Below are 98,163 nucleotides of genomic sequence, written 5' to 3'. Positions count from 1 at the left end.
TATATGTCATATAAGGCTACATATAAAATAATTATTGTATTTCTGTTTACAAATTGTTGCTGAGAGAGTATAATAAATCTGTTGCCTCAATACATTATGACATGCGGTCGTGGTGGAATGGCAGACACGCTATCTTGAGGGGGTAGTGGGCGTACGCCCGTGGAGGTTCGAGTCCTCTCGACCGCATTATGTGCAATACTTAGTTGAAAAAGCATCCTGACACGTTTTACGTGAAGGGGTGCTTTTTTTTTTGTTAACTTTTTTTATACATCTCGCCACAGAAGCGACCCTATGACAACGGATCGCTCGTTAACTGTAACGAAGAAAGATTGTCAGTTTTCCTGCAAAAGCTTTTCAATATCTCCTGCAAGCTTATCTGGAGTGGTTTGCGGCGCATAACGCTTAAATACGTTACCTTTTCGTGTAATTAAGAATTTAGTAAAATTCCATTTGATTGCTTTAGAGCCCAATACGCCCGGAGCAGTGTGGGTCAGGTAACGAAATAAAGGGTGAGCTTGATCACCATTGACATCTGTTTTGGCGAACATCGGAAAGGTCACACCATAATTGAGTTGGCAAAACTCGGAGATCTCCTCGCTGGAACCCGGCTCTTGTTTGGCAAACTGGTTGCTGGGAAATCCCAAAATTTCGAGCCCCTGTTCATGATACTGGTCGTATAGCTCTTGTAGTGCTTTATATTGGGGGGTTAACCCACATTTGCTGGCAGTATTCACGATAAGAAGAACTTTCCCTTCATATGTGGATATAGGAATTTGCGCTCCTTGCAGGGTCTGCGCATTATATTCATATACGCTCATGCTATTCCTCCTCGTTCAATAATCTACAATTAAATTGTAAACAACTTAAGAAAGGGTTGCAAGCTAGGAAGAGTATACACGCATTGAACTATTGTAAAATCATCTTTTGTTCAAAACGGTAAATTGCGCTTCAAATGGGGCTAATTGAGGAGTTCTTTCTCATAAAAACGGGTTTAATCGGTAATTATCTGGTACATATAGCGTATTTTCTTTCCTTTTTACAATTAAGGAGCAATCATGCCTCACCCTACGCCAATATTGACATGCCTGTCATTTTTGAAAAGGGGTGAAATACAGAGCTTTGGAGAGATGTGAGAAGCATAGATGTGTTGTAAGCGTTATTATTAATCTTCTATGCTCTAAAGGCCGATTTATAGCCTCTCTGTTGAGCTTTACAGTCTTCCTTGCACGGGTGTATGATTCAAGACGTAATTTCAAATTAACAACAATGAAGCAACAACGAATTGTCTAAAGCGCTGAATTTTGCAGTTGCAAAAGCGGGGGAACCAACGAGCATGTACGGCTTTGAAAGCCGTGTGTCTCATGGGGTGAATTTTCCGGTCAAGTGCCGTAAATAGGGCGACTCTCACGTCCGAATCCGACAGCTAACCTCGTAAGCGTACAGGGAGAGGCAACAAACCGCCGTGTGCAGCCATGGTTTATTTTATCATGGAATGTATGAAGCCGGAGGAAGCCTTTTTCCTTCGGCTTCTTTTTGTTGTCTTTTTATACCGGGAGAGGAGCTACTGATGGAAGGTCGGTTAATTATTGTCACTGCACCGAATGAAGCGGGCAGAAGTTTTGTGAAATTGCTTATGTTCAAAAAATTGGCGTTTGCAGTTCTCACAAACAGCACCCAGGAGGAACGACAGCTCAAAAAAATGGGTGTGGAGCACATTGTGCGCATCAATACGATGCAAGCGGGAAAATGGAATTTTCCTAAGAAAGAAATTGGTAGTGTGTATTTGTTCGAAAACAGCTTGAATCTAACTTGCCGTTTCCTGCAAATATGTCGGCCACTAACATCAGAACCGATCTATGTTATTACGCACGGCTGTAATCCACAAGGAGTTTATCGGGGATTGGGAGCGGACCATGTGATCTACACATTGAACGGAGAGGTGGGTTTCTTGCTGAACGGATAAGCACTTATAGCATAGCTGCTTTATGATTTTATGACAGAATCAAAAATGACAATCTGAGGAGCGATACGGAGGATAGGAACATGATGGATTTATACATGCTGCTCGTAATGGCTGTGAGTTATGGAGTGATATTGCTGTTTATACGCTGGTGTGATGTGCAGACCTCAAAAGGAGGGCGAAAAGGATGATCGTTGTGCTAGGGCTCACGATTGTTGTGTTCGTGTATTTAATCTACGCACTCCTGAATCCTGAAAGGTTCTAGTCAATCATAGGATCGAGCAGGCGGGAACAGCAGATCCAGAATGAAGCATCAGAGGGTCATTTTCGCAAACGTGTGCACTCAATGGATGTCTGAATCAGGTCTGTTGTTCCAAATGCAGGAGCATTTTAAGGAGGAATAGAGGATGGAGCTACTGCAAATTGGAATTGTGATCGTCATGTTGCTGCTCTTGGTAAAGCCGGTGGGTACCTATATGTATCACGTATTTTCAAATGAACCGAATCGGACGGATCGGATTTTTGGTGGAACGGAAAAGCTGATTTATAAGGCTGTAGGCTTGAAGAAACAGGAAAGCATGCGTTGGACCACGTATGCTATGAGTTTCATTGCAACCAATGTGGTGCTTGTGGGGATCAGCTACCTGCTATTGCGCTTGCAGGCGATACTCCCGGGCAATCCGGTTGGAAACAGTAATATGGAAGCATCATTGGCCTTTAATACCGTAATCAGCTTTATGACCAATACGAATCTCCAACATTATAGCGGTGAAAGCGGGCTTACGTATCTGACACAGATGGCATTTGTCACGATGATGATGTTTACTTCGGCTGCATCCGGGTTGTCGGTTGCTGCGGCTTTTATGAGAGGTTTGACGCGGCGCGGTGAAGGGCTGGGCAATTTTTTTCAAGATTTTATTAAAGCCATCATACGGATTTTCCTGCCGCTTGCCTTTGTGCTTACGCTGGTGCTGGTAGGGCTAAAGGTACCGCAAACGCTACAATCTACGGCGGATATTACAACTTTAAGCGGTACACAGCAGCAGATTGCTATGGGACCCATTGCTTCGCTGGAATCTATCAAGCATTTGGGTACGAACGGGGGCGGTTATGCTGGAGCTAATTCTGCGCACCCTTTTGAAAATCCAAGTCCTTGGACGAACGTACTGGAAATTCTGGCCATGTGGGTAATGCCTGCTTCGCTGCCTTATACTTTTGGATTGTTTGCCCGTAATCGCAAGCAGGGCTGGATTATTTTCAGTTCGATGATGGTATTGTTTCTTATTTTTCTATCCATTACATATGTGTCGGAGAAGACAGGTAATCCGTTAATCCAGACACTGGGGATGGATGCATCTCAGGGAAGCATGGAAGGGAAAGAGGTTCGTTTCGGTATTGGACAATCGGCATTATTCACTGCGGTTACAACGGCGGCAACGACAGGTTCGGTCAATAATATGCATGATACACTGACCCCGCTAGGTGGTATGGCTGCTTTGGGAGAAATGATGCTAAACGTCATTTTTGGCGGCAAGGGCGTCGGGCTGATGAACATGCTGATGTATGCGATTCTGGGGGTGTTTATATGTGGACTGATGGTTGGAAGAACCCCAGAATTTATGGGTAGGAAAATTGAAGGCAAGGAAATGAAGCTGATTGCGATTGCCATTTTGGTACATCCGTTTCTTATTCTCGCTCCAACTGCGCTTGCGTTTATGGGCCATTGGGGATACGATGCAGTCTCTAATCCCGGATACCACGGGTTGACTCAGGTACTTTATGAATATGCATCATCTGCGGCAAATAATGGTTCAGGATTTGAAGGTCTTGCAGATAACAACGTATTCTGGAATGTAACAACAGGGGCAGTTATGTTCTTTGGACGATATGTATCCATGATTGCATTGCTGGCTGTAGCGGCTTCATTGAATGCCAAAGCACCAACCCCGGTGACGACGGGCACACTACGCACGGACAACAAGCTGTTTGGAGCTATTCTAATCGGAGTTGTCCTGTTGATTGGTGCGTTAACCTTTTTGCCGGTGATTGTATTAGGGCCTGTAGCTGAATTTTTGACCATGTAATGAAGAAAGAGCATGAAGAAGAAAATGAGAATGGATGAACGGGGTGCTTGATCATGAAGGAAGAACGCAAACGCATGCTGGATAGAAGCATCTTGAAGCAGGCGGTCAAGGATAGCTTTATAAAATTAAATCCGATGATCATGATGAAAAATCCTGTCATGTTCGTCGTTGAGATCGGTACATTAGTCGTGCTGCTCATGCTGATGCTTCCCGGTTATTTTGGAGCCGGTAATGAGATGGGCTTTAACTTGGCTGTTTTTATTATTCTGTTGTTCACGCTGCTTTTTGCTAACTTTGCCGAAGCGCTCGCGGAAGGACGGGGGAAGGCACAGGCTGCTTCCTTGAAAAAATCCAAGCAGGATTCACAAGCTAATAAGCTCGTCGGGAATGAGATTCAGGTGGTCAGCTCGACAGCATTGCGTAAAGGTGACGTGGTAATCGTCTCTCAGGGCGAAATGATTCCAAGCGATGGTGAGGTCATTGAAGGTCTGGCCTCGGTGGATGAATCTGCGATTACGGGAGAGTCAGCTCCGGTCATCAAGGAATCGGGCGGTGACTTTTGCTCGGTAACTGGCGGGACGCGGGTGGTCAGTGACCGCATTAAGGTGCGGATTACGACTGAGCCGGGTGAGACGTTTATTGATAAAATGATTTCGCTTGTAGAAGGCGCACAGCGGCAAAAAACGCCAAATGAAATTGCACTGAATACATTGCTGATCAGCTTGACGATTATTTTTCTCATTGTGGTGGTGACGCTGGCTCCGATAGCCCGCCATTTTAAGATTGATTTGCCTGTTCCCGTACTAATTTCATTGCTGGTCTGTCTGATTCCGACCACGATTGGCGGTCTTTTGTCAGCCATTGGAATTGCCGGTATGGACCGGGTTACCCAATTTAATGTGCTGGCCATGTCAGGCAAGGCGGTAGAAGCATCCGGGGACATCAATACGATGATTCTCGATAAAACGGGTACCATCACCTTCGGAAACCGGATGGCGAGTGAATTTGTGGTGGTGGATGGTATAGAAAAGGCAAAACTAGCGAAATGGGCAGCGATGAGTTCGCTAAAAGATGAGACGCCTGAGGGACGTTCGGTGCTGGAATTGATGCGCAAGCAGGAATACACGCTGGACGAATCCTTGGCAGCAGGTGGAGCCTTTATCGAGTTCAAGGCAGAAACCAGGATGAGTGGCTTAGATCTCGCCGATGGACGAAAAGTACGTAAAGGCGCCGTGGACTCTGTCCGGCAGTGGATTGTAGCGCAAAAAGGCAGTATTCCAGCCGATCTAGAGGAAAAAGCGAATCAGGTAGCCGCAGAAGGAGGTACACCGCTGGCAGTCGCACTGGATGATCGGATATACGGCATTATTTATTTGAAGGATACGGTAAAGCCAGGTATGAAGGAGCGCTTTGATCAGCTTCGGGAAATGGGTATCCGTACGATTATGTGTACCGGTGATAATCCACTGACTGCTGCTACCATTGCACGTGAAGCAGGTGTGGACGACTTTGTCGCCGAAAGCAAGCCGGAGGACAAAATCGCAGTTATCCGCCGTGAACAGGAACAGGGCAAGCTGGTGGCCATGACCGGAGACGGCACCAATGATGCGCCTGCACTGGCTCAGGCAGATGTCGGTCTTGCCATGAATAGCGGTACGGTCGCGGCCAAGGAAGCTGCTAATATGGTGGATCTGGATTCCGATCCGTCCAAAATTATTGAGGTGGTCGCCATCGGGAAGCAACTGCTTATGACGCGCGGGGCATTGACAACGTTCAGTATTGCGAACGATGTTGCCAAATATTTTGCCATCATTCCGGCGATGTTCATGCTGGCCATTCCGCAAATGGGTGCATTGAATGTCATGGGGCTGGGTTCCCCGTTATCGGCTATTTTATCGGCGCTTATTTTTAATGCAGTCATTATTCCACTTCTGATTCCGCTGGCAATGAAGGGTGTAAAGTATAAGCCGATGAGCTCGGATCGTCTGTTGGGACGGAATTTACTGATTTACGGTTTGGGCGGTATGGTGGTACCGTTTGTCGGCATCAAGGCCATTGATTTGCTAGTGCATTTGTGGATTTAGCGCAGAAAGGGTGAGCGACATGAGTGGTTTTTATCGGATGTTGTCTGGACGCAGATTTGCCGCACATGAAAAAGTAGGATCTGGCGGACAAGGTCATAACATACGTACAGGAACGAAGGCAGTATCGGAAAATCAACCGGAGAGACAAGAGATGCGAGGAAGTACGGTTATTGGAGTGGCTTTGCGAACCTCTGTGCTAATGATCCTGTTGTGCGGATTGGCATATCCGCTAGTCAGCACAGGGGTAGCGCAGATCCTGTTTCCGCAGCAAGCAAATGGCAGTATGCTTCGTGATGCGGAGGGGCGGGTGATCGGTTCTGAGCTGATTGGACAGTCTTTTACCAATCCGGCGTTTTTCCAAGGTCGGGTATCAAGTATTGATTATAATGGGGCAGGTTCAGGCTCAAGTAACTATGCGCCGTCCAATCCGGCATTGGTGCAGCGGATCAAGGATTCTATTGCGGATTGGCAGAAGCATAACCCGGATGTACCCATCAGCCAGGTCCCATTGGACCTGATCACGAACTCTGGCTCCGGGCTGGACCCGCACATCTCGCCACAGGCGGCACAGGCTCAAATTCCGCGTATTAGCAGCTTGACGGGGATTGAGCAGGACCGGCTGAAGGCACTGGTGCAGGAGCAGACAGAAGGCCGCAGCGCCGGGGTGTTCGGCGAGCCGCGTGTGAACGTGCTCAAGTTGAATCTCGCGCTTGAAGAGCTAATGAAAGTTACTCCAGTTAAGCCATAGATGGATGAAAAAGGTATCCCCTAGCGATAAGTTTGGAGGGATACCTTTTTTCTACGGATTGGGATATTCTGGGGTGGGTCGCTGCAAAGGAAGTATCATTATTTGATGGATATTTGGCTTCATCCCAAGAACCATTACACGTGTTGTGCTCACGAGCATTCTACAATTGGGGAGTATTCCATTTGTGATGGGTACGGGGAGCATGAAAAAAGAGGTATTCCATGGCTATTTTGCCTCCTGGAATACCTTTTATTTTACTGGTTACTTGCAAACATTCTGTCAGCCTGAAATTGTTTGGATGATGAGTACCACATTTAAGATAATGATGATCCCGGTCACGATCCAGGTTAGTGCCTTTTGCCACATTTTATTCGCAAATTCACCCATAATCTTTTTGTCACTGGTAAAGAGCAATAATGGAATGATGGCAAAAGGGAGCTGGATGGATAAAATAACCTGACTCAGCACAAGCAGCTCTTCGGCACCTTTTTCACCTGCAATCGCTGTGACGATGACCGCTGGAACAATCGCGATAAGGCGGGTCACCAAACGACGCAACCAAGGTGAGAGACGAAGGTTCAGGAAGCCCTCCATCACGATTTGTCCGGCTAAAGTGCCTGTTACGGTCGAGTTTTGACCTGAGGCGAGTAACGCCACCCCAAACAGTATGCTTGCAAGTGTGGTTCCGAGTAAGGGCGAAAGCAGATAATAGGCATCACTAATCTCTGCTACATCTGTTTTTCCTGCTGTATGGAATACGGCAGCTGCTACGATCAAGATGGCTGCATTAATGAATAGAGCGAACATCAGCGCTATACTGGAATCCCAGGTCGCAAATGTAATAGCTTCCCGTTTACCTGCCGATGTCTGCTCATATTTGCGAGTTTGTACAATAGAAGAATGCAGATACAGGTTATGCGGCATTACGGTAGCGCCCATAATACCGATCGCAATGTACAGCATGCTTGGATTCGTCAAAATTTGCGAGTCCGGTACAAAGCCCTCCAATACGCCGCTCCATTCCGGCTGTGCCAAAATGAGGTTAATGCCAAAACAGCCGGCAATCGTAGCCATTAATACAATGACGAGGGTTTCCAATGCCCGAAAGCCTTTGTTTTGCAGCAGCAAAATGAGCATAACATCAAATGCGGTAATGATGACCCCATATAGTAACGGTAGACCGAACAGCAGCTTCAGCGCAATGGCTGAACCGATGACCTCAGCCAAATCCATGGCTGCAATGGCAATTTCGCATAAAAACCATAAGCCAATCGCTACAGGGCGACTGTAGGCGTCACGGCACATTTGAGCCAAATCTTTACCTGTGGCAATGCCGAGCTTGCCGGCTAGGGCTTGCAGCAGGATAGCCATCAGATTGGAGATCAGAATGACACTAAGCAGTGTGTAGCCGAATTTCGATCCACCAGCGATGTCTGTGGCCCAGTTGCCAGGGTCCATATAGCCGACAGCGACCATATAGCCGGGTCCGGCAAAGGCGAGAAATTTCCGAAACCAGGTGCCGTCCTTCGGGACGCTTAAAGAACGATTCACTTCCGACAGTGAAGCGATTTCCGCGAAGTTGCCCTTTGAATTTTTCATACGCTTCACCTTCTTTGTTCATATTGAAATATAGTATTAGTGACATAGTGAATGTGTTATCCCTATTGTACACCCACAATAGTTTTTGTCTAGTGCAACTTTTGTGTGGCCAAGCAAATTCGTCGTATTTTTGAAGCAGTTGGCCGTTTTAATAAAAGTAAACAATGAAAAAACAAGCTATATTGCTCTCAAGGGGGAGTTTTAAAATGATTCATTTTGCTTGGCTTGTTTAAAGTACATACGAGAGGGAAATCATGTATTAACATGACGAGAATTCCTGTGGAATGCAAAAAAAAGTGAGAAGGAGAGATGAAATCATGGAGGCGTTATACACAGCATCAGCAACAGTACATGGTGGGAGAGACGGTTCAGTTGCTTCTTCCGACGGGGTCTTGAAGCATAAGCTGAGCACGCCGAAGGAGTTGGGTGGCGCAGGTGGAGACGCTACGAATCCGGAGCAGCTGTTTGCGGCAGGCTACGGCGCATGCTATGAGAGCGCGTTGGCGAATGTGGCCCGGAAGGCCAAGGTAAAGGTGGACAATGTAGAGGTCACCAGCCACGTATCGATCGGCAAGGACCCTAGCGACGGCGGCTTCCAGCTAGCAGTGCGTCTGGATGTGAAAATGCCAGGAATCGAGCGTTCCCAGGCCGAAGATTTGGCGCGCCAAGCACATGATTTTTGTCCGTACTCCAAAGCAACTCGCGGTAACATTGATGTTGAACTCAACGTCATTTGACCGCATTTTTAAAAGTTCTACATGCGGCCGCCGATTGATCGGCGGCTTTTGCACCTAGATCTTGGGCTGCTGAGATTTGCGACCATTTGACATCATCGCCAAAATTCATTAAGATGTCATAGGTGATTCTGGTCATCAGGTACGAAACAAATTTGAAAAATACGGGTGATATGATGTCTTACAGACCGAATATTGTTAATTTCACGCTGGCTGGCAGCAACGAAAAGGAAGGGCTTTATGAGTTTAAAATGAGTTTGGCCGATGGAACGGAGTGCCGCGTTTTTTCTCAACGTAATCCGGAGTGGACTTTGACGAATATTAGTCGACTGCTAACGACACCTTGCCCGGTATGCCATAAGGATTTTATCTGCAAGTGTATGGATCAGTTCCATGATGAGTTTTTAGAGCAAATTAATGCAAAACAGCTGTTTGAGAAAGCATTGAGCTAGTTTTTCGAACAGGGTAAGGATTATACATTCCTAAACAAGCGTCGGATACTTTCGGCGTTTTTTGTTTATAATCGTATCGTTGCATTTTCATGCCGTTGATTTCTCTGTGGAGGTGAAATACGTTGATGAACCAGTCTGATCATGTGCATACCGGACATTCGATCGTCTTGGTGGATGGGGGATGCCACTTTTGTCAGGGAGCAACCCGCTTCATTATCAAACGTGATCCTGAGGGAATATTTCATTTTGCTTCCCTGCAATCCGAGGTGGGACAAGAATTTTTACATGCAGGTGGACTGTCAACAGATCGGCTGGATACGTTCGTACTGATTGAAGACGGTACGTATTATACAAAATCAACCGCAGCTTTGCGAATTGCCAAGCGCCTTCGTTTTCCGTATCCGCTAGCCTACGTGCTCATCTTGGTTCCCCGCTTTGTGCGCGACGCTGTCTATAACTGGGTAGCGCGTAACCGATATCGTTGGTTTGGCAAGGATGAAGAGGATCAATGCCAGATCCCCCCACCAGAAATTAGGAAACGATTTTTTTAGTTGCCCTTTTTATGTTTATTTTTGCGACGGTAATTATGAATCAGTAGTATCACGGCTACCGCGATCAGTATGAGCCCCGTAACCGATACATACACAATATGTCGTACATTGGGTACGTTGACCGACAATTTTAGCTCGTTAGGCTCTAATGGAGCAATGTCCCAATAGAGTGTTTTTCCGTCATCCGACACCCGGTCCGCATTGCTGGAAGCAGGCTGGATAGGTAGGGAGAGACTGAAGTTAAGGTCCAATTGTCGCTCTAGTAATTTGCGTGCGAACACATTCATTTGTTCTAATTTATCACTCAGGCCACGGGCTTCTTTAGGAAGCATCCGAGGCAGATCAAGCTTAAGCGTAAGATCCATATTTGTTGTGAAAAAATGCTGGCTCACAGCGCGTTTTATTTCTAATCCCTCAGGCAGATGTAAACCCTGATCGGGATTTTTTTGGTTTGTGCTCCAATCCCCTTGATAATGCCCCTTTATTTGATATCCCTTCCGCCCCTGTTCCGTTAGCGGCTTTACATTTACATTGTTGCTTTGTATACGTTGAACTAATCGGTCGAGCAGGCCGGGATTGTCCAACATCACCAGTGTCTGGTTGTTTACACTGAATGTTGCATCCATATCTACACTTTGATCGAGATGAACATCTACATGGATGTCACCCCGAGCACAGGAGGTTAGGGAAAGCAGACAGCACACCAGCATAAAAATGAGCAGTATTTTTCGTAACTGGATGTGCCGACATTTGTTCCAATAAGGACCATATCCTGCTGGGTTCATGACCTACACCTTCTTTGAATGATTTCTTTGGTTTAACGACTGACATCTTCTATATATTACACATTCGAAGAGCCAAAATCGAACGATATAAAAGAGAAGATAAGATTTATATCTTAAAAATGTTTCCTAAGGTAAAAACTTTGGTATATACTCTAAAGTATAGATACAATGAAAAATAATTGTCTTAAGGAAATAGTATGTCCCAAAAATAAATATTAAAAGGAGGATTTTAAAACATGAACAAGCAGTTTAAAAAGGCTTTGCCGCAGTGGGTGGCGACGGTTGGCGTGTTGTCTCTAGCTCTGGTTCTAGCGACTGCATGTACCGATCCCAAGAAGACAGAGCAGGGAGCAGCGAGAGAGGCGGGACAAAAAATAAAGGCTACGGCTACCATCGGTATGATCTCTGATATTGTCGGGAAGGTCGGCGGCGCTTATGTGGAGGTCACGGGAATTATGAAGTCAGGCGTTGACCCGCATTTGTACAAGGCGTCCCAAGGAGATATGCATAAGCTGGACGAAGCCGACGTCATTTTTTATAACGGGTTGCATCTGGAAGGAAAAATGCAGGACATTCTGGAGAAAATCAGCAAGCAAAAACCTGTTATACCCGTGTCTAAAAACATTGCCCAGAATCAATTGCGTGCAGCTAGCCCGAAAATGGGGGCTGAGTATGATCCACATATCTGGTTTAATGTACAAAACTGGATGTCTGCGGTAGAAACTGTCAGAGATGTATTGTCAGAACTTGATGCTGCTCATGCAAAGGATTATAAGGCCAATGCCGAGGCTTATCTCGCTGAGCTACGAGAGCTGGATGATTACACGAGAGAGCAGATTGCCAGCATACCGAAGGCTCAGCGGATTCTTGTCACGGCACATGATGCCTTTGGGTATTTCGGAGACGCTTACCAGATTCAAGTAAGAGGACTTCAAGGCATGAGTACAGAGTCAGAGGCGGGCTCACAAGATGTGACCAAGCTGAGAGATTATCTGGTGGAGCATGAAATTAAAGCCATATTTGTAGAATCGAGTGTTCCGAGAAAGGCCATAGATGCGGTTATTCAGGGCGCAGCTCAGCAAGGTCATACCATAAAGGTTGGCGGCGAGTTGTACTCGGATGCGATGGGTGAAGAGGGTACGGAAGATGGAACATATATTGGAATGGTCAAGCATAACGTGAATACGATCGTCAGAGCTCTTAAATAAGGAGGCGTGGACACATGGGACATTCACCACTTATTGTTCGTGATTTATCGGTAGCCTATCAAAAAAAGCCCGTATTGTTCGATGTCTCCTTTGAGGTGCCAGAAGGCAAGCTGATTGGTATTATCGGCCCCAACGGGGCTGGTAAATCTACATTGATCAAGGCCGTGCTTGGACTGATTCCAAGACTGAAGGGCGAGGTGCTGGTCTACGGCAAACCCTATAAGCAACAGCTGCTTAAGGTTGGATATGTACCACAGCGGGAGTCGGTGGATTGGGATTTTCCAACAAACGCTCTGGATGTGGTTATGATGGGACGGTACGGCAGACTGGGCTGGTTTAAGCGTCCGGGAGCAGCAGAACGCCAGGCTGCGCTGGAGAGTTTAGACAAGGTTGGAATGAGCCCATTTGCAGACAGGCAGATTAGTCAATTGTCAGGCGGCCAGCAACAACGTGTCTTTTTGGCGAGAGCACTTGCGCAGGATGCTCAGCTTTATTTTATGGATGAACCGTTTGTCGGTGTGGACGCTGCCACAGAAAAAGCTATTATTTCATTGCTTAATGATCTGAAACAGCAGGGGAAAACCGTGCTCGTCGTTCATCATGATCTATCCACGGTCACGGAATATTTTGACCAGGTTATGCTGTTGAACGGGCATCTGATGGCGATTGGGGCGACAGCCGATATTTTTACCGAGGAACATCTGCAACGTACTTATGGCGGACGTCTGAGTATACTCAAAACAGGTTCGGAATCCGGCACGATACTCGGAGTGAGGTGAGCAGTATGACAAGCTTGGCAGCGCTTTTGACAGACCCGAACATGCAATGGATTTTGTTAGGCTGCATTTTACTCGGTTTAAGCAGCGGGGTGATTGGCAGTTTTATGTATTTGCGTAAGCAATCGCTTATGGGAGATGCTTTGGCCCATGCAGCTTTGCCGGGGGTATGTGTGGCTTTTATGATCACAGGTACCAAATCCGTGTTTGGATTTATGATTGGAGCAGCCATTGCAGGGATTGTTGCTACCTTTGCTATCAGTGCGTTAACCCGGTATTCGCGAATTAAAAGCGATTCGGCGATTGCGGCGGTGCTATCCGTATTTTTTGGCTTCGGCATGATGTTGTTGACCGAAATTCAGCATCGTGGCGCAGGTAACCAAAGTGGGTTGGATAAATTTTTATTTGGCCAGGCTGCGGCAATGGTATCGTCTGATATCTATACGATGGCGGTAATTTCGGCGATGCTCATCGGAATATGTTTTTTATTTTTCAAGGAATTTAAGCTGCTTAGCTTTGATCCCGGCTTTGCCCGTGGACTTGGTTTTCCGGCAGGTTTACTGGATAAGTTGTTGATGCTGTTGATCGTTATTGCGGTAGTTGCTGGCATTCAGGCCGTGGGCGTCATTATGATGGCTGCCCTGCTAATTACCCCGGCCGTGTCGGCCAGATACTGGACAGAGAAGCTGGGTGTTATGGTGTGCCTATCAGGCTTGTTTGGTGCCATAGCGGGTCTAGGTGGGACCGTTATTAGCTCTCTGGAACAAAACCTGCCTACAGGACCGTTATGCGTGTTGTGTGCGACTGTGGTGTTTGGTGTAAGTCTGATCTTTGCGCCGCAGCGTGGGATGATTTCCAAGGCTGTCGTTCGGATGCACGCCAGAAAAGGTCTAAAGCAGGGAGTCGGAACACGGCCACGGGAGGAGCATGCCCTATGAGTTCATTTTATGTAATTCTGACGGGAATGTTAGTGGCAGGGGGATGTAGTATTGTTGGCTGCTTTCTCGTGCTTCGGAAAATGGCTATGATCGGTGATGCGATCAGCCATGCGGTACTACCTGGTATTGTCATTGCTTTTATTATCAGCGGATCAAGGGATTCGATGTGGATGATGTTTGGTGCGGCTGTGCTGGGGCTGCTAACGGTGTATCTGATTCAGCTATTCCAACAAAGTGGTCTGCAAAGTGATGCTGCGATTGGTGTGGTATTTACAACATTGTTTGCTATTGGTGTATTACTGATCAGTGTGTTTGCTTCCAATGCCCATCTGGATATGGACCACGTTTTATATGGAGAAATTGCTTATGTTCCGTGGAATACGTTAGAGATTGCTGGCTTTGGCGCGGGTCCGAGGGCTGTGTGGATTACGGGCACGATGTTTTTGATCAATCTGCTTGTGGTAGGGGGCTTTTTCAAGCAATTTAAAATCACCTCCTTTGATCCCGCCTTGGCAGCTTCTTTGGGCATTCCGGTTGTATTTTTTCATTATCTGCTGATGAGTCTCGTATCGCTAACTACGGTAGCGTCATTTGAGAGCGTGGGTGCAATTCTAGTGGTTGGCATGCTCGTTGTACCGCCTCTTACCGCTTATTTACTGACAGAGAAGCTGTCTCTTATGATTGCATACAGTGTGGGAGTTGGCGCCATTAGCTCGATCATAGGCTTTTATGCCGCAAGTGTACTAGATGCTTCTATTGCGGCATGTATGCTGTGTGTATCGGGTGTGTTGCTGCTTTTGGCTTTTCTCTTTTCCACTTCTCACGGTGTGGTATGGCGAAAGTAATTTCAACAATGGGGAATCGTTGGTGAAGATAGCAAGTGAATCTCGTGGGAAGTGATCCTATATGAATTACTCAAAATAGCGTGCAAACGGGCATTAAGAGCCTGAATGCACGCTTTTTTACGCTTATGCTAAGCTGTGCGGCTTTTTTTGAGGCAAGCTCGCTGGGTCATCTTGAATTACCCGGGACACGGGAGTACATTCTTTACAACCACACAGAAGGGTCGGAACGAGCTGTTACGCTTCGGGGAGGAGACGAAATTGGAGAGCTTCAAACGTAAATCACCAGAGGAAATACTGGATTCCATTAACAAACTGCATCGGGGCAGACTCAAAATATACATTGGTGCGGTCAGTGGCTCAGGCAAAACATATCATATGCTGCAGGAGGGACAATCGCTGCAACATGAGGGGATTGATGTTGTGATTTGTGCGGTATCGACCCTGCAGCGGCGTGAGACCGTGGAACAGGTCGGCTCGCTAGAGCGAGTGCCCAGTATCCACTGGATGAAGGATGGCGAGGAACAAAAGGATCTGAATGTAGAAGCTTTGGTGGCACGAAATCCTGAGGTAGTGTTGGTGGACCATTTGGCACATCATAATCGTAAAGATGCCCCATTTCCAACAAGGCTGGAGGATATTCGGTATTTGCTGGAGCTGGGCATTAGCGTCATTACAACGGTCAATGTTTATGAACTCGAAGGAATCACAGAGTGGGTATACCAGCTAACAGGTTTCGAAGCGGAATATACAGTCCCTGTGGATACATTGGAGCTGGCGGATGAAATTCGTCTAATTGATGCCACTCCAGAAATGATTTTGGAGCGGCTGGCGAAAGGTTACATGCATACGTCCAATCCTGAGATGTTTCACCGGGGAAATCTGGGCAAATTGCGTGAGCTCGCTTTGCGGCTAGTGGCGGAGGATGTGAACGATTCGCTCGAACGACACCGGGAGGAGTTAGGCTTGCACGGAGCGTCAGGAGCAGCGGAGCGTATTCTGGTGCCTGTCCAGTATCATTGGAATGGGTCTATTTATGTGCGACGAGGGGAACAGGTGGCTAAGCGTTTGGGTGGAGATATGCTGGTGGTTTCTTTTGTCAGCTCGAAGCGCAAGCTGTCCAAGGAATCAGCAGCCTTCAAGCGTTCCATAGAACAGCTGGCTGACAAAATCGGATCGACCTTTGAAGAAATCCCACTCCTTTCCCGCAGAAGGCTGCCACGTCAACTTATCCATTATGCGGTGACTCACAATGTGACCCGAATTGTTATGGGGCACTCTCGGCAGACTCCGTGGCAGGAGCTGGTTAAAGGATCATTGGTGAATGGAATTTTAAAACGAATGAAGAATATGGATTTGCTGCTGATTGCGGACCGAGCCGAGCAGGAGGGCGAACGGATTTTGCCAACGATGAGACAGGAAGAAGGAGATACTGACTCGTATCATCGTTTGAGCGTTGAGGAAGTACAGGCTGAGGAAGCCAAAATCCTGCGCGGCAAGCTCAAGGTGTACATTGGTGCTGCTCCTGGGGTCGGCAAAACATACACCATGCTGAGAGAGGGGAATGATCTGCTGGAAAACGGGATTGATGTGGTCATCGGATTGCTGGAAACGCACGGAAGAGCAGAAACGCTGGCCCAGGTAGGCGCTTTGGAGATGATTCCCCGTCAGTCTATTGAGCGTCATGGTGCATATTTGGAAGAGATGGACACTGAAGCTATTCTCAGGCGTAATCCTGAGGTAGTGCTAATAGACGAGCTGGCACATACCAACGTTCCGGGAAGTCTGAAATCTAAGCGTTATGAGGATGTACTGGTCATCTTGGAACATGGTATTTCTGTTATATCCACAATGAATGTGCAGCATTTGGAGAGCTTGAATGACGCAGTAGAACAAATTACTGGCATTCGGGTGAGAGAGACTGTCCCTGATCATATGATGCGTCTGGCCGATGAAGTACAGCTTGTTGATGTGGCTCCCAAATCGTTGCAGCAGCGTATGCGTGAGGGCAAGATTTACGATCCTGCGAAGGTGGAGCAGGCACTTAGCCACTTTTTTAAGCTGGGGAATCTGATTGCGCTGCGTGAACTTGCTTTGCGGGAGCTGGCAGATGATGTAGATGAGCGGCTGGAATCCTGGGATCGACACGAATCACTTCGGGGGCCGTGGCGCAGGGAGGAAGTGATCTTTGTAGGCGTAACGTTAACCGACAATGCTGAAAGGCTGATTCGCCGCGGTTTTCGCATTGCTTTTCGTCTGAAGGCTGTGTGGATTGTAACTTATGTTCACGTTGGTGAACGTGTACCGGAAAAGCTGAACCCTCGTCTGGAACAACTAAAGCTGCTGACCCACCGACTGGGGGGAAGCTTTGAAATTCGGCTTGCTTCCAGTCGGCGCGAGATTGCCGACATTTTGATTGCTCCAGTGGAAGGATATTCGGGTACGCAGCTTATCGTGGGGCAGTCTTCCCGAAGCAGCTGTTGGGGGAAGACTGCGGTTGTGCCGAGGATTCTCCGTCAAGCACGTCATATGGATGTTCTCATCGTGGCGGATTATGATCCGGACATCAAGTTGGAAACAGATTATTAATAAAGCCTAATTGATTCATAAATAGTTATATGCTGGTTACCGGTTATTCACTGCTTCCATAGTATATTCTATCTCAAAGAAATGGAGGCGAGATTGAATGTTTAAACATCGTAAACATTTTTGTCATTTTCCAAAGCCAAGAAGACGTGTTACTAAGAAAATCATTAAGGTGACTGTCATTAAGTTCAAGCCAAGATTTAAACATGAAGACTTTGAAAAGAAATGTCATTTCCGGAAACGTCGTCACCATCACCATCATCACTGTCACCATCGTCATCATGAATGTCATCGTCGTCACCACAAATTCTACTAAGTTGAAGATCGTAGGAGGCGGGGCTAGACTGCCCGCCTTCTTCTAATACCAGGATTTCAGGAAAATATTTGTACAAAAAATACTTGCTCTAAAATAGGTGCTATGCTATCCTACCAGTAAATAGAATTTATGTGACGGAAGCACCGTTCACCAACCGTATGTACTTACGGATGGATGAATGGTGCTTTTTTGCGTTGTTGTGTTGGGAAAGGGGATGAGCGTTATGGTTCCGGTAAAAGTGGTATTGGCCGTAGAAGATCGGGATTATATTGAACCACTGCTGAATTATGTACATGGAAGTGAATACGCCAGAAGGCTGAGAATAACGGCATTTTCGCAGCCAGAGGCATTTCACCAATACATGATAGAAACAAGTGGAATGAAAAGGCCTGATGTGGTAGTAGGTGAAGCAGCTTTTCTGAATTTATGGACAACTCGGGAAAATGCAGATATTCCTTGTTTGGTTTTACATGAGGGGGAACAAGTGAGCGAATATGGACAGCTTTTATTAAAATATCAGCCTTTATCTGAGCTGGTCAGTTCTATTTTGGAAACGGCGAAACAGAGATCGAATAGTCGGAAAAGCGTAAACAGTCAGGAAGGTGGAATGATTATCGGCATGGTAGCAGCTTCTGGTGGATTGGGTAGAACAACGGCCGCGCTTAATATGTCCAAGCAACTGGGCAATGAGGGATATTCGGTATTCTATTTGAATCTGGAGACGATGGATTCAAGCGCGTTGTTCACTGGTTCAGACGGTTCAAGCGGAGCACAAGAAGAAGGACTGTCTAGGCTGCTGTATGACCTCAAATCGGAGGAGAAGGAGGGCGCTTCATTATCTATGGCTTCCTATTGTGTGCATCGTCCTGAAATTCAGGCAGATACTTTTCAACCTGTCTATAATCGCAAGGAACTGATGGACATGACTTGTGATGAAGCAAAAGAGCTGATTCGGACGATTGCTGAAAGCGGGCAGTATGATGTGGTAATCGTAGATGGTGATTCTGAGCATGGTGAGCGGGCTCAAGCTGTATTTGAGGCCAGTCATAAGCTGATCTGGTTGCTGGCTGACGATTTAATGAGCATGCACAAGTGCGGATTATGGCTGGATGTTTTAGCAACCACGCAGCCTGAAGGGCTTAAAGCCATGATATGCAAAACCAGCTTTGTGGTGAATCGCTACATGGGAACTATGATCAACTCGTTACCTCGTGACTTTATAGAGCTAAACGGAGTGTTACCCTATATCCCTTCATGGAAGCAAATGCAGCATCCTGAACAGCTGCTTAGTTCGCCGATTTATCAGCGGGAAATCCGCCATTTGTGCCGCGAGCTGCTGGATATGGAAAGCGCAGCACAACCGACGGTTGCTTGGTCTTAAGGGGATGATGAATATGAATGAGGGACAATTTAAGGCATTGCGCGCGGATATCCGTAACGGGCTGGACGTAACCTCCTCAGTCAAGGATACAGATCTGGTACGTCATATCGAAAAGCGAATTCTAAACGATGCAGAGTTGGCGAGCTTAACTTCCCGAGAGAAGCACGCACTTGTCCGCAAAATGTTCAACTCTTTCCGTGGGCTGGATGTGCTCCAGCCATTAATTGACGACCCGACCGTTACGGAAATTATGATCAACAGTCATCGGGAAATTTTTGTGGAGCGGGCAGGTGAGGTGATTCAGGTGCCCGAGCAATTCGAATCCCGCGAGCGACTGGAGGATTTGATCCAGACGATTGTAGCTGGGGTGAACCGAATTGTAAATGAGGCTTCCCCCATTGTGGATGCCCGGTTAAAGGATGGATCACGCGTAAATATTGTACTGCCGCCGGTTGCTCTCAAGGGACCGACGATGACTATACGGAAGTTTCCCGAGCGGCCCATGACGATGGATGACTTGATACGGATGGGTGCACTGGATGCAGAAGCAGCCGCTATGCTCAAGGACTTGGTACGTAGCAAGTATAACATTTTTATAAGCGGCGGAACGGGCTCTGGTAAAACAACCTTTCTGAATGCATTATCCCAGTTCATCCCTTCGTCTGAGCGAATTATTACAATTGAAGATTCGGCAGAGCTACAAATTGTGACTGCTCCGAACCTGGTATCCATGGAAACACGGAATGCAAACACCGAAGGGAAGGGAGAAATCACGATTCGTGATCTGATTCGTTCCTCCCTGCGTATGCGGCCCAACCGCATTGTGGTGGGTGAGGTCAGAGGGAGTGAAGCGTTGGATATGCTGCAAGCAATGAACACAGGACACGATGGATCGTTGTCAACCGGTCATGCGAATAATATCCGCGATATGGTCAGTCGGCTGGAAACGATGGTGCTTGGTGGGGCAGAGCTACCGCTTGGAGTAGTACGGCAGCAGATCAGCTCGGCCATTGATATATTTGTTCATCTATCACGCCTACGCGACAAGTCCAGAAGAGTACTGGAAATTAGCGAAGTGATTGGCTTTGAAAATGGCGAGGTGACGCTGAATCCTCTTTATCGCTTTCGGGAGAGCGGAGAAAGTAAAGGAAAAATTATAGGGGGACTAGAACGTTGTGGCGGAGGGCTGCAACATACTTTGAAGTTGCAAATGGCCGGGATCAAGCCGGAAAGCTGGCTCAGGGAAGGAGTATCGGTATGAGAACAAGAAAGGCAACTGCCAAGCAAATGTCACATGAGGTCCCTTCTCTGCCTGATTATACAGTATATACCTTATCAAATGTACAAAAAAGTTCATGCATTCTCTTTAGTGGAATGCTATTCGCGCTGATCGGATATCTATTTTATCACCAATGGATATTATCGTTGCTGTGTGCTGCAGGCGCCGTGGTGACCCCTCGTTATTTTGGGAGGTTTTTGCTGCAACGACGTAGGTCTGCTTTAAGCATTCAATTCAAGCAGGCTCTATACTCGCTTTCATCTTCTCTTTCAGCGGGCAAGTCAGTGGAGAATGGGTTTCGTGAAGCTGTAGAGGATTTAAGGCTGCTTAGTCCAGATGGAGACCACGATTTGATCTTTGAGTTTAGCATTATTACAGCCTGCCTCGAAATCGGACAGCCTGTAGAGGTTGCCTTGCAGGATTTGGCTCGTCGGGCTCAGATGGAGGATATTACGAATTTTGCAGACGTATTTACGGCTTGTAAACGAACTGGAGGGGATCTGGTAGAAGTCGTACGACGGGCTTCAAGTGTCATTGGTGAGAAGCTGGACATTCAGCAGGAGATCGGTGTAATGATTGCACAGAAACGGTTTGAATCTAGGGTTATGTTTGCAGCTCCCTTTTTGTTTGTTTTGTTTATGACAGTGACAGCAGGAGACTACATGATGCCCTTATACAGCGGTACAGGTATGATTTTATCAACCTTTTGTCTACTGGTGCTTGGTGGTTGTCTCGTGTGGATCAACCACATTATGAAGATTGAAGTGTAAGGAGTGATGGGTGTGTTGATGTTGGTTTGTCTGGTCATGCTGGTTCTGCAAGTGGGAGGTTGGGTGGTGCTGAACCAAATGTACGCTGCTAAGTATGCACATTTTCGCCATATGAAACTGGAAGGCCTGCGGCTGCAAAAACTTTCGGTGCCATTTGTTCACATGCTTCATGTTTCACGTGCCACTCAAAGGCTGCCTTTGCTGATGTTCAAGCTTCAGCGCTCGATACAGAAACTGTATGGTATGCGCAACAGTGGAGAGAAGACGATGCTTTTTCTGGCCGAAATGTTGGGTTACGGATATATGGTGGCTGCTGGTGGAGTTTTAATATCGCTTATGATGGGCGGGGAAGCAACTGGACTGGTGCTTGGTTTGGGGCTCGGTGTTCTGGTGCCAGTTGCGTTGGTCAAGGATCTGTATGGGAAAGTACAGAGGCGGGATCAGCAGATTTTAATGGAATTGCCTGAACTGTTGAGTAAAATGCTGCTTTTAGTTGGTGCGGGGGAGACGGTACAGCGGGCTTTGCTGCATTGTGTGGAACGAAAAGGGGAGGATACGGTACATCCATTGTATCGGGAATTGCGGCAGACAGTGGGGGAATGGGAAAGCGGCTATTCCTTTCAACAGGCATTTGAACATCTGAGCAAACGGTGTGGTATTCAGGAAGTAACGATATTTACAACGACAGTTTTATTGAATATGAGACGCGGTGGGAGCGATTTTGTAATGGCTTTACGTGAGTTATCTCAGACATTATGGAGCAAGCGGACTTCGATTAGCCGCATAAGAGGGGAACAGGCTTCTTCAAAATTGGTTTTCCCGATGGCGCTAATCCTGTTTACGGTTATTGTGTTGGTGGGTGCTCCGGCTTTAATGATGATGAACATGTAGGAGGATAAAATGATGACGATATTAGTAGCAGGTAGTATTCGTAAATTGTACAAGGATGAGGATGGTTTGGGGACATTAGAAATGATCCTGATCATTGCGATTCTGATTGCAGTAGCAATTATTTTTAAGGATCAGATCAAGAAAATTGTAGAAGGGCTGTTGAAAAAGGCAGATAAAAAAAGTAACGACTTTATGGATTCATAATGCTGCGCAAATTGGTACAAAAAGAGGAGGGGAGCTTCTCCTTGGAAGCCTCCCTCGTCTTCCCCATTCTGCTGCTGGTTATTTTTGTAATGTTGTTTTTTTGCCTGTATATATATCAAAAATCTATATTGGTGCAGGTTGCTTCTACTGCTTCTGAAAGAGCTGCTTACAGCTGGGATAACAGCTTTAAGGACCCGCGTACAGGAGCTTTTGCGCAAGGACAACGGGATTCTCTCTATTGGCGTTTGAAGGATGACATCATGTTAGGCGCTCTGTTTGGCTGGGCCGGAGCCGATAATCAGGAACGTGTACAGGTGCCAGGCAGCACTGGAGGAGGGGGGATACCTACTCAGAAGCTGTCCAATGCAGCAAATAAAATGCCTATGGGCATGCAGGGGCAGATGACATATGAGAACAGTATGATTCGCCGTAAGGTGACCACAGAGCTCAATAAGATGGTGAAGGTTCCTTTGCTGAGTCAGTTTTTAGATCAGACAGATTTACAAGGAAAAATGAGCTCGGGTGTGGTGGAGCCTGTGGAATGGATTCGTACGGTTGAGATGGTCCGTTATTATGGTGCAAAGTTTATGGGCAGAGGCTCAGGTGAAAAGGTAGATCCGTCAGTTGCAGGCAAAGTATTGATGCAATATGGGCAAAACGGTCGTTAAAGAGTAGGTAGCGGGAATGTAACTGGAAAGGAGGAAGCGGGTGTTTGGTAAGGGACGAAATATAAAGGATGGGGAATCAGGTGCTGTCACGGTCTTCCTCATTCTGATTTTGGCGGTCATGTTCGGCTTTATTGCTGTATTTATTGATTATGCGAGAATTGCTGCACTGCATGTGCAGACCGAACGGCTGGCCCATGCGGCGGTACGGTCAGTGATGTCTGCTTATGATCCGGCATTGCAACAGGAGTACGGCTTGTTTGCTTATGGTGAAGGCGGCGGAGAACAAATTATGGTCAAAGTGCTGAATGACAGTGCGCGGCGTACAGCGCGCGCGGAAACGCTGCCGCTTATGAATATGAAGCTGGATTCCAGCTCCCTGCAAATGGAAAGGGAGCTTGGTAAATATGCCATATTCAACGAGCAGATCCGTGAAGAGATGAAGTATAAGGCACCTGTCGATTTTACGTTTGAAGTGCTCGAAAAGTTAAAGCCGCTATCTCAAAATATGAAGGAAGCTTCACACACGGTAGATTTGCTGAAACGGCTGCAAAAGCTTTACGACAGACGAGAGGCCAAACTGGATGACATGCTGGAGAAACAGCGTAAGGCAGGAGCTTATATGGAAGAGGTTCGCAAGCGGATTATTAAACAGAGGGGTGCATATATGCCTAATCAGTATATATGGGATCCACTTGAGGTTGTAGCCGATATTGCTGCTCAGTATAAGCATTACGTGCATGTATATGAGGATAACAAGATGAGTGTGGACGACGTTAAAATCATGCAAATGGAGAAGTATGCAAGAAGGGCAAGAACAGCACTCGATCGCCTGCGACAGGTTGTGGTTAAGGCTGGAGAAGAGCATGATAAGCTGCTTGTGGAAGCCAAGGATCCGTTGAGTGAAGCCCGACAGATTAATGAGGAGATGCGCAAAGTCATTGCCCAATATAAGCAGAGGGCGGCCAATGCTGGCTATGACGAGATTTCCGCAGCCCCCACTCCAAGTGGAGGAGGCTACAATGCCGATCCGGCTGTAGGAAGTGCCCGGCAAAAGGCAGAAGATTTGTTGATTCCTGATAATGAGTTTGAGCAATGGGCAGCAGAAATCGAAAAGCAACGGACAGCTATAAATGCTGCTAACAATAGAATAACGAGCATGATACGCGCCTTGTCCTTTTATACAGATCCATTTTTGAATGCAGACATGCTCAAGCAAGAAGTCGCCTCAACGCTTAAGGAGATAGATAAATACTTAAATGCGTATGCCTGGACTGGACCCGCAAATGTACTCGACGGCGAAGCCAGAACGATGGACACGAGACGCGGTCCGGACAAAGAACGCAAGAAAATGGAAAAAGAGGCGAAAAACAAGCTCAAGCAAGCCTATCGGATCATTGAGGTTCTTTCTAAAGGTAAACAAAGCGCTGAGCAATTCCGAGAGGTGGAACAGTATTACAATGAAAGTATTTCGTTTAATCAGTCCACAACCAGTCCATCTATATCTGCTGATTTGTCCTATGACACCTATGATGCAGCGGGGTCGTCAATGGATAGTATGGATGGTTTATACGAGGCGGCATCCAACTTACTGACTCAGCTGGGAGACGAGTTTTACCAGAACGAATATGCGCTTTCCTACTTTCATCATGTGGATTTCAGCCGATTTGGAAGTTTGGCTCGATCAGGTGGAAAGGTAGGTAATGCCGCACAGATTTTGGGGGATCAACTGGAGTTGAATAATCAGGAAGTTGAGTACATCTTGTATGGATTTCATAATCCGACGGGTAATCTGGCATCTGCCTATGGGGAGATTTTTGCTATGAGGCTTGCCATTAGAACGATGGAGGGACTAGTTAAAAATAGCTCAAAAGGTAATCCGTTGGTCGTATTGGCGGCAGCCCTGTTATATGGAGTAGAGAAGGCGATTGAAGACATGATCATGCTGGCACAAAAAGGGGATGTGCCTTTGTCTGACTTTCTGAAATTTCGAATGACGTACAAGGATCATTTGCGATTGTTCCTGATGCTCAATAGCAATAATGAGCGGAAAATGTCCCGTATGCTTGCTCTGATTCGCCTGAATACAGATGTCAATCCAGCTGAGCGGCGTACGTATGTAAAAGGTGAAGTCAAGAATGGGATGAGGCTGTGGTTTCTACCGGGAGTAATGAAGATGCTCGGAACCGCCTCCCATGAAGGCGAGAGTATTAAGGGAAGTGTGTACTATGTCACGAAAACAGGGCATTTTTCCTATTAATCAGTATCTACGGCAGGTCGGTGGACAGAAACAGCGTGAACAAGGAAGTATTGTTTTAGAAGCGTCACTGGTGCTGCCATTGTTTTTGTTCTTTATTATTTTTCTCATTTATATGGTCCAAATGACGCTGGTATCCACAGCCTTGCAGACTACTGCTTCAGAAGCGGTTAAGCAGGTTTCGGCTAAAATCTACCCGGTGTCTCTAGCTGTGGAGGCGATGTCCGCGCAAATAGATGCAGCCCGCCAACCGCTGGATGAACTGCCTAAGTTATCCGTGAGTGAATATGCAAGCCAGTTCGCTGCCCAACTGCCACCTCCAATCGATGATTGGGTAGAAAGTGCTGTTCAAGGCGGCAAAAAGCCACTGGAGGAGCTAAAGGGACGCTTGACGGAGGCTGCACTTGATCCTGTGCTGAAACCGATGCTAAAGCCTTTTATGGAGACAAGCATTCTGGAGTATGAACGTGTCCATATAACGAGCGTGCATATACCCTCTCTTACAGAAACTAAGGACCCTTATTTTAGAGTAGAGCTATCGTATGAACTACCGATGAAGGTCCCCTTTCTGTATCGCAACATTGTGCTCCAAGCGGCAGCCGAGGAACGTCTTTGGATCGGCGATACAGGAGAGGGAGCAGGTACAGGTGATGAGACAGGGGATAAGGATGCGAAGAATTCCATACAGTTGCTCGTCAAGCCTGAACCTGCTGTGAAGGGAGTTTACAATTTGATCAAGGCCAAGGTTGAACCTGGGACAAATGCGACCCTTTCTGTACTTTATAAGTCAGGTGAAAGCACGGCTCAGCACTTGGGCTGGGCCTCGGCTGATGCAGATGGAATTATTGAATGGAATTGGTTTGTGGGAACGAACACGACACCAGGTCAATGGAGCTTTGTGATTGAAACGGAGGATGGCCAATGTATCGAGGTTCCGTTTTCTGTGCAGAAGACAACTGATGGATAGTCGAAATATAGACGTTTAGAGATAACTATGATTGATGGAAAATGGTTTGGCAGTCCTGCTAATTTCTATTTTATAAAGGGGAAAGATCACATTGACGTGGATGTATATTGTGTGCGGAATTCTGCTGACGATTGCGCTAGTCACAGATTTAAGAAGCATGAAAATCCCTAATAAGCTTACAATGCCTGGCATAGCAGTAGGCTTGCTGTTCAATACTCTGTTTGGAGGCTGGCACGGTTTTTTATTTGCTATTGCTGGTCTTGGAACAGGCTTTGGATTCATGCTGATTTTGTACTGGATGGGAGCTATTGGTGCAGGAGATGTAAAGTTGTTCGGCTTAATTGGAGCATGGACAGGTGCTGCTTTTGCGTGGCAATCGGCTCTATATTCGATTTTTTTTGCAGGCATTATTGGTGTAGGGATTTTGCTATGGAGGAGGGAAACCATCATGAGATTGCGACGTGTGGCGTTTAATTTAGGAGGATTTTTCCTGTTTCGTAGCGGCAAGGCGCTGACCAGTGGGAGAGAAGCGCATCTCAGGTTTCCTTTTATGACGGCAGTCATTCCGGGGGCGGTCAGTGCTTATCTTTACTTCTTGTCATGACGTGTCCGCTTAGGGAGATCATGCTACCTCAGGAAATAAGAAAGGGTTAAGGAGGTCATGAATTGTTTGGTTTAAGCAGGGATTTTGCCCGGAATGGCGGGACCTTTATGATTCTAAATAAGGAAGGCGAACTCAAGACCGATGATTTAAATTCTGTACAGACCAGAATGTTGACTGGTAATCGAATTCCCGGTCTGCTGGAACTTAGAATAAAAGAAGTCGATTTTCAGATCGAGTTACATTACGATATTTCGGGGAAACGTATGCTTTCCCAAGTATGGAAAGGTGGGAGTGTATCGACTTCTGATTTCTACCGAATTCTCTTTGAAGTAGCAGATACTCTTCATCGTAGCCCGCAATATATGTTAAATATTCGCCAGTTTATGTTGCACGAAGATTACATTTTTGTAAGCGGTTCGGGTACAAGGGAGACCGTCAGTTTAACCTATGTTCCTTTGTGCAATGTACAGTATCCAGAACAAACAGGCAGTTATTTTAAACAGATGATTATTCGTTTGCTGACTCGTGTGGCTTACTCTCAGGGAGAATTTATACAGTGCATACTTGATCTATGCGATAGAAATGAATTTGAGGTGGGTGCGTTAAAGGAATTACTGTTGCAAGGGATGGCGGCTGGTGAACAGAGCGTAGGCGGTCAGGATGAGGATAGATCATCTATTTATTCCTCTCATCCCCTACAGGGTAACCATATAGATCGTGGCGAAAGAATGTACAGGCAAGAGCACCGGGAGACTCTACAGGAAATTCAGGAGCTTAAGCGGGTCAATCAACTCAAGCAGTCTATAAAACCTGAAGAGAACGTCGAGGTAGGAGCCGACAAAGAAATGGAAGATGCGGAGCCTAAATTGCAAAAGTATAAAACATACATTGCTCTCGGATGTCTGCTCGCCTCGGCCATCGTTTGGCGCTACATTTATTTGGATCATCCAGAGACAGTGCCCTTGCTTATTTCAATTGTGCTGACTTTGGTACTTGTCGCTGTTGCTTATATAAGCTGGACGGGAAAATTAAAGCGTAATCGAGCTTCAGCTCATTTTTATAGTGAATCAGTTCCTGTATTGGATTCGGAATGGTTAGGAACTACACCTTCAACACAACGGAAAAATGACCGTTATCAGGTAGATAAGTTGACTGGGTTTGTAGCAGGCCGCCATCATCAAGCTAAGCCATCCTTCGATTCGAGTGATCAAGGGCAGGAGAGCTGGCGTTGGACTCTTCCAAACTCAGAATCTAAAGGCGTGGGAAACCAAGCGGCGGAGGATCGAGAGAAAGTAAGTGCGAATTATGATTTACACGAGCCTTCGAGGAAAGGTATCGCATGTGTAAACGAATTGGACGACAGTGATACCAGCGAGGCTTATTATAAGTCCTTATCCGGGGTAACGGAACTACTCAATACGATATCCAAGCAGGAAACCGTGTTGCTCCGTCCGGATCAAGAGATTCAGAGTCCACCTAATCAGCACTCGCCAATTGCTTGCTTGGATCGTAAGTTGCCTGGGAGTGGAGAGACCGAGCGCATACGGTTGCAGCCAGACCAATTTGTTGGAGGCAGCTTTATCATCGGAAGAGATCCACAGTTGGTCCAGTTTGTAGAGCACACGGATGGAGTCTCCCGTTCTCATGTTGAGCTGTGCATAGATACAGAAAGACAAAACCACATGGTTAAGGATTTATCCTCAACGAACGGAACTGTGCTGAATGGAGAGCCTATGGTACCTTATAAGGAGTATGCAATAAAGGAAGGAGACACTTTTAAAATCGCCGGAGTCTCTTATACTTATCGGTTGGACTCTTCTAAATCCTCCGATGCATCTTGAGTAAAGATTAAATGAATATATGTTAAGAAGAGGCCTAATGTATTCTGGGCTTCTTTTTATAAATAGAGGACCATTCATAGGCCTAAAACGTTGCGGCTTAACGATTTTACTTCGTATATCTATCATCCACAGAGTTCATTTTAACGCTGTTTGTGAGGAGAATGGAGTTCCTCTAGCGCTTCTTGCAGTGAAGGATAGTTGAACTTAAATCCTTGCTCCAGCGCTTTGCGCGGTATTACCTTTTGACCGTCTAATACAAGCGTGCTCATCTCACCCAATAGCTTTTGAACGAGAATGCTAGGAACGGAAAACCAGTACGGACGGCGGTATACCTTAGCTACTGTTTTCCCAAACTGGTCGTTCGTTATGGGATGTGGTGATGAAGCGTTCACTGCCCCGGAAATCTCGGGTGTATGGATACAATACGAGATCAGACGAACGATATCCGCAATATGAATCCAGCTCATCCATTGATGGCCGCTGCCTATTTTACCACCAAATCCGAAGACGTAAGGCATCTTCATGAGTGGGAAGGCTCCTTTTTTCCTGTCTAGCACAAGGCTGATGCGTAACTTAATTAAACGGGCATCGGCAGGATAGGCATTGGCAGCTTCCTCCCATTGCTCAACCACCTGGGACAGAAAGTCTTTCGAACGACACGGACTTTTTTCGTCAAATGTTTCGGTCAGGGATGTGCCATAGGCGGCTATAGCCGAAGCCTGTATGATGACTTTTGGTTTTTTTTGCAGAGCATTCAACGCTTGAGCCAACCGGGCAACGGATTGCAGTCGTGATTGAAGAATTCTTTGTTTAGACTTGTCCGTCCAGCGCTGATTCAGCGTCTCTCCTGCTAAATTAACGACCGTATCCGTGCCCTCCAGTAATTCAGGCTTTTGTTTTAATTCGTTCCAGCTCATATATTGCAAGCGAGGGCTCTCTTCATGGCTTACCAGCGGCTTGCGGGTAATGACTTTCACGGTATATCCGTCATCTAGCAGACTTTTGACCAGTGCACTTCCCACCAATCCAGTTCCTCCGCATACGATGATGTTCATCCAGCCCATTCTCCTTCCCATTCAAAAAAATGTTCCTGTTATAAAATATAACCTTTTTTGCTACAAAAACTTCATATTGAATGTACCTGTATACGCTACAGGAGGTTGATTTATTCTGATGTGTAATTTGTTCGTAGTTTCCCTTCATGGAGTCATCTAAAAAAAGCTGCCATAAAAGCTATGTTGTTTGATTTCAATAATCACGTTAAAATGATTAAATTAAAATAAGACAAGCATAACAGGATAAGGGGATGAATCAAAATTATGCTGAAAATTGGTTCTCATGTGTCCTTCTCGGACAAGGGTCTGCTCAGCGCTACAAAAGAAGCGTCTTCTTACGGGTCCAGCTCGTTTATGATATACACGGGGGCACCCCAAAACACGCGCCGTAAGCCGATGGAGTCCATGTATTTAGAGGAAGGCAAGCAGCTAATGGCGGAAAAGGGAATGGAAGATATCGTGGTGCATGCTCCGTATATCATCAATCTCGGCTCTTACAAAGAAAATACCTATGAGCTTGCGGTCAGCTTTCTTCAGGAGGAAATCCGGCGTACACATGCGATTGGTGTGAGAAATATCGTGCTGCATCCGGGAGCTTTTACAGATAAAGATGCAGAGTACGGAATTGGGCGTATTGCCGATGGTTTGAACGAGGTACTGAACGGTGTGAAGGAGACCGGTGTCAACATTGCACTTGAAACGATGGCAGGCAAAGGCACCGAAATGGGACGCAGCTTTGAGGAAATTGCCTCTATTATAGATAAAGTAGAGCGTAACGAACGTCTTACGGTTTGTATGGACACCTGTCACATTCATGATGCGGGCTATGATATTGTCAATGATCTGGACGGTGTATTGGAGCAATTTGACCGTGTTGTCGGCTTGGATCGCATCGCAGTTGTTCACATTAATGACAGCAAAAACCCAGTTGGTGCTCATAAAGACCGCCATACTCCGATTGGATCAGGCTGGATTGGCTACCAGACCATTCATAATGTGGTGCACCATGAAGCACTTCAAGGACGTCCATTTATTTTGGAGACACCGTGGATAGGAAAAGAAGCTAAAACTCAGCGACCCATGTATGAGGTTGAGATCGCCTTGCTTCGTGGTAATGTAAAAGAACGCTTTGGAGATGAGTTTTTGGGTCAGGTAGAGCAGCTGCATTCGTTTTTCAAAAAACAGGATGTGGATGTCCGAAAATTTGTGCTGGATACCTGGGCTCTGCTGAAAAATGATGCCAAAGCTAGAAAAGCAGATCCACGTGAGCCGCTGGAGCGTCTGTATGACATGATAACGGAAGCAGCGCTTTTTCCAGAGATGAGCGAAGAACACATTAATCAACGATTAATTGCCTGGTTTGCTGGTAGTCATTTGCCAGTGACGGTATAAGATAAGGGGGATGAATAGTCACATGGAACTTCACGTAAAACATCAGCCAAATAGCACTTCATCTACACATGAAAACCGTGCGCGTATGCTTGTATCTTGTCCAGATGGACCAGGTATTGTAGCGACTGTGTCCCGCTTTTTGTATGAGCATGGAGCGAATATCGTTCAATCTGATCAGTATACAATGGACCCGACCGGCGGTATGTTTTTTATGCGGATTGAATTTGATCTGCCAAATTTGAGTGCAGCTCTGCTGCAATTGGAGCAGGACTTTGTCGCTGTTGCCGAGCAATTCCGTATGGAGTGGACGATTTCTGCGGTCAGCCGCAAGAAAAAACTGGCTATTTTTGTGTCCAAAGAAGATCACTGTCTGGTAGAGCTACTGTGGCAATGGCAAGCAGGCGATCTGGACGCGGATATTTCATTGGTGGTTAGTAATCATCCGGATATGAAGGAGTATGTGGAATCCTTTGGCATTCCTTATCACCACATACCGGTGACAGCTGATACCAAGCCAGAGGCAGAGCGCCGTCAGCTAGAGGTCATTGGCGAAGAGATTGACGTGATCATCTTGGCCCGGTATATGCAGATTATTTCACCCAAGTTTATAGAGCATTATCGCAACCGGATTATCAATATTCATCATTCCTTTCTACCTGCTTTTGTGGGTGGCAAGCCGTATGCCCAAGCTTATAATCGCGGTGTGAAAATTATTGGTGCGACTGCGCATTATGTAACCGAGGAATTGGACGGCGGTCCGATCATTGAGCAGGACGTACAGCGGGTAAGCCACGGAGATGATGTAAATGAGCTAAAACGGATCGGCCGCACGATTGAACGGGTTGTTTTGGCAAGAGCCGTAAAGTGGCATACAGAGGATCGTATACTGGTTCATGAGAACAAAACGGTTGTTTTTAATTGAACTTCATATTTCAAAATGATGAAAACTTATGAATACACATTTCGGATAAAACAAAGCCCAGTGCATAACGGGCTTTGTTTTTTTGTGTGGGGTGTTTGCGTTACAGGCCCCTATATAAATTTTTTTGCGATTTTTCTTATTTTTTAAATGAGGTTGATATATAACGGGTATATTGATATCGGGGCTCAGTACAATTCGACAATCATCTTTACAAACGATCTGGCAAACTTCCACGGCAAATGGTACAATACTTATGAGTGTATAAGTCATATTGAAACATTCAAGCAGATTCACTCACTTCAATAGTCTCTGTCTCTATATGGGACGGTGATATTGAAGAGTATGACCGAATGCAATTGACATACTTCATACAATATGAGGAGGCAAACCATGACTGACCAGAACCAAGCGATTCAAAAGGATGAAAACTCCACGATTGACAATTTGTCCATCACAACCATTCGTACGTTGGCAATTGACGCCATCGAGAAAGCGAATTCAGGACACCCAGGTATGCCGATGGGCTCCGCGCCAATGGGCTACCAACTTTTTGCTAAAACAATGAACCATAACCCAGATCACCCTACATGGGTGAACCGTGACCGTTTTGTACTGTCTGCAGGACACGGTTCTATGTTGCTATACAGCCTGCTGCACCTGAGCGGCTATGACCTGCCTATGGAAGAGCTGAAGCAATTCCGCCAATGGGGCAGCCGTACACCGGGTCACCCTGAGTTTGGACACACTGCTGGTGTAGATGCTACCACTGGACCTTTGGGACAAGGTTTGGCAATGTCCGTAGGTATGGCTATGGCAGAAGCACAACTGGGTGCAACCTATAATAAAGACGGATTTAAAGTTGTGGATCACTTCACATATGCAATTTGTGGCGATGGCGATCTGATGGAAGGGATTTCGCATGAAGCCGCTTCGCTGGCTGGTCGCCTTCAACTGGGTAAGCTGATCGTATTGTTTGATTCCAATGATATTACACTGGATGGCAAACTTAATCTGTCCTCTTCCGAGAGTGTTGCCAAACGTTTTGAAGCATACAACTGGCAAGTGCTGCGTGTAGAAGATGGTAATGATCTTCCAGCCATTCAAAAAGCAATTGAAGAAGCGCAAGCTGATGCAACACGTCCTACGTTGATTGAAGTGAAAACAGTTATCGGCTACGGAAGCCCGAACAAACAAGGTAAAGGCGGGCACGGCGGTACTCATGGTTCCCCGCTGGGAGCAGAAGAAGCCAAGCTGACTAAAGAATTCTACAAATGGGTATACGAAGAGGACTTCCATGTACCACAAGAGGTTCGCGAGCACTTTGCTAAAGTAAAAGAGCGCGGTATCGCAGCTAATAAAGCATGGGATGAACAATTCGCGAAATACAAAGCAGCTCACCCTGATTTGGCAGCTCAGTTCGAAACAGCTGTAAAGGGCGATCTTCCTGAAGGTTGGGATCGTGATCTTCCGAAATACTCTACAGAAGACAAAGCGGTTTCGACTCGCGTAGCTTCTGGTAATGCACTGAACGGATTGGCTCCAAATGTTCCTTTCCTGACAGGTGGATCTGCTGACTTGGAAAGCTCCACGATGACACATTTGAACAACCTGACGAACTTTACGCCAGAAGATTACGCTGGCCGTAATATTTACTTCGGTATCCGCGAGTTCGGTATGGCTGCTGCGATGAACGGTATGGCGCTGCACCAAGGTGTGAAAGTATTTGGCGGTACATTCTTCGTATTTACAGATTATCTGCGTCCGGCCGTTCGTCTGGCAGCTCTGATGGGATTGCCTGTAACCTACGTTCTGACTCACGACAGTATTGCTGTTGGTGAAGATGGCCCGACTCATGAGCCGATCGAACAATTGGCTTCTCTGCGCATTATCCCGAACCTGACAGTCATTCGTCCGGCTGACGGTAACGAAACTTCTGCTGCTTGGGCTTACACGCTGGAAAACAAGAAAAACCCGGTTGCACTGGTATTGACTCGTCAAAACCTGCCGATCTTGGCTGCTACTGCTGAACATGCACGCGAAGGTATCAAACGTGGTGCTTATGTGGTTGCAGATGCAGCAGACGGCAAACCGGTTGCTCAAATTCTGGCTACAGGCTCCGAAGTACAACTGGCTGTTAAAGCACAGGAAGCATTGGCAGAACAAGGTATTCAGGTTCGCGTTATCAGCTTCCCAAGCTGGGATCTGTTCGAAAAACAAGACAAAGCTTACAAAGATTCCGTTCTGCTGCCTGAAGTTAAAGCTCGTCTGGCTGTAGAAATGGCGTATCCACTGGGATGGGAAAAATATGTTGGCGACCAAGGCGACATTCTCGGTATCAGCACATTTGGCGCATCCGCTCCTGGTGACCGCGTAATTAAGGAATACGGCTTTACAGTAGAGAACGTGGTTAGCCGTGTAAAAGCTTTGTTGAAATAAAACACTGGAGCAGCAGCAATTAGGAAGCGTTTGTCCATAAAGCAATGATCATGTATTGCTGGCAAACGACTTACCTGATCGTGGCAATCCATGTATTACAAACAGTCGTAACCTGAGTAAGGCTTACGGCTGTTTGTTTCATACATTTGTATTTTGCGAAAAAATGCCTTTTGGATGATCAGTCTATAGAGTACGCAGATACAGTGTGTATTTCCATACTGAAATTGGAATCCCAATTATGTTATGATGCACCATATTCATTCACCATTGAGAGCAGATGAGGGGATAACGAATGACACAGTTCGATGGAGTAAGCGTAATTAAAAAAGCAAATGTTTATTACGATGGTCAGGTTACAAGCCGTACAGTTATCCTGGGTGACGGAAGTAAAGTAACACTGGGGATTATGCTGCCGGGAACGTACGAGTTTGGTACGGATTCCCGTGAGATCATGGAGATTTTAGCAGGGGATCTGAGAGTGTTGCTTCCAGGTGCCGAGGAATGGCTGGAAATACAAGGCACGTCAACCTTTCATGTACCTGCGAAGTCTTCCTTCAAGCTGGAAGTGCGAAGCGTAACGGATTATTGCTGTTCTTATCCGGAATAATTAGCTGAAAAGGGTAAGAGCACTCAGGCTACGAGCCAAGTGTTCTTACCCTAAAGCTGTGTCATCATTAACGCACAGCATCATGCTTATAAAGAAACGGCTTACTCAAGAGGCTGACCACCAATGGTGCGGCCAATCCATGCTTCGTATGTTTTTACGACGGCAGATAGATCCTCATCGCCGTAGCCTTGTGTTTGTCCGGCTTGAAACAAGCTTTTGGCTATGGACAACATGGGCGTAGGGATGGACAGGCTGTCTGTTAGTGAGGAAGCGAGCTTCAAATCCTTGAGCATCAGAGCAAGTGAGAACTGGTTGCTAAAATCATGCTCGATGATTTTGCGCCCTTTGAGGTCAGCGGCCTTGCTGCCTGCCGATCCGAGCTGTACCAATTCTAGGAAGCTGTCTGCTGGAATGCCGGATTTAGCCGCGATAGCAAAGCCTTCAGCCAGAGCGAGGTTATTTATACCGACCATCGTATTGTGAGCAAGTTTGGCTACGGCTCCGCTGCCATTTGGCCCCATATGGAGCACTTTTTTGCCCAAGGTATCAAAAACATCTGACTGTGCCGCAATCACTTCTGCATGACCGCCGACCATGAACACGAGTGTTCCATCAACAGCGGCAGGCTTGCTGCCTGTTACGGGTGCGTCAATGAAGGAGCAGCCCAGCTTGTCCGCTTCAGCAGCCAGTTGTTTGACCAGCTCAGGTGAAATCGTGCTGTTGTCCATCACGGTCATGCCAGCCGTAAGACCAGCAAACACACCGTTCTGACCGTAATAGACGTCACGTATTGATTGATCATCGCTGACCATGGTAATGACCAGGTGCTGTCCTTCGGCCGCTTCACGAGGGGTTGAAGCTGTACGTGCGCCTTGCTCTACCAAGGGTTCGCAGCGCGAAGCAGTACGATTATAAACTGTGACTCCGAATCCCTGTTTTAGCAGATTGGATGCCATCGGGGCGCCCATCGTGCCCAGTCCGATAAATCCGATGTTTTTCATTGCTAATCACCTTTCTTGTTGGAAGTTGCCGTCCGATGCAGATGCGAGTTCGGCTTGAATTGAATATTGAAACAATTGTTCTATGTTCATTGTAGCATGGGCATGCTAGCCTATCTACAGCAGGGTCTGGCAAGGCACAGGACATACAGGTAACGCAAGCTTGTCAGGCTCAGCAAATTAAAGTATCCTATTCCTAAGTCCTTATGTTCGTATTCTGGTCTTAGTAATACCAAACAGGAGGTTCCAAACATGTCTAAAAAAGTTATTTTTGATTACACGAAAGCCCTCTCCTTTGTAGGTCAGCATGAAATTGATTATTTTGCAGAGCCTATCAAGTTGGCTCATGAGCAATTGCACAACCAAACGGGCGTAGGCTCCGATTTCTTGGGTTGGATTGACCTGCCTACCAATTATGATAAAGAAGAATTTGCGCGCATCCAAAAAGCTGCTGCTAAAATTCAAAGCGATTCCGAAGTATTGATTGTAATCGGTATCGGAGGTTCTTACCTTGGAGCACGTGCTGCGATCGAAATGCTGTCGCATTCCTTCTATAATGCGCTGCCTAAAGATCAACGCAAAGGTCCAGCCATCTATTTTGCAGGCAACAACATCAGCTCTACATATATGAATCATTTATTGGAACTGATTGAAGGAAAAGACTTCTCTGTCAATGTCATCTCCAAGTCAGGTACAACAACAGAGCCAGCTATCGCTTTCCGCGTATTCCGTGCAGCTCTGGAGAAAAAATACGGTAAAGAAGAAGCACGCAAACGTATTTACGCGACAACGGACAAAGAACGTGGCGCTTTGAAAAAGCTCGCTAACGAGGAAGGTTATGAATCCTTCATTATTCCTGATGATGTCGGTGGTCGTTACTCCGTTCTGACAGCCGTAGGCTTGTTGCCGATTGCTACAGCAGGCATTAACATCGAAGAAATGATGCAGGGCGCGGCAGATGCTTCCAAAGAATACAGCAACCCGAATGTTGCTGAGAACGAGGCTTATCAATATGCAGCCGTTCGTAACGCTTTGTATCGCAAAGGTAAGGCAATTGAGATTCTCGTAAACTATGAGCCATCTTTGCATTTTGTATCCGAATGGTGGAAACAGTTGTACGGAGAAAGCGAAGGCAAGGATTATAAAGGCATTTATCCAGCTTCTGTTGACTTCTCGACAGACCTGCACTCTATGGGACAATTCATTCAGGAAGGCAGCCGTAACATTTTCGAAACGGTAATCCAAGTAGAAAATGTACCTAGTCACATCAACATCGAAGCAGATGAAGATGATCTGGATGGACTGAATTTCCTGGCAGGAAAAACGGTGGATTTTGTAAATAAAAAAGCATTCCAAGGTACATTGCTGGCTCACACAGACGGACAAGTGCCGAACCTGATTGTAAATATTCCTGACTTGAGCCCTTACTCCTTTGGCTACCTTGCTTATTTCTTCGAAAAGGCTTGCGGCATCAGCGGCTACCTGTTGGGCGTAAATCCGTTCGATCAACCGGGCGTAGAAGCTTACAAAAAGAACATGTTTGCGCTGCTTGGCAAACCGGGCTTCGAAAAAGAAAAAGCTGAGCTTGAAGCAAGATTGTCTGAATAAGGGAGCTATAATCTCTGATTGGAAACAAGTTTTGGTCAGAAGCGTTATAGTGTATAGCAACATTTAAGTACAGGAAAGCAGTTCGCCAGCTGCCAGAAGCGGGGAACTGCTTTCTTGTAAAATGAAGTAAGGAAGGTTATACGTGTATGTTGGAACAATACCGAACCGTACGCGGTGCCGGCAACAAGGAAATTGTAATCCGAAAATCCCGTTTTATCGGCCATATTCAGCCTGTTGAAACTGAGGAAGAAGCAGTTGCTTTCATAGAACGCATCAAGAAAGAGCATTGGAACGCTACGCATAATTGTTCGGCTTATATGATTGGGGAAAGAGACGAAGTCCAGAAGCAATCGGATGACGGAGAACCAAGCGGGACGGCGGGGAAGCCTATTTTGGAGGTCATCCGCAATCAGAAGCTGAAAAATGTCGCTATTGTGGTTACCCGTTACTTTGGTGGAATTATGCTGGGAGCAGGCGGACTGATTCGTGCATACTCAGATGGTGCTGTTGCAGCTATTGAGGCAGGAGATGCGATTACGCGTGTGCTGCATCGTGAGGTTTTTGTGGAATTGGATTATACCTGGTTAGGCAAAGTGGAAAATGAACTACGCAATCGCCGCATCCGCACTGGAGAAACGATGTTTACGGATAAAGTTACTTTAACCTGTCTGCCGCTGGCTAGTGATGCGGAATCCTTCTGCAACTGGATGACCGACTTGACACAAGGACAATCGCTTGTGTCGGAGGGAGAGCAGCTTTACTTTATTGAAGGGGAATAAATAATATGGCTAGAAGAGCAGTAGAACAGGAGTTGTCAAGAGGGCGGATTCTGGAAGCGGCCAGGCACTTGTTTATCACCAAGGGCTACCGTGCGATTTCAATGCGCAGCATTGGCCAGCATCTGGGTTACAGTCATGGTTCATTATATTATCATTTTAAAGAGAAGGCTGAACTGTTCTACGCCATTGTGATTGAAGATTTCAATACCTTGCGTGGGATTCTACTGCAAGCAGCAACAGGCACGCCTGATGATGGCTTGAGCAGATTGGAGTACCTGATGCTGGAATATATCCGTTTTGGCTTGGAAAATCCATATCAGTACGAAATTATGTTCATGATGCATGATGAAGAACTATTTGCATACTGTCGTACAGAACAAAACCGTTGTGTAGAATTATTTGCATCTATGATTCGCCAGGAATTGAGTGATCAGGGACATTCGGAGGAAGAATGCTCCAGGGTACCGAAAAGTCTGTTTTTATCCATGCATGGCTTTGTGTCATTTTATATTCAGGACGGATTAACATTTGAAGAGATCAGGCCCGCTGCTTTAGTACATGTAAAGCTGCTGTGCAGACACCTATGAGCGTACCTGCATTCACACGCTTCAGCCATGAATATGTAGGGCGCTTTTTTAGGTGTTTTCACTTCATGACGGTGACTAATCATTACGGTACTTTGCGAAAGCGACTAAGAATTTAACAGACGATGATGTATCCAGCGGGAGAACATCATCGTCTGTTTTTTTGTACGTCCCCGTCAGCCCTTCATAATTTTGACATAGTACTGACGTCTACGTGGGCCGTCGAATTCACAAAAATAAAGTCCCTGCCATCGTCCAAGCAACAGCTTACCATCATGAATGATAACCGTTTGTGAGGGGCCTGTCGTAATGGATTTTAGGTGGGACGCCGTATTTCCCTCCATATGACGATATTGGGGATGCTCCCATGGATAAACCTCATCCAGCCTCAAAATTACATCATGTTTGACATCAGGGTCGGCATTTTCATTAATAGCGATGCCGGCTGTCGTGTGTGGACAATAAATCAATGCTGTTCCTTGCTGCACCCCGCTTTTTTCGATGAGGGCTGCAACTTCACGTGTAATATCACGCATTTCATCTCGCCGTGTCGTAGATAATTCAAAGGTATGCAACATGAATCCATCTCCTTTCTATGTATTACTTTACCCTTTTCATTCTCAAGATAATATATAGAGTTGACGAAAATTGCTTTCCTTTGATAAAGTATCACATAAGAAAAACAAAGTAAGTTTATTGGAATAATTGAAGGATTTCAAATGGGGTGCGTGCTTTGCGGTTAGCAAGGTTGCTGCTGTTCCTGAACGGGTCCAGAAGCGGAAAGGAAGTGTACGGATATGCATGTGGAAGTTAGAGGATTAAACAAGCATTTCGGTAATTTTCATGCGGTAAAGGACGTATCTTTTGATATTCAGACGGGTCATCTTATTGGTTTGCTTGGTCCAAGTGGCGGGGGGAAGACCTCCATTCTTCGCATTTTGGCGGGGCTGGAGCAGCCGGATGCAGGAGAGATCCATTTTCACGGAAAAAGGGTAAACGAGCTGGCACCACAAGAGCGTGGAATCGGATTTGTATTTCAAAACTATGCTTTGTTTAAGCATATGAGCGTGTATGACAATATTGCCTTTGGCTTGAAAGTGAAAAAAAGCTCCAAAACTCACATCAAGGAAAAGGTCACCGAGTTGGTTGAACTAACGGGGCTTAAAGGCTTTGAGCATCGTTATCCGCATCAGCTGTCAGGTGGACAGCGACAGCGGGTTGCTTTTGCGCGTGCTTTGGCACCAGAGCCTCAACTGCTGCTGCTGGATGAGCCGTTTGCGGCTATTGACGCCAAGATTCGCCAGGAGCTGCGCACCTGGTTGCGAGAGTTGATTGAGCGAGTGGGTATTACCTCTATTTTCGTCACCCATGACCAGGATGAGGCGATTGAAGTAGCGGATGAAATTATGGTGATTAACCAAGGACGGCTGGAGCAGAAGGGAACGCCTTGGGATATTTATAAAAAACCGGGAACCCCGTTTGTGGCTTCCTTTATTGGGGAATCCACGGTGATTGAACAGGCGGATAGTCTCAGGGGCTTTGAGGAGGCTGCCGGAGTGGGAACACGTGCCTTGATTCGTCCAGAGTACATTGATGTCGGGCCGAGTGAGGAGTTTGCACTCCTGTCGGCGACCGAGGAAGGCACAGTGAAGCATTTGCATTTTCGCGGGAGTGAATGGATGGTTGAAGTACAGGTCGGTGATCAGCGTCTCATGACATACCGTTCGCTGGAGAAATCTACGCTGGAGCCTGGTCAGCAGGTGCGAGTGTTGGTGCATCGGGCCTATCTATATAATGAGGAGTCCAGCTGGATGGTGGAAAACCGTCTGAAGGAAGACCCGATGCCTATCATCATTTAAAAATAAAACGATCACACATGAGGGGATGTCTGGCCTGATTTTCTGGCTTTAGACATGCTCTTTTTGTCGTTGATTGCTGGAGTGATTTACGCAGCCTTGATATGTTCGTTATAATAGTAGTAAAAACACCCAGATAGATAGGAGTTAAATCATGAATCGGCTTATTTTTCTCGGCACGGGGGATGCAATGGGGGTTCCGCGTGTATATTGTGATTGTCCTGTGTGCATGGAGGCTCGCACGACAGGGGCGAATGTAAGGTTGAGGTCGTCTGTGCTGATTGAAAGCGAGACAGAGGATTTTATGATTGATTGTGGCCCCGACTGGCGCAGACAGCTGGAATTGCGAGGCCTGCGTTTTATCCCTACGATCCTTGTGACGCATGCACACTTTGACCATATTGGAGGATTGCCAGAATGGGCGGATGCCTGTCGCTGGACCGGGAACCGAGGGCGCTTGTTCGCTCCACAGGAAGTGATCGACACGATCTTGCGTCAATTTTCCTGGCTCTCCGGAAACTTGGACCTTATTCCAGTCGATCAAGGAGTCCAACTTGGCGGATGGAACATCCGGGGCTGGCGTGTGAATCATGGGAAGAATGGATATGCTTACGCGTATCGTCTGGAAAAAGACGGCTTCTCATGGGCCTACTGTTCGGATTCAATCGGACTGAATGAGGCGGAGATTTTGCCTCTACATAATTTGAATCTACTCGTGCTGGGGACAAGTTTTTACCATGAGGAGGCAGAGTATGCCACCCGCTCAGTATATGACATGCTAGAGGCTCAGGAGCTTGTAGGAAAACTGAAGCCTGGAAGCACGGTATTTACACATATGTCCCATAATGTGGATATCACACGTAACTACGGACTACTGGAAGGGATCAGTTTGGCACACACAGGCATGAATTTGCCGTTAGAATAACGATTTACATCGTTCGACTGATGCGTAGAAGTGTGGAGATCCCTTCTTTGATTTGCAGCTCATTAGCGTAGGAATAGGACAACCGTATATGCGTTTTACCCTCTGCGCCGAGGGGATCAAAGACATTGCCCGGCACAAAGGAAACAGACTTTTGTATACTTTTGGCCAGCAGCTCATTGGGTTTGATCGTAGAGGGTAGCTGGAGCCACAGGTTGAGTCCTCCCGTCGGGCTAGTCCATATCCAGCCTGAATCACGGAGACTGGTCTCCATCATTTCCTTGCGAATCTGGAGCGCGATGCATAGCTTTTTTAGATGCTGCTGCATACGTGGGGATTGAAAATATTGTAAAAACAGCTTTTGATTCAGCAGCGGCGATCCATTGTCCACTAGCGCTTTGACGCTTAGCAGGCTGTTCATGAGCTGACGCCGACAGGTAACGGCTGCGATTCGCAGACCAGGTGCCACATATTTGCTGTAGCTGCGAATATAGACGACGCTTCCTGAGATATCATAGGCGAAAATGGGGGAAGGCGGCTTTTGCCCAAAGCTGATATCATAGGTGCTGTCATCCTCGACAATAAGACAGCCGTAGCGCTCGGCCAGTTCAGGCAGTCGTTTGCGCTGCTCATCAGGGATCGTAAAGCCAGTCGGATTGTGAAATGTCGGATTCATATAAAAGAGACGCGGTTTTTCCGTTTTCAGGCACCATTCAATGTGATCCATATCATAACCTTCCGGTCGTATATCCGTTACAGTCAGGCGTGCGCCTTGTCTGCGGAATATTTCCATGGCGGGACCATAGGCTGGACGTTCGATTAATACACGATCTCCTGTACGAATCAGAGAACGGGAAACCAAGTCAATGGCTTGCTGTGCGCCGGAGGTAATCAGCACTTCGTCGGTTGATACTGCGAAATGCTTATCTGTGCTAAAATGCTGCGCCATGGCATCACGAAGCTCAGCATCTCCTTGTACAGCAGAATAGGTAGCCGCGATTTTCGGATGCTTTTCAAACACCTGCATCATTAATTCTCTCCAATATCGGTTAGGTAGGAGAGAGGGATCAATCAGGGCCTTGGAAAATTGGAAATCCGCGTTTACGGCATGAACCTGGGTGAGTCCGTCCATCCCTCTCCAGACAGAAACAGACGGATCGTCTGCCATGTAAGTGGATTCTGAATGGAAGATCCGTCTTGTGGATGAACGCTCCGAATAGGTAGTAAATGACCCCAATTCTGCTGCATGGGAAGCATGAGCGTAATATCCCGATTTATCCTTTACATAGATACGTCCTTGTTGTTTTAACTCCTGATATGCCCGGAATACAGTTAACCGGTGTACACCTAGTTCCTGAGCCAGACTTCGCACAGACGGCAATTTAGCGTCTGCTGGCCAGTCCCCGCGCTCCATCCGCACATTTACGTAATGGACGACCTGCTCATACAGCTTTAAGCCCGGATCTGTCGAGATCTGTTCCGTTGAAAACAATAATTCGCTGTTATCCTTGCCCATGCGGTCCACGCTCCTTTGTGTGTATTGTACTATACAGCACTTCAAAAACGTGTACAACTGTTCTGTGGTTGCCCATCTGTTCTGTCTGTCTCCTTGTATGCTTATGAGTAATAGAAAGGAGAGGGAAGTGTCATGGTTGGTATCGCCTTTACAGTTATGTGTCTTATTTTTGGCACCACATTTTTGGCTATCAAAGTGGGGGTGGAAGCCGGACTTCCGCCATTCCTATCGGCAGGCACACGTTTTATGATAGCTGGGGCAATCTTGTTTATAGCGATGAGATTATCGGGAAAGGTTCGGTGGTCGTTATTATGGCGTAAGGAAATGCTGCTGATCGGGACGGGAACAACCTTCGGCACTTTCTCAACACTGTATTGGGCAGAGCAATATGTCAGCTCAGGAATCGGTGCTATTTTGTCAGCCACCGGACCAATGATGATTGTGCTGATGCAGTCTGCAATACTGCGGCAAAAAACGACGAGAATTACGCTCATGGGCTGCATGATCAGCTTTCTTGGAGTCGTAATGGTGGTATTGCCCGGCTTGGCCGTTCAAATCAGCGGTCTGTGGTTGGCAGGTTGCATGGCCATTTTGCTGGGTGAACTATGTTATTCGGGTGGAGCTCTGTATTCCAAACGAGTCATGGATGCGTTTCGTGATACGAACCCTATTGCCTTGAATGCGACACAAATGTTTCATGGTGGTTGGATGCTGTTAGTGCTGTCGGCTTTCACAGAGCCTTGGAATTCTGAGGAGTGGAATCTGCTGCCTGCTATGGGATCTCTATTTTATTTGATTTTGTTTGGCTCTATGATTGCGCAGACACTCTTTTACTGGCTTATGGCGCGTACGAATCCCTTGTTTCCGACTACATGGCTCTATATTTCACCACCGATCGCTGTAGGCCTGGGTGCTTTTTTATATGGAGAGCACGTAAGCTGGTGGATGCTGGCAGGGGTGCTGCTCATTGTGCTCGGATTGATGTGTATGAACAATAGTATCATTCGTCTGATCAATAGACGCAAGGTACGTTCTGTTGCCTGATATTTTGAAAGTTGTTAGATTACTATGAGATATGATAGAAGAAGCCTCCAAACTGCCGTATGTAACTAAACAAGCGGCGTTTGGAGGCTTTGTTGATGTAATTTGTTCATTTAGGTATATCCGTTAACAGTCACTTTTTTGCTTATTCAACATTCAGTATAAATTTATCGATGGCATGCTTGACACCGTCTTCGTTATTGCTGCGAGTAATGTAATCAGCCAGCTTTTTCAAATCAGGAATCGCATTCTCCATCGCTATGCCAAGACCAGCACATTCCAGCATTTCATGGTCATTCCAAGAGTCGCCAATGGCAATGGTCTCCGACAGATCACAACCAAAATGGTTTGCAAGGAAGGTAAGCGCGTGGCCCTTGGTGCCTTCATGATGCATGATTTCCAGGAAATGAGGCTTCGATTTTGTGATATGCACCTCGCTGCCAAGCAGTTCACGCAGTTCGGGAATTAATTTATCCAGCACTTCCGGCTCGTCAATAATCAGCAATTTAGGAGCAGGTTGCTCTATAACTTTACTGAACACAGGCTCGACAAAATATTCCGTGTTATTCAGCTCGGTGTAATCTTTAATTTTCTGATTATCTTCACGTGTGTACAATTTGTCATCTATATACGTTTGCAGATGCAGATTGCGTTCCACACAGAATTCATAGAGACGACGTGCAGCCACGAGTGGAACATAACGCTCATACAGTACTTTTTCGTCCAGCAAGTTTTTAACCAGAGCTCCTTGGTAGGTAATGATCGGTACGTTCAACCCCGTCTGGCGTGCAATTTTGTGCGCGGAAGCATAAGCTCGTCCAGTCGCGAGAGTAACCACCACACCTTTAGCTACGGCAGCTTCTAACGCCTGTTGTGTCGCTGGAGTAACTTCTTTCTGGTCATTAATGAGAGTATCATCAATATCAATGGCAATTAATTTATACATATCGGTATTCTCTCCTTTATCTCTATCATGGGGCAATATTAAAATTGTATCTTATAATATTCAAAATGACAATATTGCATTGAAAAAGGGACGGCGCCCATAAGAGCCCATCCCCTTATAACCACTGAAGTATTGGTTTGAAACCATGGAAAAAAGTAACGGTTAGTCTTCCAAAAATACAAGTCCAACAAAGTCGTTCAGCTCAATATTTCCAAAGTAATGCTTCAAATCGAGAGAGGATAGAGCTTGACGGATCTCGCCTTCATCATAGCGCTTGCCGCGCAGGATATTTTCAATATCAGCGACATCACCTACACCGAAGAAATCCCCGTAGATTTTAATATCACGGATGTAGCCTTCCTTCAGATCCATACGGATATCTATAATACCGACCGGGAATTTACGTGTGTGCTTGATATTGCTCTCAGGAGATAGACCGTAATTCCAATCCCACGACTGATAGCGTTCTTTGGAAATTTCATGGATTTTAGCCCAATCCTCATCGGTAAGCTTATATTGAGACACCTGATCCAATTCTGAGCCAAAGATGGAGCGCAGCAGTTCCTCGCGAAATTGTTCTATGGTCATTTCACGGTCCATCAGTTCGCTGATATTAGCCACGCGGCTACGGACGGATTTTGTGCTTTTGGATTTGAATTTTTCGGGATTGGCGTGCAGCGATGCAGCGACATTGTCCAGATTCAGGTTGAACATTAATGTACCGTGGCTGAACATGCGTCCACGTGTGGCAAATTGGGCGTTTCCTGAAATTTTACGTTCTCCGACCTGCAGATCATTGCGCCCTGTCATTTCGGCATCTACTCCCATTTGGCGCAGGGCGTCAATCACAGGTTGCGTAAATTTGAGGAAGTTATGAAAGGACTCCCCGTTATCCTTGGTAATGAAGCTGAAATTTAAATTACCGAGATCATGATATACAGCCCCGCCGCCGGACAGGCGACGAACGACTTGAATATTGTTGTCTCTCACGAATTCAGCGTTGATTTCTTCAACGGTGTTTTGATGTTTGCCTATAATAATAGAAGGCTGATTAATGTAAAACAGCAGGTAGCTGTCGTCCAGCGGTAAATGCTTGAGCGCATATTCCTCAATAGCAAGATTAATGGCTGGGTCGTGTATGCCCTGGTTGTCGATGAACAGCATGTCCATTCCTCCGTATATAAACTGTGTAATTTATGTGTGCCTCCTTCTATTGTAACCCAAGTGAGCTATGTACAAAAGCTCATTTGCATTGACGGGACGCAAAAAGCAGCCTCATAATGGAGCTAAATGATTGGAAACGGGCGGAAAGGATGAGAGGCAATGATAGAGGTTTACGGTCATGGCGGGGACAGGGAAACAGCTGCCGCGACATTTGGCGGAGCTGCGGCGGATTTTGTGGATTTTAGTGCCAATATTAATCCGCTGGGTCCGCCACCGGAGGTGCTTGAGGCGCTGCAAAGCTCATTTGACACGGTGATTCGCTATCCAGACCCTGGACACCGACATTTTAAAAATATGCTCGCACGGCGGCTGCATGTTCCACCCGAGTCGCTGAGTATCGGTAACGGTGCGGCTGAAAGCATGGCGCTTCTGCTATTAGGATTGGCTCCCAAGCGTGTGGGTACTGTGGAGCCGTGTTTTTCGGAATATGCTGAGCTGGCTGGTAAATTCGGAGCCGAGGTCCACCAAGTATATGGGAAGGCCTCGCTTCAATGGAAGGCGGATGTGGAAGACATCCTTCAGCTCATGAAGCAGGTAGATGTATTGTTTCTTGGGCAGCCGAATAATCCGAACGGGGTGCAATATGGCGAGCAGGAGCTATACGAACTGGCAGAGTCGGCTGGCAGATCGGGTACCGTGCTGGTGGTGGATGAAGCATTTATTGATTTTATCCCACTGGAACGGCAAATCTCGCTACTGCCTGTGCTGGAGCGCTATCCTCATGTGGTTTTGATTCGATCGATGACCAAATTTTATGCTATTCCTGGCTTGCGATTGGGCTATGCGATTGCTCATCCAGACTATATCCGGCGAATGACGGCCAAACAGGTGACCTGGAGTGTTAATGGATTGGCGTTGCTGGCTGGTGAGGCCTGTCTGAGAAGCGGACAAGCTTATGAACGCCGCACACAGGAGCTGATCGCTACGGAGCGCAGTCGCTTATTGGCTGCCTTGGCGGAATGGGGCTGCGGTGTCGTTCCTGGTGAAGCCAATTATGTGCTGGCAAGAGCACCGGGAACGTGGAGTGCATCGGCTATTCAGCGGGCGCTTGGACAACGTGGAATTCTTATACGTAGCTGTGCCATGTATCCGGGGCTGTCGGCGAGTCATTTTCGAGTTGCGGTCAAGGACGCCGAAGCCAATGATAGGCTGCTGACTGCACTGGGTGAAGTGCTGGAGGAGGATCAGCGGCGTGATCGTTAGCTTGGTAATCATGGCAGCCTATCTACTGGACAGGCTAATCGGTGATCCGAGATGGTTGCCGCATCCAGTCATCGGGATGGGACATGCCATTTCAGCATTGGAAAAAGCGATTCGTCGTAAGGTCCGTAGTGACCGGGGACTGAAACGCGCGGGCATACTGCTCCCACTCATAGTGGCAGGAGGCTCCTTTGTGCTTGCTTGGGGGCTGTTGCGTGTGCTTGCCTGGATTTACCCGTGGCTGTCTGTCGTCGTAGAAATTGTTCTGATCGCTACAACAATTGCTTCCAAAGGGCTAAAGGATGCAGGGATGGCCGTATACCGAGCGTTGCAGGCGAACGACCTAGCTGCGGCACGTCGGGAGCTAGGCATGATTGTCGGGAGGGATACGCAGCAGCTTGACGAACCTGAAATTGTGCGCGGTACCGTCGAAACGGTCGCTGAAAATATCGTGGACGCCATTATTTCCCCGCTTTTTTATGCTCTGATCGGGGGAGCGCCTTTGGCACTGGCATATCGAGCTGTAAATACGCTTGATTCGATGGTTGGCTACAAAAATGAAAAGTATCTGTATTTAGGCTGGGCCTCAGCACGTCTGGATGATGTAGCTAATTACATTCCGGCTCGCATGACAGCAGCTATGCTTGTAATAGCGGCCTGGTTGCATCGGCAGGATGCTGTACGAAGCTGGCGCACAGTCAAGCGGGATGCCCGTCTGCACCCAAGCCCAAACAGCGGCTTCCCCGAATCAGCGGTGGCAGGTGCACTGGGGATTCGTCTTGGTGGCTATAACGTCTATCATGGTGTGCGTTCCTTTCGTGCCTACATGGGCGAAGGGATACGACCGCTGGAGTCGCAGGATATCCGGCATACGATCCGGCTGATGTTCGCCGTATCCACTATGTTTGTAGGGGTGTGTTTGTTAGGAGCCGTAGGGTGTTTTGCCTTGGGATGGGTGCAATGAGGAGTGACATCATTTTGAGACAAGATATAGAAGGGAAAATAACGCGAGAATGTGTACCAAGTCCGAATTTACAACAGGTTAGTGAGCTGAATGATGCTAAAGAAGATCCACAGTGGGACATGGAGCTCATGCTAGTTCGTCATGGCACGACCTTATGGAATAAGGAACGTCGATATCTGGGACACACCGACTTGGGTTTGCTTTCAGGAGCTGAGCAGGAGTTACAGCCTTTACAGGAAAAATTGCAGGGGCATTCCTTTGCTCGAATCTATTGCAGCGATTTGATGCGATGTCGCCAGACTTTGCAGATCATTTTGCCGGAATCAACATTGTCATCTGAATGTTCTTTATCTGCTATGCCTCCTCTGATGGAACCACGTCTGCGAGAGCTTCACTTTGGTGAGTGGGATGGACAAACGTATGACATGCTTAAGGATGTGGCGCTGTATCGTGCTTGGATTGATGAGCCGCAACGAATCACCCCACCTGGAGGAGAGTCTTGGAACCATTTTGTGAATCGTCTGCGTGAATTCCTCGACTCTTTGTTTGCGTGGCGCATTGCTTTGAAGGTTCAGCCAACAGTGTCGAATGCTGCGCCGCCCTCTGTTTTGGTTGTCACGCACGGTGGTGTAATTCGCCAATTAGCCTGCATGCTGATATCTGGTCATGATTTTTGGAGCCTGAATCCAAAACCGGGAGAAGCGTTTAGGATTCAGTTAAGGTGGGCAGGGCCGCACAAATGTATAGCAAGATTGCTTTCTTATTAAGGAAGATGCGGTGAATAAAGCGGCAGTTTGGGTTGTAAGCCGACTCTTTTTAACCTATAATCATCAAGTAAAAGAACGGCTTGACTACCACTACATCAAATATCCAGCAGACGAGGTCGGCGCCGTGTGAGGAAACTATGGTTTCCTTCATTGCGCTGTTAAAAGGGAAGTCGGTGTGAATCCGACGCGGTCCCGCCACTGTAAATGGAAACATGTTCGCTAGCCCTGCTTTATGTGCCGCCAAGTATATAAAAGCATATCAGGACATGCATCTTCCATAAGTCAGGATACCTGCCCGTCGGCCTGTCACCATAATCCTTCGAGGAAAGGATGACGTGTTTGCAGTGACTGTCCATGCGGAAAGAAGCTGCCCGCCTGCGTACAATCTATGCTAACGTGACCCCTGTGTCCTGATATGAGGATACGGGGGTTTTTGATAGGAAAAGAAGGCTGGAATGAGGAAAATATCGGATGAAGTTCAAGTAACGCTCTTAACGATTTTGTATGAAGGGGTGCAAAACATGGCAGGAAAAAAAATAAAGGTATGGTCAACAGGTCTATTGGCGCTGATATTGACAGTCGTGCTGAGTGCATGTGGCGCGAATGGAAAAAATGCTGAAAATAAAGAGGGCCAAGCTTCCTCACAGCAGTCGGGACAGACCGTAACTGCACAAGAACCTCCGGGCAAAACGGTTTACCCGTTAACGGTTAAGGATGCAACAGGGCAGGAATTTACATTCAAAAAGGCTCCGAGCAAGATCGTTTCCGTCTCCCCGGCAGAAACCGAGGCGCTGTTCGCCATCGGGCTGGATCAAGAAATTGTCGGTGTTTCGGATTACTCTGATTATCCGGAAGCGGCTACGAAAAAGCCTAAAGTGGGCGGTATTATGAAGCCAAACGAAGAGGCGATCATTGCCGCGAACCCTGATGTCGTTTTTGCAGGGATTTCACTTAGTGAGCAGGCTACGACCAAACTGCGCGACATGGGAATTATGATTTTTAAAACGGAACCGAAAACCGTTGAAGATGTCATAGCTAACATCGAATTGTATGGGAAAATCACCGATCATCAGAAAGAAGCGAGAGCGGTGACCGACAAGATGAGAGCAGATGTAGCGGAAGTGAAAGAAGGAGTTAAAAACATCGGCAAAGGGCAGAAGCTGCGGGTATACGTCGAGTTTTCACCAGGCTGGACAGTGGGCAAGGGCGAATTTATGGACGAGCTGATTACGTTGGCGGGAGGAGAAAACGTAGGTGCCACGCAGAAGGGCTGGTATCAAATCAGTGAGGAAAATATTATAGCTGCCAACCCTGACGTGATTTTGTACAGCAAAAGTGTCAAGGACGACAAAACAGGCCAAACCCTCGGCGATATCATTAAAGCTCGCAGTGGATGGGATCAAATATCGGCTGTCCGTAACAACCGTGTATTTGCCGTGGATGATAATTTGATCAGCCGTCCAGGTCCACGCGTAACGGAAGGACTCAAGGAAGTGGCCAAGGGCGTGTATCCTGAAATTTTCAAATGAACCGCAGACTGATCGGTTTTGGAGGGACAGGTCTTGTCTTGCTGCTACTGACGCTGCTGCTCTGTCTTGGCATCGGCTCGGTCAGTCTTCCGGTCAGCCAGATCACAGGTATTTTGATCAACCACCTACCGTGGTTAGGTGATACGTTTACACCGGATTGGAATACATCCGCAGAGCAGATTATTTTGAAGGTCAGACTGCCACGTGTGTTACTGGGAATGTTGGTCGGAGCAGCGCTGGCGCTAGCGGGAGCCGGATTTCAGGGTGTGCTGCGTAATCCCCTGGCTGATCCGTATACACTGGGGGTATCCTCGGGGGCTTCGGTAGGAGCGGCAGTATTGATTTATTGGGGACTTCAATTTTCATTCGTGGGGATATGGACGCTTCCGCTAGTCGCGTTTATAACCGGCATGCTGACGTTGTGGATGGTGCTGACGTTGGCGCGTGAAGGTGGAAAAATTCCCACACAAAGCCTCATTTTATCAGGTGTGGTGATGCAATCTTTTTTAGGAGCTATTGTTTCTTTTCTGACAGCTATGTCGAAGGAAACAGTCAATGAAATATTGTACTGGACGATGGGAAGTCTCAGTCTGCGAGGCTGGTCATATACAGGAATTCTGTTACCCTACGTGATCATAGGACTGGTGTTCCTGTGGAATCGGGCACGGGTACTGAATATTCTGGCTTTGGGTGAACGTCAGGCAGCACATATGGGAGTTCATGTAGATGCGACGAAGCTATCTGTCCTGATCATATCTACCTTGCTCACAGCGGCCGCTGTCTCGGTATGTGGTGTCATTGGTTTTGTCGGACTCGTTGTACCTCATATCATCCGTCTGATGACAGGTCCCGATTACCGGATGATTGTTCCGTTATCTGCACTGGGTGGGGCTATTTTTATGGCTTGGGCAGATACCGCAGCTCGCACGTTGTTAGCACCAACGGAAATTCCCTTGGGCGTGATGACCGCCTTTGTGGGAGCACCGTTCTTTGCATATCTCCTGTACCGAAACAAGAAGCTGCGCAGGGGGGATCTGCTGTGACCGAACAAAGTAAATTACTGAAGGTGCGTGATCGAGCATTAGAGGTAGCGAGCCTGAGCCGTGCTTATGGGGAGTCCCATGTGCTAAAGAATGTTAGCTGGAACGTAAACGAAGGAGCTTGGTGGGGGATCATTGGTCCGAACGGGAGTGGAAAATCGACCTTGCTGCATCTGCTTTCTGGCGTAGACCAGCCGACCTCTGGAAGTGTTCATATCTATGGTAAAAAAATCGATAGCTACAGCAGAAAAGAGCTTTCCCGACTTGTAGCCGTACTCCAGCAGGAGGGGATTCCTCCAGTAAGATACACGGTCAGGGAAGTTATAGAAATGGGTCGCTTCCCTCATCAGGACTGGCTGGGCAGGGAAAAAGGAGTCGACGTAGAGGCGATTACGGATCGAGTTCTAGCGCGATTGAGTCTAACTTCACTAGCCGACAGGACATTGGACCGCTTGAGTGGGGGACAGCGACAGCGTGTAGCTTTGGCAAAGGTGATGGTGCAGGAGCCACAGATATTGCTGCTGGATGAACCTACGACCTATCTGGATTTGCGCTATCAGCTTGAATTTATGGAATTGCTGGCAGAATGGCGTCAAGAAACGGGCGTGACAATCATTGCTGTCCTGCATGATCTGAATTTGGCGGCTCAATTTTGCGATAATTTGCTTGTACTTAAGGATGGAATGGTTGAAGGATTGGGAGCTTCATCGGATTTGCTAACAGAGGATCGGATTCGTCGTGTATATGGTGTGGATCCTGTGATGCTTCCGCATCCCGATAGCGGTGTGCCGCAGCTTTTGCTGCGTAGAAGCGTTGCGTTCACAGAAAACCAATAGGACATCGTAAACATACTAAAAAAAGAGCAGGGAGTGGAAAGGATGAACGACAAGCTGCGTCAGCTGATTGATAGCATTGCCCAGCCGGATGAGGTGGCGGCTTCAAAAGCTTCAGCGCATTTGGACCAATTAACAAAGCCACCTGGAAGTCTTGGAAAGCTGGAGAGTTTGGCCATCCAGTTAGCAGGAATTACTGGCCTGGACAAGCCTGAATTTGATCGTAAAACGGTAATGGTCATGGCTGCGGATCATGGAGTGTGCGAAGAAGGAGTCAGCGCCTTTCCAGCAGAGGTGACGCAGCAAATGCTGTATAACATGCTGTCAGGCGGCGCGGCAATTAATGTGCTGGCACGTCATGCGGGCGCCGATGTTCAGGTAGTAGATGTTGGCGTGAATGCAAATATTGCTCACCCAGATTTGGTGAACCGTAAGGTGCGCATGGGCACTTCAAATATAGCTAAAGGGCCAGCAATGCTGCGTACGGAAGCGGAACAGGCGGTTTTAGCCGGAGCTGAGGCTGTAGCAGAAGCAGTAAAAAGTGGCACACGGCTATTCGTTACCGGAGAGCTGGGGATTGGGAATACGACAGCCAGCGCTGCGGTAGTATGTGCACTCACCGGGTCTGAGCCGGAAGCTATCGTAGGCCGGGGGACGGGGGTAGATTCGGCGGGGCTTACCCGTAAAATAGCCGTTGTCTGCCGCGCATTGGATGTAAATCAGCCGGATGCCCATGACGCTTTGGACGTGCTGACCAAGGTCGGCGGTCTGGAGATTGCCGCCCTGGCAGGCGTCATCCTCGGCGCAGCCGCACATCGCTGTCCAGTAGTGCTGGACGGCTTTATTTCCGGCGCGGCTGCCCTTGCTGCACGCGCACTTGCGCCTACGAGCGCGGCGTACATGCTGGCTTCGCACGCCTCGGATGAGCGCGGACACGCGGCGGTGCTCCGCCAGCTCAAGCTGGAGCCTATGCTCCATTTGGACATGCGGCTCGGGGAGGGCACGGGCGGTGCGCTTAGCTTGCACCTGATTGATGCGGCGTGCCGCATTATGCGCGAAATGGCGACCTTTGCCGATGCAGGCGTATCGGACGGTCAGGGAGCCGCGCAGCGATGAAGGCGCTCGTGACCGGCGGGGCACGCAGCGGAAAAAGCGGCTTTGCCGAGCGATTATGCATGGCGCGCGCTCCGCGCGCCTGCTACATTGCAACGGCGCAAGCCTATGATGTGGAGATGAAGGAGCGCATCGCCCTTCATCGACTCCAGCGCGATTCTGCCGGGTATGACTGGCAGACGCTGGAGGAAGCGCAGGCGCTGCCGGACCTGCTGCGGCGACTTGGCGGCGCGCAAGCGTCACAGCCTTCACCTGCGCCTATGGTGCTGGTCGACTGCCTGACCCTGTGGCTGTCGAACGTGCTGCTGGCCGCAGGTGAGGACGGCGAAGCTGCGGCCAGAGCCGCGATGGATGAACTGGCGGCAGCTGTGGAGCAGTATCCGGGGGCGCTCGTCATCGTCACCAATGAGGTCGGCGACGGCATTGTACCAGAATATCCGCTTGGAAGGCTGTACCGGGATTTAAGCGGAGTTATGAATCAGCGGATTGCCCGTCTTTGTGATGAAGTTTTTTTAGTGACGGCAGGCATTCCCGTAGAGCTTAAACAGTTGGAATATAAGCTATGAGCAGTGAACGTCAGGCTGTTGCTGCGGCTTTTCAATTTTTATCCCGTCTACCGGTCAAGGCGGAGCTGGATTTTTCCCCGGAGCTGCTAAAACGTAGTACAAGCTATTATCCGCTGGTTGGATTGGTTATTGGCGTTATCGTCTGGGGGGTTGCGGCGCTTACGGCTATGGTGCTGCCACCGGTGCCGTGTGCAATTCTTACCCTTGCTGTCTGGGTGTGGTTGACGGGCGGACTGCATCTGGACGGGTGGATGGATGCGGCTGATGCCTTGTTCAGCTACAGGTCCCGTGAACGAATGCTGGAAATTATGAAGGATAGCCGTGTAGGAGCGATGGGTGTGATTGCTTGTGTGCTGCTGCTCATGCTCAAGGCTTCTTTGCTGTATACGGTGCTGGTTGAACGGAATGTATCCGGCCTGTTGATACTTCCGATGGTTTGGAGCCGTTGGTTCATGGTACATGCGATGAGGCGCTGGCCTAAAGCCCGGAACGATGATGGGCTGGCTGCCCGTTTTGCTGATATGAATGGTAGACGTGTCGGACTGGCCGTATTCTGGGCAGTATTAGTGACGCTAGGTGCTGCCGCAGGGCAATATATTTTTGCAGGTTTTGCTATAGCAACTGAGGAAGCAGGAGGACTATCGTTGGCAGGGGCATACTTACAGATGCTTCTTTCATATTCTGGCTCTCTTCCAATCTGGCTAGGTTTTGCGTTGCTTCCGCTCTTGGCTTACGGAGTTGGAACCTTTACAGCAAACCGTATTAACTGCCGCCTAGGGGGACTTACGGGGGATATATACGGAGCTTTGAACGAATTGCTGGAGACGGTTTTGTTGCTGTTTATTGTCATTTTGTACGGGTTGTGACCAAATTTGAATTGAATTCGTTAAAGGGGAAGAGGCAATTGTCAACGTTCAAACCGCCTTGCACAAACCCAGCCGCTATATTGATGCTTCAAGGAACAGCGTCGGATGTGGGCAAAAGCGTGGTGACGACCGCGCTGTGCCGGATCTTTAAGCAGGATGGCTATCGTCCCGCACCGTTTAAGTCACAAAATATGGCGTTAAACTCTTATGTTACTGAGGACGGCAAGGAAATTGGACGCGCTCAGGGTGTGCAGGCCGAGGCTTGTGGTATTGAGGCGACGACCGATATGAATCCGATTCTGATTAAGCCGGTCAAGGATATGCACTCACAAATTGTTGTACATGGTGTACCTTATGCCTATATGAGCGCCTCCGATTACCGAAAGGATTTTTTGCCACAAGCCAAGCATACCGTTATGGATGCGCTGAATCGGCTGCGTGATACCTATGATATCGTGCTTATGGAAGGGGCGGGTAGTCCGGCAGAGATTAATTTAAAGGACCGCGATATTGTAAATATGAACCTTGCAGGCTGGGCTGATGCTCCAGTATTGCTGGTTTCGGATATCGACCGAGGCGGTGTCTTTGCCTCTCTGGTAGGGACTATCGAATTGCTGGAACCCCATGAAGTACAGCGTATCCGTGGATTTATCATTAACAAATTCAGAGGCGATTTGTCCCTGCTGCAACCGGGATTAGACTGGCTGGAAGAACGGACAGGCATTCCTGTACTCGGTGTATTGCCCTATTTACCGGACATTCGTATTGAAGCAGAAGATTCGGTCGTACTGGACAAGATGCCTAAGTTGTCAGTAAAGGATAAAGAAGTGGATATTGCAGTGATACGGTATCCGCGTATTTCCAATTTTACGGACACGGATGCTTTGGCCGCAGAGCCTGACGTGAGCGTACGTTATGTCACAGAGGCCGGACAATTGGGCGTACCGGACGTCATCATCTTACCGGGAACCAAAGACACCATCGGAGATCTGCTGGAATTGCGTGAAAGAGGGCTGGAGGATGACATTCGAGAGGCCATGAAGACCGGACGCACGCAGCTGGTTGGTATTTGTGGGGGCTATCAGATGCTGGGTACAGCGCTATTTGACCCTGATGCTGTTGAATCTGGGTTGCCGCAGCAGGCAGAAGGATTAGGTTGGCTATCTTTATCCACCACCTTCTTAAAGGAAAAGCAAACCGTGCGCGTTCAAGGAATCCTGTCTAGTCATTGCCCACTTTTGCTAAGCCCTGCCCCTGACTCAGGTTCTACCTCCAAACCAGTCATTGAAGGTTATGAAATACATATGGGTGTGACGGAGCATGTCACAGAACCACATGTATCTATAGACAGGACTTTAGACTCAACGAAAATGAAAACATTATTCCAGATTCAGCGTGGGGAAGGAAACACCTTTGAGGAAGGTTGGGGGACGACTGACGGTAAGGTATGGGGAACTTACTTGCATGGTGTGTTTGATAATGACCGTTTTCGCCGGTCCTGGTTGGATGGACTGAGACAAGCCAAGGGCTTAACGCCTTTGGACAGCACTTTTACGGTGCGTGAAGCCAAGGAACGGGAGTTTGACCGTGTTGCAGAGGTAGTGCGCACTCATTTGGATATAGAGCAAATCTATCGCATTCTGGGAATGAATTCATAATATTCTTCATGGAAGTTCCTTTAAATCGCTTTTAAAAAATAAAGAGGTATCTCTACAGTCATTTTTGTGACTGAGAGATACCTTTTTTAGGCTATTAGCTTATTTAATTTTAAACTTTTCAACCGCTTTTTTCAGTTCCGTTGCTTGTTGGCTTAATTGCCGAACAACCTCACTGTGGCTTTCCATTTCATTCAGTTGCTCATCGGCATTTAAACCGATCTCCTGAATCATATGCTGTGCATTGGCAGCGATGAGAGCTGTTTCTTCCACGGAAGCAGATACTTCCTCCGAACTGGCGGATACTTGCTCTGTTGCTGCGGATACCGTTTGAATCGTAGCGTTGATCTTTTGCATGAGCTCACTTAGCTGGCTAAAGGCAAAACTCGCTTGCTGAACCATCTCCGTTCCTGAGTGAATCTCACGGCTAACCTGGGTCACAGAGTCCACCGATTGCTTCGATACTTCCTGAATAGTAACCAAATAGTCCGAAATCTCCTGTGTTGCTTCTTTGGATTGCTCTGCGAGCTTGCGAACTTCTCCAGCAACTACAGCAAAGCCCCGTCCATGTTCGCCTGCGCGGGCAGCCTCAATGGAGGCATTCAAGGACAACATTTGAATCTGCTTTGTAATATCGAAAATTGCAGAAACGATGCTGCCAATGGCTTCTGAGCGTTCGTTCATACTATGTATGTGTCGAAGCGACTCATCGGCAGCATGTCCTACCTGTGACATTTGAGCTACAGCTTTTTGAGCAAGTGTATTCCCGTTAACTGTTTCTTTCGTCGCTTCGCTGATTTGATCAGATACATCGTTGGCAGAGGAGGCGATATGCTGAACCCCTTGAGCGATCTCCTCCATGGCCTGCGCATTTTCAGCAGCGGCAGAAGCGATGCTGGTACTGCCCTTGGCTACTTCTTCAGCAGCAGCTGTAGAGTCCTGTACTTTTACACTCATAGCCTCAGTCCGACGAAGCAGCTCGTCTGAGCCTTCAACAACCGCACCCGATGTGGAAAGGACATGACCAATCATTTCTTTTAAGTTATAAGACATAGCTTGGAAGCTGCGGGCAAGTTGAGCAATTTCATTAACTCCATGAACTTTTGCTTCTTGCGACAGATCACCTTGGGCGATTTTTTCACTATGACGAACCAATTCGGCAATGGGCTGCACAACTTTACGTATGACAAGCGTAGAGATAATTCCGCCCAGCAGGAGTGTCACCAAGGTAATACCTATGCAAATCCATAGTATTTGTTGGGATTTTTCCTGTACAAATCCGACATCCTCGTTCACGCCAAGAACTAGATTACTGCCCGATATGGCAAAGAAGGCGGTTTTGTGAATTCCGTGCGAATCACTGTACATGTCACTAATATTCATCTCGCCTTGTTTTGCTTTTTTAATATCTTCCACAGGAACGAGCATATCCTTAACCTTGTATGCTGATTTTACGTTTCGTGCGACAACTTCGGCCTTACCATCATCCTTCAGAACCGCAATATATGCCGATTCTAATTTGAGGGTGTCGACCTTGTCCTGAAGATAAGCTTCCATCTGCATAGCAGAGCCCGAATCAGAACCACTTCCTTGACCAGCCTGAACCGCTAAGGAAATATTGAGATCCTGGTACACATTTTTTGCTCCAGTTTCTAGCAATTGATCTACTTGAGGCATGACACTGCTATTAATGATACTCATGGCTACTGCATAGAAACTGATGCTGAATAAAAGGGACGCAAAGAGCTGGATCAACAAAAACATAATCCGCAATTTTGCGCCTAGGGAACGATTAAAAAGCTTCATGAAAATTCTCCTCTCACATGATGGTAATAAAACAGACGATTGCCCTGCTTGATGTAGGCCGCTTGTCCAATGAGATACTAGACAGCCATGATCTACTTGGTTTCCTTTCTTTACTTGAAGAAAAGACTGAAAATGTTCGGATTCTATGTATATTTCAGCTGTATTCAAGGGACAAGAATGAGAAAGGGAAGTAATCCATGATTTACTAAAAAGTAGGTTAGACCTATTTTACATAATTAACAGACGGTTGAATAGTCATATTTGCCCAAAAACAAACAAAAAATATGAAACTATGGTCTTGGGTGTTTAGATGTAAGTTTGATGTAAATTATCAGAAATAAGAAATTTAAAAAGCTTTATCTGTGTTTTTATAACTATTGTAGAAAAGAGGAAATATAAGTATTATAAGGAATGCCACTTTCTACAAGCTTCTGCTAAGCTTGCTTTAATAAGTTCGGATGTGGCCTTCAATATACATATAAAAAGGGGAAAAGGCTGTTATGGATCGTGAATTACCTTCCAAGGAAATAAATTCGTGGGTAAAAGGAGAGAACCTGATCAGTCGTCTGTTTGTTTTTATCTCAGGCGTATTCACTCCGCTCTTGCCATTGCTAATTGGTGGAGGAATCATTCAGGGGATTGCGACTGCTTTATTGGTCTTAGATTTTTTTTCTGACACTCAAGTCTTTACCGCTTTAGGGTACATTGGTGGAAGCGTATTCTATTTTTTGCCCGTTATGATAGCGATCAATGCAGCAAGAAAGCTTGGTAGCAATATATTTATTGCGGCGGCAATTGGAGCCTGTTCATATTCTCCCGGCATTATAGAGCTGCTGCAATCCAGCCTAAAAATGAACTCAGACGGTTTACCCGTGGTGGAGCAACAGTATCTTGCTTCTTTTATACTGATCCTTATTGGTGTCTGGCTTGCATCGAAGATTGAAAAAGGATTGAAAAGGTTCGACCGCTATTCAGTTCAACTGCTGGTCGTTCCGACATTAACGCTTATCATTATTGTACCTTTATTGCTGTTTGTTTTTGGCCCGCTGTGGACGACCCTGGCACATAACTTGTCGGATGGTTTTGCTTCACTCTTTGACGATGCGGAAGTATTGGCGGGCCTGCTGTTTGGCGGGACGATACCTGTGCTCCATTTTGCGGGCATGCAATATATGATGTTGACGAACACAATAGAATCCATAGCTGCAACTGGCCATGATTCTATTACTCCTGTTGTTGCGGCGGCAGTTATGGCTCAGGCAGGCGCGGCCTTCGGTGTATGTGTTAAATCCAAAAATGTCAAAGTCAAAACACTTGCTGCTTCCACAGGCCTGTTGGCTATGTTTGGAATCATTGAACCGGCATTATACGGCGTTAATGTGCGCTTCAAAAAACCGCTTATCGCGGGGCTGGTCGGCGGCGCCGTTGGTGGGGCGTGTATGTGTCTGTTTGAAGTGAAATTGACTGCTTTTGCAGCCTTATCTGGCTTGCTTAGCTTACCACTGTTTTCCGACGCTACATTGGTTTATGCCATTTTGAGTATGTTGATTTCATTTATTACCGCTGGCTTAATTACGTATTTTATGGGCTTTGTGGACGAAAAAGTGGACCAATCAAAAATTGCTTCCGCTTCCCGCATCAGTACTTCCTCGGATTCGGTTGTGGAGAAGAGTTCCAGTAGCTAAGGTGTGCCCGCACCCAAGGAACCTCATGAAAGTGTTTTCAAAAAAATCTTGTCAGCTTAGTGCTTATATGATATTATGATGACAGCTATTCAAAACTGCACAATCATGGATTGTTACTGAGCATATCGGGCAAAACCATAAACAGACACTATGTGTCAGTTTTGGTATTGCCCTTTTTTACTACTCCAAGCAGCTTAAGGTGATGGAATGAAGATAGCAAAGGTGCTGAACAATAATGTCGTAACGGTTATTGATGAACAGCAGAAAGAATTAGTCATTATGGGAAGAGGCATTGCTTTTAAAAAAAACACAGGCGATGAGATTGAAGAGGGGAAAATCGAGAAAATTTTCAAGCTTGAAAGTACTGAGGTTTCCCGCAAATTGATGATCCTGATGTCGGATATCCCTATTGAGTATGTTGAGCTTTCTGATGAAATCATCCAATATGCCAAAACGATACTTGGTGTAGAGTTGCATGACAGCATCTATATTTCGCTGACAGATCATATCCATTTTGCCATAGAGCGTTATCGTTTGGGTATGGACATCAAGAATGCACTTTACTGGGAAATCAAACGAATGTACCGCAAGGAATTCGCGATTGGGACCAAAGCATTGCACATGATTCAGGACAAGCTGGGAGTTACACTTCCAGATGATGAAGGGGCGTTTATTGCCTTACATTTGGTGAATGCACAGCTTAACAGTGAAATGCGTGAAACGATAACCCTGACTAATATCGTCAAGGATATCATAAACATTGTCAGCCGCTTTTTTGTTATGGAGCTGGATGAAGAGTCGTTAAGCTATTACCGCTTTATTACACATCTCAAATTTTTTGCCCAACGGGTTATGAACGGAACTCCTGTACAAAATACAGATAATTCCCTTCATGATATGGTTAAAGTACAATATAAAGACGCTTATGCTTGTGCGGAAAAAATAAGAGATTATACGACAAAGATCTATGGTCGAAGCTTGTCCCAGGATGAGATGCTGTATCTCACCATTCATATTGAGCGTATTATTAAAAATCAATGATTTCATGGATGATCAGGGATTTAGGATTGCTACTTCTAAACGAGAAGGCAAAACCTGAATGCTGAAAGAAGATTGGCTTTTTATAAAGCTGTCTGCTTTCTGTATTCAGGTTTTTTTTATTCCCAATTTTCACACTTTATACCTTAAAAAGAAAAGAGGAATACCTCATGGATCGAAATCTATTATCCAAAGAGATACTTACATTGGTTGGTGGAGAGGAAAATGTAGAGCAAGTCATTCACTGTATGACGCGCTTGCGCTTCAACCTTCATGACGACAAGAAAGCTCAAAAAGAGCAGTTGCAGAAAACGGATGGCGTCATGGGAGTCATGGAGAGTGGCGGCCAGTTTCAGGTGATTATCGGTAATGATGTAGCCAATGTGTACAAATCGTTGGTGAACAACATGTCCAAGGCTCCGCAAAGTGAAACAGGCGCAAGCACGGCATCCAAGAAAAAACAAAACCCGATCAGCCAACTGTTCGACTTTATTGCGGGTATGTTTACACCTATTTTGCCGGCGATCACCGGTGCAGGTATGATCAAAGGGATTATAGCTCTATTAGTGGCTATGCACTGGATGTCTGACAAGAGTCAAACCTATACAATTTTAGCGGCAATAGGTGATGGTGCATTCTATTTTCTGCCCATTATTTTGGCTGTGAGTGCCGCTAGAAAACTCGGCAGCAATATGTTTATTGGCGCGGCGATTGGTGCTTCTATTTTGCACCCGGACATTACAGCATTACTAGCATCGAATGTGAAGGTTAGCTTTATCGGCCTTCCGGTGACAGCAGCCACGTATTCGTCGACCGTTATTCCAATTGTTATCGCGGTCTGGCTGGCATCCTATGTTGAAAAATTTATTGATAAGTATACACATGCATCACTGAAGTTGCTCGTTGTTCCGACATTGACTCTATTGATTATTGTACCTTTAACTTTGGTTGCTGTAGGACCACTCGGTTCCATTATTGGTAACGGCCTGTCTGGTGGTATTTCTTGGTTGTTTGAAAATACCGGTGCACTTGCAGGTCTGCTGCTAGGTGGTACCTTCTCTCTGATTATTATGACTGGTATGCACTACGCGTTGGTTCCGATTATGATTGGTTCGATTGCAACGCTGGGCTATGACTACATGATTCCAATTATGGGAGCAGCTAACTTGGCTCAGGCTGGTGCTACACTCGGCGTATTCTTGAAATCCAAAAACGCCAAAGTCAAAACAGTGGCCTTCTCCACGAGTTTGACAGCTATTATGGGTGTAACTGAGCCTGCAATGTATGGGGTTAATATGCGGTTTAAAAAACCGTTTACGGCAGCGCTGATCGGCGGAGGTGTCGGCGGGGGCTTCATGAGTTTGTTTGGCACAAAAGCGTACGTTGTTGGTGGACTGGTTGGTTTGCCTGGTTTGGCGATGTTTATTGGACCCACTTTCTTGTACGCAATCCTTGGTCTCATTATTGCATTTGTGGTTGCTGCGATTGTTACTTATGTGATCGGTTTTACAGATGAAAAGAACGAAGAGGTACCACAAGCAGCAGATGTTGCCGGAGATATCTCTACGGATGAAGGAGTACAATCTGCGGTGAACTCACTGCCGAAAGGTGAGACAATCCCGGTATTCAGCCCAATTATGGGTGAAGTTAAACCGCTCAGTGAAGTCAATGATCCTGCATTTTCTCAAGAAATTATGGGTAGAGGATGGGCTATTGAGCCCTCCGAAGGTCGAGTTGTTTCCCCAGTTGACGGCACCGTGTTCTCCATTTCCAAGAGCGGACATGCTGTAGGCTTGGTGAGTGATTCAGGACTTGAAATGCTCATTCACGTGGGGATGGACACCGTTAAACTAAAAGGGCTTCATTTTACGCCTCAACTTAAAGCAGGAGATCGCGTGAAGGTAGGCGACCTTATACTAGAGTTTGATCTAGCGGAAATCCGCAAGGCTGGTTACGAAACGATTACGCCTGTTATTGTTACGAATGTAGATCAGTTTAGCGAGTTGGAGCCTGCTGGAAATCAGCATAAAGTGGTTAAGGAACAAGAACTGCTATACACAGTGATTGTCTAACCGTTGGAAAATTCTACGCATAAATTGAATACGAATCGTCGTGTTCAGTATAACAAACAGCAAGCCTTCATCTTACGAAGGCTTGCTGTTTGTCGTTATCATAAAATCTAAGGCTGACTAAAGCAGCTTTATTATTTTTATTCAATAAAACCTACAAAAATAGTTGGCTTTGTGATATAGTAATCTTCGGATTGAAGGGTTGCTTTTTTATAAAACATCTTACGTTTAAGTTTGGAGGAAATGATATATGGATACCTTCTTTATTATTTTGAATGTTATCGTGCTGCTTGCACTGCTCGGCGTGTTGGTTTGGATGCAGAAAAAGCGCATCTCTTTTACAAAAAGAGTATTTACCGGTCTCGGCTTCGGACTGATCTACGGGGCTATTCTTCAATACGCTTATGGGGCCGGCTCAGAGGTCATTACCAAATCGGTCGATTGGTTCAACCTTGCAGGTAATGGTTATGTCCGTTTGCTGCAAATGGTCGTTATTCCGCTGATCATGGTGTCGATTATTTCAGCTATTATGAATCTAAAGGGAAGACAGAACCTTGGCAAAATAAGCGTGTCCATTATTGCAGTACTACTGATTACAACGGCAATTGCTGCTTCAGTAAGTATTGTAACTAGTCTGTCTTTTGATCTAAAAGCAATTGAAATTCAAAAAGGGGACAAGGAGCAAGCGCAGGGCCTGAAGATGGAAGAACGCCTGGGAACAGTCCAGGATATGACCATTCCACAGCAGGTATTGGAGTTTATTCCTTCGAATCCTTTTGAAGATATGACGGGGGCACGCCGTACATCGACCTTGGCCGTGGTTATCTTCTCGGCTTTTATTGGGGTAGCAGTACTCGGATTGGATCGTAAAAAACCGGAACAAGCGCAAACTTTCCGCAGAGTGATCGACGCAGTGTACGCTGTAGTGATGCGGATTGTAACGCTAGTGCTGAGATTAACGCCTTACGGTATTTTAGCACTGATCACGAAGGTGGTAGCTACGACAAATCCGGATGAAATCTTGAAGCTGATCAAGTTTGTACTTGCTTCTTATGTGGCTTTATTGGTGATGTTCGTTATTCATCTTATTTTGCTGGCCTTGTTCGGCTACAATCCAGTGACATATGTGAAGAAGGTATTGCCTACACTGGTTTTTGCCTTTACTTCTCGTTCCAGTGCAGCGACCATTCCATTAAATGTTGAAACACAAACGAAAAAGCTTGGTGTGTCCGACGGCATCGCGAATCTGTCCGCGACCCTGGGAGCGACCATTGGACAAAATGGCTGTGCGGGTATTTATCCGGCGATGCTGGCCGTCATGATTGCTCCAACAGTGGGCATAGATCCTACAAGCTGGGATTTTATCCTCACGCTTATTCTGGTTGTTACGATCAGCTCGTTTGGTGTGGCAGGTGTAGGCGGTGGGGCCACTTTCGCTTCCCTGATCGTGCTTTCTACCATGAACCTACCTGTGGCCTTGGCAGGCTTGCTCATTTCTGTTGAACCGTTGATTGATATGGGACGTACTGCGTTAAATGTTAATGATTCGATTACAGCAGGTCTCATTTCAGGCAAGGTACTCAAGGAGAACGATCAAGACGTGTTTAACAACCATGGCATGGATCTGGATGCAACGGCGCACTCCTAATTAAAAAGATAAACGGATGGTGTACACTACAGTCTCATATTGCATCTGTAGCATATGTACTCGTGTATTGTGTACCTCCGTACTCAGAGCCGACCCTAAGGTCGGCTCTTTATATTGAACTTATGACCGTGTGAATTATAGCTGTTCACCAATCCTAATCTATGATACATTATAATAATGTTTTCCGGCTTGTTCGGATAAACCGCGGTTCGCAACCATCCCGCGCTATCAAAACTAGGAGGCTTTCATGTTTAATCTGTTATGGGGGGCAGCATTTGTCCTCGTCAATTTTATGTTCTTTTTGTTATGTTATCGGTTGTTCGGTAAAAAAGGGCTGTACGCCTGGATTGGCGTAGCTACTGTATTGGCCAATATTCAGGTAACCAAAACCATTGATCTGCTTGGCATTACCACGACATTGGGAAATACAATGTATGTTTCTATGTATATGGCCAGCGATTTACTAAATGAGAAGTATGGGCCTAAAGAGGCACGAAAAGCTGTATGGTTTGGCTTTTTCACTCTGATTATGACGACGATCACGATGCAGATGGTGCTGTTGTTTGAGCCTACTGCCACGGATTTTGCCCAGACACCAATGCAACAGCTCTTTGGATTGTTGCCAAGGCTTGCGCTTGCCAGCTTGACAGCCTATGCGGTTAGTCAATTGCTGGACGTGCGTCTATACGCCTGGATTCGCAAATTTTTCCCGGAGCGTCATCAGCTCTGGATTCGCGGCAATGGCAGCACGATGATCAGCTCGTTTATAGACACCCTCATTTTCTGTAGTATTGCCTTTTACGGCTATGCGTGGGGGATCTGGATTGAGTTGCTGTTTACCACCTACATCTTAAAATTTGTACTGACTGCGGCGGGTACACCGGTTTTGTACATCGCACGCAATTTCCGTTTGATAGAAGAGGAGGGGCAAACCCTCAAGCCGTGATTGGCTTGGGGCTGCCCCTCTTTTTTTCACACTTCTAACCTATAAATTACAAAGAATAACGATAGATTACCCCAGCACGGTTAGTTCCTTCGGAAATGAGGTCAGCACTTCCACACCCTCGGAGGTGACCAGAACATCATCCTCAATCCGCACGCCTCCGAGGCCTGGTACGTAGATGCCGGGTTCGATGGTGAACACGAAGCCTTCATGAAGCAGATCGCTATTGCCTCCGTGTACAGATGGATATTCATGAACACTCATGCCAAGACCATGTCCAACCCGATGGTTAAAAGCTGGCCCATATCCAGCGGCTTCAACAACGGCTCGTGCTGCCTGGTCTACGGATGCACAGGAAACTCCAGGGCGAATGGCGGCAATTCCGGCTTCGTTTGAACGAAGAACCGTATTATAAATCGTTTCCAGCTCGGCCGACAGCTTGCCAAAGGCAAAAGTACGCGTAATATCCGAAGCATAACCACCTGAATATACGCCCATATCAAACATGAGCAGATCGCCGTGTTGCAGCTTGCGGGTCCCCGGAACCCCATGAGGCAAGGCTGTTTTGGGTCCAGACAACACCGTAGTGTCAAAGGATGGACCATCTGCCCCAAGCTTTTTCATCTGGTATTCGATTTCAGCTACCAGCTCGACTTCTGTCACCCCTTCACGAACATGCGTTAGACCGTGACGAAGAGCATCTTCTACCAAACGAGCTGCGTGTTTCAGACGTTGTACTTCCTCAGGTGTTTTTCTCACGCGCATTTCTTGAAGCACCGGACCCAGGTCCACATATTGAGCCGCGCCAATGGCAGTATGTAATTGCTCGTAACGGAGGACGGAGACATGCTCCTTTTCTAGTGCGAATGTTTTCACTCCAGTACCTGTGCGTTGGCGCAACAAATCATATGGATTGTCCGTATCGGTGTGGGTGGATATACGCTTCACGGAAGAAGCGGCTTGGGCTGCTTCGGCATCCAGGGCGGGTACAATCAGTTCTGGTTCTTGGTCACGAAGCAGCACGAGGCCTAGAAAACGCTCATGCGGATCACTGGCAAAGCCCGTCAGGTAGTAAATATGCTTGGGATCAGTTACAAGCAGGCCATCCCAAGCTTGTGACTTTAGTTCATCATACAATTTGGCAATTTTATCATTCATAGAGTCTCATTCCTTTCTGTCCATTTATTCATTATAGCTCTTATTACATCCTAATTTATATTTATAAATGGGTTATTCTTTTGTCTGACTTAATGCTTGTAGACGTGCCTGTACATTCTGATCATAGTAACCACCATGGTAGCAGAGTACCTTATCAACATCCAATACCGTCAGCTTATCGAGGCTTTTCAGCGCCAACGGCATATCTGGCGTAGCCGACTCGGCAGGACCGAACAGCTCACCTTCAACTACGCGCAGTTCATCTGCTGCCAACAGCAGCTTCTGTCCAGGCACATACAAGCTGATATGTCCGGGCGTGTGACCGGGTGTATGAATAATCTGTATGCCCCCACCATAAGGCAGATGCTCACCGTCCTCAAGAATATGAGCAAAGCGCAAGTCTGGCAGGCGGCGAATCATATCCTCTGCTTGCTGCTTGAGTGCAGTATCCATCAGATTAATGCGTTCCGGTGTCAGCTTCACAAACGGTCGCTCTCCTGTCATATAAGGAATGTCATCCTTATGGGCCAGCAAGGCAATATTCGGCAGCAAGTCCAGCAGTGCATGAATATTTCCGATATGATCAATATCCTGATGTGTTAAAATAATTCTTTTCAAACGGCTTATATCCTCACCCACATCGGAAATAGCCTTGCGTAGTGGCTCTAATTGGCCGAGCATACCCGTGTCAATCAGTGTAAGTCCATCCTCATCCTTGATCAGTACAGGATAAATAGTCGATTTTCCAAAAAAAGATTCCATAGGGACTTCCAAAATCAAAATTTGAGTTCCAATATTCATATTAAGCTGCTTCAGATTCCTTTGACTCCGAAGCATACCTCCCGTCTTATGTCATTATATCGGTTAATTAGTGTTGGCTTATCTTCAAACCTATTATAAGGCTCTTTGGGACGAATCCGCAAAATAACTCGATATGGCTGTTCGGGCGCTTGTCCTGTACAATAAATAAATCACTACAACAGGGGGGGAAGATACGATAATGAACAAGGATCAATCTTTTACCATTGAAATTGCATGCAGAGAGGATCTTCCCGATATTGTGGATATTTATAATTCCACGATTGCAGGACGAATGGTCACGGCAGACCTGGAGCCGGTGACAGTGGAGAGCCGTATTCCGTGGTTTGAGGCTCATGAGGAAAATCACCGCCCTTTGTGGGTACTCAGACAAAAGGGGACTATTGCCGGGTGGGCCAGCCTTCAGTCCTTTTATGGACGTCCAGCTTATAACAGTACAGCGGAAATTAGCATTTATGTCCATGAGGATGCTCGTGGAACCGGAACTGGAAGCCGCCTGGTACAGCACTTGCTAGATGAATGCCCTAGATTGGGAATTACAACGTTGTTGGGTTTTGTGTTTGGTCATAATGAGCCGAGTATTGCGCTGCTGCGGAAATTTGGCTTCGAGCAGTGGGGGTATTATCCGCGTGTGGCTGTACTGGACAGCATAGAGCGAGATTTGGCTATATTGGGTAAGCGAGTAAATTAATATTGAGCTGCAGAAAAAGGCTGTCTCCAACATCGTCTCATACACTGCCAGTGTAGCGATTTGGGACCAGCCTTTTTTACTAGCCATTACTCCGTCTTGAACGCCGAGGTTTAAAACGAATGCTGTGAAAAATTTGATTAAGCACCTCAGACATCACCAAACCAACTGCTATCGCCCCTGCGATCATCAGTGTGTTTATAGCCAGCTCCAGTGCCTGAGGATAATGTTGTTGTACGAATTGGCGCATGGCATTATAGGCCATTCCTCCTGGCACGAGGGGGATCATGCCTGCCACGCTGAAAATAATCACAGGCATTTTGTACAGTCTGGCAAAACCTTGACTGACAATGCCGATAAGGATCGTGGCTAAAAGGCTGGCGGTCACAGGTCCCATGCTATTCGTGGTTGAATAATAGACGAGCCAGCCCAGCATACCGACAAAACCACATTGCAGCAGCGAGCGTTTGGGGGCATGGAACAGTATACCGAAAGCAGCGGTAGCAATAAAGCTTGTGAATAATTGTGCAAGCATAAGCTTGAATCTCCTCCAAATTACATATAAGAAATGATAACTGCAACACCAGCCCCAATGGCAAAAGACGTCAGGCAAGCATCTGCGCCTTTGGAAAGCCCTGAGACGAGGTGCCCGGACATTAAATCCCGAAGAGCATTTGTAATTAATAAGCCCGGCACCAGAGGCATGACGGAGCCAATAATAATTTTATCCATCATCTGTCCCCAGCCGACGATCACTAACAGAGCCGCCAGCAAGCCGATTAGAAAAGATGCAGAAAATTCTGAGAAAAACTTAACCTTAACGAGTCTGTGAAAATATTGTAAGGCTGCAAATCCGATACCGCCGCACAACACAGCTGAGGGGAAATCTTGCCAGACTCCACCAAACATGATCATAAAGCAACCGCTGGCCAGCGCCGCAGCGATCAGCTGTACACGACTGGAATAACGGAGGGGTCCACGTTCAATTTCCGAAAGCTCTTTTACGGCTGCGCTGGGAGACAAGGCGCCTGTGCTGATTTTACGTGAAATAGAATTGACCTCTGTTACCTTGTGCAAATCTGTGGTTCGCTCTACAATCCGGATGAGCTTGGCAGGTTCCGAATCATTGATGGCAAAAAAAATTCCAGTTGGCGTTACATAGCTATGGGACTCGGGTATGCCATAGGCCGAAGCAATGCGGGACATCGTGTCTTCAACACGATAGGTCTCGGCTCCATTTTGCATCATCAGTTTGCCAGCTAGCAGACAAACCTCAATGATTTCAGGAGTAGGATAGGAATGATTATTCATGCTCGCTCTCTTTCATGCGTCCCGGGTCGTTGGACCCTGTTGTTTTCATTTATTGTAGCACAAAAAGCCGCCTTTTCAGAGGCGGTTAGATGGGGCGAATCGAGGGAATTTATCAAGATTCTATCGTATCGGGAATAACGGTATAGTAGGACTCTTCTAGGTATGTTGCGACCTCAGACAAGCCCATTAACTTAAGCTGTCCTGTTACAAAAGCACGAAGAGCTGAATGGGTGAACAGATGCCGTGTCTGAGCGTCCCGGATAAACGCAAGTCTGGCTTCACGCGAACCGCTGCGGAACAACTCACGTACAGCTTCACCTTGTTGTTCCCAAAGGAATGGCTCCGTAACGTTCAAGAAGTTGCTTTCAATAGAAGAGTTGTGCTTCGTCGAAGAAGATGCCTGAATACCCAATCCATTCAACGTAGGAGCAACTTCATTTTGCTTTCGTTCTGTTCGCAAGCTGTCGATATAGGCAGCCATATCTTGAATGGGGAGAATGCCAAAGCGTTCACGAAAGCATTCGCGTACAAATACAATACGTTCATCTACAGCCTGCGCAGGACGCTGACCAGCATGTCCAGAATAATCAGCTCCACTGGCGTAGTACCGTTTTAATGAACTGTTTTCTGTATAAACCACGCTTAGAAAATCCTGCAAATGGCGGGCAACCACCCATACCCCTGTCCAATCGACGGGAGAAACGCATACAATCGGAGCCTGTGAAAGGTCCTTTTCAAGACCAAAATCGGTTAAAAAGCCATAATGTATCCCGTCCACCCCAGCATGTGCAAAAGGAATAACATCAGGCGGTGTAGCCATATATCGCGGAGCGCGGCCCTGTTCCATAATCAATCCCAAATCAAAACTCAGAGAATGCCGGTTCGCTTCAAGCTCCTGTTCAAACTCTATAAGTGCCTCAATCAAAGGTATGGCTGATCCATAGGCTAGGTTAGAACCGGAATCCATTGCATATACCTCCCTTTTTCAAGTACATCTGTAAAGCGTTCATCCCTAAAAGGTACGTGATTTTACACGAAATGTAAACCTGTATGACGAATATTTTCAAAAATGTGACCTTTTACCCGTGTGTTGTCAAATAAAACGCTTACGTTCAACCCAGGACAAGATACCTATGTTAGCGCAGCAGAGAAGTAAAGCGAGCCTGCGAAAATGACTGTTTTTTCAGTGTATGTTATCACCTGTGAAGTGTGAATGCGGGCTACAGCTCAGTAAGGACGGGGTGCAACGTAATAGGTCAACGGGTATAATATCAGGACAGGTAAAGAGGAGCCTCATCCAAAGAATGAACAGAAAGAAGTGGGTAATATGAACTTGCAAAAGAAGGCAGTCTTTTTTGATGTGGATGATACGATGTACGATCATTTGCACCCTACACGTGATGCATTGCGTACGGTATTAGGGTTGAGTGAGCATTTTCCTTATGATGAAGCCTACCACCGTATTCGCTATTATAGCGATTTACTGTCAGCTAAAGGAGGACTATTGGAGGGGAAGGCAGGAGCGAATGAACTGGATGATATGAGGGAAGGTCGTTTTATTCTGGCATTACAAGAATTTGGGGTAGATCTTACCCGTGAGCAGGCAGTTCAGGTCCAACAAGAATACTTGGATCGTCAGTACCGAATTGAGTCTTTTGAGGGGGCTACCTCGTTAATCGATCAATTGAGCTCAGCTGGCTATTTGGTTGGTTTGATTACGAACGGTCTTGAAGAACACCAGATGAGTAAAATTAAAGCTATGACATTGGAAAATCATGTTGCTGCAGAGCATATTTTTGTGTCTGGGACGGTTGGTTATGCCAAGCCTGATCCGCGCATTTTCGAAGTAGTAAACGAACGCACAGGAACTTTACCAGAGCATTGCTGCTACATTGGGGATTCCTGGCGCAATGATGTAGCGGGAGCTATCGCTGCCAATTGGCAGGTAATTTGGTTCAATCACAGGAACGCTACTCCGGAATCTGACGTGGCAGGGGTCTATAAAACAGCGGCTAGCTACGCAGAGTTAAGAAGGCTGCTCCTGCCGGACTTACATTAGATCGGTACATACCATGTTTTTTAAAAGAATCCAACCTTTTTTGAAGCTATTTCAAAAGCTGGTCCGTAATACTATTCATCTGTTATATATCTAACTTCATTTGAAATTAGTAGAACAGAGAAGGAGGGATCGCACATGGTAGAACAATGGAGACAGGCAGACGACATCATAAGTCAAGTAACCGTATATAGTACGGAAGATAATGATCCAGTTACCATTAAAACAGCCACCCCAGGCGTTCGCTGTATTGGCATTGGGACAGATGCGGCCGTATTTACGCTCGATACGTTGCCAGGCTACGCGTTCAAGGTGTATTCAGACATGGCGATCGAGAAAAAAGATGCAGAGGCCGATGTGTATGAGCGTTTGCGAGGGTCTGACTTTTTTCCTCACTATTATGGAAAAGGCGATAAGTACATTGTCATTAGTTACGAATCCGGTATAACGTTGCTGGATTGCCTGCTGCAAGGAATTCCGGTGCCGGAGCAGGTCATTCTGGACGTGGAAGAGGCGAGGGAATTTGTCAGGTCCAAGGGGCTGAATCCTCGTGATATTCATCTCAAAAATGTACTCATGCAAGACGGACGCGCTAAGGTATTGGACGTATCTGAATATGTAAAAGAAGGCGATGACAAGCGGTGGGAGCATTTGGTGTGGGCATACCATACGCTGTATTCCAGTTTTTCCGAGGTTAAGGTTCCCTCATGGATTTTGGATACGATTAAAAAATGGTATTATAAGCTGGACAACTCCAGCATCAACCTGGAGGAGTTTGCCCAGCGTGCCAGTCAATTGTTTTCTAGATGGAGATCATAACCGCTGTGAAAGGTAACCCAAATACAACTGTATGTTTCAATACAAAAGGATTGCACCCGCTTTACGGGAGCAATCCTTTTCTTTTATCTGAAATCTCTAGGCACTCTTCTGGCTGTACCGCTCGCAATCGCGGCTTGAATCACCTTTTTACGTACCTGTTGTACCGCACCTTCGTTAAATACACCCGGGATGATATACAGTTTGTTTAATTCATCGGGACGGATAGTGCCTGCGATGGCTTCTGCGGCCGCCAGCTTCATCTCTTCGTTAATTTCACGGGCGCGGCAGTCCAGTGCTGCTCGGAATATACCAGGGAAGCACAATACATTGTTAATCTGGTTTGGATAGTCCGAACGCCCAGTGGCGATGACCCCTGCAATGTCCTCGACGTCCTCCGGATTAATTTCCGGAACCGGGTTAGCCATGGTGAACAGGACAGGCGCTTCCTTCATACGCTTTACATCTTCTCGTTGCAGTATTCCACCTGCCGACAGACCGATAAACACATCCGCGTCTTTTAGAACCTCCGATAGCGTGCCTGACAGCCGTTCAGGGTTAGTATGCTGTGCATACCAATTCCACATCGGATGCTCATATGTTTCATCGGCTGTAAGTGCACCGTGTCGGTCTACACCAATGATGTTGACTGCTCCTGCCGATAGCAAAATTTTGGTACAGGCCACACCAGCAGCCCCGATACCACAGACAACAATTTTGACATCAGACAGAGATTTGCCGACCACCTTGAGCGCATTAATCAGCCCTGCGTACAAAACGACAGCTGTGCCGTGCTGATCGTCATGAAAAACAGGGATGTCGAGCTCATCACGTAACCGCTGCTCGATTTCAAAACAGCGTGGTGATGAAATATCCTCCAGATTAATACCGCCAAAGGCTGGAGCCAGTTGCTTAATAGCCTTAATGATTTCTTCGGTGTCCTGCGTATCCAGGCAGATCGGGAAAGCATCGACAGACCCGAGCTGCTTGAACAGCATGGCTTTGCCTTCCATAACCGGCATGGCTGCATACGGACCGATGTTGCCGAGTCCGAGGACAGCGCTTCCGTCAGAGACGACAGCGACGGTGTTGCGCTTGATCGTTAGTCGGAAGGCCTTGTCCTGCTCCTCATGAATGGCCATGCATACGCGCGCCACATCAGGAGTGTACACTCTGGATAAGTCGTCGCGGTTTTGAATCGGGACCTTGGGCTGCATTTCAATCTTGCCCCCGAGATGTAAGAGGAAGGTGCGATCAGAGATGGACAGTACCTTTACACCTTGTGCTTTTTTAATCCGGGCGATCATTCGGTCGATTTCTGCTGGATCAGCAATGGTGACTGTAATATCTCTCACAGTGGCCTTCTCAGAGGTGCGGATGACGTCAATGGCAATGACATCTCCGCCATGTTCGTTTACCAATGTAATCAATTGACCAAACTGGATGTGCTCGGTGGAAATTTCCAATCGCAAAATAATATTTTTACCGCCAATACCGCCTTGCATACAAATTCCTCCTTTGTCTTTCATAACAAAATAGTGAGATCAATTGATTGCGCTTACAATTAGGGGCAAGTCTAAAATCTGGATGATAGTTAAAATTAGTGGTTTCTTTCCCTATCATAGTGAACATTCTTCCACTTGTACAGATCAAGCTGAGTAATCTCTAAATTTTTCTAGCCAAAAAGGACGAGAGCTGGGCTGAATTTCAGTCCAAGCAATCGTCCTTTGTTCAACGAAATGGTCCGCTTTTTGTTTACGTCATATTTTTGCCGTAGTAAATTTCGTCCATTTCGATTTTAAGTCGTGCGGATATATTCTGTTGCTCTTGTTCACTCAGACTTTCCTTCGTGTAGCCAAACAGATAGTTGTCCAGATCAAATTGCTTTAGCTTGCATTTGGTATGGAAAATATTTTCCTGATACACGTTCACGTCGATCATGTCATACTGATTGCGTACTTCGTCGGGAATATAGTTTTGAATCGAGGCAATATCATGGTCGATAAAAAGCTTATGACCATTCGTATCACGTGTAAAGCCGCGTACCCGGTAATCAATCGTCATAATGTCCGTGTCAAAAGAATAAGTCAAATAGTGAAGTGCCTTGAGCGGGGAGATTTCCCCACAGGTAGAAACATCAATATCTGCACGAAACGTGCTGATTCCTTCGTCTGGATGGTATTCAGGGTAGGTGTGAACCGTAATATGACTTTTATCCAGTTGGATCACGACAGACTCAGGTAGGGGGCCTGGTGACTCTGCATACGATTCAGTCGGAACCTCCACAATAGGCCCTTCTGATATAAGTACCGTCACGCTCGCTCCTTGAGGGACATAGTCCTGTTGGGCAACATTGAGCACATGGGCGCCGATTATATCAGACACATTTTTCAAAATAGCTGTCAGTCGATCCGAGTTATATTGTTCATCAATATATTCGATATAGGCCTCGCGTTCCTCTTTCGTTTTGGTGTAACAAATATCGTACATATTGAAGCTCAATGATTTGGTCAAATTGTTAAATCCGTGCAGGGTAATCCGCTGTTCCGGTGTTATGGTCATAGGCTATTTCCCCTTATAGTCGCAGTATTCATACGTAATATTCCCAACACGCCTCTTCATATACCGATTCATACAATCCGCTCTGTAACGGACAAAATAAAGACTTGAATATGTATATCTTACCCGTTTGACATCATTAAAAACAGGCAGCGTCACTTGAGATCCTCTCGATTTTACATGTATGGGAATTTAACGTTAATATACTTTATTTCTTACTCAGCAATTTTTTAGTAACAGAGCTTATAATGTGGACTATGTATACAGGAAAGGAACGAAATTGACAGTGGGTTCGTAATGTAACAGAAGATTAAGGTTCGTAATTCCTGAATTAAATGTATCTTATCTTCATAATGCTCAAATCTTAACCGAATATGATTATAGACCCTCAAAAATAGTGACTTTGTACATTGCGTAAAACGAGAAAAGCAACTTCAGCTACTGATATGCGTATAATGAAATAAACGTAACAAGCTAAGAATTATGAAGTTAAATGAATTTTTGATCGCAAACTCATTTTATAAACCTATTTCATGTTACTGTAAGAAAATGGTGGAAGGAGTATCAAGATGCTGGCTTTGTCCGATCCGGTCTGGACTCTGCTCCAAGGCCCCTACGGTTCTTCTCAATACGTCCCAGAAATGTTAAAACAGCTCCAAGCCGGATATGATGGCGAAATAGCTGACACCTTGTATTGGGAGGAACTATATCACCAAAATACGTTGTACACTTGTACATTCGCGGCTGTACCTTATCTAGTAGACATTGCGCTAAAAAGTTCTGATATAGGAATTCGGGCAGATATATATAACATTTGCGGAATATTTGAAGCGAAAAATAATAATCCCTTACATACCAAAATTCCATTAGAATTTGCAAGGGATCAGGTGGAAGTCGATTCTAACCTGGCAGAATATATTTACGTGCAATATCAAAGTGCTATCGTACGGCTTGCAGAATTGACGGAAGAAATGGTGCTCTATGCGAAAGATCACGAAGGAGATGTCGGCAAACGCTATGTTCTCGCTGCTGCTGCTGCCTTCAAGGGGTATCATTGCGTAGCCTATATGCTGCAAACCTTTGATACAGGTGACGAATATATGCTGGATTGTCCACATTGCGGTACCCCGCTCTATATTTGGCCTGATGAACGGAGTGAGATTCTCGTTGTCTATGATAAAGACCCTGTAAATTCAAGCAATCTAATCCCCTATCCGATCCGCCCCCGTTCATTGGACCATAGAGTTGCAAATATAGAGTGGTTGCACGAATATGCTCAAAAAATAGATGAGAAATTGCTTCTTGCCCAGTTACCCTACTTAAACGGTCGGCTAGAATGTCCGGTGTGCCATACGCCTATCTATATATGGGATGAGTTGATGAAAATGGCTGATGGTGTTCGGACGTATACCGCTTAACCCATAAAAAAAGGGGGTTGTCTTTGGACGCCCCCTAATCTTTTTCTTGTATTTTTATTCTCATCCTCGTGTGCTTTACTTCAGTCTACTCCCGAAACGGATTCAGAAACGATTTAGGAATGTCGGATTCAAAACGCAGCAATACTCCAGTGACGGGATGAATAAACGACAATACCTGTGCATGCAGACCAAGACGGCCGATCGACTTGCTCTTGGAACCGTATTTTTTATCTCCAACAATTGGATGACCGATATCCTCCATATGCACGCGGATTTGATTTTTGCGTCCGGTCTCCAAACGTACCTCTAGCAAAGAAAAATGCCGATTAGCCTGAAGCCGCTTGTAATGAGTGACTGCGTGCTGTCCGTCATTCGGATAAGGACTGGAGTACATTTTCAGCGTCTTACTTTCTTTCAGCCATGAGGTGATTGTGCCCTCCGCTTTTTTAACCTGGCCTTCTACGAGAGCAATGTATGTTCGTTCATACACAACTTCCTTCCATGCTTGTTGCATTTCCTGCTGTATGGCTTCGCTTTTTGCAAACATCATCACTCCTGATGTATCACGATCCAAACGATGTAATACAAAAATACGATTGTACGGATGCTCGCGTCGCACGTGGGCTGTAAGCTGGCGATACGCTGTGACTTCCTGCTCCTGTGCTGAAGCAACGGAAAGCAGCCCGGCATCTTTATGGATAACAATAATAGCTTCGTCCTCATGCAAAATACGCAGCCCGGTTAGTGGCACCACAGGAGCTACTTTTTCCTTGGAGAGCGTGACCGTCTGTCCTTGCTCCAGCGGAAAATTATGCACAGTACGAGGAGTACCATTGACGGAAACTTGTCCGCGAGCCAGTGCAGATTTAATGGAATTACGGCCCATGCCAGTCACATGCTCAACTAAAAAGCTCAATAGCTCGGCAGGCTCTTGAACGATGTATGTTTTGGCAGGGGCTTTATCCGAAGTATGGGTTCTCCGTTGAGCTTCCGGTCTATTGGAGCCAGATTTTCCGGCAGGTTTGTGGTTTCGTCTGGAAGGACTTGTGTTTGGTGTTGATTTTGTATGATTTTTCCGTTGGGGTTTCCGATTATTCATGGGTTCTTTCTCCTTCTTGGAGCCGTGTCTCTTCATACTTGTGGACCAATTTGCGGCACCGTGTTCACTATATCATGAGAAAACAGCGAATGCCATAAGAGACTAAACCGGATTCCAGGCTTCCAGCGGTTGAACATTACCCTTAACCCCGGTAAACTATAAGGTAACGAAAGAAAAGCCGATAGGCGTCAAGGACGCTAGAAATATGAGGAGTTTTGAAACTATGAGTGTACAAGCACCAACATTGGAACGGGCGCAGGACTTGCTGCAAAAATTTTATGGCTATCCCGATTTCCGGGAGGGACAAAAGAAAATTGTGGCCAGTATGCTGGAAGGCAACGATACGCTGGGCATCATGCCGACAGGTGGCGGAAAATCGATATGCTACCAGATTCCTGCATTGTTGCATGAGGGGCTGACAATTGTTGTGTCACCACTCATTTCGTTAATGAAGGACCAGGTAGATGCGCTGACCACGATGGGGATTGCAGCTGCCTACATTAATAGCACGTTGAGCGGTCGAGAGGTCAATGACCGCATACGCGCCGCACGCAACGGGGATTTGAAGTTGTTGTATGTCGCTCCTGAACGATTGGAGCTGGATTGGTTCCGAGATGAGATGGCTCAATTACCGATTTCCTGCGTTGCAGTAGATGAGGCTCACTGTGTATCCCAATGGGGACATGATTTTCGGACAAGCTACCTAGCTGTGGCTCCATTCGTGGACGGGCTGTATGAACGTCCAATCGTAGCGGCGTTTACGGCAACGGCTACACCGCAGGTTATGGATGACATTGTACGCCTGCTTCGTCTCCGTTCACCAGAGACGTTCGTTACGGGGCTTGGAAGACCGAACCTGGCGTTCAGTGTGCTGCGTGGAGAAGACAAACGCAGTTTTTTACTGAACTATACTCGCGAGCATGAAGGTGAATCAGGCATTATTTATGCGGCGACACGTAAAGACGTGGACGATTTATATCAACGTCTGTGTGACGCTGGCATGGCAGCAGGACGTTATCATGCAGGAATGACAGATCAGGAACGTGCAGATAGCCAGGAAGGTTTTCTGTACGACGATATCCGTGTCATTGTCGCTACCAATGCCTTTGGTATGGGGATAGATAAATCAAACGTACGCTATGTCATTCATTACAATATGCCTAAAAATATGGAGGCGTATGTACAAGAAGCGGGACGCGCAGGACGTGATGGCGACCCGAGTCAATGTATTTTGCTGTTCGGACCGCAAGATATTGTGACCCAGAAGTTCCTGATTGAGCAAAACCCTCAGGATGAAGACCGCAAGCGCAACGACTACCGCAAGCTCCAGCAGATGGTTGACTATTGTTACACAACTCGCTGCTTACGTTCGGCACAGCTGGAGTACTTCGGAGAAGCAGAGGAGCATGAAGCCTGCGGCATATGCAGTTCGTGCACAGATGAGCGGGAACTGGTGGATATGACCATAGATGCGCAAAAGATTTTTTCGTGCATTCATCGAATGCGGGAACGATATGGGGTTTCGATGGTGGCCTCGGTGTTGAAAGGCTCGCGTAACAAAAAAGTGCTGCAGTATGGTTTTGACAGCCTGCCAACCTACGGTGTGATGGGCAACCGCACAGAAAAAGAAATTGCTGAAATTATCAATGTTCTTGTGTCGGAAGGCTATCTGATGCTGTCGGAGGGGCAATATCCGGTCGTACGCTTGCAACAGCTTGCTGCTGAAGTGCTGAGAGGTCAGCGGAAAGTCATGCAGCGTGTGGTACGACATGCCACTGCTTTTGCTGGTGGAGCAGGTTCACGCGGACGAAAGGGACGCGACACCTATCCTGCCGCGGTCAACGAAACTGTGTTTGAGCAACTGCGCCTGATCCGCCGCGATCTGGCCGCTCAGGAGCATGTACCGTCTTATATCATCTTCAATGATGCCACGCTGCGAGAAATGAGCGTAGCGAATCCACAATCCGAGGCAGACATGCTGCGGATCAAGGGTGTTGGTGAAGTGAAATTCCGCAAGTACGGCAAGCCGTTTCTTGATTTCTTCCAAAATCAGGGGAATACCGGAGGAATGGTAAGCGAGGATGAGATTTTTGCAGACGATGTGTACGAGGATTTTGAATAGCTATACTAAAGATATACGATTCCCATGCAAACTTATAGAAGGTTGTGACCTATGAAAGTCATTTTATCAACATTAAATGCTAAATATATTCATACCTCGTTGGCCATCCGATGCCTCAAAGCCTACAGTGAAAAGGATTTTGATATCGAGCTGGCGGAGTATACGATTAAGGACCCGGTGATGAACATCGTATCCGATCTGTTTCAACGAGGGGCAGATGTTATCGGTTTTTCCTGTTATATTTGGAACATTGAAGAGACGATTAAAGTCATTGATGTATTGAAAAAGATTATGCCTGAGGTCAAAATCGTTTTGGGTGGTCCGGAGGTATCTTACGATACAGAGCACTGGATGAAGCGCTTGGCGAATGTGGATTTTATTGTTGTTGGTGAAGGAGAAGAGACCTTCCATCAACTGCTGCAGGAGCTGGAGGGGGACCGTAAGTTCCATTTTGTATATGGACTGGCTTACCGTAAAGGCGAAGAGGTCATTATCATGCCTGGTCGTCCAAAAGCGGACTTGAACGAGCTGCCGTCGCCCTATCGTTTTGCGGAGGATATCCCGGAACTTGGGAAAAGGGTTGTCTATTTTGAAACGAGCCGGGGCTGTCCGTTCAGTTGCCAATTTTGTCTGTCCAGCATTGAGGTCGGGGTACGTTATTACGATATTGAGCGCACCAAGTCGGATATTCTGTATCTGATAGACAACGGGGCCAAATTGATTAAATTTGTGGACCGAACATTTAATATCAAACGCGATTATGCGCTGGAAATGTTCAAGTTTTTGATTGAAAATCACCGTGGCTGTGTCTTCCAGTTTGAAATTACAGCAGATATTATGCGTCCCGAGGTGTTGGATTATTTGGCGGAGAACGCGCCGCCGGGAGTGTTTCGCTTTGAGATCGGTGTTCAGTCAACGAATGATCCCACCAATGAGCTGGTTAAGCGCCGCCAGAACTTTACCAAGCTTTCCCGCACTGTTACAAAGGTCAAGCAAAGCGGCAAAATCGACCAGCATCTGGATCTGATCGCCGGATTGCCATTAGAGGACTACAACACATTCCGTAAAACGTTTAATGACGTTTTTGCGCTCGGGCCGGAAGAGCTTCAGCTGGGCTTCCTCAAAATGCTGCGTGGTACAGGCTTACGCCTGGACGCCGATAAGTACAACTATACGTATATGGATGTTGCACCGTATGAAATGTTGAGCAATGACGTCCTTTCCTTTGCTGATATCGTACGGCTCAAACGCTTGGAAGACGTATTGGAAAAATACTGGAATTCTCATCGCATGGACCATACGGTGAACTACCTGATTGAACGTGAATTCTCGTCCGCCTTTGACTTCTTTCAGGAATTCGGAGACTACTGGGAAGGACAGGGCTGGCAAAAAATCGGACATCAGCTCGAAGACTTATTTACGCGTCTCCAGTCTTTTCTAGAATCGCGGGGAACCCAGCGAATGGATATGGTGCTTGGGCTGATGAAGCTTGATTATTTCCTAAACCATAAATATAAGCCGCGTAAAATCTGGTGGGAACATACCTTGGAGAAAGACGATTGGTCCAGCTATATGAAAATGGTTCTTCAGCATCCGGACGCGCTGTTGTCACCTGCGATGGCAGATGTGGGTAAGGAAAGCACAGGTGAAACGGATGTGGCTAGCCAACAGCCGCAGCCATACCGCGAGATGGTCCCAGCCTTTGCTTCCTTGAAGCTGGGTGAAAAGGAACTGCAAAAGCACGCTGTACTTGATGTGCTGCCGTTCAGTCTGGATCATATCCTGAGTGGCGGTAGCCCATTAACTGCCGAAGGCCGCACACTGTTGCTTGTAGTCTACCAGCAGAATGGACAGCAAAAACCGTTGTACTACACCATGCCCATCGGCAAAAATATCGCCGCCATTTAATATAAACACCAGCAGGCATCGACTTTTGGTATACCCAAGTCGATGCCTTTTTATGTGTTATAAAAAAATAGGCGACCACTCCAATTTTTACATTCATAAAATCTATTGCTTTACGACTTTTTACAAAACAAATATATGATGAATTTATCATATATATATTAAATTTATTGGAGTGTGACCTTGTGAAAAAGCGTTCCATGAAAAAGAGTATCCTTGCGTTAAGTGCTGTTACCGTTTTGACTGTACCCTTATTATCTGCCGATATCCCTAAAGCTTTTGCAGCCTCGACTTCTACGAAGTCCACTGTTGCAGAGTCGAAGGCACAGAAGTCTGCATCAGTTAAAGCGGACACTCCTAAAAACGTCATCCTCTTTATCGGTGATGGTATGGGTGAAGCCAGTCGCAACGCGATTCGCTTGGCAACGGTTGGAAAGTCGGGATTACTTGAAATGGATAAGATGCCTGTAACGGGTCTGGTTAGCACGAGTTCAGGAGACAACCTAGTTACAGATTCTGCCGCCGCTGCGACGGCCATTGCAACAGGTGTCAAAACGTATAACGGCGCGATCGGGGTGGATTTAAATAAAAAACCAGTGACAACCATTATGGAGCTGGCTAAAAAAGCAGGTATGTCTACAGGAGTAGTAACGACAAGCCAAGTGACTGACGCAACGGGTGCGGCCTTTGGTGCGCATGTAGAAAAACGCTCTGCGCAAAGCGAGATTGCCAAGCAGTATCTTGAGAAAAGCAAGCTGGACGTGATCCTGGGCGGGGGTGAGGATTTTTGGTACCCTGCAGGAACAGCAGGTAAACACCCGGATGCACCGGCAGAAGATCCTGAGGAAGCTAGTAAAGGGACACAAGGAAATTTGGTGGAGCAAGCAAAGAAGTTGGGTTATAGCTATGTGACAGATCAGGCGGAAATGAAAGCAGCCAAAGGCTCTAAACTGCTAGGGCTGTTCGCCAATGAAGAAATGTTTCAAGCTCACAACAAACTAGGCAATTCTTACAACCCAACGGTTTCTTTGCCAGATATGACAGCCAAAGCGCTTGATGTTCTATCCAAAAACAAAAAAGGCTTTTTCCTGATGGTAGAGGAAGAAGGAACGGATGAGATGGCGCATGATAATGAAGGTGAATTAACCATTAAAGCTGGACAACAGCTGGATAAGGCAGTCAAAGTAGCTAAGGACTATGCCAAAGCGCATCCAGATACATTGGTGTTAGTGACGGCAGACCATGAGACAGGCGGTTTGGCGATTGAAGGTAAGGATGCAAAAGATGAAGCCGACGATGGTACAACCAATGAAGACGGTCCTTTCACCATTCATGGTACGAACGAAACGTTCTATATTGATTGGACGACAAAAGGACACACCGGAGTAGATGTGGCATTGACTGCCATGGGTCCAGGCTCCTCTCAATTTAGTGGGAATTACCCGAATACGGCCATTCATGACAAGCTGGTTAAGCTGCTTCAATTAAAGAAGTAACGTGATGTGAAGGCCGCCCTTAAAAGGCTTTTCCATATTGGCAATATGGTTTTTCTTGTGATAAACTATAGCCAATAGGTATATACTAAAAAAGAGTAAGGATGCTACCAACATCCTCACTCTTTTACAACAGCCGCTTATAAGGGCGGTGGCTGTTCAAAGTTTTAGTCATCGAAATATGACCGCATTCCTTTTCCAGAGGGCGGTCTATTTCTTTTTGTTGAAGGAAATAATCAAGATCACTAACGTTGCAAATTGAATCATCAACATCAGCGTATCTTTAATCTCCACAGGCATCACCTCCTTTACAGGAGACTAGCCGACCGCCCATCTAAGCCATTCTGTTGTTAGTCTATAGTATATCATATGGATAGTATTGCTAAAAAGGACAAAAATGAAAACGCCTGTTTCTAGGCGTTTTTTGTTTTTTCAAAAGATATACCTTAGAAGTTGAAAATTATTATGAGTTCTTAACCAGTATAAGTGTTACGTATGTAACTTTAAAGATTTATGAACATACCGAATATATTCAACTTTTACTCCTCTTTTGTTTTCTTCCCCCATACAAATTTCATTATCAAAAATATGATTACCAGCACGGTGACAAGCAATGCCATCTGTATGCCATAACGATGAATCAAATCTCCCGCTTCTTGTACATGATTGCCAAAGAGACGTCCGAGCAAAAAGAAGATCAGCGTCCAAATCAAGCCCGTTGAATAAGAAAAGAGGGCATAACGCTTGAAACTCATCCTATTGATCCCCACAATATAAGGAACAATGTGGCGAACGACCGGCAGCAAATAGCTGATACATATAGTGAATTTTCCATACTTATGTACTAAATTTTCTGAAAATGTAATGTACTTGTCCATTTTTTTCTTCCGACGCAAACGATCCAAAATGGGTGTACCCAAGTTTCTCCCCAACACATAACCTAAGGACAGACCAGATACAACCCCAAGATATACAATTAAAAAAGCGGGTAACGGATGAAGGATTCCCATGCTTGTTACGGCCCCGCCAGTCATCACTATAACTTCGTCTGGAATGGGCAGACCCACAATTCCCAGCCATAGACAGAAGAATAATGCTGCATAACCATATTGTTCGATAATGGAAATTAAATATTCAACATCCATACCCCTACTCCTTTCTTAAGCTTTCTTTCTGCATACATAGACGAATGCGGGTGGAACATTCATAGGTACAAACTTGATTTCTTCAATATCAAACCATTCACCTAGCTGCTGCTTCATCTGTTTAGAATATTGAAAGGCGACAAACATTCCTCCATCCCGTAGTGATAGATGGATTTGTTCTACGATTTGATCTCGCATCACTTGTGGAAAGTTAAAGAACGGCAGTCCGCTGATTATACAGTCAAGCTGTTCAATTTGGGCATTTTTCATAGCAAGCTGAAGCTCACGCGAGTCGGAATAGCATAGATAATTCGGGAACCTTTTTTTTAAGCTTTGCTGCATGGTCGGGTCCTTCTCAAAGAGCAAAACCTTAGGTTGAATTGTTGTCGTAGACGGGATGTATTGGGTAATGGCCCCTGTGCCAGCCCCGAGCTCAGCCACGGCATGAACTTCACTCCATGGAATGGATTCTATCATATTTTTAGCTAAAAATCTGGAACTGGGTGTTACGCTACCCACATATGCAGGCGAATACAAAAATTTGAGCAGGAACATGAATCTTTCTTGAACCAAATGACTAATACGGATCATACACCTTTCCCCTACCTTCAATTTTTTAAAAACACGTTCAATGATCTCTGCTAAGAGTAACAAATTATTCCTTGACTTGCTCCTGTCTGGAGTAGGGCTCAGCTCCCCGTCCTGCGGAGGGGACTTTCCTTGACTATAGTCTAGGAAAAAGAGAAGAAATACGGTATGGGTCAGTCCATATTCATTCAGTTATCATTCAGCATTCCCTCAGGCTGCCTTCAGTTTTGCTACCGATGAAAGAGAGGTGGGCAGCTAAAAATATTATGAACACTGAGAGGGGATCTACTGTGTCACTATCCATTAACAGGCATCTCATCACGACTTCCTACGATAATTCGAATACAGTGAAGTCAAATGAGAATGGACTAAACAACGCGGGGCATACCACACACAAGAAATCTAACGATTCACTTGAATTAAGTACGGAATTTATGGAGTACGCCGGGGGGATGCAGGCTCCGCTTCCTACGGGAAACTGCAGTTATGAGTACAAATACGACCAGGATACTGTTGCACTGACTGTGGACGAACAGAAATCATTGTTGTCAGATCTACAAAGTTCCCTGACGTCTTCAAGTGCTTTAACTGAAACGGATGATATCAACAACAGTATGAAAAATCCTCTAGCTACAGTCAGCGACTTGTTAACCAAGGTAGATCTTGCGACGGCAACAGATGAGGAAGTATCGGATCTATTCGATAAAGTAGCAGAAACGATCCAGAATAATCGCCCTGCACCGCCGCCTGAAGGTGACTTATTCCGACCTGAGGTTGATAACAGTGGTCTGCCTCCAATGATGCAGGCGATGGGTGGAATTATGCCCCCATTTGCTTGGAATATTCAGGAGACCACTAATCAAGAGGATAACACCACTATATCTGAAAAAGAGCTTACAGTAGATGAAAAAAGATCAGTACTGAATGATTTGCAAAACGTCTTGAGTTCCGATCTTATATCGGGCTCCATTTCTTCAGAAACAGATGAGCAAACAGATCTGATTTCTGCATTAAAAAACGCATGGGGAAACACAGATGAATCGAATGCAACAGATGAAGAAATATCGGCTTTATTCGATAAAATCGCCAAGATTTTCGAACAATCTATATCATCTTCGTCATAATCTTTAGAGTGCAATAGCATACCTTAAAACCGGTTGGCCCACATCTGTAACTCATACTTAGCTTTTTAAAAAGGAGAATCTTTTTATGAATATTTCAGCCATATCCAGTAGCTCTATATCCGTTACAAGTACTACATCTTCATCCAGTACCAATGATACAGCCAGTCTGGAAAAGCAAAAATCTCAACTTGAAGCAGAGAACAACAAGGTACAGCAAAGCTCTCAATCCAGCAGCACGTCAACACCAAAGATGGAAAAGTCCGTTCCCAGCAATATGGAAATAGCCCGTACGAGCACCTCAAATGGCAGTGATATTACGGGGGTTGGAAAATCACTGGATATTTCTATCTGATCATCACATCTCTTCACTTGCAAGACAGACGATGATACAAAAGACAGCAGGCTCTTAGTTTCATAGGGAGCCTGCCTTTTGCGTTTAATCATGTGACTAAACATAAAAAAGTATATACAATAAATAACAGTGGGAAGATGAAAGGTTTCTAACTCTAGTTTTATAGATGGAATCAGTAAGTATTAGTAAACATTCTAATTTGGAGGATTTATGCCATGACGCTGGAACCTCAAGTGAGTCGAAGTAGTAGGGATGAAACTCGTTTCGTCAGGAACAAGTTGATTGAGTTTAATGCAAAATACGTCCCAGCAGATATTCAAACTCAATATGAAGAGATTAATCTTACGCTCAAAAATGGAGAAGGCCAGGTCATCGGTGGTCTTTTAAGTGTGTTGTGTTGGAACTGGGTGGAGGTTGATATATTGTGGGTAGATGAGGGCCATAGAGGAAAGGGCTACGGTTCGCAACTGCTTGGTGAAATCGAACAGATGGCTAGAGATAAAGGATGTAATTTTATACAACTAAATACCTTTTCTTTTCAAGCGCCTGAATTCTATGAGAAACATGGGTATGAAGTAGTTGGTGTCATTGATGAGGCTCCTAGAGGTTTTAAACACTATTATTATAAGAAAAAGATCTACTGAGGACTCCGAATATGCGCGTACGGATCAACGAAGTATATAAAGATGAAAAGATCATCATTCGTAGTATTGGCGAGGAAAAGGTGTACGGCTACTGGACATCTTTTTGGTGTGAGTTGACCTTGGGATATGCGTATGTTGTTCCGTATAAACAAAGCTTAGACAAGTTGACTCCTGGCTGTGTCCTTTCGGTTGAGATTTCTCAATCCAGTATAAAAGGGTTCAGAAGACTGCGCCCTACTGAAAAGACAGGCATTGTTCGCACTCAACCAAAGCTAGGTGACTATTGGATTCAAGGAATGGTACAACAGGTGATGCACGGCGAGGCAGGCGGGATAGAATGTTTGGAGATTGTTGCAGGGGATGCTACGTTTGTTTTAGATTCGGAAGAAATGAATGGTGATGTCAACGTTAAGGTGGGCGACGGCGTCTCCTTTGAAATTATAGGTCTACAGTTGTTTGACGAGGGACTATGATCGTTCTATGGGGGATTTTAACCACAATATGTCGGTGTGAAAGATAAAGCTAGATTAGAGAATCGTGAATAAAGAAAGGTATGATCGGATTGGCTACAGAAGTGATACACAAAATATATACCATGTGTATGATTCAAGACGGAACCAAGGTATTGCTTATGAATAGACCGAATCGAAAGGGATTTCCGGGATATATTGCTCCAGGAGGAAAAGTAGAATTTCCGGAGAGCATTGTGAACGGGGCCATTCGTGAAGTAAAGGAGGAAACAGGCTTAACGGTTACGGAAATTGTATTTAAAGGTATCGACGAATATTGTGATCCAGACCAAGGGCTGAGATATATGGTCTTTAACTATTTGGCTACAGCAACGGAGGGTGAACTATTAAAGAATCCCCCTGAGGGAGAGCTGCTGTGGGTGGATATGAAGGAAGCATTAAATCTGCCAATGCAGGATTGGTTTAAGCGGAGATTTCCATTGTTTTTTGAGCCGGGGACGTTTGAGGTTAGTTCCGTGTGGATTGCAGAGACGGATGAAACCCTGGAAGCAACGACTAAGAACTATGGGGTGTAGAGATGAAGACGACCGTAAGCAGGAGAATGAACGTTTAAAGAGGAGGTAGTGAGTGAGATGCGGGGCGTCAGATTGGTTGAGCCGGATCAGCGCTGGAAGGATGCTTATCTTTCATTTTATGAGGAATGGAAAAAAAGCCAGGAGCACATGGTGCCGTGGGTGATTTCTATAGAACCGTATGATTTTGAAGGGATGCTGACATTTTTAAAGCACCAGAAAAATGGAATTGGCTTGTCTGAAGGCTGGGTTAAAAGTTCGACATACTGGCTGGTGGATGCAGATGATCAGGTTGTCGGAGCAGTGAATATCCGTCATGGCCTTAATGAGCATCTATTAAATGCCGGGGGTCATATTGGCTATGGAATCCGTCCTTCTGCACGAGGGAACAGGTACGCTGTGACTATGCTGGACCAGGCATTGGGCATAGCAAAAGAATTGGGCATTTCCAGAGCCCTCGTCGTATGCGATTCCGATAATATCAGTTCCAAAAGAACGATTTTGCGGAACGGAGGAATACCAGACAAGGATTACATAGAGGAAGATGGAAACCGTGTAAACCGGTTTTGGATCAAGCTGTAAGTGAGAGAGAGGAATGCAAAAGCTCATGAAATTATGGCCAGAATATGCGCAAAACATCATTGTCGGTGTCATTTTCCAGGGACAATGGAATTGGTATGTGACGGAAAGAGAGTATTGGTTTTTGAATACCGAGATGGAGGAACGGTTTGGTATCGATATTCTAGATGAAACCACAGCGGGAGCATTTTTGGATCACATCCGTGAATATAAGGTAGCTGCGGGAGAGCTCACTACAGTGCTCCAGGTGCTAGATGATGCAATCCAGCATAAGGATGAAGTGTTGGAGTTCTGTCCTGCTCTGTATGTTGATTTTGACCAAAAAGTTCTCTACTCGCTATTTCCAGAGCCAGCTTCTTTCGAACACTATGTCCCGGTAGGGTGGAAAGGAGAATATCAAAACTTCCTGAAAGAGGTCCCTCCTGCTGAACAATATTGGATAATCCACGGGAGTGACTTTTTTAAAAAATACACCTGAAAAGATAGAGGAAGGAATGAGCATATGAATTCTTCCATGTATGAATTTAAAATGATATCCAAGCACAGAATGTACGATCAATATTTGGTTAAGCTGCGGGCATGCATCAAACTGCTGGATGAAGTTGAAGATGCTTTTTCTTCCTTCTGTTCAGCATTGGATAACACAGGTCATATAAATATGTATGATGTTTACCATGTGGTGGAGCATACAGCTTATCATCTGGGACAAATCATAGATCGAGTTCAGAGACTGGCAGGTCACCGTTTTCAATTTGTGCAAACCGGGCTGAATGAAAAAGCATTGCGTGCCATAGTGCAGCAATCCTTGCTTAATACACAAGCTTAACGAACGCAGTAGTTAGATAAACTATATAAAATGTAATTCAACAGTCACGAACACCTCTGTCACAGATATGTTTCATTTCTTAATTGATATTGATAATTATTATCACTTATAATAGAAGCAGACATATTACGTTACGATAGGGAGAGTTGCAGAGTGACAGAGTCCTTGGAATTATATGATGTAACGATCATCGGCGGCGGTCCGGCCGGTATGTATACTGCGTTTTACAGTGGCATGAGAGATATGAAAACCAAACTGATCGAAGCCAAGCATGAGCTGGGCGGACGGATGCGCATATACCCGGAGAAGATGATATGGGATGTTGGAGGGGTGACTCCGATTTTATGTGAAAAGCTGATTGACCAGCTGGAACAGCAGGCACGGACGTTCGAGCCTACCATTGTATTGGGGCAACAGATTACAGGTATGGATCGGCAAGAAGATGGTACGTTCCTGCTAACTTCTGCCACAGGGGAACAGCACTGGACGCGTACGATCGTTCTGGCCGTAGGTTATGGTATTCTGAAAATGGCTAAACTGGAGATTGAAGGCGCCGACCGTTACGAGGTTACAAACCTGCATTATACCGTACAAGAGCTGGAGCCGTTCCGGGACAAGCATGTCCTAATTTCCGGTGGAGGCAACTCGGCGGTAGATTGGGCGAATGAGCTGGAATCTATTGCAGCGAGTGTGACAGTTGTACATCGTCGGGATCATTTTGGTGGACATGAGAAAAATGTAGCCCGTATGAAATCCTCTTCGGTTCGTGTTCTCACACCTTATGCAGTAAGCCAGCTACATAGCAACAACGGAGAGACGATTGAGCAGGTGACGATCAATCATGTAGATACGGGCGAAACAGAGCTGCTGAATGTTGATGCAGTCATCGTAAATCACGGCCTAAAATCCGATTTCGGTCCCCTGCGTGATTGGGGACTGGATATGGGAGAGTGGCATGCCCGGGTGAGTGACAAGCTGGAAACGAATCTACCGGGGATTTTTGCTGCAGGCGATTTTGTCGAGTACGGAAGCAAGCTGTATCTGATTGCAGGTACGTTCACAGATGCTGCCCTTGCCCTCAACAGCGCCAAGCTGTACATTGATCCGACAGCTGACAAAGCTGCATATGTATCTTCTCACAATAGCCGATTCAAGGAAAAAAACCGCGAGTTGGGTGTTGTGGAGTAGATAAGATAGACCAGTTGAATAGAGAAGAATTAATACAGAAATTGCCAAAGAACTTCCGTTGACCACAATTGATGTGGTTGAGGAAGTTCTTTTTTTGCTAGGTTACTGATTTCTGATGCTAGAGGTTGGATGCCATACGCATATAGCATAAAATAAAGATAGCCTATCCTTTTCGGACTTAAAGAGTAGATTTGGAGTGGAAAAGAAAAGGAGCGTGAAAAAATGAGCTTACGAGAGGTGCTTGAACGGCACGCGATTTATCTGCCTGATGATATGCTGGAAGCTTTAATAATCCATCGTAAGAAGCAGGAAGGGAGGAAGGTTCAGCTACGATTATTGAGTGAGCAGGAGCTTGCCGAGAGTATCGAGTGGATGGCGCAGATCGGGGTGTTCAAACATATCGTCCCTCTATGGACGGATGATCATTCTAATTATGTAGGTCTATATGTAAAGGGGCCGTTGTCATATAAATTATGTTATATCAATCACGAGGAAACGGATTTGTCGCCAGTGTATCGAAATGCGGCTTCGCTAATTGCAGAGTTGGAGCAAAATCCAGTGCTGGATTGGGAACAGATGCACAAGGATTACCCATCTGGTGGGGACATAAGTGCCAAACAACTAGCAGAAGATATTCACTGTAAGAATGAATTACAGGCTATATTGGAAAAGGATTCATCTATGGAGGATGATGTGAGATGCCAGCTTCTTTACAGCTTAATGGCAGTTACACCTGTCAGTGAGGTGGACTCATTGCTTTCCTATGTGGATGATGAAGATATGTATGTACAGGAACGCGCATGTATGCTTTTGGGACATCATGGGTATGAACCAGCGACCAAATTATTAAAAGAAGTAGTGAAGCATGGAAGCCCGAATGGGAAACTGGCAGCCCGTAAGGCGCTCTCGATGATTCGTGCTAAGCAAATGGACATGCGTATAAAAAAACAAACCAACCTCACATAGCACATATGGACGGGATTGAAAGGTGACTTATGAAGAGACGAACAGAGCAACAGGAAGCGATAATGGTAGAAATCATCCAAAAGGCAGAGCCGTATGTACAGCAGCAGTTGGAGCATGATCACAGTGGTCACGATTGGTGGCATATTGATCGGGTGAGGAAGCTGTCTATTGAAATTGCTGCAAAAGAAGGTGCAGATCCATTCGTATGTGAACTGGCAGCACTGCTGCATGATGTAGCGGATGAAAAATTAAATGAATCCAAACAAGCGGGGCTGGATAAAGTGGAGCAGTGGCTGCATCAGCATGTAAACGATCCGGATGTGATCACACACGTGATGACCATCATTGCTACAATGTCCTACAATGGTGGACAAAACCCGGCTATGGAAACGCTGGAAGGTCAGGTTGTACAGGATGCAGATCGGTTGGATGCCCTGGGGGCGATCGGGATTGCAAGAACCTTTATGTATGCAGGCTCAAAAGGCAGTGTCATGCATGAACCGGATCAAGACTATTCACAGTATGAATATCGCGCCGCAGGTAAAAGTGCCATTTACCATTTTTACGAAAAGCTGCTCAAGCTCAAGGATTTAATGAATACTGCTTATGCCCGAGAGCTGGCAGAGGTCCGTCATCAATGGATGGAAATGTATCTGGAGCAGTTCTATAGAGAATGGAATATAAGTGATATCCGATAGAAAAAGGGAAGCTGATGCTTCCTAATCTGAGGCTGTTTCCTTTAACCGAGCAAATCGGAGGGGAAGCGGCCTTTAATTTTTTATAAATGTCATATTGATATTATTGTTTATCTATGCTATTTTATTGTTAATAACAAATTGATAATAACAATTAAGAATTAACAAGGCGCCGAACACAATAAAGAAAGCGAGGAAACGACGATGTTTGGATTTAATTTTGTTAAATTTCAGCCCAGTGAGTATGTCATGAAGGTGAAGAATGGGAAGGTGGTTCGGGAGGGAGTTGGATTATCTTTTTATTACTACGCCCCGACTACCTCGGTTGTCGTCGTACCGATCTCTTCCATTGATGTACCGTTCATGTTTGAGGACATGACGAATGATTTTCAGGCGGTGACAGTGCAGGGACAGCTGACTTATCGGATTGTGGATTATCGGCGAACGACGCAGATTTTGAACTATACGTATGACCTGAAGGGGAAGCGCCATATCTCAGATGATCCGGGCAAGCTGGCCCAACGGGTGATTAACATCGCAAAGGTACTTACCAAAAAGTATCTGGAACGTGTCCCGCTCAAGGAGGCTGTTCAGTCCAGTGAACGGCTCGCGCAAAATATGACGAAGGATATGGCTCAGCATACAGAAATGGAGAAACTGGGTATTGAGGTCATGGGGCTGTCCATTTTGGCGATTTTACCAAATAAGGAGACGATGAGAGCACTGGAAGCACAGGCGAGGGAGGAAATTCTTCGGAATGCGGATCAAGCTTTGTATGAGCGCCGTAACGCATCCATTGAGCAGGAGCGGCGTGTGAAGGAGAATGAGCTGAATACAGAAATTGCGGTGGAGACGAAAAAAAGACAGATTCGCGAAACCCAACTCGATGCCGAGCGTTCCGTAAAGCAAAAGCAAAGTGAGATGAAGGAGGAGCAGCTGCGGTTTGACACGGCCTTGGAGGAGAAAAAGCGCGAACTGATTGAGCTGACCGTAACGAATAAAAAGGCCGAAGCCGATGCCAAGGCCTATGAGCTGACAGCGGTGATGAAATCGTTGCAGGATGTCGAGCCTAACGTACTTCAAGCTATGGCCAATATGGATATGAGCCCAGATAAGCTGATTGCGATCGCCTTTCAGGAACTCGCAGAAAATGCAGGAAAAATTGGTCAGTTGAACATTACACCGGATCTGCTGCAAGGTCTCATGTCAGATACGGGAACGAGCGGATCAGCAGGATCGAGAGGCTCTGGAGGAAGAACACGATGAACAGCCGAATGACAGAGCAGAAGATTATTTTGGTGAAGCGTAAAACGCGACTGGAGGAACTGATTGTCCGATACAATACGGTGCAGCAGGCTCGTTTCTTTATGGAACGGCTGGGGGCGGATTTCAGTGATTATGTGCTGGAAGATGAGAATTACCGCAGGGCGGTGGCAACGGCGACGTCTGAGTTATCGGCTTTGGGACGTGTACAGATTGTGGAGCGGGAGCATGTGCCGAACTTTATTTTTGGTGAACAGGATACGGTGGTGGTACTGGGGCAGGATGGGCTGGTAGCCAACACGTTAAAATATTTAACAGAGCAGCCGCTGATCGGTGTGAATCCAGATCCAATGCGCTGGGACGGGGTATTGCTGCCGTTTACTGTATCCGATCTGCGCTGGGTGGTGCCAGATGTGTTCGTGCACAGACGGCCGATTAAGGAGGTTACGCTGGCTAAGGCCCAACTGAATGACGGTCAATCCTTATATGCCGTGAACGATTTGTTCATCGGGCGCAAAACTCATGTGTCTGCGAGATATGAGCTGAGATTGGAGGGGCAGGTAGAGCAGCAATCATCCAGCGGTATTATTGTTTCCACGGGTCTGGGAGCGACAGGCTGGTTGAAGAGTGTGTTGGCTGGAGCGGCCGGAATTGTCGGCAGTGCTACACGGCACCCGGTCTCGCTGACTCCAGATCACCTGATGTCAGATGCTACTTTCAGTCAAGCAGGGGCGGTAGAAGGAATGGCGCATGATCATCGTGCAGCCTGGAGTTTGCCATCGCTTTATTTTACGGTGAGAGAACCGTTTCCCAGTCGGACGACTGCTGCGGAGCTGGTATTTGGACAGGTGGCAGTTGAAAGACCGCTGCGTATTGCTTCGCAGATGCCGGAGAACGGAGTTATTTTCAGTGATGGAGTAGAAAGCGACTTCCTGGAGTTTAATGCTGGCATTGAGGCGACCATTGGACCGGCGGAGAAAAAAGGGCATCTGGTCGTATAGAGGTTTGTACAGGACAGCAATGGGTAATTATGATTAAGGTACAACCATCAGATGAAATTAATAAAGGAGGAATCAACATGAGCGACCATACTCAAGACGAGGCGAAAATCCGCAACAAGAAGAACGAGGACGGAGATTCCTTGATGGAGAAGACGAAGCTGGACAACGGTGTGGATATCGAGCCAGAGGCTGATGAATGGATTGCGAAGCCCACACCAGTATCATACGACGATACAAAATCCTCTTCGCAGAAATAAGACTCATGCGTCTCAATAGAGCAATGATGCAAAGACAGATGATCCTTTAAGTGGGTCATCTGTCTTTATAATTTTTAATTAAATCTGGAATATACCTTCCATACTACCTCACGACGGCTGCTTACCTCTGTTTTCAAGAAAATTGCTTTCAGATGATCCTGCACTGTGTAAGCCGTAATATGAAGTGCACTTGCCAGTTCCTTGGTAGAAAAGCCTTGCACAATGAGCCGGACAGCTGTCTCTCTCGTTTAGTCCATGAGTAGATCTCGGCCTTAAGCGGTAACATATCAGTTGCTTTAGCAGGCTCAAACCATACGGCCAGCTGTTTCTCGCCCATATGCTCGCGCCCGCCTTGCAGGAGAGTGGCTCTGACGGTGACCCAGGGAGTTTCGTTTACCGACGGCATAGTGGCAGACTTTGGTGCAGGAGCAGGTCGTCATCGGGTATATCGGTTTCCCTTTACGGATCAGCAGACACTTCCACGTACACTCAATGTTCCTACAGTCAGCACACGCCTGTGCTTCGATTCGCACTTGACCACCCGGCTTCTGGCAGGGCTTCGGACGATCGGGATATCAAGTCTGCTCCGACAGCCAGCAGTTCGTGAGGTTGTAGTTCGCAGCTTTGGTAAGGTGCACTTTGGAGAAAATGCTGTAGCAGTCAAGGTAGACGCCCAAGGAACGCTCAATGGCAAGGAGACGAGGGTCGAATGCAGGCTAAAGGGACAACATCAGTCTGATTTAACTGCGAAAGTCGCCGTCTTTGCAGCGCTTGCCCTGTATCGTTCAGAACTTCCATATGGTGTTTTTCACATGGAGCAGGTATTTTCATGGAATCGCATGCGGACTTGGCTGGGACAGCAGGTAGACGTAGATATTCAGATGAACGGACAACAAGTCTAAAGGTCTTATATGCTGAAAAAGGACTCTCCTATCATCCAAGCTTATTCAGCAACGCCTTGCGGATAAGTCTTGGATTTCTTTTCCTATTGGATTACACTAGAAGGAAGTACATATTTTTGGGAAAGAGCAGACAGCATCCATTCGACGAACTGTTAGAAATCAATCGGTAGGTGCAGTCAGACAACGATGGAGGTGTTCAATCCAAGATGAATGTCGCTTATATTATCGATCTGTTACGTAAAAACGATGTAATCTTAACCCCAGGCTTATCCACCCGGGAGATTACTGAGATCGAAGACAGGTATGATATTCACTTTCCGCCCGACTTAAGAGAGCTGCTGATGAACGTTCTTCCCATCGGTAGAAGCTTTATTCCTTGGAGAGATACGTCACCACAGCGGATGGGTGTCATTTGGGAAAGGCTGAATTGGCCGCTCGAAGGTATGATTTTCGATGTGGAACAGAATATGTTCTGGCCTTCTGAATGGGGGAATAGACCAACAGATTTGCAGGACGCCATTGATACGTGTAAACGTGAGTTTTTGCGCGTGCCCAAGCTGATCCCCATCTATGGTCACCGATATATCCCAGAGCAGCCTTGTGAAGAAGGAAATCCGGTATTTTCAGTGTATCAAACGGATATTATCGTGTATGGAGAAAGTTTGCAGGAGTATTTCAAGCTGGAATTTGGAGAGAAGACTTACGAACAGATTGATTTTGAGGCCGTAAAAACAGTTCGCTTTTGGAGTGATTTATGTAGTTGAAGCGTCGAATCACTAGGAAGTTAAATAAGTCGAGGCGAAGGAAGGAGAGCATAAAATGAAGGTGGAACAGGATTTGGAAGAAATCAAGGAAAGGCTAGCCCACATCGAGACCAAACTCGAACAAAAGTCGACTTCCAGCAAAATCCTAAAGTATATGGTCATCATTTTCTTGTCTATTTTTTTCTTGCTTCTTGTGATTGGAGTTGTTCAATTTGTTTCGAATCCAATCGGTATAAAGAACTGACAGAAAGGAGCTCGTTATGTTTATAGAAGCCATTATTTTTGATCTGGATAATACACTGATTCATCGCAAACAGGCATTTGCTGCATATACGGAGCGTTTTATAGAACGATTTATTGTGGCAGAAGAACCAGCCAGCCGTGCGGCTGTCGTTGAACGAATACGTCTGGCAGATCGGGACGGCTACCGGGATAAGAAGGAGCTATATACTGAGCTGCATGCAAACCTGAAACTGAAAAATCCCGATACAACAGTACAGGAGATGCTGGGCTTTTGGTATGGGGAATTTCATAAGTTTACGGTATTGATGGATGGGGCCAAGGAAGTGCTGTCTGAGCTGCGGTCTCGGGGCCTGAAGCTTGGCATTATTACCAACGGCTCACTCCGCGCACAACAGGCGAAAATCGACCGAGTGATGCTGAGAGATTACGTGGATTCCATTATCGTATCGGGTGGCGTCAACATCGAAAAACCTAATCCTCGAATTTTCGAATTAGCTTTGAATGAGCTAGACATTGCCGAACCTAGTCATGCCTGCTATGTAGGCGATCATCCGACGAATGATATTCGTGGTGCGCAAAGTGCAGGATTGCATACCATCTGGCTTGAAGGCTTTATGACGTGGAGTGAAACGGACATTGCACCAGATCATCAGATTGAAAGTCTGCGCGAAATCACTGGCTGGCTGGATCACCTCAGTTATCCATCGAATATGGAGGAGGGGGCATCATGAGTAGGGAGCAGCAACCGAATCCCATTCTGTTATCGTTCCCGGAGCAATTCCAGACGGAGCGATTGACCATACGCGCTCCGCAATGGGGCGATGGTGCAGCGGTTAATGAGGCGATACGAGAAAGTGTAAATGAGCTGCGACCTTGGCTTCCTTTTGCTAGAAATCTCCCTTCGGCGGAGGAATCTGAAATTCGTTCACGCCAAGCCAGACTTAAATTCCTGGATCGATCTGACATGGTGCTGTATATATTTGATACGGCTTCGGGACAATTTGTAGCCA

At 46.4% G+C, this 98,163-nt stretch carries 98 protein-coding genes, 1 tRNA gene, 1 pseudogene and 2 riboswitches (1 of these 102 running past the window's edge); of the genes and pseudogenes, 78 read left to right on the top strand and 22 right to left on the bottom strand.

Annotated features, from left to right (window positions below; genetic code table 11):
- Positions 1-103 precede the first annotated feature (103 nt).
- Positions 104-186, top strand: a tRNA-Leu gene (locus tag ACQQ6X_RS10425).
- Between the two features lie 146 nt (positions 187-332).
- Here the strand turns inward: ACQQ6X_RS10425 and ACQQ6X_RS10420 are convergent.
- Positions 333-818 (bottom strand): glutathione peroxidase, encoded by a 486-nt coding sequence (locus ACQQ6X_RS10420; RefSeq protein ID WP_305165264.1) that lies wholly within the window; start codon positions 816-818, stop codon positions 333-335.
- 464 nt (positions 819-1,282) lie between these two features.
- Positions 1,283-1,454: riboswitch (cyclic di-AMP (ydaO/yuaA leader) on the top strand.
- Between the two features lie 113 nt (positions 1,455-1,567).
- On the opposite strand from ACQQ6X_RS10420, the gene ACQQ6X_RS10415 reads away from it, so the two are divergent.
- The 5 genes from ACQQ6X_RS10415 (at position 1,568) to kdpC (ending at position 6,876) form a co-directional block, all read left to right on the top strand.
- On the top strand, positions 1,568-1,963 hold the full coding sequence (locus tag ACQQ6X_RS10415; protein WP_305165263.1) for a hypothetical protein: 396 nt from the start codon (positions 1,568-1,570) through the stop codon (positions 1,961-1,963).
- Positions 1,964-2,147: 184 nt separating this feature from the next.
- Positions 2,148-2,225, top strand: a complete 78-nt coding sequence (gene kdpF, locus ACQQ6X_RS10410; protein WP_369425853.1) for a K(+)-transporting ATPase subunit F — start codon at positions 2,148-2,150, stop codon at positions 2,223-2,225.
- Between the two features lie 142 nt (positions 2,226-2,367).
- A complete protein-coding gene (gene kdpA, locus ACQQ6X_RS10405) occupies positions 2,368-4,044 on the top strand; it encodes a potassium-transporting ATPase subunit KdpA (protein ID WP_305165262.1) in 1,677 nt (558 codons plus the stop codon).
- Positions 4,045-4,097: 53 nt separating this feature from the next.
- Complete coding sequence (kdpB, locus tag ACQQ6X_RS10400) at positions 4,098-6,128, top strand: potassium-transporting ATPase subunit KdpB (RefSeq protein WP_305165261.1); 2,031 nt, start codon at positions 4,098-4,100, stop codon at positions 6,126-6,128.
- A 19-nt stretch (positions 6,129-6,147) separates the two neighbouring features.
- Positions 6,148-6,876 carry a potassium-transporting ATPase subunit KdpC gene (kdpC, locus tag ACQQ6X_RS10395; RefSeq protein WP_305165260.1) on the top strand — a complete coding sequence of 243 codons (729 nt, stop codon included), beginning with the start codon at positions 6,148-6,150 and terminating at the stop codon, positions 6,874-6,876.
- A 279-nt stretch (positions 6,877-7,155) separates the two neighbouring features.
- Here the strand turns inward: kdpC and ACQQ6X_RS10390 are convergent, their stop codons facing one another.
- Complete coding sequence (locus ACQQ6X_RS10390; RefSeq protein WP_305165259.1) at positions 7,156-8,475, bottom strand: Nramp family divalent metal transporter; 1,320 nt, start codon at positions 8,473-8,475, stop codon at positions 7,156-7,158.
- A 317-nt stretch (positions 8,476-8,792) separates the two neighbouring features.
- Here ACQQ6X_RS10390 and ACQQ6X_RS10385 point away from each other — a divergent pair, with 317 nt between their 5' ends.
- The 3 genes from ACQQ6X_RS10385 to ACQQ6X_RS10375 all read left to right on the top strand — a co-directional run bounded on the left by ACQQ6X_RS10385 (position 8,793) and on the right by ACQQ6X_RS10375 (position 10,212).
- Complete coding sequence (locus ACQQ6X_RS10385; protein ID WP_064795397.1) at positions 8,793-9,212, top strand: organic hydroperoxide resistance protein; 420 nt, start codon at positions 8,793-8,795, stop codon at positions 9,210-9,212.
- 122 nt (positions 9,213-9,334) lie between these two features.
- Complete coding sequence (locus ACQQ6X_RS10380) at positions 9,335-9,661, top strand: hypothetical protein (RefSeq protein ID WP_013369949.1); 327 nt, start codon at positions 9,335-9,337, stop codon at positions 9,659-9,661.
- Positions 9,662-9,786: 125 nt separating this feature from the next.
- Positions 9,787-10,212 carry a thiol-disulfide oxidoreductase DCC family protein gene (locus ACQQ6X_RS10375; protein WP_305165637.1) on the top strand — a complete coding sequence of 142 codons (426 nt, stop codon included), beginning with the start codon at positions 9,787-9,789 and terminating at the stop codon, positions 10,210-10,212.
- On the opposite strand, the gene ACQQ6X_RS10370 is transcribed toward ACQQ6X_RS10375, so the two are convergent.
- A complete protein-coding gene (locus ACQQ6X_RS10370) occupies positions 10,209-10,997 on the bottom strand; it encodes a DUF3153 domain-containing protein (protein WP_305165258.1) in 789 nt (262 codons plus the stop codon). The genes ACQQ6X_RS10375 and ACQQ6X_RS10370 overlap by 4 nt on opposite strands.
- A 236-nt stretch (positions 10,998-11,233) precedes the next feature.
- Here ACQQ6X_RS10370 and ACQQ6X_RS10365 point away from each other — a divergent pair, with 236 nt between their 5' ends.
- The 17 genes from ACQQ6X_RS10365 to ACQQ6X_RS10285 all read left to right on the top strand — a co-directional run bounded on the left by ACQQ6X_RS10365 (position 11,234) and on the right by ACQQ6X_RS10285 (position 28,522).
- Entirely contained in the window at positions 11,234-12,205 is a 972-nt protein-coding gene (locus tag ACQQ6X_RS10365; RefSeq protein WP_305165257.1) for a metal ABC transporter solute-binding protein, Zn/Mn family, read from the top strand.
- 14 nt (positions 12,206-12,219) lie between these two features.
- Entirely contained in the window at positions 12,220-12,984 is a 765-nt protein-coding gene (locus tag ACQQ6X_RS10360; RefSeq protein ID WP_305165256.1) for a metal ABC transporter ATP-binding protein, read from the top strand.
- Positions 12,985-12,989: 5 nt separating this feature from the next.
- Positions 12,990-13,919, top strand: coding sequence for a metal ABC transporter permease (locus ACQQ6X_RS10355; RefSeq protein ID WP_305165255.1), 930 nt, complete (start codon positions 12,990-12,992; stop codon positions 13,917-13,919).
- Complete coding sequence (locus ACQQ6X_RS10350) at positions 13,916-14,764, top strand: metal ABC transporter permease (protein WP_305165254.1); 849 nt, start codon at positions 13,916-13,918, stop codon at positions 14,762-14,764. The genes ACQQ6X_RS10355 and ACQQ6X_RS10350 overlap by 4 nt, the downstream gene beginning before the upstream one ends.
- 80 nt (positions 14,765-14,844) lie before the next feature.
- Entirely contained in the window at positions 14,845-15,042 is a 198-nt protein-coding gene (locus ACQQ6X_RS10345) for a hypothetical protein (protein WP_326402022.1), read from the top strand.
- Complete coding sequence (locus ACQQ6X_RS10340; RefSeq protein ID WP_305165253.1) at positions 15,023-17,350, top strand: histidine kinase; 2,328 nt, start codon at positions 15,023-15,025, stop codon at positions 17,348-17,350. The genes ACQQ6X_RS10345 and ACQQ6X_RS10340 overlap by 20 nt, the downstream gene beginning before the upstream one ends.
- 203 nt (positions 17,351-17,553) lie before the next feature.
- Complete coding sequence (locus ACQQ6X_RS10335; RefSeq protein ID WP_326402025.1) at positions 17,554-17,709, top strand: hypothetical protein; 156 nt, start codon at positions 17,554-17,556, stop codon at positions 17,707-17,709.
- Positions 17,710-17,886: 177 nt separating this feature from the next.
- A complete protein-coding gene (locus ACQQ6X_RS10330; RefSeq protein ID WP_305165252.1) occupies positions 17,887-19,044 on the top strand; it encodes a ParA family protein in 1,158 nt (385 codons plus the stop codon).
- A 13-nt stretch (positions 19,045-19,057) separates the two neighbouring features.
- On the top strand, positions 19,058-20,305 hold the full coding sequence (locus ACQQ6X_RS10325; protein WP_305165251.1) for a CpaF family protein: 1,248 nt from the start codon (positions 19,058-19,060) through the stop codon (positions 20,303-20,305).
- Positions 20,302-21,093 carry a type II secretion system F family protein gene (locus ACQQ6X_RS10320; RefSeq protein WP_305165250.1) on the top strand — a complete coding sequence of 264 codons (792 nt, stop codon included), beginning with the start codon at positions 20,302-20,304 and terminating at the stop codon, positions 21,091-21,093. The genes ACQQ6X_RS10325 and ACQQ6X_RS10320 overlap by 4 nt, the downstream gene beginning before the upstream one ends.
- A 6-nt stretch (positions 21,094-21,099) precedes the next feature.
- Positions 21,100-21,984 carry a type II secretion system F family protein gene (locus tag ACQQ6X_RS10315; RefSeq protein ID WP_305165249.1) on the top strand — a complete coding sequence of 295 codons (885 nt, stop codon included), beginning with the start codon at positions 21,100-21,102 and terminating at the stop codon, positions 21,982-21,984.
- Between the two features lie 9 nt (positions 21,985-21,993).
- On the top strand, positions 21,994-22,188 hold the full coding sequence (locus ACQQ6X_RS10310; protein WP_305165248.1) for a Flp1 family type IVb pilin: 195 nt from the start codon (positions 21,994-21,996) through the stop codon (positions 22,186-22,188).
- On the top strand, positions 22,188-22,856 hold the full coding sequence (locus ACQQ6X_RS10305; protein ID WP_305165247.1) for a TadE family protein: 669 nt from the start codon (positions 22,188-22,190) through the stop codon (positions 22,854-22,856). The genes ACQQ6X_RS10310 and ACQQ6X_RS10305 overlap by 1 nt, the downstream gene beginning before the upstream one ends.
- Before the next feature lie 40 nt (positions 22,857-22,896).
- Positions 22,897-25,113, top strand: a complete 2,217-nt coding sequence (locus ACQQ6X_RS10300) for a hypothetical protein (protein WP_305165246.1) — start codon at positions 22,897-22,899, stop codon at positions 25,111-25,113.
- The gene (locus tag ACQQ6X_RS10295; RefSeq protein ID WP_305165245.1) at positions 25,082-26,077 is read left to right on the top strand and encodes a TadE/TadG family type IV pilus assembly protein; all 996 of its coding nucleotides are present in this window, start codon (positions 25,082-25,084) and stop codon (positions 26,075-26,077) included. Before ACQQ6X_RS10300 ends, ACQQ6X_RS10295 begins: the two co-directional genes overlap by 32 nt.
- 91 nt (positions 26,078-26,168) lie before the next feature.
- The gene (locus ACQQ6X_RS10290; RefSeq protein WP_305165244.1) at positions 26,169-26,681 is read left to right on the top strand and encodes an A24 family peptidase; all 513 of its coding nucleotides are present in this window, start codon (positions 26,169-26,171) and stop codon (positions 26,679-26,681) included.
- A 62-nt stretch (positions 26,682-26,743) separates the two neighbouring features.
- Positions 26,744-28,522 (top strand): DUF6382 domain-containing protein, encoded by a 1,779-nt coding sequence (locus ACQQ6X_RS10285; RefSeq protein WP_305165243.1) that lies wholly within the window; start codon positions 26,744-26,746, stop codon positions 28,520-28,522.
- A 140-nt stretch (positions 28,523-28,662) separates the two neighbouring features.
- Here the strand turns inward: ACQQ6X_RS10285 and ACQQ6X_RS10280 are convergent, their stop codons facing one another.
- Positions 28,663-29,577, bottom strand: coding sequence for a TIGR01777 family oxidoreductase (locus tag ACQQ6X_RS10280; protein ID WP_305165242.1), 915 nt, complete (start codon positions 29,575-29,577; stop codon positions 28,663-28,665).
- 264 nt (positions 29,578-29,841) lie between these two features.
- Here ACQQ6X_RS10280 and ACQQ6X_RS10275 point away from each other — a divergent pair, with 264 nt between their 5' ends.
- From ACQQ6X_RS10275 to ACQQ6X_RS10260, 4 genes are all read left to right on the top strand, one after another.
- Positions 29,842-30,969 carry a deoxyribonuclease IV gene (locus ACQQ6X_RS10275; RefSeq protein ID WP_305165241.1) on the top strand — a complete coding sequence of 376 codons (1,128 nt, stop codon included), beginning with the start codon at positions 29,842-29,844 and terminating at the stop codon, positions 30,967-30,969.
- A gap of 22 nt (positions 30,970-30,991) precedes the next feature.
- Positions 30,992-31,891 (top strand): formyltetrahydrofolate deformylase, encoded by a 900-nt coding sequence (gene purU / locus ACQQ6X_RS10270; RefSeq protein WP_305165240.1) that lies wholly within the window; start codon positions 30,992-30,994, stop codon positions 31,889-31,891.
- Between the two features lie 390 nt (positions 31,892-32,281).
- A complete protein-coding gene (gene tkt / locus ACQQ6X_RS10265) occupies positions 32,282-34,327 on the top strand; it encodes a transketolase (RefSeq protein ID WP_305165239.1) in 2,046 nt (681 codons plus the stop codon).
- A 292-nt stretch (positions 34,328-34,619) separates the two neighbouring features.
- Positions 34,620-34,934: a pyrimidine/purine nucleoside phosphorylase gene (locus ACQQ6X_RS10260; protein WP_305165238.1), complete on the top strand. Its 315-nt coding sequence runs from the start codon at positions 34,620-34,622 to the stop codon at positions 34,932-34,934.
- 101 nt (positions 34,935-35,035) lie between these two features.
- Here ACQQ6X_RS10260 and ACQQ6X_RS10255 read toward each other — a convergent pair whose 3' ends face one another.
- Positions 35,036-35,935 (bottom strand): NAD(P)-dependent oxidoreductase, encoded by a 900-nt coding sequence (locus tag ACQQ6X_RS10255; RefSeq protein WP_305165237.1) that lies wholly within the window; start codon positions 35,933-35,935, stop codon positions 35,036-35,038.
- A gap of 249 nt (positions 35,936-36,184) precedes the next feature.
- Between ACQQ6X_RS10255 and ACQQ6X_RS10250 the strand changes: the two genes are divergently transcribed.
- From ACQQ6X_RS10250 to ACQQ6X_RS10240, 3 genes are all read left to right on the top strand, one after another.
- On the top strand, positions 36,185-37,540 hold the full coding sequence (locus ACQQ6X_RS10250; RefSeq protein WP_305165236.1) for a glucose-6-phosphate isomerase: 1,356 nt from the start codon (positions 36,185-36,187) through the stop codon (positions 37,538-37,540).
- A gap of 146 nt (positions 37,541-37,686) precedes the next feature.
- On the top strand, positions 37,687-38,319 hold the full coding sequence (locus ACQQ6X_RS10245; RefSeq protein ID WP_305165235.1) for a YigZ family protein: 633 nt from the start codon (positions 37,687-37,689) through the stop codon (positions 38,317-38,319).
- Between the two features lie 5 nt (positions 38,320-38,324).
- A complete protein-coding gene (locus ACQQ6X_RS10240) occupies positions 38,325-38,906 on the top strand; it encodes a TetR/AcrR family transcriptional regulator (RefSeq protein WP_149035822.1) in 582 nt (193 codons plus the stop codon).
- Positions 38,907-39,079: 173 nt separating this feature from the next.
- Here the strand turns inward: ACQQ6X_RS10240 and ACQQ6X_RS10235 are convergent, their stop codons facing one another.
- Positions 39,080-39,481, bottom strand: a complete 402-nt coding sequence (locus tag ACQQ6X_RS10235; RefSeq protein WP_149035823.1) for a secondary thiamine-phosphate synthase enzyme YjbQ — start codon at positions 39,479-39,481, stop codon at positions 39,080-39,082.
- A gap of 219 nt (positions 39,482-39,700) precedes the next feature.
- On the opposite strand from ACQQ6X_RS10235, the gene ACQQ6X_RS10230 reads away from it, so the two are divergent.
- Both ACQQ6X_RS10230 and ACQQ6X_RS10225 read left to right on the top strand, forming a co-directional pair.
- Positions 39,701-40,762 (top strand): sulfate/molybdate ABC transporter ATP-binding protein, encoded by a 1,062-nt coding sequence (locus tag ACQQ6X_RS10230; RefSeq protein WP_305165234.1) that lies wholly within the window; start codon positions 39,701-39,703, stop codon positions 40,760-40,762.
- 151 nt (positions 40,763-40,913) lie between these two features.
- Positions 40,914-41,684 (top strand): MBL fold metallo-hydrolase, encoded by a 771-nt coding sequence (locus tag ACQQ6X_RS10225; protein ID WP_305165233.1) that lies wholly within the window; start codon positions 40,914-40,916, stop codon positions 41,682-41,684.
- 4 nt (positions 41,685-41,688) lie between these two features.
- Here ACQQ6X_RS10225 and ACQQ6X_RS10220 read toward each other — a convergent pair whose 3' ends face one another.
- Positions 41,689-43,197 (bottom strand): PLP-dependent aminotransferase family protein, encoded by a 1,509-nt coding sequence (locus tag ACQQ6X_RS10220; protein ID WP_305165232.1) that lies wholly within the window; start codon positions 43,195-43,197, stop codon positions 41,689-41,691.
- 132 nt (positions 43,198-43,329) lie between these two features.
- Between ACQQ6X_RS10220 and ACQQ6X_RS10215 the strand changes: the two genes are divergently transcribed.
- A complete protein-coding gene (locus tag ACQQ6X_RS10215) occupies positions 43,330-44,241 on the top strand; it encodes a DMT family transporter (RefSeq protein WP_305165231.1) in 912 nt (303 codons plus the stop codon).
- A 142-nt stretch (positions 44,242-44,383) separates the two neighbouring features.
- On the opposite strand, the gene ACQQ6X_RS10210 is transcribed toward ACQQ6X_RS10215, so the two are convergent.
- Positions 44,384-45,184 carry a Cof-type HAD-IIB family hydrolase gene (locus ACQQ6X_RS10210; RefSeq protein ID WP_305165230.1) on the bottom strand — a complete coding sequence of 267 codons (801 nt, stop codon included), beginning with the start codon at positions 45,182-45,184 and terminating at the stop codon, positions 44,384-44,386.
- 162 nt (positions 45,185-45,346) lie between these two features.
- Positions 45,347-46,348 carry a lipoate--protein ligase gene (locus ACQQ6X_RS10205; protein WP_305165229.1) on the bottom strand — a complete coding sequence of 334 codons (1,002 nt, stop codon included), beginning with the start codon at positions 46,346-46,348 and terminating at the stop codon, positions 45,347-45,349.
- 159 nt (positions 46,349-46,507) lie between these two features.
- Here ACQQ6X_RS10205 and cobD point away from each other — a divergent pair, with 159 nt between their 5' ends.
- The 10 genes from cobD (at position 46,508) to ACQQ6X_RS10155 (ending at position 56,944) form a co-directional block, all read left to right on the top strand.
- Positions 46,508-47,611 (top strand): threonine-phosphate decarboxylase CobD, encoded by a 1,104-nt coding sequence (gene cobD / locus ACQQ6X_RS10200; protein WP_305165228.1) that lies wholly within the window; start codon positions 46,508-46,510, stop codon positions 47,609-47,611.
- The gene (gene cbiB, locus ACQQ6X_RS10195; protein ID WP_305165227.1) at positions 47,601-48,572 is read left to right on the top strand and encodes an adenosylcobinamide-phosphate synthase CbiB; all 972 of its coding nucleotides are present in this window, start codon (positions 47,601-47,603) and stop codon (positions 48,570-48,572) included. Before cobD ends, cbiB begins: the two co-directional genes overlap by 11 nt.
- Positions 48,573-48,586: 14 nt before the next feature.
- A complete protein-coding gene (locus ACQQ6X_RS10190) occupies positions 48,587-49,339 on the top strand; it encodes a histidine phosphatase family protein (protein WP_305165226.1) in 753 nt (250 codons plus the stop codon).
- A gap of 121 nt (positions 49,340-49,460) precedes the next feature.
- Positions 49,461-49,652, top strand: a riboswitch (cobalamin riboswitch).
- Positions 49,653-49,860: 208 nt separating this feature from the next.
- Entirely contained in the window at positions 49,861-50,868 is a 1,008-nt protein-coding gene (locus ACQQ6X_RS10185; protein ID WP_305165636.1) for an ABC transporter substrate-binding protein, read from the top strand.
- Positions 50,865-51,911, top strand: coding sequence for a FecCD family ABC transporter permease (locus ACQQ6X_RS10180; RefSeq protein WP_063208175.1), 1,047 nt, complete (start codon positions 50,865-50,867; stop codon positions 51,909-51,911). The genes ACQQ6X_RS10185 and ACQQ6X_RS10180 overlap by 4 nt, the downstream gene beginning before the upstream one ends.
- On the top strand, positions 51,908-52,744 hold the full coding sequence (locus tag ACQQ6X_RS10175; protein WP_305165225.1) for an ABC transporter ATP-binding protein: 837 nt from the start codon (positions 51,908-51,910) through the stop codon (positions 52,742-52,744). The genes ACQQ6X_RS10180 and ACQQ6X_RS10175 overlap by 4 nt, the downstream gene beginning before the upstream one ends.
- Positions 52,745-52,786: 42 nt before the next feature.
- Positions 52,787-53,857, top strand: a complete 1,071-nt coding sequence (gene cobT / locus ACQQ6X_RS10170; protein ID WP_305165224.1) for a nicotinate-nucleotide--dimethylbenzimidazole phosphoribosyltransferase — start codon at positions 52,787-52,789, stop codon at positions 53,855-53,857.
- Positions 53,854-54,420 carry a bifunctional adenosylcobinamide kinase/adenosylcobinamide-phosphate guanylyltransferase gene (gene cobU / locus ACQQ6X_RS10165; RefSeq protein WP_305165223.1) on the top strand — a complete coding sequence of 189 codons (567 nt, stop codon included), beginning with the start codon at positions 53,854-53,856 and terminating at the stop codon, positions 54,418-54,420. Before cobT ends, cobU begins: the two co-directional genes overlap by 4 nt.
- Positions 54,417-55,286 carry an adenosylcobinamide-GDP ribazoletransferase gene (gene cobS / locus ACQQ6X_RS10160; protein WP_305165222.1) on the top strand — a complete coding sequence of 290 codons (870 nt, stop codon included), beginning with the start codon at positions 54,417-54,419 and terminating at the stop codon, positions 55,284-55,286. Before cobU ends, cobS begins: the two co-directional genes overlap by 4 nt.
- Before the next feature lie 38 nt (positions 55,287-55,324).
- Positions 55,325-56,944 carry a cobyric acid synthase gene (locus ACQQ6X_RS10155; protein WP_305165221.1) on the top strand — a complete coding sequence of 540 codons (1,620 nt, stop codon included), beginning with the start codon at positions 55,325-55,327 and terminating at the stop codon, positions 56,942-56,944.
- A gap of 99 nt (positions 56,945-57,043) precedes the next feature.
- Here ACQQ6X_RS10155 and ACQQ6X_RS10150 read toward each other — a convergent pair whose 3' ends face one another.
- On the bottom strand, positions 57,044-58,747 hold the full coding sequence (locus tag ACQQ6X_RS10150; protein ID WP_305165220.1) for a methyl-accepting chemotaxis protein: 1,704 nt from the start codon (positions 58,745-58,747) through the stop codon (positions 57,044-57,046).
- Positions 58,748-58,764: 17 nt separating this feature from the next.
- Between ACQQ6X_RS10150 and ACQQ6X_RS10145 the strand changes: the two genes are divergently transcribed.
- The 6 genes from ACQQ6X_RS10145 (at position 58,765) to ACQQ6X_RS10120 (ending at position 66,133) form a co-directional block, all read left to right on the top strand.
- Positions 58,765-58,941 (top strand): hypothetical protein, encoded by a 177-nt coding sequence (locus ACQQ6X_RS10145; protein ID WP_326402047.1) that lies wholly within the window; start codon positions 58,765-58,767, stop codon positions 58,939-58,941.
- Positions 58,942-59,247: 306 nt separating this feature from the next.
- Complete coding sequence (locus tag ACQQ6X_RS10140; RefSeq protein ID WP_305165219.1) at positions 59,248-60,432, top strand: PTS transporter subunit EIIC; 1,185 nt, start codon at positions 59,248-59,250, stop codon at positions 60,430-60,432.
- Positions 60,433-60,639: 207 nt separating this feature from the next.
- A complete protein-coding gene (gene licT, locus ACQQ6X_RS10135) occupies positions 60,640-61,473 on the top strand; it encodes a BglG family transcription antiterminator LicT (protein WP_149035837.1) in 834 nt (277 codons plus the stop codon).
- A 167-nt stretch (positions 61,474-61,640) separates the two neighbouring features.
- The gene (locus ACQQ6X_RS10130) at positions 61,641-63,542 is read left to right on the top strand and encodes a beta-glucoside-specific PTS transporter subunit IIABC (RefSeq protein ID WP_305165218.1); all 1,902 of its coding nucleotides are present in this window, start codon (positions 61,641-61,643) and stop codon (positions 63,540-63,542) included.
- A gap of 247 nt (positions 63,543-63,789) precedes the next feature.
- Positions 63,790-65,187, top strand: a complete 1,398-nt coding sequence (locus tag ACQQ6X_RS10125; RefSeq protein ID WP_305165217.1) for an L-cystine transporter — start codon at positions 63,790-63,792, stop codon at positions 65,185-65,187.
- 247 nt (positions 65,188-65,434) lie between these two features.
- A complete protein-coding gene (locus tag ACQQ6X_RS10120) occupies positions 65,435-66,133 on the top strand; it encodes a queuosine precursor transporter (protein ID WP_305165216.1) in 699 nt (232 codons plus the stop codon).
- Positions 66,134-66,199: 66 nt separating this feature from the next.
- On the opposite strand, the gene ACQQ6X_RS10115 is transcribed toward ACQQ6X_RS10120, so the two are convergent.
- Positions 66,200-67,288 (bottom strand): M24 family metallopeptidase, encoded by a 1,089-nt coding sequence (locus ACQQ6X_RS10115; protein ID WP_305165215.1) that lies wholly within the window; start codon positions 67,286-67,288, stop codon positions 66,200-66,202.
- 72 nt (positions 67,289-67,360) lie between these two features.
- Positions 67,361-68,125, bottom strand: a complete 765-nt coding sequence (locus ACQQ6X_RS10110) for an MBL fold metallo-hydrolase (RefSeq protein ID WP_305165214.1) — start codon at positions 68,123-68,125, stop codon at positions 67,361-67,363.
- 163 nt (positions 68,126-68,288) lie between these two features.
- Here ACQQ6X_RS10110 and ACQQ6X_RS10105 point away from each other — a divergent pair, with 163 nt between their 5' ends.
- Positions 68,289-68,798 carry a GNAT family N-acetyltransferase gene (locus tag ACQQ6X_RS10105; protein WP_305165213.1) on the top strand — a complete coding sequence of 170 codons (510 nt, stop codon included), beginning with the start codon at positions 68,289-68,291 and terminating at the stop codon, positions 68,796-68,798.
- Between the two features lie 79 nt (positions 68,799-68,877).
- Here ACQQ6X_RS10105 and ACQQ6X_RS10100 read toward each other — a convergent pair whose 3' ends face one another.
- The 3 genes from ACQQ6X_RS10100 to ACQQ6X_RS10090 all read right to left on the bottom strand — a co-directional run bounded on the left by ACQQ6X_RS10100 (position 68,878) and on the right by ACQQ6X_RS10090 (position 71,073).
- Positions 68,878-69,330: a threonine/serine exporter family protein gene (locus ACQQ6X_RS10100; protein WP_305165212.1), complete on the bottom strand. Its 453-nt coding sequence runs from the start codon at positions 69,328-69,330 to the stop codon at positions 68,878-68,880.
- A 20-nt stretch (positions 69,331-69,350) separates the two neighbouring features.
- Positions 69,351-70,106 (bottom strand): threonine/serine exporter family protein, encoded by a 756-nt coding sequence (locus ACQQ6X_RS10095; RefSeq protein WP_305165211.1) that lies wholly within the window; start codon positions 70,104-70,106, stop codon positions 69,351-69,353.
- A 112-nt stretch (positions 70,107-70,218) separates the two neighbouring features.
- Complete coding sequence (locus ACQQ6X_RS10090) at positions 70,219-71,073, bottom strand: hypothetical protein (protein WP_305165210.1); 855 nt, start codon at positions 71,071-71,073, stop codon at positions 70,219-70,221.
- Between the two features lie 360 nt (positions 71,074-71,433).
- Here ACQQ6X_RS10090 and ACQQ6X_RS10085 point away from each other — a divergent pair, with 360 nt between their 5' ends.
- Together ACQQ6X_RS10085 and ACQQ6X_RS10080 are read left to right on the top strand one after the other, a co-directional pair.
- On the top strand, positions 71,434-72,165 hold the full coding sequence (locus ACQQ6X_RS10085) for an HAD family hydrolase (protein WP_305165209.1): 732 nt from the start codon (positions 71,434-71,436) through the stop codon (positions 72,163-72,165).
- Positions 72,166-72,300: 135 nt separating this feature from the next.
- Complete coding sequence (locus ACQQ6X_RS10080) at positions 72,301-72,981, top strand: hypothetical protein (RefSeq protein ID WP_063208225.1); 681 nt, start codon at positions 72,301-72,303, stop codon at positions 72,979-72,981.
- Between the two features lie 83 nt (positions 72,982-73,064).
- Here ACQQ6X_RS10080 and ACQQ6X_RS10075 read toward each other — a convergent pair whose 3' ends face one another.
- The gene (locus tag ACQQ6X_RS10075) at positions 73,065-74,483 is read right to left on the bottom strand and encodes an NAD-dependent malic enzyme (protein ID WP_142611748.1); all 1,419 of its coding nucleotides are present in this window, start codon (positions 74,481-74,483) and stop codon (positions 73,065-73,067) included.
- A 250-nt stretch (positions 74,484-74,733) separates the two neighbouring features.
- Positions 74,734-75,540 carry an adenosylmethionine decarboxylase gene (gene speD / locus ACQQ6X_RS10070; protein ID WP_305165208.1) on the bottom strand — a complete coding sequence of 269 codons (807 nt, stop codon included), beginning with the start codon at positions 75,538-75,540 and terminating at the stop codon, positions 74,734-74,736.
- Between the two features lie 566 nt (positions 75,541-76,106).
- On the opposite strand from speD, the gene ACQQ6X_RS10065 reads away from it, so the two are divergent.
- A complete protein-coding gene (locus ACQQ6X_RS10065; RefSeq protein WP_305165207.1) occupies positions 76,107-76,955 on the top strand; it encodes a hypothetical protein in 849 nt (282 codons plus the stop codon).
- Between the two features lie 85 nt (positions 76,956-77,040).
- Here ACQQ6X_RS10065 and ACQQ6X_RS10060 read toward each other — a convergent pair whose 3' ends face one another.
- The gene (locus ACQQ6X_RS10060) at positions 77,041-78,054 is read right to left on the bottom strand and encodes an RluA family pseudouridine synthase (protein ID WP_305165206.1); all 1,014 of its coding nucleotides are present in this window, start codon (positions 78,052-78,054) and stop codon (positions 77,041-77,043) included.
- A gap of 223 nt (positions 78,055-78,277) precedes the next feature.
- Between ACQQ6X_RS10060 and recQ the strand changes: the two genes are divergently transcribed.
- The 3 genes from recQ (at position 78,278) to ACQQ6X_RS10045 (ending at position 83,577) form a co-directional block, all read left to right on the top strand.
- Positions 78,278-80,176 (top strand): DNA helicase RecQ, encoded by a 1,899-nt coding sequence (recQ, locus tag ACQQ6X_RS10055; protein WP_149035850.1) that lies wholly within the window; start codon positions 78,278-78,280, stop codon positions 80,174-80,176.
- 51 nt (positions 80,177-80,227) lie between these two features.
- Complete coding sequence (locus ACQQ6X_RS10050; RefSeq protein ID WP_305165205.1) at positions 80,228-82,084, top strand: B12-binding domain-containing radical SAM protein; 1,857 nt, start codon at positions 80,228-80,230, stop codon at positions 82,082-82,084.
- Positions 82,085-82,266: 182 nt separating this feature from the next.
- On the top strand, positions 82,267-83,577 hold the full coding sequence (locus ACQQ6X_RS10045) for an alkaline phosphatase (protein WP_305165204.1): 1,311 nt from the start codon (positions 82,267-82,269) through the stop codon (positions 83,575-83,577).
- A 207-nt stretch (positions 83,578-83,784) separates the two neighbouring features.
- Here ACQQ6X_RS10045 and ACQQ6X_RS10040 read toward each other — a convergent pair whose 3' ends face one another.
- From ACQQ6X_RS10040 to ACQQ6X_RS10030, 3 genes are all read right to left on the bottom strand, one after another.
- Complete coding sequence (locus ACQQ6X_RS10040; RefSeq protein ID WP_369425852.1) at positions 83,785-83,874, bottom strand: putative holin-like toxin; 90 nt, start codon at positions 83,872-83,874, stop codon at positions 83,785-83,787.
- 239 nt (positions 83,875-84,113) lie between these two features.
- Positions 84,114-84,719 (bottom strand): DedA family protein, encoded by a 606-nt coding sequence (locus ACQQ6X_RS10035; protein ID WP_305165203.1) that lies wholly within the window; start codon positions 84,717-84,719, stop codon positions 84,114-84,116.
- 15 nt (positions 84,720-84,734) lie between these two features.
- Positions 84,735-85,310: a class I SAM-dependent methyltransferase gene (locus ACQQ6X_RS10030; protein WP_305165202.1), complete on the bottom strand. Its 576-nt coding sequence runs from the start codon at positions 85,308-85,310 to the stop codon at positions 84,735-84,737.
- A 287-nt stretch (positions 85,311-85,597) separates the two neighbouring features.
- On the opposite strand from ACQQ6X_RS10030, the gene ACQQ6X_RS10025 reads away from it, so the two are divergent.
- From ACQQ6X_RS10025 to ACQQ6X_RS09960, 14 genes are all read left to right on the top strand, one after another.
- On the top strand, positions 85,598-86,431 hold the full coding sequence (locus tag ACQQ6X_RS10025; protein ID WP_305165201.1) for a hypothetical protein: 834 nt from the start codon (positions 85,598-85,600) through the stop codon (positions 86,429-86,431).
- An 85-nt stretch (positions 86,432-86,516) separates the two neighbouring features.
- Positions 86,517-86,783, top strand: a complete 267-nt coding sequence (locus ACQQ6X_RS10020) for a hypothetical protein (protein ID WP_305165200.1) — start codon at positions 86,517-86,519, stop codon at positions 86,781-86,783.
- 215 nt (positions 86,784-86,998) lie between these two features.
- A complete protein-coding gene (locus tag ACQQ6X_RS10015) occupies positions 86,999-87,427 on the top strand; it encodes a GNAT family N-acetyltransferase (protein ID WP_305165199.1) in 429 nt (142 codons plus the stop codon).
- A gap of 11 nt (positions 87,428-87,438) precedes the next feature.
- Positions 87,439-87,900, top strand: a complete 462-nt coding sequence (locus tag ACQQ6X_RS10010; RefSeq protein ID WP_305165198.1) for a hypothetical protein — start codon at positions 87,439-87,441, stop codon at positions 87,898-87,900.
- 80 nt (positions 87,901-87,980) lie between these two features.
- Positions 87,981-88,472 (top strand): 8-oxo-dGTP diphosphatase, encoded by a 492-nt coding sequence (locus ACQQ6X_RS10005; RefSeq protein ID WP_305165197.1) that lies wholly within the window; start codon positions 87,981-87,983, stop codon positions 88,470-88,472.
- 57 nt (positions 88,473-88,529) lie between these two features.
- The gene (locus ACQQ6X_RS10000; protein ID WP_305165196.1) at positions 88,530-89,051 is read left to right on the top strand and encodes a GNAT family N-acetyltransferase; all 522 of its coding nucleotides are present in this window, start codon (positions 88,530-88,532) and stop codon (positions 89,049-89,051) included.
- Positions 89,052-89,076: 25 nt separating this feature from the next.
- Positions 89,077-89,526, top strand: a complete 450-nt coding sequence (locus tag ACQQ6X_RS09995; RefSeq protein WP_305165195.1) for a hypothetical protein — start codon at positions 89,077-89,079, stop codon at positions 89,524-89,526.
- A gap of 24 nt (positions 89,527-89,550) precedes the next feature.
- Positions 89,551-89,874: a hypothetical protein gene (locus ACQQ6X_RS09990; RefSeq protein ID WP_305165194.1), complete on the top strand. Its 324-nt coding sequence runs from the start codon at positions 89,551-89,553 to the stop codon at positions 89,872-89,874.
- 153 nt (positions 89,875-90,027) lie between these two features.
- A complete protein-coding gene (locus tag ACQQ6X_RS09985) occupies positions 90,028-91,062 on the top strand; it encodes an NAD(P)/FAD-dependent oxidoreductase (RefSeq protein ID WP_305165193.1) in 1,035 nt (344 codons plus the stop codon).
- A 222-nt stretch (positions 91,063-91,284) separates the two neighbouring features.
- The gene (locus ACQQ6X_RS09980) at positions 91,285-92,028 is read left to right on the top strand and encodes a HEAT repeat domain-containing protein (protein WP_305165192.1); all 744 of its coding nucleotides are present in this window, start codon (positions 91,285-91,287) and stop codon (positions 92,026-92,028) included.
- A 29-nt stretch (positions 92,029-92,057) separates the two neighbouring features.
- The gene (locus ACQQ6X_RS09975; RefSeq protein WP_305165190.1) at positions 92,058-92,726 is read left to right on the top strand and encodes an HD domain-containing protein; all 669 of its coding nucleotides are present in this window, start codon (positions 92,058-92,060) and stop codon (positions 92,724-92,726) included.
- Positions 92,727-92,927: 201 nt separating this feature from the next.
- A complete protein-coding gene (locus tag ACQQ6X_RS09970) occupies positions 92,928-93,989 on the top strand; it encodes an SPFH domain-containing protein (protein WP_305165189.1) in 1,062 nt (353 codons plus the stop codon).
- Positions 93,986-94,987 (top strand): sugar kinase, encoded by a 1,002-nt coding sequence (locus ACQQ6X_RS09965; protein WP_305165188.1) that lies wholly within the window; start codon positions 93,986-93,988, stop codon positions 94,985-94,987. The genes ACQQ6X_RS09970 and ACQQ6X_RS09965 overlap by 4 nt, the downstream gene beginning before the upstream one ends.
- A gap of 77 nt (positions 94,988-95,064) precedes the next feature.
- Positions 95,065-95,244 carry a hypothetical protein gene (locus tag ACQQ6X_RS09960; protein ID WP_063209972.1) on the top strand — a complete coding sequence of 60 codons (180 nt, stop codon included), beginning with the start codon at positions 95,065-95,067 and terminating at the stop codon, positions 95,242-95,244.
- Positions 95,245-95,318: 74 nt separating this feature from the next.
- On the opposite strand, the pseudogene ACQQ6X_RS09955 reads toward ACQQ6X_RS09960, so the two are convergent.
- Positions 95,319-95,647, bottom strand: a pseudogene (locus tag ACQQ6X_RS09955) (response regulator transcription factor); the annotation flags it as partial.
- On the opposite strand from ACQQ6X_RS09955, the gene ACQQ6X_RS09950 reads away from it, so the two are divergent.
- The 5 genes from ACQQ6X_RS09950 to ACQQ6X_RS09930 all read left to right on the top strand — a co-directional run.
- Positions 95,619-96,146: a hypothetical protein gene (locus ACQQ6X_RS09950; RefSeq protein WP_305165187.1), complete on the top strand. Its 528-nt coding sequence runs from the start codon at positions 95,619-95,621 to the stop codon at positions 96,144-96,146. The pseudogene ACQQ6X_RS09955 and the gene ACQQ6X_RS09950 sit on opposite strands and share 29 nt — an antisense overlap.
- Positions 96,147-96,316: 170 nt before the next feature.
- Positions 96,317-96,910 (top strand): SMI1/KNR4 family protein, encoded by a 594-nt coding sequence (locus tag ACQQ6X_RS09945; RefSeq protein WP_430493575.1) that lies wholly within the window; start codon positions 96,317-96,319, stop codon positions 96,908-96,910.
- 55 nt (positions 96,911-96,965) lie between these two features.
- On the top strand, positions 96,966-97,154 hold the full coding sequence (locus ACQQ6X_RS09940) for a hypothetical protein (protein ID WP_305165185.1): 189 nt from the start codon (positions 96,966-96,968) through the stop codon (positions 97,152-97,154).
- A gap of 16 nt (positions 97,155-97,170) precedes the next feature.
- Entirely contained in the window at positions 97,171-97,884 is a 714-nt protein-coding gene (locus ACQQ6X_RS09935; RefSeq protein WP_305165184.1) for an HAD family hydrolase, read from the top strand.
- Positions 97,881-98,163 carry the beginning of a GNAT family N-acetyltransferase gene (locus tag ACQQ6X_RS09930; protein ID WP_305165183.1) on the top strand. The gene runs 305 nt beyond the window's last position, so 283 of the gene's 588 nt are visible here — the first part of the coding sequence; the start codon lies at positions 97,881-97,883; the stop codon falls past the right edge of the window. Before ACQQ6X_RS09935 ends, ACQQ6X_RS09930 begins: the two co-directional genes overlap by 4 nt.

The sequence above is a fragment of the Paenibacillus ottowii genome (genome assembly GCF_050516475.1).
Lineage (GTDB): Bacteria > Bacillota > Bacilli > Paenibacillales > Paenibacillaceae > Paenibacillus > Paenibacillus ottowii.
This window is presented reverse-complemented; position numbering and strand designations above follow the sequence as displayed.

Coding starts and splice junctions, on each gene's coding strand:
- ACQQ6X_RS10050 (WP_305165205.1), top strand. CDS start 80,228: ATGAAAGTCATTTTATCAACATTAAATGCTAAATATATTCATACCTCG.
- ACQQ6X_RS10105 (WP_305165213.1), top strand. CDS start 68,289: ATGAACAAGGATCAATCTTTTACCATTGAAATTGCATGCAGAGAGGAT.
- ACQQ6X_RS10215 (WP_305165231.1), top strand. CDS start 43,330: ATGGTTGGTATCGCCTTTACAGTTATGTGTCTTATTTTTGGCACCACA.
- ACQQ6X_RS09975 (WP_305165190.1), top strand. CDS start 92,058: ATGAAGAGACGAACAGAGCAACAGGAAGCGATAATGGTAGAAATCATC.
- cobU (WP_305165223.1), top strand. CDS start 53,854: ATGAAGGCGCTCGTGACCGGCGGGGCACGCAGCGGAAAAAGCGGCTTT.
- ACQQ6X_RS10325 (WP_305165251.1), top strand. CDS start 19,058: ATGAATGAGGGACAATTTAAGGCATTGCGCGCGGATATCCGTAACGGG.
- ACQQ6X_RS10090 (WP_305165210.1), bottom strand. CDS start 71,073: ATGGATTCCGGTTCTAACCTAGCCTATGGATCAGCCATACCTTTGATT.
- kdpC (WP_305165260.1), top strand. CDS start 6,148: ATGAGTGGTTTTTATCGGATGTTGTCTGGACGCAGATTTGCCGCACAT.
- ACQQ6X_RS10210 (WP_305165230.1), bottom strand. CDS start 45,184: ATGTATAAATTAATTGCCATTGATATTGATGATACTCTCATTAATGAC.
- ACQQ6X_RS10370 (WP_305165258.1), bottom strand. CDS start 10,997: ATGAACCCAGCAGGATATGGTCCTTATTGGAACAAATGTCGGCACATC.
- ACQQ6X_RS10100 (WP_305165212.1), bottom strand. CDS start 69,330: ATGCTTGCACAATTATTCACAAGCTTTATTGCTACCGCTGCTTTCGGT.
- ACQQ6X_RS09980 (WP_305165192.1), top strand. CDS start 91,285: ATGAGCTTACGAGAGGTGCTTGAACGGCACGCGATTTATCTGCCTGAT.
- licT (WP_149035837.1), top strand. CDS start 60,640: ATGAAGATAGCAAAGGTGCTGAACAATAATGTCGTAACGGTTATTGAT.
- ACQQ6X_RS10390 (WP_305165259.1), bottom strand. CDS start 8,475: ATGAAAAATTCAAAGGGCAACTTCGCGGAAATCGCTTCACTGTCGGAA.
- ACQQ6X_RS10180 (WP_063208175.1), top strand. CDS start 50,865: ATGAACCGCAGACTGATCGGTTTTGGAGGGACAGGTCTTGTCTTGCTG.
- ACQQ6X_RS10295 (WP_305165245.1), top strand. CDS start 25,082: ATGTCACGAAAACAGGGCATTTTTCCTATTAATCAGTATCTACGGCAG.
- ACQQ6X_RS10080 (WP_063208225.1), top strand. CDS start 72,301: ATGGTAGAACAATGGAGACAGGCAGACGACATCATAAGTCAAGTAACC.
- ACQQ6X_RS10315 (WP_305165249.1), top strand. CDS start 21,100: ATGGGTGTGTTGATGTTGGTTTGTCTGGTCATGCTGGTTCTGCAAGTG.
- ACQQ6X_RS10015 (WP_305165199.1), top strand. CDS start 86,999: ATGACGCTGGAACCTCAAGTGAGTCGAAGTAGTAGGGATGAAACTCGT.
- ACQQ6X_RS10035 (WP_305165203.1), bottom strand. CDS start 84,719: ATGGATGTTGAATATTTAATTTCCATTATCGAACAATATGGTTATGCA.
- ACQQ6X_RS10305 (WP_305165247.1), top strand. CDS start 22,188: ATGCTGCGCAAATTGGTACAAAAAGAGGAGGGGAGCTTCTCCTTGGAA.
- ACQQ6X_RS10310 (WP_305165248.1), top strand. CDS start 21,994: ATGATGACGATATTAGTAGCAGGTAGTATTCGTAAATTGTACAAGGAT.
- ACQQ6X_RS10150 (WP_305165220.1), bottom strand. CDS start 58,747: ATGAAGCTTTTTAATCGTTCCCTAGGCGCAAAATTGCGGATTATGTTT.
- purU (WP_305165240.1), top strand. CDS start 30,992: ATGGAACTTCACGTAAAACATCAGCCAAATAGCACTTCATCTACACAT.
- ACQQ6X_RS10125 (WP_305165217.1), top strand. CDS start 63,790: ATGGATACCTTCTTTATTATTTTGAATGTTATCGTGCTGCTTGCACTG.
- ACQQ6X_RS10040 (WP_369425852.1), bottom strand. CDS start 83,874: ATGCCTGTGGAGATTAAAGATACGCTGATGTTGATGATTCAATTTGCA.
- ACQQ6X_RS09995 (WP_305165195.1), top strand. CDS start 89,077: ATGAAATTATGGCCAGAATATGCGCAAAACATCATTGTCGGTGTCATT.
- ACQQ6X_RS09970 (WP_305165189.1), top strand. CDS start 92,928: ATGTTTGGATTTAATTTTGTTAAATTTCAGCCCAGTGAGTATGTCATG.
- ACQQ6X_RS10365 (WP_305165257.1), top strand. CDS start 11,234: ATGAACAAGCAGTTTAAAAAGGCTTTGCCGCAGTGGGTGGCGACGGTT.
- ACQQ6X_RS10120 (WP_305165216.1), top strand. CDS start 65,435: ATGTTTAATCTGTTATGGGGGGCAGCATTTGTCCTCGTCAATTTTATG.
- ACQQ6X_RS10330 (WP_305165252.1), top strand. CDS start 17,887: ATGGTTCCGGTAAAAGTGGTATTGGCCGTAGAAGATCGGGATTATATT.
- ACQQ6X_RS10220 (WP_305165232.1), bottom strand. CDS start 43,197: ATGGGCAAGGATAACAGCGAATTATTGTTTTCAACGGAACAGATCTCG.
- kdpB (WP_305165261.1), top strand. CDS start 4,098: ATGAAGGAAGAACGCAAACGCATGCTGGATAGAAGCATCTTGAAGCAG.
- ACQQ6X_RS10375 (WP_305165637.1), top strand. CDS start 9,787: ATGAACCAGTCTGATCATGTGCATACCGGACATTCGATCGTCTTGGTG.
- ACQQ6X_RS10130 (WP_305165218.1), top strand. CDS start 61,641: ATGGATCGAAATCTATTATCCAAAGAGATACTTACATTGGTTGGTGGA.
- ACQQ6X_RS09935 (WP_305165184.1), top strand. CDS start 97,171: ATGTTTATAGAAGCCATTATTTTTGATCTGGATAATACACTGATTCAT.
- ACQQ6X_RS09940 (WP_305165185.1), top strand. CDS start 96,966: ATGAAGGTGGAACAGGATTTGGAAGAAATCAAGGAAAGGCTAGCCCAC.
- cobT (WP_305165224.1), top strand. CDS start 52,787: ATGAACGACAAGCTGCGTCAGCTGATTGATAGCATTGCCCAGCCGGAT.
- ACQQ6X_RS10275 (WP_305165241.1), top strand. CDS start 29,842: ATGCTGAAAATTGGTTCTCATGTGTCCTTCTCGGACAAGGGTCTGCTC.
- ACQQ6X_RS10110 (WP_305165214.1), bottom strand. CDS start 68,125: ATGCTTCGGAGTCAAAGGAATCTGAAGCAGCTTAATATGAATATTGGA.
- cobS (WP_305165222.1), top strand. CDS start 54,417: ATGAGCAGTGAACGTCAGGCTGTTGCTGCGGCTTTTCAATTTTTATCC.
- ACQQ6X_RS10225 (WP_305165233.1), top strand. CDS start 40,914: ATGAATCGGCTTATTTTTCTCGGCACGGGGGATGCAATGGGGGTTCCG.
- ACQQ6X_RS10350 (WP_305165254.1), top strand. CDS start 13,916: ATGAGTTCATTTTATGTAATTCTGACGGGAATGTTAGTGGCAGGGGGA.
- ACQQ6X_RS10260 (WP_305165238.1), top strand. CDS start 34,620: ATGACACAGTTCGATGGAGTAAGCGTAATTAAAAAAGCAAATGTTTAT.
- ACQQ6X_RS10095 (WP_305165211.1), bottom strand. CDS start 70,106: ATGAATAATCATTCCTATCCTACTCCTGAAATCATTGAGGTTTGTCTG.
- ACQQ6X_RS10010 (WP_305165198.1), top strand. CDS start 87,439: ATGCGCGTACGGATCAACGAAGTATATAAAGATGAAAAGATCATCATT.
- ACQQ6X_RS10065 (WP_305165207.1), top strand. CDS start 76,107: ATGCTGGCTTTGTCCGATCCGGTCTGGACTCTGCTCCAAGGCCCCTAC.
- ACQQ6X_RS10415 (WP_305165263.1), top strand. CDS start 1,568: ATGGAAGGTCGGTTAATTATTGTCACTGCACCGAATGAAGCGGGCAGA.
- ACQQ6X_RS10030 (WP_305165202.1), bottom strand. CDS start 85,310: ATGATCCGTATTAGTCATTTGGTTCAAGAAAGATTCATGTTCCTGCTC.
- ACQQ6X_RS10230 (WP_305165234.1), top strand. CDS start 39,701: ATGCATGTGGAAGTTAGAGGATTAAACAAGCATTTCGGTAATTTTCAT.
- ACQQ6X_RS10335 (WP_326402025.1), top strand. CDS start 17,554: ATGAAGACTTTGAAAAGAAATGTCATTTCCGGAAACGTCGTCACCATC.
- ACQQ6X_RS10060 (WP_305165206.1), bottom strand. CDS start 78,054: ATGAATAATCGGAAACCCCAACGGAAAAATCATACAAAATCAACACCA.
- ACQQ6X_RS10205 (WP_305165229.1), bottom strand. CDS start 46,348: ATGCTGTTCATCGACAACCAGGGCATACACGACCCAGCCATTAATCTT.
- ACQQ6X_RS10320 (WP_305165250.1), top strand. CDS start 20,302: ATGAGAACAAGAAAGGCAACTGCCAAGCAAATGTCACATGAGGTCCCT.
- ACQQ6X_RS10185 (WP_305165636.1), top strand. CDS start 49,861: ATGGCAGGAAAAAAAATAAAGGTATGGTCAACAGGTCTATTGGCGCTG.
- ACQQ6X_RS10005 (WP_305165197.1), top strand. CDS start 87,981: ATGATCGGATTGGCTACAGAAGTGATACACAAAATATATACCATGTGT.
- ACQQ6X_RS10140 (WP_305165219.1), top strand. CDS start 59,248: ATGGATCGTGAATTACCTTCCAAGGAAATAAATTCGTGGGTAAAAGGA.
- ACQQ6X_RS10385 (WP_064795397.1), top strand. CDS start 8,793: ATGGAGGCGTTATACACAGCATCAGCAACAGTACATGGTGGGAGAGAC.
- ACQQ6X_RS10085 (WP_305165209.1), top strand. CDS start 71,434: ATGAACTTGCAAAAGAAGGCAGTCTTTTTTGATGTGGATGATACGATG.
- ACQQ6X_RS10420 (WP_305165264.1), bottom strand. CDS start 818: ATGAGCGTATATGAATATAATGCGCAGACCCTGCAAGGAGCGCAAATT.
- ACQQ6X_RS09965 (WP_305165188.1), top strand. CDS start 93,986: ATGAACAGCCGAATGACAGAGCAGAAGATTATTTTGGTGAAGCGTAAA.
- ACQQ6X_RS10355 (WP_305165255.1), top strand. CDS start 12,990: ATGACAAGCTTGGCAGCGCTTTTGACAGACCCGAACATGCAATGGATT.
- ACQQ6X_RS10235 (WP_149035823.1), bottom strand. CDS start 39,481: ATGTTGCATACCTTTGAATTATCTACGACACGGCGAGATGAAATGCGT.
- tkt (WP_305165239.1), top strand. CDS start 32,282: ATGACTGACCAGAACCAAGCGATTCAAAAGGATGAAAACTCCACGATT.
- ACQQ6X_RS09960 (WP_063209972.1), top strand. CDS start 95,065: ATGAGCGACCATACTCAAGACGAGGCGAAAATCCGCAACAAGAAGAAC.
- ACQQ6X_RS10075 (WP_142611748.1), bottom strand. CDS start 74,483: ATGCAAGGCGGTATTGGCGGTAAAAATATTATTTTGCGATTGGAAATT.
- ACQQ6X_RS10145 (WP_326402047.1), top strand. CDS start 58,765: ATGATGGTAATAAAACAGACGATTGCCCTGCTTGATGTAGGCCGCTTG.
- kdpF (WP_369425853.1), top strand. CDS start 2,148: ATGATCGTTGTGCTAGGGCTCACGATTGTTGTGTTCGTGTATTTAATC.
- speD (WP_305165208.1), bottom strand. CDS start 75,540: ATGACCATAACACCGGAACAGCGGATTACCCTGCACGGATTTAACAAT.
- ACQQ6X_RS10255 (WP_305165237.1), bottom strand. CDS start 35,935: ATGAAAAACATCGGATTTATCGGACTGGGCACGATGGGCGCCCCGATG.
- ACQQ6X_RS10240 (WP_149035822.1), top strand. CDS start 38,325: ATGGCTAGAAGAGCAGTAGAACAGGAGTTGTCAAGAGGGCGGATTCTG.
- recQ (WP_149035850.1), top strand. CDS start 78,278: ATGAGTGTACAAGCACCAACATTGGAACGGGCGCAGGACTTGCTGCAA.
- ACQQ6X_RS10000 (WP_305165196.1), top strand. CDS start 88,530: ATGCGGGGCGTCAGATTGGTTGAGCCGGATCAGCGCTGGAAGGATGCT.
- ACQQ6X_RS10280 (WP_305165242.1), bottom strand. CDS start 29,577: ATGAACATCATCGTATGCGGAGGAACTGGATTGGTGGGAAGTGCACTG.
- ACQQ6X_RS10245 (WP_305165235.1), top strand. CDS start 37,687: ATGTTGGAACAATACCGAACCGTACGCGGTGCCGGCAACAAGGAAATT.
- ACQQ6X_RS10250 (WP_305165236.1), top strand. CDS start 36,185: ATGTCTAAAAAAGTTATTTTTGATTACACGAAAGCCCTCTCCTTTGTA.
- kdpA (WP_305165262.1), top strand. CDS start 2,368: ATGGAGCTACTGCAAATTGGAATTGTGATCGTCATGTTGCTGCTCTTG.
- ACQQ6X_RS10020 (WP_305165200.1), top strand. CDS start 86,517: ATGAATATTTCAGCCATATCCAGTAGCTCTATATCCGTTACAAGTACT.
- cobD (WP_305165228.1), top strand. CDS start 46,508: ATGATAGAGGTTTACGGTCATGGCGGGGACAGGGAAACAGCTGCCGCG.
- ACQQ6X_RS10360 (WP_305165256.1), top strand. CDS start 12,220: ATGGGACATTCACCACTTATTGTTCGTGATTTATCGGTAGCCTATCAA.
- ACQQ6X_RS09990 (WP_305165194.1), top strand. CDS start 89,551: ATGAATTCTTCCATGTATGAATTTAAAATGATATCCAAGCACAGAATG.
- ACQQ6X_RS10115 (WP_305165215.1), bottom strand. CDS start 67,288: ATGAATGATAAAATTGCCAAATTGTATGATGAACTAAAGTCACAAGCT.